This window comes from Cupriavidus sp. SW-Y-13, assembly GCF_009793345.1.
GTDB lineage: Bacteria > Pseudomonadota > Gammaproteobacteria > Burkholderiales > Burkholderiaceae > Cupriavidus.
Genome location: NZ_WHLX01000002.1, coordinates 1,437,865 through 1,553,207 on the forward strand (window position 1 = coordinate 1,437,865; position 115,343 = coordinate 1,553,207).

Consider the following 115,343-nt stretch of genomic DNA (forward strand, 5'->3'; position numbering starts at 1 on the left):
CGCCAGATAGGCCAGGAACACCGGGATGTCATAAATGATCGACGCATGCAGCGGCCCGATCACGGCCTGGCCCGTGGACGGCGCGTACCAGAACATGAACTTGTCGACCCAGATACCCAGGTTGTAGAACAGGCCGATGAAGATCAGGCTCGGGTACGAGTAACGCTTCTGGAACACCTCGAACGACATGAACCGATGGCTCGTGTAGTTCCGGTAGATCAGCGTGATCATGCCTACCAGCAGGCACAACTGGCCCGCCACAAAGCCGCCGAGCAGCCCTTCCAGCCCGCGCGAGCGCAGCGCCAGCGCCGCCAGCACCGTGATCGTGTAGCCGATGAAGAAAGTCCAGACGATGGCCTTGTACTGCTTCATGCCCGACAGGAAAATCGCCGCGATCCAGATATTGCTCATGATCACGAAGCCCGCGATCATCAGCAGCCGGTACAGCACGGACTGCTCCGGAAACGCCCAGACCGCGCAGGCCAGCCCGATGGCACCCGCCAACCCCGTAACCAGCAGTGCCACGGCGTGGTAGTTCGACAGCACCAGATCCCCACGGCGCTCGAAGAGGCGGTCCGACGTGAAGCGCGTGAACGACAGTTGCATCGGCCCGGTCAATATCAGGCTGCACGCAATGAGGTAGGTCACCGACACCTGGAACTGCGTGATCAGCGCACCGGGAATCACCCATCCAATCGACAGCAGGCCGATCAGCAGGATGCCCAGGATCGACAGCACCCAGGGGCCCGAGCTGATCACGCCTGCGTACGCATAGGCGGAGAGCATGCCCGACAGGCTGTCCCGCCGGAGCATCTTGCGAAGTTCGAAACCAATACCGGCCATGTCAGCGTCCTCCCGCCTTGGCGGCATCCGGGGCGCCGCCGCCGTGATGCACCGGGCATCGCGCCGGGCCCACGCCGCGCTCGCGACGCGTGTTATCCGGCTGCGCCATCAGGTCCGTATAAAGCGTGCGGTAGCTGCCCACCATCTGTTCCTGCGTGTAGTACTTCTCCACGCGCTTGATGCCCGCAGCCTGCGCCGCCTGCCAGCGGTCCGGATGCTGCAGCAGGTTGAGCGCCGCAGCCGCAAGCGCTGCCGGATCGGCAATGCGAACCACGCCACCGGCCGCGCCCAGTTCGGCATCCTCGCCGGGCAGGCCGAAGATCAGTTCGCTGCACGATCCCACGTCGGTGGTCACGCACGGCACACCGGCCGCAAAGCCTTCGAGCACCACCAGCGGCAGTGCCTCGGAAATCGAACTCAGCACGAGCACGCCCACCTTGGGCAGCAGGTCGTCGATCTTCTGGAAGCCCAGGAACTTGACCTTGCTGGCCAGTCCCAGACTCTCTACCAAGCTGCGGCACTCGCGGGCGTATTCGGGATCCTCGTCCTCCGGGCCGGCAATCCAGCCTTCGGCCTCGGGATACTCGCGCACCACGGTCAGCATGGCGCGCACAAAGGTCTTGATGTCCTTGATCGGCACCACGCGGCCAATCAGGCAGAGCACCGGCGGCACGCCGGGCGCGCGCTTTTCGCGCAGGGCGGCCAGACGCGGCAGGTTGATGCCGTTCGGGATATTGCGCGTGCGCTCGGCCAGCGCGCCGTCCACGATCTGGCGGCGGCGGTTGCCCTCGTACAGCGCGGTGATTTCGTCACCGGCTTCGTAGCAGACGCGGCCCAGCGTTTCGAAGAAGCGCACCCAGAGTTCACGGAAATAGCTGATCTGGGAAATGTCGCGTTCGAAGATGTTGCGGTTGTCGCGAATCCACTGGCTCTGGAACAGGTCGATCTTGCGTTCCTTCGTGTAGATGCCGTGCTCCGACACCAGCAGCGGCCGGCCATTGCGATGGCGCAGCATCGCGCCAAGGAAGCCCGCGTAGCCAGTGGACACCGTGTGATAGACCTTGGCCGGAATCAGGCCATCGGCAATCCGCACCAGTTGCCACAGCGGCTTGTGCATGATGCGGATGGTCCAGAAGTAGTCGGTGAACGACGGGTCCGTGCAGAACTGGCGGTACTGGCCCGTGATGGTGTCCCAGGCGCGCTTGCTGTAGAGGAACGCGTCCTCGGACAGCGCCCCGCCCTCGCGCAGCGCGGGCATCAGTTCGCGGATCAGTTCACCAGCCTCGGCTTCCTTGCCCGGCTCGCGCAGCAGTTCGTGCAGGCGGTCCGAGCGGTCGAATGCACCGGCATCGCCTGAGGTACCATGCACCATCGGCGGCGGCGGGAAGTCGTACAGGAAATGGGTTTCCAGATGCACGACGTTGTCGGGCAGCGTGTAGGCCATGTCGCCATAGTCTTGCCGGCGGCTGCCGATGAAGACGATGCCGAAGCGGATGTCCGGGAAGGCGCGGATCATCTGGTTGACCCAGCTCGACACGCCGCCGCTGACGTATGGGAAGGTGCCTTCCAGCAACAACATGACGTCGGCGGACGTCCCCTTGACCAGAATCTCGCTCATGATTGCCAATACCGCAGCAGGGGCCGCACCAGCGGGAGCGGCGAAGGACTGTCGAAAGCCGCCATCAGGCGGCGCACCGCGGCGTAGTCGCGTTCCAGGTAGGCAGCCTCGGCCAGCAGCGGCAGCACGCGCTCGTTGGCAAAGCCCAGCGCTTCGGCGCGGGCCAGGAACTGGCGCGCCTCGCCCGGTGCATTGCGGCTCAGCGCCAGCCGGCCGCGCATGTACCACAGCGCCGCATTGGAATCGTCGATCTCGAGCGCCGCGCTCGCGTAGCGTTCTACCTGGCTGGCCGTGTAGCGGTACACGTCGCCCTGCACCAGGTTCTGGTAGATCAGTTCCCAGTACAGGTCGGCCAGCCGCTTGTTGATCTCGCCGCGTGCCTGCGGCGTATCGGCCGCCTCCAGGCGCGGCAGCTCGGCCAGGATCTGCTGCGTCAACTGCTTCTCGGCGCCATCGAGCATGCCGTAGGCCAGCAGGCGGATGTCGTCGGTGCTGTCGGCCAGCAGTTCGCGCAGCACGGGGCTTGCCGTACGCGTGGGCATCGACTGCATCGCCACCAGCGCGGTCATGCGCTCCGGCAGCGGCGCACGCGTGTTGCCAAGCTGCGCGCGCAGTCGCGCCCCGCCGCCGTGCGTCACGCGCTGGATCAGGTGGGTCACGAACTGCGGCAGCGCCACCGATGCGATGCCGGCGCTGTCACCCTGCGCACGGAACAGCTTCGAGAACAGCAGGCTGCCCAGGCACACCAGCGTGCCGCCCAGCGGCACGAAAAAGCAGAACGCCGCCAGGTACGCGTAGCTCCACACGAACGGCGCGCGGAAGCGGCGCGGCAGCAGGCGCCACAGTGCCAGCCCCAGCAGCGCCGAGGCCAGCAACTGCAATCCCAGGAAGGACAGCAGCAGCGGCAGGCCCGAGCCCCCCTTGAACAGCAGGTACAGCGCGGCGATCTGGACGGTCGTGCCGCCGATGGTCAGCTTGCCCATGTCTCAGTGCTCCCTCAGCCCGGCTGTGCCTGGCCCGCAGCCGGCGCGGCACCGGCTGCGGCTTGCGCACCCGGTGCGGCCGGCGCAATGCCGTCCAGGTGGCAGCGATGCAGCAGGCGCACCAGTGCGTCTTCCGCTCCAGCGGCGGGCACCGGCAGCGTGTAGACGCCGATGTGCGCGCTGGCGAAATCCGTACCGAACTGCGCGCGGAGCATGTCCTCGATCCGCACCAGGTAGGCCGATACGGCCTGGCTGTCAGACAGCGGCATCAGCGTCAGCATGGCGCGCTGTTGCGCACCGTGCGCGGGCCAGGCCACGTCCAGCGCCCGGCGGCTGCGCACCACCTGTTCGAACAGCGCGTCGCGCGCCTCGTCCAGGTCGAACACCAGCGCCACCACCGAGCTTTCGATGCCGGTCTCGCGGCGCAGGCGCGACAGGCGCGCATAGTCCAGTGCGAACGCATACGGAATGGCCGGGGCCAGTTCCTGAATGCCGTGCGTGGCACGGGCATGGTCCACGCCATCGGCGTAGTAGCCCATCAGCACCATCAGCAGCTGCAGGTTCTCGTACGTCAGCGACAGGAACGGCATGCGCTCCACCACCAGCACGCCGATCAGGCGGTCGGAGCCCGCCAGCACCGGCGCCACGGCCACGTAGCGCGTCTGCGCATCCTGCTGCAGGCCGTTGGATTTCAGGTGGGCCAGTTCATGCGTGTCGAGGCAGTGGCGGACCAACGGATCATCGATATCGAGTCCGAACGCGGGGCCGATGGAGGCCACGGCGTCGGGCAGGATGGATTCGCCATCGCATGCGTACAGCGCGGCGGCTTCCACCTGGCACGCCTGCGCCACCACTTGCAGCATCGGCTGCGCACCGGCCAGTCGATCCGTATGTCCGAGGCGGGCCACGTCCTGCATCGCCACGGCGCGCAGTTGCGACAGCGTGTCGCGCAGCGTGGTCGGGCGGGCCAGCAGGTCGTTCTCCAGCCGGGCATGCGAGATACGCAGCAGGTAGTGGTTCTTGGTCAGCGCGGACAAGCGCTCGTCGAGGTAGCGGTTCACGGCGCGCGCACGCGCCAGGCGCGTGTTCCACACATCACCGAACTGCCCGGCCACGAGCACCATCAGCAGGCCGCCCAGGTAGAACAGGCGCGGGAACGCCAGCGTGGCGTATGCCCCGAGGTTGCCGAAGAAGAACCAGCCTCCCAGCAGCATCAGCACCGCGCCCACGCCCACCAGCGTGCCGTAGCGCAGCGCCAGGATCACCGGCAGCAGCCAGGCCCACGGAAAGCCTATGTCCAGCAGCAGCGGATTCTGCGGGAGGATCGCCCAGGCGATGGCCATGGCCACCACCATCACGACGATCATCTCCAGCACGGCTGCCGCCCCGCTCCCCGCGGGCGCCAGCCAGCGCGCATAGCGTCCGCCGAGGCTGATGCCCTGCCCCTTGCGAGCCGTCTGGCGCGTGTTATCGGCGGTGTCTGCCACGCTTGTCACCCGTCCTTTGTCTTGCGATCTCAACCTTGCATCAGCGGCGCCAGCAGGCGACGCAGCAGCTTCTGGGCCACGCCCGACAGCGATTCACGGCTCCAGCCGGCATTGCTGCCCGTGGCCGACCACACCACCTGGCCCGTTGCCACATCGATCAGTTGCAGCGAGATGCCCACGGCCGGCTCGCCATCCACGCCCACCTTGTAGCGCCATTCCTGCACGGCGCCCGTCAGGGCATAGCGTGCGCGCTCGGTGCGTGCCCAGTCCAGTGCCTTGCCCACCGATTCGCGCTCGGCCGGTTCGAACAGCGTTTCCGGGTTCAGCGACGCCGGGTAGCGCTTCAGGTTGGTCACGCCGCCGGTCTTCAGCAGCGATTCGGCGATGGCCTCGGCGCGCAGGCCAGCCTGCGGCGTCTCGGTGTAGTTCACGATCGGCAGCACGGCCACGGTGTCGCCAGCGGCCATCTGCGGCGCACGGCCCACGTCCGTGACAGCGCAACCGGCCAGCCAGAGCGCAGCGCCGGTAGCGGCGCACCAGGCCATCAGGCGACCCATGCGGTTAGTGGTTTTTTTCATGTCGATTCCCCTCGTTACCTTGAATTTCGTTAAACGTTCAACAATCGATCAGCCAACAATCATCGGTCATCAGTAGAGCCAGCGATAACGCAGGCCAACCTGGGTCAGCGGCGTACCCGTGGTGCGGGCCGCGGTGTCGTGCGAGACAAACAGCGAAAGATGATCGTTGCCGAGCACCGATCCCGCCACACCCAACTGGCCACGGAAGTTGTGACCGGCGCGCGTGTCGTACAGGGCGCCCACTTCCATGAACGGCCGCCACTTGCGCGTGTAGTCGTCGATCAGGTCAGTACCGAAGCCAAACAGCACGCCGGCCTGGGTAAAGCTCTGCGGCATGTAGAACGTCGGGTTCGCCTCGTCATCATCGGGCGGCAGCAACCGCTGCAGCGTCGGCGACAACGTGCCGCCGTTGGTGCTGTAGATGCCACGCGTACCGACGATGCGCACCGTGTAGTCCGGGTATTGTGTGCGGATGCGATAGCCTGCCTCGACGTCGAACACCGTGCCATGACCCAGAGCCGTGCGGTCCTGTCCGTAGAAATGGTTGTACTGCACGCGCCCGCCGATAAACTCCCGCAGGCCCAGCCGCCACGTCGCGCCCAGTTCCGCTACGTCCTTCATGCCACCCACGCGCAGTTGCGAAGACTCGTCGGCCGGCTGGTTGTACCCGATCGTGCCGGTGTACTGGATGCGTCCTTCCTGGTTCCAGTTGCCGGTCAGTCGCGCCGTGGTAAAGCTCTCCAGGCCGTCGCGACGACCCACGCCGAGCAGCCAGTTCTTCTGGCTGTCGCGGTAGTTCAGCAGCAGCTCGGCGCGGCGATCCATGCCTGGCACGCCCACCATCTGCGTGGGATCGAGCGAGCGCTGGTCGCGGAACACGCCGCGCAGGCCCACCGCATAGCCGTCCCACAGGCGTGCGCTGCCGGCCAGACTGTACTCGTAGAACTCCAGCGGCTTCTGGCGCTGGAACGACACGCGCGGCTCGATGGCCTGTGCATTGAACAGCAACGCGTCCTGCAGCGTTTCCTGCAGCGTGTTGTCGGTGCGGGCCAGTTCCTGCGTCTCGAACGCCTGGGTCTGCGCGGCGGACAAGCGGTCCAGCTGGCGGTTGGCCTCGATCTGGCTCGTCACGGGCACACGGCCAGCCTGGCGCTCCATGATGCGGTCCAGCTGGTCCATGTCGTTGCGATCGAGGGCGATCGTGATCTCGGCATAGGCGGGACGCTGCAGCCGGTTGGCGTACTGCCGCGCCAGCCATGCGCGCGCGAGTTCGTTCGATTCCGATGACATCGCCCAGGCCAGCGCGACCTCGCGGCTGGCAGCGGAAATCTGGCTCTGGCGGCGGTCCTGCGCCTCGGCGACTGCGGCAGGAGGCGCCACTTGCACCGGAGGCAGGCCCGGCACGTCGCCCAGTTGCGATGGCGATTTCGCATCGCCGGGCGCGGCGCGGCGCGCGGCCACGTCGGCGCGGTCGCGGCGCAGCATTTCGATCACCAGGCTGCGCGATACATCGCCCGAGGCAAAGATCTGCCCCAGCGCCACCTGCTGGCGGCGCAGGTCGGCGCGCACGGGACCGTCCGCCGTGTCGTCCTCGTCCTCGCGTTCGGCAGCACTGGCCCAGTTTGCACCGCCCTCACCCCATGCGTGGTGCAGGCTGACCCACGCCTGCCGGCGGATGCGCCAGGCCGTGGACGTCTGGCCGATGGCATCGTAAGCGTCGGCAGTCAGACCCAGCCAGAGCGGGTCGGCGTTCTTGCCCTGCTGCATCTTGTTCAGATAGTGCAGCGCGGTACGGCCATCCTGGAATCGCATGGCGCCTGCGGCATACGCGCCCCACAGGTTCGGGTCCTTCTCCGCGCTCGGCTTCAGACGCTGCATCACCGCGCGCACTTCACTGTCGGTGCCGGTGTCGACCAGCGCCCACAGCAGTGCGCCGAACGTTTCGCTATCCGCATCGGGCTGTCCGGCAGCCCGGCGCAGGTCGTCCATGGCGCGGTCGCGATTACCGGTCAGGCGCCAGTATTCCGACCGACGCATCAGGAACAGGGCCGACGATTCGGCTTCGGCTCTCTGTTGAGGCGTGAGGTCGGCCAGCAGCCGGTCGATGCGGCGATAGGCATGGGCGCGCGTGTAGTAATACATCGCGAGCTGGAGGTCGTCGAGCTTGCCGCCCTTGCGCCAGCCGGCTTCCGCGATACGCCCGGCGTCGATCGGCGAGCGGTCGTAGTACTGGACCATGTTCGCGAAGTCCGCTTCCTCGGTATCGCGCACTTCCGCAATACAGTCGTTGCGCGCGGCACCGGGTGGCAGCTGCTGGCAGTGATCGTCATGCTTTGCGGCCATGGCGATCATCATCTGGCGATAGCCGTCCTTGAGCAGGTCTTCGCGTTGCGTCAGGCGGGCGAGCTCGGTGAACGAACGCCAGTACAGCAGATCCTGCGGACCCGCCTGGCTGCGCGCCGGCAGCAGCGCATCCATCGCCTCCTGCAGACGGCCCCGCACGAACAGCATGTTTGCGCGCTTGACCGCGTAGCGGGGCCGGGCGCCGTAGCGCGTCTGCAATTGCCCGTAGATCTCGAAGGCACGGTCGTCCTTGCCCGCGCGCTCGGCCAGCTCGGCGTTGCGCTCCATCACCTGCCGGCCGTTGGGGCCATTGGACAGTCCGTCGAGGAAGGCCATGCCGGCTTCCGGCTCTCCCAGTCGCTCATAGGCCGCCACCACCTCGTCGATGACCTTCAGATTGCCGCCGCCAGCGCGATGGCGCAGTGCAGCCAGATAGGCACGGTCGTCGTTGAGGCCCGGCGCCAGGCGCATGACGTTGTTCCACGCGCGTTCGTCGTTGGTAGCCTGTGCGTACTGGAGCCAGCTTTGCAATGCGATCGTGGGCTGGCGGTTCCACTCCGCCACCTGCGCCAGACGCTCGCGCCAGATCGCATCGCCGGGCAGCTTCTGCACGGCGGTCTGCGCCACGTTCTGCGCCTGATCGAGCTTGCCGGCGGCCAGGAACACGCGATACGCGAGGTCGTAGTCATCCGCGTTGAACGACTTGCCTGCAGCCACGGCTTCGGCCACTTCGGCCTTGGCGGCGGCCTGTGCTTCGGCCTGCGTCGGGTTGCCGGGCGCCGGCTTCGGAATCACGGCCGCTGCGGGCACGCTGGCCTGCACACGGCGCATGCCGAACTCGGCCATCTGTTCGCGGCGGGCCGCGCCGCGCGGGCCGTCCAGGTATTCGTAACGGCGTGCGAGCCACGGTTCGGTGTCGGAAACGCGGCGAATTTCGGCGCGATTTTCCGCAAGCGCCTTGTCCTTGCGCAGTTCGGCCAGTGCGATCCGCGCCGCGCCGGACGGCATCGGCATGGCCGACAGCTTCAGCAACCGTTCGACATACTTCGCCGCCACGTCCGGCTTGTTGGCCGCCAGCGCCAACTTTGTCAGGAAGCGCAGCGTCTCGGGATCGTCGAGCAGGCGACCGCCGTGGCGCTCGGCCTGTATCAGTGCTTCATCCAGGAGGTTGCCGGCCTGCAGCGTCTGCAGCGCCTGCAGGAACATCGTGCGCTGTTCGTAGAGATTCTTCGCGCGCGACTGCGCTTCGAACAATGCCTGCGCGGCATCGCGATAGTTGCCGCCTGCCAGCGCAATGGTGGCCAGTTGCCGGTTGTAGAAGTCGGCGTTGGCTGCGTCACGCTGGGCCAGCGTGCGATACAGCACGTTGGCGGCATTGGCGTCCCCGATCTGGCGCGATTGCGTCGCCAGCGTCTGCAGATCGGCCATGGACCAGCGCTTCATGTAGTCCGGCGTAATGGCCTCCCGGAGCAGATCCTTCATGTGCGTCAGGCGCTCGCCGCGTTCGGCCGAATCCGGCTGTGCAGCATAGGCACGCTGCTGCGTGATCTCGATGCGCGTACGCAGGATCTGGCCGCCCAGGTCCTGGCCCTGCACCGCCAGCATGCGTTCGAGCATCTTCTCTGCATCGTCCAGGCGGCCGCTGCGTGCGTACTGTTCGGCCAGCACGCTCATGAAGTTCGTGTCGTTGGGGGCCACGCGCGACCACGCTTCGAGGTAGGCCACGGTCAGGCCATCGACCGTGCGGCCCTGGCCGAGCAGGCGCTCGCGCAGCGTTTCGCGCGGGAACATCAGCGCCAGGCCCACCCCCACCATCGCGGTAAAGGTCAGGACCAGCGCCGGCGGCAAGAGCCGCTCGCGCTCAGGCGCCGCAGCGGACTTCGACTTGTTGCTGGACATTGATCGGATCATTCACCGCAGGAGTATCGAAACGCAGCGTGTTGTTCTCGCGCACGCCACGGGCTGGCTTGCCATCGATGGTCACGCTGCACTGGCCGGCATTGGCAAGCCGGAAGAACGGCTTGTAATAGCCGGAGAATGCAAAGCGGGTGGTGTTGCCGTCGCGGCGCCAGTTGCGCACCAGGCCGTTGGCTTCGGGCAGTTCCGGCACGGCGCGCGTATCGGTCGGCACGAAGCCGAAGCGTGCGTTGCCGCCATCGAGATGCACGTAGACGCCGCCGCCCGGCGCCGGAGACCAACCCGTCACGCCCGTTGCCGTGGCAACGTCAGGCACGCCGGCACCGGTCCAGCGCAGGTTGCGCAGGTTGCCGTCGCCGCGCACGACCCACGCGCCGCTGGCCGGTGCGCCATTGGCGCCATCGCCCAGTTCGCGCGCCACGGCCATGCTTTGCCAGTCGAGCACCTTGAGCACGTAGTCCGTCGAGTGCATCGGCAACAGGTTCTGCGTCAGCACGTAGTCATACACCTTGCGCAGCGACTTGAGCGAAGCCGCCTTGGTGCCCGCATAGCTGTGGTAGTAGATGTTCACGGCCTTGAAGCGGTAAGGCTTCTCGGTCATCTCCCAGGTTTCGATCACGCGCTCGAAGCCGTAGTACGGGCCACGCCACAGGTTCGTGTAGACGTTCTCGTTCTGATTGGTCGCAAATACCTGGAACGTGTTGTCGGCCTTGTGGATACCTAGCGGCGCGATGGCGGTCCAGGTGGGATTGCTGCGCGTGATCAGCGTATCGCCGCCGTTCATGTTCAGCACGCCCGCAGCATCGGTAAGCTTGATCGCTTCCGGCGGTGCCTGGCAGTCGCCAGGCCAGAGCAGCATCTTCACCGGCTTGTTCGGCGACAGCACGCGGTTGATGTAGTCGATGGAGCCACCAATCTCGCGGTTCAGGTCCATCTTGTAGCCCGGAATCGCGAGGTGGAATTCCTCGTCGCCTTCGGTGACGCGCGCCTCGCTGTTACCGCCGGGTACCGTGCGGCCCCATTCGAACGGATGCGAATACGTGTGGCTCGCTACCTCGACGTACGGCTGCGCGAAGATCTTGCGCGCGATCGGTTCCAGTTCGGCGCTCAGTTTCGGGTACATGCCCGACTTGCCCACTTCGCCCTCGATCACGGACATGGTCATCGGCAGGCGATAGCGGTCGAAGATTTCCCGGAACAGCACCTCGCCGGAGAAGCCGCCACCTGGAATCTCCGCCTTCGAGGCAAAGCCGTCGCCATCGATATGGATCGTCAGCAGGCGGCGCCCGCTCTCGGTGGTGGTGTCGGGCACCGGCATAGGCTGCAGGCGCAATGCCTCGCGCAGGAAATCCAGCGGCTGGACGATCCAGCGGTCCTGGTCACTCGACGAATTCTGGCGGATCGCGTAATTCTGACGCACGGCGTACGGGCCGGTCACATAGCCGCCCCACCTGGTGATGGCCGCGGCGTCGTAGGTCACCGTGCCCGCGCGCAGGCGCAGCAGCGAGCGTGTACCGGGCGCGCCATCCTGTACCTGCACGGCGACGGCATCGGTGGCATCGGGCGCCACGGGTTGCTCGAAGCCCATCATCTTGTCCTGCGACACGATGCGCACCGGGCTCGTCAGTCGTCCCTTGACCGTCTGCAGGCCCATGTTCCGCAACAACGGACTGCTGGCGGGCATGCCGAAACCGTTCATGAACGCCACCGGCACACCCTGCGCGCTGACTTTTTCCAGCCAGGTCTGAAAGCGGCCAGCGTTACGCTGGAAATAACCGTTCGCCCAGACGACCACGCCCGCATAGCGGTCTGCCGTGACGTCCGGCAGCTCATCGCGCGTCTCGGCGAAATCGACGCGATAGCCGAGGTAGTTGAGCGGCATCGAGGCGAAACGCACGCCCTCGCTATTGTCGATACTCACGCCCGGCTGGCTTTCCTGCACCACTAGCACGCGGCGCGGCATGACCTCGATCGCGCCCACACCCATGGTCTGCAGGCCCGAATCTGTCACGTACGGCGTAATGCCGAGCGCGCGGATGCGGCGTGCCGTATCGCGCTGGCAGACACGATCGCCCGGCGGGCAATAGTCGATGGAAATCACCGGCAGGCGGTACTGCTCACGGACGATGCGCGCCTGGTTCAGCAGCCAGTCGCGATCCTGCTGGCTCACCTCGGTATAGGCGCCCTGCGACTGGTTCCAGCCCCGGAACAGCGATTCGAACACCACGCCGTAGGCCAGCGTGTTCACCTTCGGCAGGATCTCGAAGCCACGGTTGAACAGCAGCTTGGCCTCCGGATACCGCGCCTTGATGGCCTGGATCACGCGCACCATGCCGGCTTCCTGCGCGGCGCGGGCGTCATCGGTCTTGGCCACGAGGTGATAGGAGTCCAGCGTATCGAGGAAGAAGCCACGGTAGCCACGATCCCACAGCGGCTTGATGACACGGTCCACGTAGAAGGCCGGCCAGCCCTCGGCGGACTGGTCCACCACGCGCGCATTCCACGCGTCGTTGCTGCCTGTCAGCCATGCCTTGGGAATATCGTTGAAGTAGCTGCGGTTCGGCAGCACCTCACCCACGCTGATGTAGGCGAACCACGCCGTGCTGGGTGTCTTTGCCGTGCGCGGATCGAAGCCGCTATCGGGCTCCACCACGGCAATGTCGAATGCCTGAAGCTGGTCCACGGGCGGTTTCGCACCGTAGTGGAATGCCACGCTGGGCGCGGCGGGACCAGGCTGGACGGCGCCCTGTGGCACCTGGGCAAGCGCCTCCGTCGAAGGTGCCAGCGTGCCCAGCGCAACCCCGCCAAGCATCGCCACTACCGCAACGCCGAGCAGCACGTTACGGCAGCCGCGCGCCAACGAGCGCCTCGGCACATCGGAACCAACATTCTGGAAAAGCCCCCGGATAGATCGCTGCAATCGCTTCACTGGCTGTTACCCGCTTCTTCTGTTCTGGATCGGCGCGCGGTTGTCTTTGCGCGTCCGCTGGCCCCCGTTTGGCCCCGTTTCGGCAAACGGCCCCGCATTATGAATGCCGCACCTCGATTCGAACTAGCGTTTTTACTAGTTGCCGGGCAGGGCGGATGCTAGGCCATCCGTTTCAAAAAGAATGTCAAAAATTGTGCCTAAATGTCGCTGACATACCGGCGTCACAAGCGCAGGCCACCCTGCCGGACCTTGTGGCATCGAACAACTGGCAAACACTGAAGTTGGTGCTGGACGAGCGCAAGACGCCCGGTGGTTCTGGCTAGCTCTGGAATGACATCTGATTCCCCGTTTCTGGCGTTGGGTGCCTGCGCACCCGGTTCCGGCATCTCGGCATTGCTGCTGGCCACCGGATAATGTTTTAACCTGTATTGTCCCGGCATCATACTTTGGTAGCCATAGTCCATATGGAGTAAGCAAGGATGGTGTCCTTTGTGGCAGGCACCCCCTGCCCTTGCCGGCTACCCTCCTCATTCGTACCGACTACCGATACCGCGGATATGCAATGCCCCATGTCATATCACCTGACCATCTAATCTGATGTCAGACAAACCCGGAATTGATGTAGAAAACTCTAATATCTGCTGTTTGCATGCCGAAACACCGTTAGGGGGTAAGTCCGATTGACACGCAGAAAAAAAACGGCAGAATGACTCCTCGCATGTGCATCGGCCTGTAGCTGTTATTGCTCCGGTTCGTAGTGGGCAACATGCTTTGGCGGGCAATCAAGCTCATCTGAAATTCAAGGTTGGATATAGCAAATATGGAAACCGGTACCGTTAAGTGGTTCAACGACGCCAAGGGCTTCGGCTTCATCACCCCGGACGCAGGCGGCAACGACCTGTTCGCCCACTTCTCGGCGATTGAAGGCAATGGCTTCAAGTCGCTGAAGGAAGGCCAGAAGGTCCGCTACGTCAAGGCCATGGGCCAGAAGGGCGAGCAAGCCACGAAGATCCAGGCTGTCTAAGTCAGGATTGGCGGGCCGAGTTTCTGGCCTGGGAGCCCCGCTTCGGCGGGGCTTTCTATTTTGTAGAAAAGATAATCGTTGCAATGGATGAAGATCTACCGGCCGGTCGATTTATTCCAAACGATTCAAAAGCGGTGTTCTTTTCGTATTTGCCGGTTCGCGCAGCAAGACATTGCGACGGCCGGGCAGCAACGCCCAGTGCGCGCAACGAACTGGCGCAATGATTCGGTTTTGCGCTGGCGGGGAGCCTTCCTTCCCGGCGTTCTCATGTGCTCAAGGGGCCACACAGCAACAGCAGGGCCAAGTTGCTATAATCGCCCGACTCTGAAAAACCCGAAACCAGGCCGGAAGCCGCACCCATGAGCCTGACCTATAGCGTGCCGAGGAAAAACCGTGGCCGGTACTGAAATCGCAACGCCTGGCCCTGCCGTGTCTGCTGGTAGTTCGTTCCACACGGCCATGCGCATCCTGCCCGTGTCCCAGCGGCAGGCCATGTTCGAGATCTACGCGTTCTGCCGCGCTGTGGATGACATTGCCGACGGCGACACGCAGCATGCCGACCGCCTGGCAGCGCTGGAAGACTGGCGCGCCGACATCGCGGCCTGCTATGCCGGCCAGGCGCCCGCGCACCTGCGCGGACTCGACGAGCAGATTCAGGCATTCAACCTGCAGCAGCAGGATTTTCATGACGTCATCGACGGCATGATCATGGATGTCGTCGCCACGATCGTTGCACCGGACGCCGCCACGCTGGATATCTATTGCGACCGCGTGGCGAGCGCCGTGGGCCGCCTGGCAGTACGCGTCTTCGGCATCGAAGAGCGCCCGGGCATCGAACTGGCGCACCATCTGGGCCGCGCGCTGCAACTGACCAATATCCTGCGCGATCTCGACGAAGATGCCGAGATCGGGCGGCTCTACCTGCCGGCCGAAGCGCTGGCGGCTGCCGGCATTCCGGTCAGCACGCCGCGTGCGGTGATCGACCATGCCGGTATCGACGCGGTTTGCCGTGGCATTGCCCGCGATGCCCAGGCGCACTACGACGCCTCCACATCGATCATGGCGCGCTGCCCCTCGCGTGTGGTGCGTTCGCCGCGCATCATGTACGACGTCTATCACGAGATCCTGACGCGCCTGCTGGCGCGTGGATGGCAGACGCCGCGCGTGCGTGTGCGCGTTCCCAAGGCCAGGCTCGCTTGGATCGTGCTGCGGCACGCCATCGCCTGACCCCCGTTTGTCGTCGATGCGTGCGGCGCCGGCCGCCGCATCGCCCAGAAAGAAGCGCCCTCAAGATTTGATGAACCAGGCTGCAACGATCACCATTTCCAGGAACGACGCACAGCGCGCCAGCCAGCGCCGTGCCGCCCCATCCACCCTGCCCGATCCGCTGGATGACAGCATCGCGCACGCCGTCGATGCGCTGCTGGCCCAGCAGCAGGCCGATGGCCATTGGGTGTACGAACTCGAGGCCGATGCCACCATTCCGGCCGAGTACATCCTGATGGTCCACTACCTGGGCGAAACACCCGACCTCGTACTCGAAGGCAAGATCGCCAATTACCTGCGCCGCATCCAGGGGACGGACGGCGGCTGGCCGCTGTTCCACGCCGGAGCGCCGGATGTCAGCGCCAGCGTCAAGGCGTACTTCGCACTGAAGATGGCCGGCGACGATCCCGAGGCCGCGCACATGCGCCGCGCGCGCGCCGCCATCCACGCGATGGGCGGCGCCGAGGCCAGTAACGTTTTTACGCGCACGCTGCTCGCACTGTACGGTGTCATGCCGTGGCAGGCGGTGCCGATGATGCCCGTGGAAATCATGCTGTTGCCCGAGTGGTTTCCGTTCCATCTGTCGAAGGTGTCGTACTGGGCGCGCACGGTGGTCGTGCCGCTGCTCGTGCTCAACAGCCTGCGTCCGAAAGCCCGCAACCCGCGCAAGATCGGTATCGACGAACTCTTCCTGCGACCAGCTCAGGCCACGCGGCTGCCGGCGCGCGCGCCGCACCAGAGTCCGCTCTGGGTCACCGTATTCCGCGCGCTCGATGCCGTGGTGCGCGTGGCCGAACCGCTGTTCCCGCGCCGCATGCGTCAGCGCGCCATCGAGCGCGCACGGGCCTTCACGGTCGAACGGCTCAATGGCGAGGAAGGGCTGGGCGCGATCTTCCCGGCGATGGTCAACTCCGTGATGATGTTCGACGTGCTGGGCGTGCCCGCGAACGACCCGGACCGTGCCATCGCGCGCAAGTCGATCGACAAGCTGCTGGTCATCCGCGATGACGAGGCCTACTGCCAGCCGTGTCTCTCGCCCGTGTGGGATACCTCGCTGGCCAGCCATGCGCTGCTGGAGGTGGGCGAGCCGCGCACCATTGCCGCGGCGTCGCGCGGGCTGGACTGGCTGGTGCCGCTGCAGGAACTGGAGTTACGCGGCGACTGGACCGTGCGCCGGCCCGATGTACGGCCAGGTGGCTGGGCCTTCCAGTACGCCAACCCGCACTACCCCGATGTGGATGACACCGCCGTGGTGGCCGCCGCGATGGATCGCGCCGACCGTGGCGATTGCTCGAACCGCTACACGCCCGCCATTGCACGCGCGTGCGAATGGGTCATCGGCATGCAGAGCGGCAATGGCGGCTGGGGCGCGTTCGAACCTGAGAACACGCATCTCTACCTGAACAACATCCCGTTTGCCGATCACGGCGCGCTGCTGGACCCGCCCACGACCGATGTCTCGGCACGCTGCCTGGCAATGCTGTGCCAGCTCGGCCAGATGCCCGCCAACAGCGAGGCGGCGGCACGCGCGCTGCGCTACGTGCTCGACGAGCAGGAGGCGGACGGTAGCTGGTTCGGCCGCTGGGGCACCAACTATATCTATGGCACGTGGAGCGCGCTGTGCGGCCTGAACGCGGCCGGCATCGGCGCCGATGCGCCCGAGATGCAGCGCGCCGCGCAGTGGCTGGCTTCGATCCAGAACGAAGATGGCGGCTGGGGCGAATCCGGCGACAGCTACAAGCTCGACTATCGCGGCTATGAGAAGGCACCGAGCACGGCGTCGCAGACTGCCTGGGCCATGCTCGGCATGATGGCGGCCGGTGCGGGACATCACCCCTGCGTGGCACGCGGCGTGGAATACCTGCTGCGCACGCAGGCCAGCCATGGTTTCTGGGACGAGCCGTATTTCACCGCCGTGGGATTCCCGCGCGTGTTCTACCTGCGTTATCACGGCTACGCGCGCTTCTTCCCGCTGTGGGCGCTGGCGCGCTTCCGCAACCTGCTGCGCGACGGCAACCACGCCGTGGCGTGGGGACTGTGACCGCCATGGGCACGCCGCAATCGCTCGTCGTGGCGCTCAGCGGCATGGATTTCGAGGCCCGCATCGCGGCGGGCGCCGGCGTCGAGACGATGTTCGGCCACCGCGACGTGATGCTGGCCCGCGCGCTGGATATCCGGTTGATGCAGGGCTGCGCCGGGCTGATCAGCTTCGGCGTGGCGGGCGGGCTCGATCCCACGCTGCCGCCCGGCACCGTGATCGTCGGCACCGCCGTACGCAGCGGCGCGCACTCCTTCAGCACGGCTCCCTACTGGACCGCCGCGCTGCGGCGCGCGCTGCCCAACGCCGTCTGCGGCCTGCTGGCCGGTGCCGATGCGGCGGTCACCACCGTCGATGACAAGCGCGCGCTGCACGACGCCCACGGTGCGCTGGCTGTCGATATGGAATCGCATATCGCGGCTCGCGTGGCACACACGCATGGCATTCCGTTCGCCGCGCTGCGCGTGGTGATCGACCCCGCCGACCGCGCCGTGCCGCCGCTGGCCGTGGCCGGCATGGGCGACGATGGCAGCACCGATGTGCGCGCCATCGTGCTGGGCCTGCTCAAGGCACCCAACCAGTTGCCCGGGCTGATCCGCCTGGGCCGCGATGCCGCCACCGCCAAGGCCGCCCTGGCCGACGCCCGCCGCGCTGCGGGTGCCCGGTTCGCGCTGCCTGCGCTTGCGGCTGTCTGATTCGATCCTGACGGCCGTCTGAGGCCGCCTTCCTGTCTTTCCCTCACCCCCAGCCCCTCTCCCGCCTTGCGGGAGAGGGGAGCAAACCGACAGGGAGCGCTTGCGCCCGCACTTGCCTCCATCTCCCCCGAAATCCCGCTTGACAGCACCCCCGGCCCCCTCCTAATCTTGCGTCCATGGTTCTTTCTTTAAGACCATTGTTCTGTTGTATAGAACGAAAAAGATATGGAGACCGTATGATCCGTTTCACTTTCCCGCTGCGCCATACCCTGCTTTGCGCGATGGTTGCCGCTGCCCCCTTCCTTGCCACGTCTGCCGCCGTCGCCGCCGACACCTACCCTACCCAGCCAATCCGCCTCGTGGTGCCCTTCCCGCCCGCAGGCGGCACCGACGTGCTGTCGCGCGTGGTGTTCAACACGGTTGGCGCTTCGTCCAAGTGGACGGTCGTGGTGGAAAACCGCGCAGGCGCAGGCGGCAACATCGGCCTCGATCTCGTTTCCAAGGCCAAGGCTGACGGCTACACGCTTGGCATGGGCCAGACCGCCAACCTCGCGATCAACCCGACGCTGTATCCGAAGATGCCGTACGACGCGGTCAAGGATTTCGCGCCAGTGGCGCTGGTGGCCGCGCAGCCCGTGGTGCTGATCGTGCGGCAGGACGCCCCGTACAAGTCGCTGGCCGACCTCGTGGCGGCTGCCAAGGCGAAGCAGTTGTCGATGGCCTCGGCCGGCACCGGCACGGTGGGTCACCTGACCGGCGAGATGTTCCAGCGCCGCGCGGGCATCAAGGCGCTGCACGTGCCGTACAAGGGCGCCTCGCCCGCACTGACCGACCTCATGGGCGGCCAGACCGATTTCTATTTCGCCACGCCGCCCATTGCCATGCCGATGATCAAGGCGGGCAAGCTGCGCGCGCTGGCGGTGACTTCCGCCAAGCGCGTGGCGCTGCTGCCGAACGTGCCCACCGTGGCCGAACAGGGCTACGCCGGCTTCCAGGCCGAAGACTGGAAGGCCGTGGTGGCGCCGGCCGGCACCTCCGCCGAAGTCATCGCGCGCGTCAACGCCGAAATCAACAAGGCGCTCAAGCAGCCGGCCACCATCGCCAAGCTGCACGACGAAGGCAGCGAACCGCGCGGCGGCACGCCGGCGGAACTGGCCGCCTTCATCAAGAGCGAGAACGCGCACTGGGGCGCCATCGTCAAGGAATCGGGCGCCCGCGTCGATTGAACCCCGACAGGCAAGACACCATGCATAAGCCGCTTCGCAATATCCGCGTGCTCGACCTCACCAATGTGCTGGCCGGTCCCTTCTGCTGCCATCAGCTGGCCCACATGGGCGCCGAGGTGATCAAGGTGGAAACGCCGGGCACGGGCGACCTCGCGCGCCAGCTCGGCGCCGATCCGGAACTGAACCGGAACCTGATGGGCGTATCGTTCCTGGCGCAGAACCCAGGCAAGCGATCGATCACGATCAACCTCAAGCACGCGCGCGGCAAGGAAGTCTTTCGCAAGCTCGTGGAAAGCGCCGACGTGGTGGTGGAGAACTTCCGTCCCGGCGTGATGACCCGTCTTGGGCTGGGCTTCGACACGCTGAAGACCGTCAACCCCCGTCTGATCTATTGCGCGATCTCGGGCTTCGGACAGGATGGGCCGCTGTCCGACCTGCCGGCGTACGACCAGATCATCCAGGGCATGTCCGGCGTGATGAGCATCACCGGCGATCCACAGAGCGCGCCGCTGCGCGTGGGCTACCCCGTCTCCGACACCATCGGCGGCATGACCGCTGCCTTTGCCATCGCCGCGTCGCTGGCCGACAAGGATCGCACCGAAGGCTACTTCCTCGACGTATCGATGCTCGAAGCCACCATGGCGACGATGGGCTGGCAGGTGTCCAACCACCTGATCGCGAACAAGAACCCCGTGCCGATGGGCAACGAGAACATGACGGCAAGCCCGTCGGGCACGTTCCGCACCGGCCAGGGCCCGCTCAATATCGCCGCCAACAAGCAGGAGCAGTTCGAAGCGGTGTGCCGCGTGATCGGCCGCCCCGAACTCGCCACCGATCCGCGCTTCGCGGAACGGCAGTCCCGCCTGGCCAACCGCGCCGCGCTGACCGCCGAACTCGAAACCGAACTCGCGAAGAAATCCGCCACGGAATGGTGGCAGTTGCTCAACGATGCCGGTGTGCCCGCCGGCCCGGTGCTCGATGTGCCCGACGTGCTGGCCCATCCGCAGGTACGTGATCGCGGCATGATCGGCGCGTTCGCCAATGTGCCCGGCGTGGGGCGCGATATCCGACTGGTGCGCACGGGCTTCAAGGTCAACGGCACGGCGCCGTCGGTGGATACCCCGCCGCCGCAACTGGGCGAGCACACTGACGCCATCCTCCACGAACTCGGCTACGGCGCCGATGACATTGCCACCTTGAAACAGGAGCGCGCGCTATGAGCGACACCCCAACCTCTTCGACTGTGGCAATGGACGCCGGTCAGCAGGCATCGCAGGACTGGTGGCACACGCAGATCATCGACATGAAGCCGGGCGAGATCCGCTATCGCGGCTATCCGATCGAGCAACTGATCGGCAACGTCTCCTTCGCGCAGATGATCTGGCTGATGCTGCGGGGCGAGTTGCCGGCCCCGCGCGAGGGCGAATTGCTCGACGCCGCGCTGATGGCCGCCGTCGATCATGGCCCGCAAGCCCCCAGCATCGCCATCGCGCGCATGGCCGCCACCTGTGGCGTGGGACTCAACAACGCGATGGCCTCAGCCGTCAACGTGCTCGGCGATGTGCATGGCGGCGCGGGCGAGCAAGCCGTGGCGCTCTATCACGACATTGCACGCCATGAGGACGAAGGCATGGCGCTGGCCGATGCCGTCGCCGCCGGCCTCGCGGAATACCGGGACTTGCACGGCAAGTTCGTGTCGGGCTTCGGCCATCGCTTCCACCCCATCGATCCCCGCGCGCCGCGCTTGCTGGAACTGGTGGATCAGGCTGCCTGCGATGGCGTGGTGTCGGGTCGATATGCAGCCATCGCCCGCGCCGTGGAACAGAAGCTCGGCGAAGGCCGCGCAAAGCCGATCCCGATGAACATCGACGGCGCCACGGCGGTCATCTACGCGGAACTCGGCTTCCCTGCCCCGCTGGCGCGCGGATTGTTCTGCCTGTCGCGCTCGGTGGGCATCCTGTCGCACGCATGGGAACAGACCCAGCAAGGCGGCCGCAACAAGGGCCCGATTCCGCGTCAGTTCATCTGGACGTACGACGGGGTGGCGCAAAGGGATGTACCGGGTCGAGAAACCGGTCGTTAATGAAAATCCCGGCTCGACACCAGTAATCGGCCGAGCAGCGGACTCATGTCGACCAGTTCCTCGGCCACCAGGTGTCGCACGTCGCCCTGCCGCTGCCAGGTGCCGATGACGCCGAGCAGCGTGGCGCCGAGCACCTCCTTGCGCTGGCTCTCGACGAGTCCCGGCCAGATGATCACGTTGATCGCGCCGGTTTCATCCTCGATCGAAGTGAAGATGGTGCCCTTGGCCGTGCCGGGGCGTTGCCGCACCGTGACGATGCCGCAGGCGCGCACGCGGCGGCCATTGCCGATGCGCGTCAACTGCTCCGCCGTGATGTACTTCAGCGCGGCCAGCCGGCGCCGTAGCAGTGTCAGCGGATGGCATTTCAGTGAGAGGCCCGTACTGGCGTAATCGCCGGCCACGTCCTCGCCGATCTTTGGCGCGGCCAGTTCCAGTTCGCGTTCGGGCGGCGGCGCTTCGTGGAGCAAATCTCGGTGCGAGGTCTGCACCACGGCTGCGCGCGCCTGCCAGCGGGCTTGCCGACGATGACCGGCCAGTGCACGCAACGCATCGGCAGCGGCCAACACGTCGATATCGTGGGCATCAAGTTCAGCGCGACGGGCGAGGTCTTCCACACTGTCGAACGGTTGCGCGGCCCGTGCGGCCTCGATGCGCAGCGCGGCGGTTTCGCGCATCCCCTTCACGCGATTCATGCCCAGCCGCACATCGCGATGCGGCTGCCCCGGCCGGCGCGGCTCCAGTGCGCTTTCCCAGTTGCTGATCGTCACATCTACGGGCTGTGTCACCACGCCATGGCGCCGCGCGTCCTGCACCAGTTGCGAGGCCGAGTAGAAGCCCATCGGCTGGCTGTCGAGCAGCGCGCATAGGAACGCGTCGGGGTAATGGCACTTGATCCACGCACTCACATAGACGAGCTTGGCGAAGCTGGCGGCATGGCTTTCCGGAAAACCGTATTCGCCAAATCCCTCCACCTGCCGGCAGATGCCGATGGCGAATGCCTCGGGATAGCCGTGCGACGTCAGTCCGCGCATCAATGCATCCTGATGCTTTTCCAATCCGCCCTTGCGTCGCCATGCGGCCATCGAGCGACGCAACTGATCGGCCTGCCCTGGCGTGAAACCGGCTGCATCGATGGCCAGTTGCATCACCTGTTCCTGAAAAATCGGGATGCCCAGCGTACGGCCCAGCACACGCCGGATCACATCGTCGAAGTAGGTCGGCAGCTTGCCCGTGCGGCGCAGATCCTCGCGCCGCTTCAGGTACGGATGCACCATGCCCCCCTGGATCGGGCCGGGCCGCACGATGGCCACTTCCACCACCAGGTCGTAGTACTGGCGCGGCTGCAAACGCGGCAGCATCGACTGCTGCGCGCGCGATTCGATCTGGAACACGCCGACGGTATCCGCCTTGCAGATCATGTCGTAGGTCTTGTCGTCGGTCTCGGGCAGGTCTTCCATGCGCGTGGGCAGGCCGGCGCGTTCGGGTTCCGGGTTCGGGATCATCGCCAGCGCGCGACGGATGGCGGTCAGCATGCCCAGCGCCAGCACATCCACCTTGAGCAGACCCAGCGACTCCAGATCGTCCTTGTCCCACTGGATCACGCTGCGATCCTTCATCGCCGCGTTCTCGATGGGCACCAGCCGCGACAGCTTGTGCTGCGCGATCACGAACCCACCCACGTGCTGCGACAGATGACGCGGAAAGCCGCGCAACTGTTCCGTCAGACTGGCCCATTGCTGCACCGCCACCGAATCCGGATCGAGCCCATAGCGCGAAATCCGTTCGATAAATGCCGTGCCGCCATCCCACCATGCCTGCCCCTTGACCACCTGTTCCACCACGCTCGCATCGATGCCGAGCGCGCGCCCCACGTCGCGCAACGCGCTGCGCGAGCGGTACGAGATCAGCGACGCGGCCAGCGCAGCGCGATGGCGCCCGTACTTCCTGTAGATGTACTGGATGACTTCCTCGCGCCGCTGATGCTCGAAATCCACGTCGATATCGGGCGGCTCGTCGCGCTCGCGCGAAAGAAAGCGGCCGAACAGCAGGTTGGCCTGCTCCGGACTGACCTCGGTGATATGCAGGCAGTAGCAGACCAGCGAGTTGGCGGCCGAGCCGCGCCCCTGGCACAGGATGCCCTCGCGCCGCGCAAAACGCACGATGTCATGCACGGTCAGGAAGAACGGCTCGTAGTGTTTCTCCTCGATCAGCTGCAACTCGCCTTCGATCTGTGTTTCCCACTCGGGCTCCATGCCGTGCGGGAACCGTTCGCGAATCCCCTTCTCGACTTCCGCGCGCAGATAGCCGATTGGCGTATAGCCGGCCGGCACGATTTCCTCGGGATACTCGTAGCGCAGCGTGTCGAGCGAGAAGCGGCACTGTGCGGCGATGCGGAGTGTCTGCGCCAGCGCCTCGCGCGGATAGAGCCGCGACAGCACCTGCCGCATGCGCAGGTGTGCTTCGGCATTGGGTGCGAGCGCCATGCCGCACTGGGGCAGCGGCTGGCCGATCCGGATCGCGGTCAGCACATCGGCCAGCGGCTTGCGCGAACGCACGTGCATGTTCACGGCGCCAGCGGCCACGAGCGGCACGCCAGTTTCCTGCGAGATCTCCTGCAGGCGCGTGCGATGGAGCGCCTCGGCGTGGCCCTGCAATAGTTCGAGCCCCATCCAGACGCGCTCGCCGAAGACGTTGCGGCACCAGCGCGCCTGTGCGCGCAGCACGTCGGTATCGGCGCAGTAGTCGGGCAACAGGATCGCCAGGCAATCGGGCATGCCGCGCAAGTGGGACTGGTCGGGTTGCGGATCAGAGAGATCGGACGGATGCAGCCGATAGCTGCCCTTCTCCGCGCGCGTGCGGCCCAGCGTGATGAACTCGCAGAGATTGCCGAACCCTTCGCGGTTGCAGGCCAGCAGCACGAGGCGTGGCGGCGGCACGGTATCGCCGGGCGCTGCCGCCAGCGTGAAGCGGCTGCCGATGATCAGGTTGAAGTCATCGGCGGCGGCGGCCAGCGTCTCCAGCATGGCGTGGCGGCGCACGGCGGCATCGGGATCGTGGCCGAAACCGGCCGGATCACCATCGTCATCCTCCTCGGCTTCGTCGTCATCCTCATTGGCCAGGAAGGCTGCGAGTTCATCCACCTCGTCGCTCTCCCCCGCCGTCTGCCCCGCCGCCAGACGCCGCGCGCTGCGTGCGACGGCTTCCCACATTTCCTCGCGCAACGTCTTGATGGCGTGATGCGCGCGCGCCGTGCCCGCCACGGAACACTCGTCGGTCAGCGCCAGCCCGCTATAGCCAAGCTGGAACGCGCGCTCGATCAGCTCCTGCGGATGCGAGGCGCCATCGAGAAACGTGAAGTTGGAAATGCAGTGCAGCTCCACGTAGTCGGGCAGAGACGGCAGCAGCGAAGACAATCCGGGCAGCATGGCGATCCTTCCCGGCGCTCAGGCGAACAGGCCGTGCAGGAACCAGCGGTATTCGCCGCCGTCTTCCTGCCCGTCGCGCGTGGGGCGACCCGGCCGTTCGCGATAGACCCAGCAGCGCAGCCCATCCTCACGCTCGGCAATGAAGTAGTCCCGCGTGGCCAGCCCACCGTCCCACCATCCTGCTTCGATACGTTCGGGACGCGTCAGCATCACCAGCGGCCCCTGATACACGGGTCGATGCTTCTCCACGCGCAGCGCACGGGGCGACTCCAGCAGCCAGAGCGGACGCTCGGGCGGCAACGGCCCGACAGCGCGCGCGGAAGTCCGGGCCGGCGGCTCGTCCACGGGACACCAGCGGTTGGCGCTTTCAGGGCGATGGTCGGCCAGCGGATGCGGCTGCAGCACGTTGTCGCGCCCGAGGCGCGCCACGAGTGTGTCGATGAGGCGGCCCAGTTCGGCCGGTTCCGCGCCCGGATCGGGAAACAGCGCATCGCTCTGCGGCACGCAGGTTTCCATCGTCTCCACGCGCAGCCCCAGACCACCTACCGGCGCATGGAAATGCACCTTGTCGAGCTTCTCGCGGAACAGCTTGGAGAGATGCGCGGCGTCACGGCTCGGCTGCGCCAGCGCGAGTGTTACCGGCGTGGTGTCCATCTGCTCGCCCAGCCGGTAGCGTTCGTGTTCGAGCACCAGCACGCAGCGGGTGACCCCGGCCTGCTGCGCGGCCAGCCAGCCCGACAGCGCCAGCAGCAGCCGCTGCGCGCCGGCCAGCACGCCGTCGACGGATTCGATGCGCCCCGGCAGGTCCATCCGTTGTGCGAACGTGGGCGGCGCCTCGAACCAGACAAAGCCGGTGGGCGTCTGGTCATACGCCTCGTCGAGCCGCGCCAGCAGCCCCGTGCCGAGTCGGCGCGACAGGCCCGCACGCGGCAGTGCCCGCACCTGCCCCAGCGTGCGGCAGCCGATACCTTCGAGCCACTCGGGATCGGCCAGTGCATGCAGGCAATCCACGGGCAGGCGATCGAGCAGCCGCAGCATGCGCGCAGGCTGCACCGCACGCCGCGCCGGCCGCACGATGCCGCGCGCGGTCTTGCGCACCGGCTGACGCGCGAGCCACGCCGCCCCCTGCGCCGTGGTGCCGCTGCCAACCTGCGCAAACGTGCCGAGCTGGCGCACGCGGGCGCGCACCGCGCGGCACAGCGCACGATGGCCGCCGAACAGGCGCAGGCTGGCCGTGACGTCGAGCATCACCGTGGCCGACTCCGGTTCGGGATCGATCGTCACGCCCGGCGTGAAATGGAGCAGCGTCAGCGCCACCGAGGTCATCAGCGCTGCCTCGGCCACGAGATCGCGTTCGAGCTGCACCACATCCGCCGACAACGCCTGCACGCCGCCGCGCCGCATGCCATAGCCCACGCCCAGCGCCACGGCCGGGCCGTTGGCCAGCACCACGCGCTCGCGCTCCAGCACCGCCACCGGAAGCTGATGCAGCGTGCCGGTGACGGGGCTGGAAGGACTCGGCGGCTGGGAGACCGCGCCGGCTGGCTCAGGCCAGTTCGGCTGCAGCGCGTCCAGCGGCAGGCGCGGCAGATGCACCGCGATCCAGAACGTCATCGGCAACAACATGAGAAGGAACGACAGAAGGAACAGCAGGAGCAGGAACCACCGCCGGCAGGCCCGTGCGCTGCGGCACATGCGCCATGCCTTCCAGCGGCAGCAGCAGCGGCGTATCGCGAACCGGACCGCGCCGCTTGTGGAACACGATCGACATCAGGTTGCCCGGCTGCGGCGACAGCGCCAACCGCAGCACCGCTGGCGACGATTCGTGCAGCACGCGCATCGGGCGCAGCACCCACACCACGGTATCGCCAGCCTGCGCCAGCACCTGCAGGCGCCGCAGCGCCTCGGGCCGCGCACCGGCCAGCCAGACCAGCAGCGCACCGAACGCCTGGCTGCGCAGCATCTGCTCGGCGGCCCAGAGCATGTCCGTGCGCTGCGCAGCCATCGTCGCGCCCGTGGTAGGGCGCACCCAGTAGAGATGACGTGCCGGCAGGCCCTCGGCCAGCCCCGATGCCAGACCCGCGGCATTCGGCAGGTAAGGCGGATTGACGAAGCCGATGCGCCGCCCGCTTTCGGCCAGCGTGCGCAGCGCCGGCATCAGCAGCCGCAACTCGCCCGCGCCCTCCTGCGCCAGCAGCAACTCGGTCACGGCGCCCGCCGGCCACCCGCCGCCCGGCAACTCGGCGGTCAGCGCGTCATAGCCGGTCGGGCAGACCGGCAAGCGGCCGGCATGGCCCAGCTGGCCCGCGCGCCACAGGCCGGGATAGCGATGTTCGAGTTCGCGCACCGACTGGCGATGCACGGAAGAAGATGGGGGCACAGGGTCCGCCGCCAGAAGCGACGGCTGCTCCTGCAGGGGCGCAGCCATGATGCATAGGATTTTGTCGAATACTGTATGTTTATACAGTATCGCCACCGATGCAAGAGGCAGGCTCCCGATGTGCTGCAAATGGCATTTTCAAAACGATGTTTGCGCGTCTGCCACAGTCCGGCCCCGGCGAATGCAAACAACTGTGAAGTGTCATTGTGAAGTGTCAGGCAGTACGGAACAATGCGTTGCTATGAAACGGAATACGCGCGAATGCGTGCATCTGCTGATCGAAGGAATGCAGCGCCAGGGGCCATTGCGCCGCGATGCGCTGGCTGACGCCTGCGGCTTGAGCGCCGAGGAAACCACGCGCGCCCTGAAAGCTGCACGGCAGATGAGCGTGATCGACCACGTACCCTACGGCCCCGGCACCCCGCCGGCCGCCGTCTTCTACCAGCTGACCGGCCGCCAACTGCCGGCCGCCCGCAAGAGCACGCGCGTCCCGCCCGCCCCCGATGACCGCTTCCAGCCGCTGCTGGAAGCGTGGTGGAACAGCAGCGAGCTGGACAGGGCCTGAGGAATTGCCAAGGGACGATTGAAGGAGCTATCCGTCGTCAGTCTTCGAAATTGGCTCCAAACGCTCTGGAAATGGCAACTGGCCGGTTGTAGTGCAGTCCCGTTTCGTGATCGAAGTACTGCCCCTGGAACCGCAGTGGATTCTGGAGCCCCGCCTTTTCGTGCGGCGGTCTAGATAACTTCCTGCACCCCACCCTAAGCTTTGCACTGGGCGCCTCAGGCCAGTTCGGCGTAGCCCACTACGACACGGCACAACGAACTGCACTTAACCGGGATGCCACGCAAGAGCGATTGAACGCATCTTCTTGAAATCTCATTCCCAGTACAAAAGCATTGCCTCAGTTAATTTGGCGAAAATTCGCTATGAAGTTCGACCGACGGATCAGCATTGATTTCGACCCTCACGCCGTCGTGCTGCACGGCAGTAATTATGAATCGATCAATACTTTCGTCAACGACTCTCACTCCATCCACTACGGAAAATAACCCAAAAATAGCTACACGAACAGACTCATAAATTATTCCGTCGAGCAGAATTTTTTCATCATTCGTCATACGAGACCGCCATTCCGCCGCCTTAACTAATAACTCACGGGGTCTCTTTCCCGGGGGCGAGGTTATGGTTTTTACGACTGTATTCTCTGCCTGCTCTTGCACGTGTGATCTGACTGCTTCTACAAATTTCTCGGTGTTCACTTGTTAAGCTCCTCGCATCGGGAATTCATTTTTTAAACGCATTCGGATATGTCGTCTTATTAAGAACGATAAGTTTCTGCAGACATTCGTTGGAGGCGTTAGTGTTCCGCCTCAGATCCGTTATATCCTTAGCTAACAAATTTCTCGCCGTACCTGCATAGGAGCCTTTGAGCGTTGGGATTTGAGCATGTTCATCGGCGGGAACAGCAATCGACGGAGCCGTCTGTTGATCATAGCCAACAACAACTTGGGCTGCTGGTTGTTTTTGCATCGCGTGATGAATATCGAGATCATCGCCGGAAGCAGACCGTCGCTTGAGTCGATTGAATGGACCAACCTCATATGCAGAGCACGGGTCGCAAGGGCAGCGCGCCAACCCGAGTGGATCCACCCAACCCACCGGATTCGGCCCATACAGGAAGACATTCAATCCGCCAGCGAAGCCGATAGGATCCTTGCTGATGAAGCGCCCACTCACCGGATCGTAATACCGATACCGGTTGTAATGCAGCCCCGTCTCGTGATCGAGGTACTGCCCCTGGAACCGCAACGGATTTTGGATCCCCGCCTTGCGTGCAGCGTCCGATATCACCCCCTGCGCCGCGCCCCAGGCCTTGTATTGCGCACTCCACGCGATCTCGCCAGTTTCGTCAGTCAACTCCTGCGGGGTGCCAAGGTGGTCGCACTGATACCAGGCCATCGCATCGAACGGCTGCGGCGGGATGGTGTACGTCCACAGCGGGTCTTCGTCGATGTCGTAGTCGCCTTCGTACACTGGCTGCAAGTGCAGCCGCATCGGGCTGTGGCGCACCGCTTGCGCGAGCGGCACGAAGCTGCCCGGTTCGTAGAGATAGTGGGTGGTGCGGGCCGCGCCGGGGATGGGGCGGAAGTGCGTGTCGGCCCCCGCTTCGGGTTCCTGGCGGCATTCCCAGGCCAGTTGGTCGCCGTCCCAGCCATAGAGCGTGAAGGCGCAGCCATGGCGCTGGTTGTGTTGGGCCTGTTCGTTGCGCTGGTAGATCTCGCCGTCGAAGGGGTTGGGGATGTATCGCGCGGTGGAAGATTTGAACAGCCGTCGGCCGAGCGCGTCGTAGCTGTATTGCACTTCCACGTCGGGGCTGCGCCAGCCGGTCAGACGATTGAAGGCGTCCCACGTGAAGTCCTCGCGCACGCCGTTGTGGGTGCGGGTGGCGAGGTTGCCGCGTGCGTCCCAGTCGTAGTGGGTACCGGCGTATTGCCGCAGCAGGTTGTCGACGAGTTTCGGTGGGCCTTGCAGGCGGGTGTGGAATTCCGGGCGTCCCGTGCTCGGGTCGGCCGCAAAGATGCGGGTGTCGGGGTCGTGCAGCAGGTTGCCCGCCGGGTCGAAGGCGAAGGTTTCCTGGCCAAGCGCTGGTGGCTTCGAGCAACCGTCCCACGGGGTCGTAGCGGTATTGCAGCGTGCTGCGGCGCATGTCGCGGATGTCCGAGAGTTGGCCGGCGGCGTCGTAGTGGTACTGGCGGTGCAGCATGCGCTGACCCGCGTGGGCGCCTGCCACGGGCGAGAGCGTCTGTTCCAGCAATCGTCCGGCCGGGTCGTAGACCTGCGACTGCGCGAGCTGGTTACCTTGCGTGCGCAGCACTTCGCGGTGCAGGGCGTCGCGCTCGAACTGGATCAGTTCGCGATCGTCGAGCATCACGCCGTGGACGTGGCCCGAGCCGTAGGTGAGGATGTCGATGCGGTGACCGTCCGGGCGGATCGTGGCGATGCGTTCGTTCAGGGCGTCGTACTCGTGTCGCCAGACCGCGACCACGGGCTGGTTCAGCGATCGATAGTGCTGGTGCTCGCGCGTCACATTGCCGGCGTCGTCATGGAACCATTGCAGGCGGCAGTCGGCGTTCTCGGCGAGTAGCAGTTGGCCGTTGCCGTCGTAGGCGAAGGTTTCGGTTTGCTGCGGCTGTTCGGCATCGACGGAGCCCGCCTGCCTGCTGACGAGGCGGCCCATCGCATCGAAGCCGAAGGCGGTCTTGAGCTGCTCGGCTTCGACCTGATAGTGCAGCGTGCCGGTTTCTTCCCTGTAGACATAGCGCGTGGTCTTGCCGTCGAAGCCCGTCTCGTGCAGCAAGCGGCCGACGGGGTCGTAGTCGAAGGCGGTGCGTGCGCCGTTCTCGTTGATGAGGGTGGTGAGCTGCCCGAGCCTGTCCCATTGATACGCGAGCGTCTGTCTGGCCGCATCGGTGCGCTCGGCAATCTGGCCCGCTTCGTTGTAGCGCCACGTCGTGCGGCGATGCAGGGCATCGATGTGGGCGAGCAGGCGTCCTTCGGCATCGCGCTCGAAGCGTTCGATTCTTTCGTCGGGATGGACGAGTCGTGTGAGTTGCCCCGCTTCGTAGTGGTATTGCGTCACCCCACCGGCGGCATCGGTGAACCTCAGTAACTCGCCGCGCGCGCCGTATTGCCACGCACTCGTCTTGCCCGAGCAATCGGTGTAACTGGCGAGTTGGCCCGTTACCGTGTAACTCAGTTGCTTCGTGCCACCCTTGGCGTCGGTGATCTCCACCGGCAGCCCCGCCTTGTTGTAGGCGTAGGTGGTCTTGTTGCCGAGCGGATCGATGGCTTCGGTGACGTTGCCCTTGAGGTCGTGGTCGCGCCGCCACAGGCCGCCTTCGGCATCGCTCGCCTTGATGAGCTGGCGCTTGTCGTCCCACGCGTAATGCACGGCGCTGCTGTCCGGGCGGATGTGCTCGACCAGATTGCCGCTGGCGTCATAGGCAAACCGGTCGATCGCGCCATCCGTGTGGATGTGCTGGATGACGTTCTTCGCGTCGTCGCGGAAGAACCATTCGGAGAGGCCATCGGGGTGCCGGATGCGATACGTGTAGCCGAGGCGGTCGTAGTAGTGCTGCGTCTGATTGCCGTGGGCATCGGTGACATACGTCAGACGGATGTTCTCGTCCCACGCGAAGGTGGTATCGAAGCTGCCGTCATCGGCCCATTCGCGCACGGCCTTCGCATCGGGACCGTCCCCCTGCCACTGCAGATGCATGCCGCGTCCGGTGCGGTCGGTGTAGCGGGTGACGAGGTGGTGCTGATAGGTGTACTCCCAGTAGGCCGCGTTCTCGTCCTGCGCCATCACGAGGTCGCCCGCTGCGTCGTAGGTATAGCGCGTCAACTGGCGCACGGGCTGGCCGTCGGCGATCTGCCAGAGTTCGGCGATGCGGCCCTGATCATCGGGACGGATACCGAGGTGCGCCAGGATCGTTTCGCCCTGATAGGCAATCACGTTCGACAGCATCGTGTCTTGATCGACGCGATGGTCGTAATGCAGGGAGATGCCGGCGCCGTTGCGCAGCATGATGCCAATGAGACGGAAGCGCTTGCCGTGGCGCTGATAGGTCTCCGTACTCTCGAAGCCGCGCGCGAGCGTGAGAATGCTGGCCGAGACGCGTACGAGCGTCACGTCTTCGATGGGATCGTGGTGATACTGGCCGATCCCGGGCAGCGGATACGCATGGCTGCGGCCATCGGCGGCGTGGTAGAGCAGGCTCTCGTTCCCACCGTGTTGCACACCCTGCTTCACCACATCGAAGCGGATCGTGTAGGGCGTGATCCAGCGCGCGCCGGATTCGCTGCCATCGTAAGCGCCGAGGCTCGACCGATACGTCCGTGTCCATTCGATCGGCATCAGGCCCGGCAGGACAAAGTCGGTGTGCGAGATCGTCTCGTCGCCGGTGGCGAAGCTGATGCTGCGCAGGGTGTTGGCCGGAGCGGGACAGTTCTTGCAGCCCGGGCTGCCCTTGGCCGGCACCTGCCTGTTCGTGCTCTCCAGTTGTCCCTGGTGGCCTTGCCGCTTCGCCACGCTGACCTGACGCGCCTTGACGTTGATGCTTTGGCCCACACTGCGCTTCTTGCGCCAGCGCACCACCGCCTGAGCAAGCATCGACAGCAGCCAGCCGATGCTGTGCGCCGTCTGCGGATCGGCCAGCGTCATCATCTGCTGGCGCACCACGGGCGCGAGCGTGCGCAGTTGCGTGCTGCTCGCCACCACCTTCTGCTGGATCGCCGTCGGCATCGCGAGCTGGACCGCGGTGTTCACTACCGCCTTGCCCGCCGCCTTGTAGACGCTCCACACCGCGCCAAAGATATTGGGGAAGGTAGACTTCGGATCATGCAGTTGCGTGACCGCCTGCTGCAGATGGGCGGTCGTCTTGAGCTTGCCGAGTGCCACCGCTTCGAGCCCATCGGCGATCTCGAGCAGCATCTTCTCGCCCAGTTCGCCAGCGTCCTGCAGAATGCCCGGCAACTTGGCCTGCGCCTGCGTGACGAAGTCATCCAGTTCACCGACGATGGTCGCGTTCAGATGCCCCACCAGCACCTCGACCAACGCATCGCCCAGCACGAACTTGGCCCCTTGCCGCAACTCCTGGCGCACCAGCGCGAGCGTGGGACGCAGGCTCATGCGCGCCGCCGCCATCCCCGGCGGCACCGGCACGATGCCGATCAGGTTGATGCCCAGGCTCACCCAGTCCAGGAAGTCTGGAGACTGGCTACGCGTGAGGGTGACCACATCGCCCAGCGCATCGACCAGCGCCATGATGTTGCCCACCACCGGCACGCTGCCCGCGACCATGCGGATGCGATCGAGCGTTACCGCGCCGCCGCTCACATCCTGCAGCCACGCATCGAACTCGGCTGCGCCCTTGCCGATGTCTTCCACAGCGATGGTGTTCAGTGGGGCGACGGCGGTTTGCGGGGCGTGCGGATTACTTCCGCGGGTGGGATCGATCATGAATCAGGTCGGGTGGATGGCTTGGCAGCGATACGCTCAGGCGTGGCTGGCGTATGCAGGGCGGGCACAGTGGGAACCGTGCCGCGAGAAATCTTGGCGGGGGTTGAAACGGTGTGCGTTGTCGGGGATCAAGGGCGGCGCAAACGGTCTTCACGCCACGCACGGCATGAGCAAGCGAGCGGACCAGAACAAGTGGGCCATCTGGTCCGCTTAGGCAATCGAACAACCAGTCGAACTACTTTTCCCTTCGATACCGCGCCTGCATGATCTGCGTCCACTGACCGTCGTCGCCCTGCATGAACGAGGTGAGCGTGCGGTTGTCGTCGTCCTGGAACGCGATCACGTCGCGGTACTTGGCCATCTTGCCTGCCACCACGGTGCCTTCCGGCGTGAAGGCCGGGCCGTCGGCGCGTAGTGTCAGCGTGCGGCCATCGGCTTCGAGGTCGCCTTCGTAGACCCACAGGTGGGTCATCATCGAGCCGATGAAGGTACCCACGAAGTGCTTGCGGGCCGGATCGTAGCCCAGCGTCATCAGCGTCGTGGCCGGGCCGCAGCCCGGGAAATCGCCTTCGGAGCGCGTCTGCACCCAGACGTCGCCGATCTGGGTGACCTGCTCGGGAATCTTCCATTTTTCGGCTGGCGCGTCGGGGCCCATCTGGGCCTCGCCTTCCGCAATCCACTTGCCTACCAGCTTGTGCAGCCAGCGATGTTCGTTGGTGACTTCGGTGTTCATGCAACGTCTCCTCGGTTAATGTGTACAACGTACACAAGACTAGGAAACGATCCCGCCGGTGTCCACATGAATCGGTCCACATGACAGAAATGTCATGTGGACCGGGCGTCTTCCAACTACTGAGGAAGGCGGATTTTCGGGACGATGAACTGGTTGCCGGGCGCGCGCATGACATCGCACTGGACGTCGCCCTTGCGGGCCTCGCCGGCCTGGTTCACGAACTCCACCGCGCCCACCACGCTGTAGACGTCTTCCGCCACGCGGCGCGTGGTGCTGGCCGTCCAGCGGAACTGGTCGGGATGGGGCATCTTGGCCTTGACCGCCTGCATGCAGGCGAACGGCGCCTCGGGTGCTTCGGGGCGGCCGCCGCGCTGGCCGAGTTCGGTGTTGGTGGAACCGTCGGGACCGGGGGCCGAGGCGGATGCGGCCGATGCCAGTGCCGGCATCGCCAGAGACATCACGAAAGCGACAGACGCCGCCAACCCGCGACGCGTAAGCGTTGTCATGGTGAACACTCCAGAACAAAAAAACGGCCGGCACGCGCGATGCATGCCGGCCGTCCGCCATTGTAATGCCGCTACCTGATCGACATCACATCATCGGCATCACACCGACATGTCGCGCGACTCCGGCTTGCGGTCGTCGAACCAGCGATACAGCACCGGCACCATCACCAGCGTCAGCAGCGTCGACGTGATCAGCCCGCCGATCACCACCACGGCCAGCGGGCGCTGCACCTCGGAGCCCGGTCCCGTCGAGAACAGGAACGGCACCAGGCCCAGCATCGCAATGGTGGCGGTCATCATCACCGGCCGGAAGCGCTGCGTGGCGCCGCGCACCACGGCATTGCGCAGCGACATGCCGGACTCCCGCAACGTGCGGATATACGACACCAGCACCACCCCGTTGAGCACCGCCATGCCCCACAGCGCGATAAAGCCCACCGAGGCCGGCACGGACAGGTACTCGCCCGTGACAAACAGCCCGATGATGCCGCCGATCGATGCAAACGGCAGCACCGTGATGATCAGCGTGGCGTAGCGCAGCGAGTTGAACAGCAGGAACAGCAGGAAGAAGATCGCGGCGATGGTGATCGGCACGATGATCTTCAGGTGGCCCATGGCGCGTTCCATGTTCTGGAACTGGCCGCCCCACTCGTAGTAGTAGCCTTCCGGCAGCTTGACCTTGGCTTCGGTCGCGGCCTGCAGTTCGGCCACGAAGCCGCCCAGGTCACGATCCTTTACGTTGATCATCACCACCACGCGGCGCTTGGCCATTTCGCGGCTGATCTGCGCCGGGCCATCGCTGACCTCGATCTTGGCCACGCTCTGCAGCGGCACCTGCACGCCGTCCGGCGCCTGCACCAGCAGTTGGCGGATGGCCTGCACGTTGTTGCGGAACTCTTCGGGCAGGCGCACCGCCGCCGCAAAGCGGCGCTCGCCTTCGAAGATATCCGTGGCGCGCTTGCCGCCGATGGCGATCTCGATGATGTCGTGGATGTCCGACACGTTCAGCCCGTAACGCGCAATCGCCGCACGGTCGATCTCGATGGACAGGTACTGCTGCCCCGAGATCCGCTCCAGCCGGATATCCTGCGAGCCCTTGATGCCACCCGCCACGCGGGCAATCTCGCCTGCCAGCTCGCGCAGTTTGTCGAGGTCGTCGCCGAAGATCTTCACGGCGATATCCGAGCGCACGCCGCTGACCATTTCGTCCACGCGGTCCGAGATCGGCTGCGCCATCACGATCTGCACGCCCGGAATGGTGGCGAGCTTCTCGCGGATGGCGTTCGCGATATCGTCCTGCGTCCAGCCATCGGGCCACTCGTCGCGGTCCTTGAGGCTGGCAATCGGCGTCGATTCGTTCTGGCCCTGCGGGTCAGCCGGACTTTCGCCACGGCCCACGCCGGACACCACCGACTTCACGCCCGGCACTTCCAGCACCATCTTGTTGGCGAGCTTCTCCATCTTGATCGATTCCTCGAGCGAGATGTTGGGCACGCGGTCGATGGCGGGCACGATCGATCCTTCCTTCATTTCCGGAATGAACGACGTACCGAGCATCGGCACGATCATCACGGTGGCCACGAACAGGCCCACCGCCGACAGCACCGTCTTCTTGCTGTTGGCCAGCGCCCAGTGCAGCATGCGCAGGTAGTGGCGCTTCATGAACGCAATCAGCCACGTGTCATGCTCGGCGCCGCCCTTGAGCAGATACGAGGACAGCACCGGCGACAGCGTCAGCGACAGGAACAGCGAGATGGCCAGCGCGATCGAGATCGTGAAGGCCAGCGGCGCGAACATCTTGCCTTCCATGCCCTGCAGCGTCATCAGCGGCAGGAACACCAGGATGATGATGCCCACGCCCACCACCACCGGCGTGGCCACTTCCTGCACGGCCTTGACCAGAATCTCGGTCTTGGTCAGGCCGCTCTTCTCGGCATGCCCCAGCCGCTCGAACGCGTTCTCCACCACCACCACCGATCCATCGACCATGAGGCCGATGGCAATCGCCAGCCCCCCGAGCGACATCAGGTTGGCGGAGAGCCCCATCCGGTTCATGACGATGAACGTCAGTAATGGCGTGAGCACCAGCGTAGCCAGCACGATGATCGACGAGCGCACGTCCCCGAGGAACAGGAACAGGATGATCACCACCAGCACCACGCCTTCGAGCAGCACCTTGGTCACGGTCCACAGCGCCGAATCCACCAGTTCGCTACGGTCGTAGTACGGCACGATCTGCAGGCCGCCCGGGATCATGCCGCGCTCGTTGATCTCCGCCACGCGCTTCTTCACGCGGCTGACCACTTCCTTGGCATTGCCGCCGCGCATCATCATCACGATGCCGCCCACGGATTCGGTCTGGCCATTCTTGACCAGCGCACCCTGACGCACCTCGTGCCCGATCTCCACGCGCGCCACATCGCGCAGGTAGACCGGCGTGCCGTTGACCTCCTTGAGCACGATGCTCTCGATGTCAGGCACGCCCTTGGCCAGGCCCACGCCGCGGATCAGGTACTGCTCCGCGTAGTGCGGCAGCACGCCGCCGCCCGAGTTGGCGTTGTTGCGCGCCAGTGCCTGGTAGACCTGCTGGATGCTCACGCCGTAGTGGCGCATGCGCTCCGGGTTGACCAGTGCCTGGTACTGCCGCACGAAGCCGCCCTGCGAGTTGATTTCGGCCACGCCGGGAATCGAGCGCAGCAGCGGACGCACCACCCAGTCCTGGGCGATGCGGCGCTCCGACAGTTCTTCCTGCGTCAGTTCGCGGTTGCCGTCACTGGGCAGATCGAGCGTGTACTGGTAGACCTCGCCCAGACCCGTGGAGACGGGGCCGAGCACCGGCGCCACGCCCTCGGGCATACGCCCGCCCACCTCGATCAGCCGCTCCATGACGAGCTGCCGCGCAAAGTAGACGTCGGTCTTGTCCGTGAACACGAGCGTGATCAGCGACAGGCCCGCCTTGTTCAGCGAGCGCATCTCTTCCAGGCCCGGCAGGCCGGTCATGGACATTTCGATGGGCACGGTGACGAAGCGCTCCACTTCCTCGGGCGAACGGCCGGTGGCTTCCGTGGCGATCTGCACCTGGACGTTGGTCACGTCCGGGAAAGCATCCACCGACAGCTTGCCAGCGGCCCGCAGGCCGAAGAAGAACAGCACCACCGCCAACACGCACACCACCAGCCGCTGCTTGATAGCGGCTTCAACAAGCGATGTCATCATGGCGGATTACCCCTGTTCCAGACGCTTGCGCTCGTTGTCGAGGTGGAAAGCCCCCTCCACCACGATGCGGTCGCCGGCCTTGACGCCGCTCTGCACCACGCGCATGCCGTCGCTTTCGGAACCGAGCTTCACCTTGGTCAGTCGATACTGGCCCGGCGCCGTTTCCACGTACACCTGCTCGTCGTTGCCATCGCGCACCACGGCGGAGCCGGGCACCACCAGCGTATCGGTGGGCTTGCCCGCGATCAGCATGCTGGCCAGCATGGCGGGCTTCAGCGCGCCGTTCTTGTTTTCCACTTCGGTACGGACCAGCACCGTGCGCGACTGCGGGCTGACCGTGCGGCCCACATAGATCAGCTTGCCGGTGATGGTGCCGCTGCCATTGGCCAGCGACGGCACCTCGATCTCCACGTTCTGGCCTTCGGCCACCTGCGCGGCCTGCTGCTCGGGCACCTCGGCCACGACCCACACGCGCGACAGGTCCGCCACGGTGTAGAGCGCATCCGCGGGCTGCACCACCTGGCCTTGCGCCACATTGCGCTCCACCACGGTGCCGCTGATGCTGGAGAACACCGGCGAATAGGAATCGATGCTGCCGTTCTTGGCCAGCGTGGAAATCGCGCCGGCGGACATGCCCAGCACGCGAAGCTGGTCACGATAGGCGCGCATCTCGGCGGCGGCAATCGCGTATTCGCTCTGGCGGCGCTGCAGTTCTGCGCGGCCGATCACGTCGGCGTCGAACAGTTGGCGTGCACGTTCGGCATTGCGGGCCTGCAGGTCGTTCTGCGCTTCGGCCTTCAGGAAGGCCATCTGGGCGGCGCCCAGTTCGCTGCTGTGCAGGCGGGCCAGCACCTGGCCGGCCTTGACCTCCTGGCCGAGCACGGCATAGAGGTCGGTCACGCGGCCGGTGACCGTGGCGCCGATGCGCGACACGCGCTGCTCGTCGAAATCGATACGGCCGGCCACGCGCAGCATCTCGCTGAACGGAGACGTGCCCAGGGCGGCCACCTTCAGGGTCTTCTGGAGGTTTTCAGCGGGCTTGACGATACCCGGCGGCAGCTTGGGCGCTTCAGCCGCCGGCTCGGGGTCCTTGGAGCAACCTGCCAGCGTCATCACCATCATGACGGCGGCTGCAATGGAAAGCAGGGAGTGAGAGGGACGCATGATCAGTTCGGAGTCTGGTAGGCGGGCATGGCGGAGGCCGGGGCGGCGCCAGTGGGCGCGCCGGGCGTGGCCGACATGAGCTTTTCAATCTGGATGGCGGCAACCTGCAGTTCGTACTGCGCGGTGATCAGTTCGCTGCGCGCATTGCGCAGCACGCGCTGTGCATCGAGGTAATCCAGGATGCCGCGCTCGCCAAAGCGGTAGGCGGCTTCCGCCACGCCCAGCGCCGATTCCGCTTCGCGCACGATGCCGGATTCCAGCGCCGTGACCTGGGCCTGCGTGATCTCGTACTGCTGGTACGCGTTGCTCAGTTCCTGCGTCAGTTCGAACTCGCGCGCCTCAAGCGCCGTGCGGGCCTGCGTGGCCTGTGCGGTCGCCTCGCCCACCGGGCCGCTGCGGCGGTCCCACAGCGGAATGGTCATGACCAGGCCGATCTGGTTCACGTTGTTGTCCGGCTCGCGGTTGGTCACGGCACGCACGGCCACCTCGGGCCAGCGCAGCGAGCGCTGGTAATCCACGCCCAGGCGCGCGCGTTCCACTTCGCTGCGGCGCTGGTTCAGTTCGGCATTGTTGGCTTGCAGCGTGTCGCGCAGCACGGCCAGATTCGGCACGTTCGGCGCATGGGACAGGCTGCCGTGCAGCGCAAAGCTGGCCGGCAACGCGCCGCCCACCTGCTGACGCAGCGACGCCTTGGCCTGCTCCACGCGCAACTCCGCCGTCTGCAGCGTCTTCTGCGCGCCCAGCAGTTCGGTATCGGCCTTGATCAGTTCATAGCGTGGCGCCTCGCCCACATCCACACGCACCTTGGCGCGTTCCTGGATCTGGCGCATCAGGGTCAGGTCCTCGCGCGCGGCAGCCAGTTCGGTCTCGCGGCGCAGCACCTGGAAGTACGCGGTCTTCACGCGGCCAGCCAGTTCGGCGCGAAAGGTCTGGCGCTGGGCCTCGGAGGCTTCGAGTCCGCGTCCGGCCATCCGCTCGCGCAGGCTGCGCTGGTTCGGATAATCGAACTTCTGCACAAAGGCGTAGGACGGCGCATTGCCGCTTTGCACGCCAGCTTCCTTGCCGTGCAGGCGGCCATACATCACTTCCACCTGCGGGTTCGGATAGGCACGGGCCGTGGTGATCGCTGCCGTGGCGGCATCCACATTGGCCTGGGCGGCGTCCACGCCCTTGTTGGTCGATTGGGCGAGTTCCAGCAGTTGCTGGAGTTCGAAGGTTTCGGCGGCGGGCGTGGTGACCCGGGGCATCGCACGGGCCGCCAGCGTGGTGGTTGCCGGCAATGATCCGGCAGGGGCACCCGCCTTGGCGGGCGAAGGGGCAGAACTGACCGGCACGGGCTGCGCGGCCCAGGCGGGCGCTGTCAGGAAAGACAGCGACGCGACCCAAGTCAACGTTGTTTTGGTCTTCATGTCGGAGAGAATCAAACGGTACGGCTGTCCCGCCCCTCCGGCATCCACGCGCGCCAACCGTACCGGCCGGCATGGCGGGTACGCGTGTGGCAAGGCGTTACGGCGCGATGCTCAGGGCATCACGCGAATTCGGGGGCGCAAGACAAGGAAAGCACACCGTGGGCGCGAATCAAGCTGCGCGCACGGCGGCTCGGCAGATCAGCCGAGGAGATTGGGCGGGCGGAACACGCCCTCAGACTCGAACGTGGTGCGCGCCGCGAGCGGCTGCACCAGATCGTCCACGGACTGGGGAAGCTGGAAGGAAGGGAGTACGAACAGTGCGCTGGTCTCGTCAACGGCGTCGAAGAGGTCCAGCGGATCGAGCAGGTCGGCCGACCAGATGTTGCAATAGCCCGGCGGCGGGCCATCGTCAGCCACCTCGTCTTCACCGTAGTCCGGATCGCCCGGCAGCACGAGCTGCGACAAATCGTCATCGGCCGCCTGCATCGCGTAGTCCACCGCCTCCGCCTGCACGGCGTCCGCGCGCACGTTCGCCGCTGCCGAAAACGACAGCGCGGACAAGCACAGGGCAGTCAGCAGGAAAACGAGAAAACGCATCAGGCTCGGGGGCGGAAACCAGTCGAAACAGGGGTCAGGCAGCAGACAAAGCAGGCGGATGCCCATTATCAGGCACTTGCCGGGGGCGGGATGCTGCGGCACAGCATTGTAACCGATCGCAACAATGGACCCGGCAGAGGCTGGCAAGTTCCGCCCTGGCAAAGAATCTGCGTCGCCTCCCTCGTACAAACCCTAAACTTCGACGCCCCAACGCAAAGGGGCGCCCGAAGGCGCCCCCTTGTCCTGCCACCTTCCCTATCAGTGCTGCTGCAGGTTCCTCCGCTCGGTCGGGGTCAACTGGCTCAGCGCGGCATCGCCCAGGTTCATCTGCCCCAGTACCTGCACTGCCGACTTGTAGTCGTAAGGCGCGGGCTGGACGCTGGCGCCCTGCCCCGGCCTGGGCGCGCCTTCCGCTGGCTCGCCACCCGTGGACAGCACGCGCACCGTGAACACCGACGGCATGGCCTGGCGGGCGGCCGTGCGTTCGCGCTGCACGGCCTCCTGCGCCGCATTGGCGGCTTGCGACGCCGCCGCGCTGGCATTCGACAGGGCACCCACGTTGACGGCAGCCACCACCGGGATGCCGGTTGCCTTACCCTGCACCTGGATGTTCTCGGCATTCACCACGCGCAGCGCCGCCAGGTTGACGTTGCCCGAGACACGGATGCCAGCTTCGCCCGCGTCGATGGTGCCCAGCGGCGCAATCAGGTCGATGTCGCCGGGCGGCACCTCGGCAATCGGATTCAGCGTGGCGATACCGGCGCCGGTGTTTGGCGTGGTCGGAGACAACGTCACGCGGCCATAGTCGTCGTAAATGCGCCGCTGTGGCGTGTAGACCACCGTGGACTTGGAACCCCGGCCCGCGTTGATGTCGCCTTGCGCCGACCAGCCCAGGATGTTCCCGCCGAACGTGGTGAAGATACGGCTCTGGCCCAGCAGGATGCTGTCGCGGGCATACATCTGGATCTCGCCAGAACCCTGCGTCAGCACGCCCGACCCCTCGCCCGGCACGAAGCCGCCATCCACGCCCACCAGCGTGCGGCCACCCGGCGTCAGGATGCTGATGTCGCCGCCAAAGTCCGTATGGATGCCGGCATCGAGCACGTCGAAGTACGGCATGTTGCCCGGCGATCCGGCGGCCACCCACTGGGCCTTGGTCAGGTACTTCACACCGGCCCGGGGACGCGTGGTGAAGGTCGGGTTGGCCGAGTCCATGTAGTACTTCGCACTGCTGAACATGGTCAGGTCGCCGTCGTAGGCGCGCTCGCCCGTCGCGTCGCCCAGGCTCGCGCCATTCGGCAACAACGTGGCGATGGCCTCCCGGCCCCGCAGGTAGCTGCCGGCACGCGGGCCGCCCACGGCGTTGTACTCGCGCCCCGATGCCTTCAGTTCCGCGTAGTAGACATTGCGCAGATAGGCGCGCTGCTGCTCGGGCGGCAGCGCGGCGAAGAATGCGCGCGCATCGCCGGCGGCGGCATCGAAATGCAGGCCCAGGCCATTGGCGCCGCCGAAGCGGTCGGTCAGCCAGTTCACGAGATGCAACTGAGACTGGAGGCCGAACTCGCGCTGCAGGTCGCGGCTGGTGGCGGCCGTGCCGCCTGCCTGCTTCTGGTCGCGGGCAAGGTCCAGCTCCCCTTGCTTGGCGGCGAGGAACGCAGGCGCGCCGGCTTCGTCACCGCCGTAGCCGAACTCCGCGCGCAGCCAGTCGCCCAGCGTCAGCTTGCCGCCATACGTGGTCACCACCTTGCCCGGCTGGTCGGCCAGCGGACGAGACGGATCGGCCTGATTGGCCGGATCGAGGTAACGCGCCGCAAACGCCTGGAAACCCAGCCCGTCGAGTCCGCGTGCGCCCACACCTGCTGCCACGGCGATGCCGGCGCCGCTGGCGCGGTCGCCCGCCCGGGCATTGACCACCTGGCCGATGCTCTTGAGTTCGCCCTTGTCGGCGAGGTAGAGATCGCGGCCAGCGGTCACTTCCATCAGGCCCGGCCCTGCCACGTAGAACGTGCCGCCCAGGATGTCGCGCCCCGCCGAGATCACCGAGACATCGTCCGCGCTGTTGTGCACGATCAGGTTGCCGCGCACGCTGCCTGTCTCGATCCGCGTGGGACGCAGCGGCGCATTGGGCTGCGCGCTGTAATACTGCCCGTACCAGCCGAGCGCGGCAGTCGGCACCGTCTCGACAATGCCGAGTTCCGTGCCGGCGTTGACGATATCGCGCCCCGCGCGGATCGTCACCGGGCCGCCGCCTTCGTACCACGTCGGCTGCAGCCCGTCCTGGCCCCTGGGGTTGCCGTGCGTGATGATGCCGCCCGTGCGCAACCCCACGATATCGCCGTCGTTGGCATAAAAGCGCGCGGGCGGCTGGCCCACATGTGCCTGCCCGGAGGCGGTCGGTGCCGTCAGGCTGAACAGCGGATAAAGCTGGTCGGTGTCCATGCCGTTGGTGAACATCACGCTTGGTGCAAGCGCCTGTTGACTGACATTGCCGACCAGATGCGCGCCGTACCAGACCCGCCCCACCACGCCAACAAAGCCGGGGTTGAACGGCGTGGGCAACGCGGCGCCATCGGCACCCGACTGCGTCACCGCGTAGCCGCCGGCGTAGATCGAATCGCCCGCCAGCAGTTCCAGCGCGCCGGTGCCCGTGGTCGTGAACTGCGAACCCACTGGCGACGGCGCCAGCATCAGGCCATATGGCGACTGCGCGATCAGGTTGTCGCTACCGCGCCTGCCCTGGCTCGACCCACCATAGTAGAGGCTGCCGTTGGGCGCCGCCGCGCGCAGGATGGCCGGCATCATGAAGCGGCCATCGGTGGCGCTGTGATTCTGGCCGGTACGGTTATCCATCCACGCCATCGACGGCGTCAGGTTGCCGCCCGCCGCCAGCAGATTTACCGCCGTGGCCGGGGTCCACAGCGAGAACCAGCTGAAGCCCTCACCGTCCTGCGCGGTGCCGTTGAGCGTGAACGGCGTGCCGTTGTGGTACTGCGGCACGCGGCCCGGATCGGCCACGCCACCCACGGCGAGATCGCCGCGCGCATCGATGCTGATCGTTGAATCGCCGGGCACCAGTACCGGGCCGCCGGCCGCGATCGACGAGGTGGCCACGTTGGGCTGGTACGCACGCGATTCCATGCGATCCGAGACGTCGTAGCGCAGTTCCACACCACCCACCGAACCGGCCGCCAGCCGCAGCGCGCCGCGCAGGTTCGTGAACGTGCTGTTGAGCGGAATCTGCACGTTGTCGTAGCGCAGCAGGGCGCCATCCATGCCGCTGCTGCCCGTATTCGGTGTCGCCCGCACCTCCGCCACAGGGTTGAGTCCCCCGCCGATGCGGATGTCGAGGTCGCCGCCACCGGTCAGCGTCAGCGTGCTGCCATCGGCCGAAACGCGGCCCGTGCTGGCTACTGCCAGGTTCAGGCCCTGGCTGCGCGACAGTACGTTGTCTGCCTTGCCCATGCGCGATTCCATCATGCCGGCGTCAGCGCCGGCTTCGAGCACGAGATTGCCGCCACCCATCGTGCCAATGCCCGTGAAGCCCACCAGGAACGGCGTGCCGTCATGCAGCGCATTGGCCGTGCCCTTTGCAGCGGGCACGTAGGTACCGAAGTTGATCCACCACGCGGTCGGCACGCCTTCGCCCGGTTGCGCGGCGCTACCGGTGCCCTGGCGCCACAGCCAGCCGCCCACGGCGGAGGTGTCGAAATGCGTCCGCATGACGCCAAGCGCATCGTCGTTGCGGATGGAGCCAGACGCCTGTCCGATGGTGTCGCCGCGCACGGTGCCCTGCGCACGCACCAGCACGTTGCCGCCGTGTTCCGGATACCACGCCTGATAGAGACTTTGCGTACCGCCATTGACATACGGTGCCCAGTCGGCGCCCAGCGCGCCCAGGATGGTGCCGTCCGCCCCGTTCGAACGCGGCTGGTTGTACGCCGTACTCACGCCAATCGACTGCGTGCCCGCCGTGTAGACGCCGAACGGCGACGACATCGTGAAATCACCGGCCGACAACACGTCCAGATCGCCCGTGCCGGTACGCAGCACGCTGTAGAGCTGCTGGCGGCCCGGCGTCGCGCGGTCTTCGTACTCTGCCGGGGTGCCGTCGGCGATTTTCGTCACAAGTACGCCGAGACCCCAGTCGTTCAGGCCCATCAGCGCTTCTTCACCACCAAAGTTGATGATGTCTTGAGGCGTGATGACATCACCCGGCATGTATCCGAAAATCTCGGCGTCCGGACCCCACACATACTGCCCCGGCAGGCCCGTGCCCGGCACCAGAACGTTCTTCTGAAACACCAGACCATAGTGCGTATCGGCCAGCAGCACATGGCCGCTGGCACTGTGCGGCAGCAAGGCGCGCGTATCCGCGGCATCCAGATCCGCGCCGCCCACCAGACGGATCGACCACGATTGCGATCCCGGCGCCAGCATCGGCGCCAGCGCAAGGTTGCGACCCTGATTGCCATCGGCATCGGCCGGACGCATCTGTACGCTCTCTGCGTCGCCCGGCAGCTTGACCACGGTTTCGGCCGGCAGCATCGCACCCTTGCGCAGGGTCAGCGAACCCGCCAGTTGCACGCCATTCACGCCCGCCCAGGACGACCCGACATCGACAATGGCGCCATCGGGGAACGGCAGCGGCACGCCGGCCGGCCACACCATCGGCCCCACCTTCGCGGCGGACGGCAGACGGTTGCCCGCGTCGAGCTGCATGCCGCTGGACAGCGTGACTGCCTGCGACAGCACGGCGCCAGCGGCGTAGATCACGTTGCCGCTGGCATCGCGTACCGCGCCGCCCAGCACCGTGCCGGCCGGCAGCACGAGGTCCGCCGTCAGCGTGGCGCGGGTGGCGAGTTCGGTGCCGGCGCGCAGCGACATCGCCTGCATCGACAACGCATAGTTCAGCGCGCGGCCCGAGTAGAAGAACGTGCCTTCTGCCAGCGTCACGAGGTTGTCGGTCGGGATGATCACATCGCCGCCCCAAGGGATGCGGCCCTTGACCAGAATCCAGCCCTTGTCGTCGATCGTGGGCTGCAGCACCGAGGTATCGAAACCATCGGTGAGGCTGCCGTAGATCTTGAGGTTGCCGCCCGCGCGCAGCACCAGCGCGCCCGCCTCGCCCGAACCATAGACACCGGTCATCTGCGAATGCGGATTCACGCTGGCGTAGCGGAAGCCGGACAGGTCGATATCGCCATCGACATGAAGGTCGCCATCGGGCGTGGCGCTGACGATCTCGACGCCGGGGCGCAGATGGAACGCGTCCGCGTAGCCACGCAGGCCCGCGAGCTTGCGATTCATCAGGTCGCCGTTGGCCAGCGCGTTGGTCATGAACGCCGCGCTGTCGTCATGCAGGTCTTTCAGGTAGCCCTGCGTGATCGACTGGTAGTCGCGGCCATCGACGGTGCCGCCCGTGATCAGCGGCGCGTTGTCATAACGCTGGAACGCGTTGACGTAGATGCCGCGCGCGCCATCGATGCGCACGGTGCCCGACGCATCGATATCCACATCCGTGCCACGTGCGCCGCCAATACGCCGCGCGCTCAGTTCCACCGTGCCCAGCGCCTGCGCCGTGCCGTCGGTGCCGGCGCGCACGTCCATGCGCGCGCCATCGGCCAGCACCAGCGTGCCGTTGCCGCTCTGGATCTCGATCATGGCGCGGTTCGGCGCCTCGATGATCTTGCCGTAGCTGTCCACGCGCAGCACGCGGCTGTGCGCATCGAGCAGTGCATTGCCGCCGATGGTCACGCCATCGCGCGCCGCCAGGCGGATGCTGCCCACCTGTTCGCCGCTGGCATTCACGGTGCCGTTGACCACGAGCCGGCCGCCATCGACGGACACGCTGATCTCGCGCGCCTTCAGTTCGTCGCCAATCGTCAGGTTGCCCTGCTTGATCTGGAAGTTGCGGCTGCCGCTGACCTTGCCATCGTTGAGTCGCTGGTTCAGGCCCGTGAAGTCCGCAATCTGCTGGCCGCGAATATCGGCGCCGCCTGCGGCATATGGCACGTAGGTGCCGCCCGCGTCGTAGTGGCCGGTGCTGCCGCCCGCGAAGGAGCCTTGCAGATCGACCATGCCCGCACCGGTGCCCAGCGCGATGGCCGTGAACTTGCCCGCGCGGTTCTCCACTGCGGAGAGATCGACGTGCGAACCCGATGCCTGGCGGATGTTGCCCGCCTTGCTGTCAAGCACCACATCGCCGCCCCAGCTGTACTTGCTGACGTCGAAGAAGTCGAGCTTGCGCCCGGCGAGGTCGAGGTCGGCGCGATCACCCAGCGCGATGTCGCCCTGCGCGGTGACCGTGAGCTTGCCGCTCGGCAGCGCCACGGCCGTATCGAGCGCAACGTTGCGCCCTTCCAGCGCAATCTCCGCACCCATCGCCGCCACCAGTGCGGCGTTCGACAGCACCGGCGCCGTCGCGCCAGCCGGTGCGGCCACGCTGATGTCGCCCCCGGCGCGCAGCGTGTTGACGGAGCCTGCCTGGCCCGTCAGCAGCGGCGTCTCGATATGCAGATTGCCGCCGTTGTAGGGGAACTTGCCTGCTGCGTCGTCCCATGCGCCGCGCGACTGGTAGACCGCCAGCGTGCCCTTTCGATTGGCCGTGATGCGCTCGCCTGCCTTCAGGATGACATCGCTGAAGCCAAGCGCCAGACGGTCCATGTCATGCACGGTGTCCGTGCGTACCGATGGTGCGAAGCCGAACTCGATCTCGCGCGCATCGATCGTGAACTTGCCCGAGCCGGTGCCGGCCCCGCCTGCAGCCACCTGCCCAGCCGGCGTGGTGGCGCCGTTCCACACCAGCACATCGGTCTGGATGCGTGCATCGGCATTGGCATCGCCCGCGCCATAGATGGCCGGCGTAGTCAGCACCAGGCGGTCGAGCGCGGATTTGCCGGTGACAGGATCGAGCGTGGAGAGCGTGATCGAATCGTGGAAGTTGACCGCATCGCGCGCGGTCAGGATCAGGTTCTCCAGCGCCGGGGCGCCGGTGCTGGTGTCGCCGTTGATCAGGCGGTTCAGCACGTCCTGCGAGAGCCGCAGGCCCGGCGTCAGTGCGCCGCGCGACGCCGCACCCGCCAGCGCGGCTTCGGTGCCCACGTTGATCGCCCCCACCGACAGCGAGAGATTGCGCGTGCCGTAGCGCACCGCGTCGCGCAGTTCGAACGTGTTGTCGGTAGCCGCCGCGATGGTGCCTTCCGAATACAACTGCGCATTGCCCTGGCACGCGGCGCCCGCGCCGCAGGCGCCGATATCGATGAAGCCGCCGCCGAAGCTTCCGTTGCTCGCAACAGGTGCCAGCATGTCCAGCCACCCGTTCGACAGCGCCACCACTCCGCGCTGGCCCGGCTCGAAAACGAAGCCGTTAGTCGAGTCCCACGCGGCCTTGCCCTGCCCCAGCGTGTTGATGCCCGCACCCTGCTCGATAGTGATGCCACCGGTCGGGTTGCTGGTCACGAGGAATACCTCGGGCGCCTTCAGCACAGCACCTTCGCGCAATACGATGTTGGAAGCGGCGGAATCGAATGTCGCCACATTGCCGCGCTGGGCGTTGCTGCCCGCGCCGCCGACCTTCGGCAATGCGCCGATGGCAAGCCGGGAGGCGCCGATCGCGTTCAGGTCATCGGCGTGCAGTGACACCGGATACGACATGGCACCCGGTGCACCAGGCGCTGCGCCAGCGGCCAGAACCTCGTAATTGCCTGCGCCAGTGACCAGCGCGCTGCCGCCCCAGCCGCCTTCCGGCGTGTCATACAGTGCCTTGCCAGCGAAGTGCAGCGATTCGGTATCGCCGATCTTGCCGTTGGAGTAGCCCGCGAGGAAATCAAGCTTGAGCGTCTTGGCATCGCGCTCGATCATCGTACGCGGCATGCCGTTGCGCTGGGCCGCGGCGATAGCGTAATCGGTGTAGTTCGTCTCGTTGTACTGCGAATAGCGGCGCAGTACGTCCGCCGAAGTGACGATGGCCTGCGTAGGCAGTGCGTCGCGAATGCCCGTGCCGAACGTGCTCAGTTGCGCGCTGGTGGCGTACGAGCCATTGCGCATCGCCAGCGCATCCTGCCGCGTAGTGGTGGCGATAGAGGCGGCGGCCTGCGCGCCATTCAGTTCCACGCGGAAGGCACCCGGCAGCAGCGCGTAGGTGGACGGCAGCAACGTATAAGTGCCCGCCGGCAAGCCCGGCACGCCTGCGCCGATGGTGATCTGGCGGCCGATGGCGGGGTCGCCTGCGCCCTTCTCCGCCACGATCGGCGCGTAGCCGGCCTGTGCCCCGGGCACGATCGCGTAGACCGGGTTGGTGGCCAGGCCCGGCAGCGTGAAGCTGCCCTTCGGGTCCACCTGAATGAGTGGGTTCATGCGCGCATCGGTGGAACCGCCGCGTCCGGACAGGAACGCAGCGCCCTTCAGGTCGCCACCGCCGCTCATGTCGAGGACGGCCCCCTCTTTCACGTCGATGGCGTGGCCGGCCAGCGTGACCGCGGGTCCGGCGCCCGCCTTGTCGAACGCCACATCGGCGCCGTTGTACATGTAGCTCAGGCCATCCAGCGATCCGCCGAACGGCATGGTCAGGCCCTTCGCGCTCACGGACGTGACACTACCCGGCAGCAGGTTGACGATGCCGGTTTCCTGACCGTTCTGGCTGGAGCCGATGGTCACGCTGCCCATCGGTGCGCGCACCACGCCGTTCTGGTTGACCGTGGGTCCGGCCAGCTGGATCGAGCCGAATACCGAATACGGCAATGCCGGGTCGGCCGCCCCCGCCGCGCCCGACCGCTCGATGTTCAGCACACGCGTGGGGACCATGCGGGTCATCCGCGTGCCCCACTGGTCCACGTAGTTTTCCAGGCCAACCACGAACTTGCCGCTGTCCAGCGTGGCCGGATAGATCTGCGACGCTGCCAGCGTCAGGTTGCCGGCTGAATAGAACTCGGCGGCACCGGACAGGCGCATATCGGCCGCACTGCGCAGGGCGATCGACCCGAACGTGTCACGCTCCACCTTCAGCGGCGTGCCGCTGTTCATCACGATGTCGCCGCGCGTGCCCATCAGCATCTGCCCGGCGATATCAAGAAAGCCTGCATCCACGGTCAGGCTGGCATCTTCGGCCACCAGCGGCACGCCGAGCGACCCGCCGCCCGACGTGATCAGGTTGCGCGAACCGACCACCGGATTGGGCATGATCGAGTTGTCCACCGCACGGCGCGTATTGCCCGCAATCTGCATGTACGGTGCCGCCAGCGTGACGTGGGTCGTCCGATCCGCCTGCTGCGCGAGATTCAACGAACTGGCCACCAGCCGCAGGCTCTGGTCCATCTTCAGATCGACATCGCCATCGAAGCTGATCAGGCCGTTGGCGAGCAGCGCCAGGTTGCCGAAGCCACCTGCCGCGATGCGGTCCACGCCAATGCGCCCGTAGCCGAAGGCCAGCGTCTCGCCATTCGCGAGATTGGCGCCCGGGGCCAGGTCGTCGGCCAGGACGCTGGCGCCCTGCACCTGCGCCAGGATCAACTCGCGGGGCACCCGCACGGCGTCTTCCACACCCACGCCTTGCAACGTGTTGTTCGCCACGCCCAGGTAAGCCGGCGTTTCCAGTGACAGCGCCAGCGTGCCACCCGCCGCGCCGGGGCCCGCCGACGCCGCGCGCATGGCGCCATCGACAAACAGACCACGGTAAGAACTCAGCGCAATCACGCCGCCGTTGCCCGGCAGTGCCACGGCACCCTGGCCCGGCACGTCGATCGTGGCGGCGTCGCCCGATGCGTCGAGGCGCGCGCCTGGACGCACCACGATGAACGCGTCCGCCGCGTCCACCTGACGCGCACCCGCTACGTAGGGCGCGCCAATCTCGATGGTGCCGCCATTGGCCGCCCGCCCATAGACGCGTCCGGCGTTATCCACTGCGGTGGCCGCCCGGCCTGCCGCATCGAGCACCGCTTGGTTGCCGATCCAGATCGAACGGCTATCCGCGTGCCCGCTCGGCATATCGGCCGCAGCCACGCCCAGCGCCGTCTCCAGCACCGAAATCTTGCCACCCCACGCGTTCAGCGTGCCGTCGATGGTGATCTGGCCGTTGCCCTGCAACGTGATCTTGTGACCGGGATCGACCGAGACCACGCTGCCCGTGCCGACTGCCACCGGCGCGTGCCCGTAGACGCTGCCGCCCGTCAGCACCAGATCGGCACCGCGCCGCTGCGTCAGCACACCGTCTTCGGGATCTTCTTCCCAGAGGGGCGGCAGCCATTGCTGCATCGCATCCGCTGGCGTCGTGCCCGTGGGGGCCGCGTGCGCGAGCACGGTATCGTGGCGCATCACCGGCATGCTGACGTCGATGATGGCGCCCGGCGCCACCGCCACGCCCTGCTGGCCAATCACTTCGTATTGGCCGAAGCCGGTCTGGAACACCTTGCCGTCGAGCACCAGCAATGGCTTGACCTTCACATCGGCGGATAGCGCCGTGCCCGGTGCGAGCCGGTCGCCTGCGTGCAGCGTCACGGCCTGCGTGAACGGCGTGCCGGCCTTGACCGTGGTGTCGAACGGCGCCACGGGCATGCCATCGGCAAACACACCCGCGGGCACCACGTAGCCGGCCGCCATGTTGCCGACCGTCCTGGTGATCTTCGCCCCAGTCGGAACCGTCATGCCGGTCTGGTAGAAGTTGCCGTAGCTGTCGTAGACCACGTACGCGACACCGCCCTCGCCAGCCGGCACCTGCCAGTTGCCTACCAGCGTCGCAGGCTTGTCCACCGTGACCAGGAGATTGCCGCGCGCGACGCCGCCCGGCTGGATGCGATCGGTGGTGTAGGTGTAGTCGGTCGGCAGGACAGTACCTACCGGCATCGTCAGGTCCTGCGCCAGCATCAACTGGACGTCCGCCGATTCACCAGCCTTCAGCACGCCGTTCTCTGCCAGCGGACTGCTGCCCACGATCACGCCCGTGCCGGAATCGAGCGTCAGCTTGCCGCCGCCGCGCACACCATAGCCGCGAAGTTCGCCGTCCATGCGCAGCGTGCCAGCGCTCTTGCCCGTGGTATCCAACTGGTTCGACAGCAGAGAAATATTGCCGCCGCGTCCCCCATCAAGCTTGCCGTTGGCTTTCAGCGCCGCGCCCGACGAGACATCGAGCACGCTGCCGGTGTCCAGCACGATATTGCCCGTGGTGCTGATGCGGATATCGCCGCCATTGATGTACGGCAGCCCCGCGATGTCGCCCGCGTCCGTGCGCAGGTTGGTCCAGAGGCCGCGCGTATCGAGCGTGACGCCAGGCCCCACATTGACACCGGTCATCGCAACCGGCGTCGTGGAAATCGTCCCATCGACCCATTCGTTGCCGCTCCTCTGGCTAAGGACGTTGCCGAGCACGATCTGCCCGCCGCGTGCTGTGAGATTGGCGTTGACGTCCACCTTGCCCGCGTGCAGCGCGATGCCACCGCCATTGGCCACGGTCACCGGCGCGTCCACCTCGATACCATCCTGCGCGTAGACCTTGAGGCCGCCCAGCTTCTGAGCGTTGACCCAGCCAGCGTCCAGCGTGATAGTCCCGGCCAGCGAATCGGGCATCGCGCCATCCAGGCCAAGTCCTTGGGCAATGCCCTCGACCGCGCCGATCTCCACCTGCTTCACCTTGGCCTTCGGGCTGTCGCGCAGCATGCCCGAAGCGGTGTCGTAGAACGGACTGATCGACCCGATCACGAGTTCGCCGGCCAGCGGCGCGGCAATCTGCGACTGGCGATAGCCATCCAGCGTGGCGTCGCGCGCCTGGCTCTGGCGCGGTCCCTGGTACACCGTCGATTCGATGGCGCCTTCCAGCACCGCGGAATTCGTGCCCACCACCACGCGGCCCGCATCGCGGCCTACCGTGTAGCCGTTTTCCAGGCGACGGTCGGGCGCGATCAGCGGGCTGTTGAACTGTTCGGTGGACGTCTTGCCCCAGCGCTGGTGCTGGGTTTCGTAGCCGCGATACAGGCCGCTGTAGAGCACGTCCGCCGGGGCATTGTCGAGGCTGTACAGGCGGCCATCCTCACCGCGCAGCCAGCTTTGGCGAATCATGCCGGTCTGCACGTTCAGCGAGCCGCCCGAAACGTTCACCGACGATCCGGCCTGCGTCACCAGTTGGCCGCCATCGAACGTCACGGTGCCGCCCAGCGCGGCCCATTCGCCGATGCCATGGCCGCTGGTGTTCAGGTAGCCGCTGACTTCCAGCAGGCCGCCGCCCGTGTACCAGCGATCCGTGGTGTAGCCGTTGGTGCCCGCCGGCACGCGCACCAGATAGCGGCGGTCCACCCACATCGTGGTGTTGTTGAGCTTGCCCGAGTCGCGGTTGTCCGGTGAATCTCGCTGTTCGTTGCCCTGGACGTTGACCTCGACGTTGTTGGCCTCCATCGCCACGTTGACGCCCACGGCGCCCGCCACATCGAGGATGGCGCGGTCTGCCAGCAGCGCACGGCGCGCGGCGTTGACGCTGATCTGGCCGCCCGTGGCCAGCGTCAGCGAATCGCCATCGAACAAGACATCGCCCGAGGAAATCACCTGCACCAGCGACTGGTCGCGGCGGTTGTAGCCGGATTCGCTCACGGTGCCGGAGTCGCGCAGCAACGCATCGCGCTGCACGTCGAGTGCCGTACCGCCGCTGTCTTCGAGCACGATGGCGCTGACGCTGTTCGACGCCATCGTGACGCGGCTCTTGTCGTCGCCTTCGGCGCGCAGGTGGATCGTGCCGCGCGTATTGACCGAGGTGCTCGACACCAGCACGCCCGACTGCTCGACGGTATGGCCCTTGAGCGTGATATCGCCCGTGGTGGCCTGGATCAGACCGCTGTTGGTGACAAGACCCGCTGCGCTGTTGGCCAGTCGCGTGACGTCGATCTCGTTGCCGCGCGTGCTCGAATTGGGATTGCCGTCGGTGCCCTGACCCCGGCGGATCACGAAGCTGTCGCCAGCCGCCAGCGCGGTTTGTCCGCCCGGCGTGACGATGGTGCCGCGGTTATGCGCCTCGCGGCCCAGCAGCAGAACGTACCCGCCGCCCTGCGTGACGGACTCGGGCTTGCGCGTGGCAATGCGCGCGCCGGCCTCGACAATGACATCGCCCGTGGCCGCGCCATGGGTGACCTCCGTTGTGCTCACAGCCAGATCGTTGGCGAACGTCGGCACATAGCCCGCGCCGCGTGCCTCGCTGAACAGGCCCTTGTCGAACTGCGCATTGGTCATGCCGGCGGCAGCGGCCACCAGATTGCGGGTATCCACCTGGCTCGTGCCCGTGAACACGATGCCGTTGCGGTTCACGATCATGACCGTGCCATCGGCCTTGATCTGCCCCTGGATCTTGCTCGGGCGCGCCTGCGGATCGTTCACGCGGTTCAGCACGGCCCAGTCCTGGCGCTGCTGGAATTCCACCGTGGTGTTGCGGCCCACGTTGAACGTTTCCCAGTTCAGGATCGCTTTATCAGCGGTCTGTTCGATGGTGACCTGCGTGCGCCCATCCACCACTTTCTGCGTGGCGTCCTTGGCGTTGATCCAGCCGGCGGTCAGGCTATTGGTATCGACCTTGAGGCCGCCCTCGCCCAGCCCATCGGGCACCGAGGCTTGCTGCGCGGCGGCCTGGCGTGCGGCGGCCTGCGTGGCCTGCATTGCGGCAATGCTTTGCGCAGCCTGCCCGAGATTCTGGATCGAGCGCTGCAGTTGTGCGTTGGCTTGTTGCTGCTGCCCCTGCGGATTGGTCAGCATCGACGCCGGCATGCCGTTGGGCAGACGGCCCGTGGCAGCCGCCGTGTCCTGCGTCATGTTCTTCTGCGCCATCCATGCGCGGCTGAACGCCTGGTTTGCGTGCGTGGCGCCCGAGGTGCCCCACAGGCCGCCCGCCGCCACCAGCAGCGCCACGGTACGGGCCAGCGGCCTCGCCTGCGGTATTGCCATCCCAACCTTGTGTTGCGCCAGCGATTTGTTCTGGTTTGCGCGCGTCTGCATGGTGCCCTGATCCCGTCAAGCAAGTTTGCGGAGCCGGTGCGCAGCGCGTGCGAGGCGTGCGGTCCGACTCCTGTCGTCATTGCCATCGGCGGGCGTTGCCGCCGATGCTCCTGGGAGCTAGACCCTTTGACGGGACCGAATCGGCAAGGTTTTCCTTGAAGATTTGGTGACAGTCCCGCGACGGCATCAAGACAGCAGGACGACCCCTCCGGGCAAATGACGGGCGTCGAGCCCGAACGACTGCTGAATCTGCGCGATGGCCTTGTCGAGCGCATCGATGCGGAAGCGCCCCGTGACGGGACGCGCGGCAAGCTGGCGCGACATCAGCACAAGCTTGCCGTTGCGGTAGCGGTTGATCTCGTTGACCACATCGCCCAATGGCGTCTCGGCAAAGCGCAGGAACCCCTCGCGCCACGCGGGCATGCGCGCGGCGTCCAGATCCACCACGTGTGCAAGCTTGCGGTCGTCATAGGTGACCTGCTGCCGCGCATTCAGCGTGACCGTGCCCGTGGGATGCGCCACCTGCACCACGCCCTGCACACAGGTCACGCAGACGGAATCGGCGGTGTGCAGCACCTCGAATCGCGCACGCGCAGCCACCGCACGGCCCGCGCCCGCCGTGACCGCGAAGGGCCGGCTCGTATCGGTCATGTCGATGGCGGTCTCGCCCGCGATCAACTCGATACCGGCCACCCGGCCACGCGGATGCAGCGCGATGCTGGTGCGTGTATTCATTTCCACGCCGACGTTGCCGCCCAGCGTGATGTGCCGCTGCTCGCCAGCCACGGTGCGATAGTCGCCGCGCCGCTCGCTTACGGACGCCCACATTCCCATGGGCGGATAGACCATCGCGACGGACGCAACAGCAGCAGTGCCAAGCGCGCCGCCAAGGAATGCACGGCGCGGGAAATGCACCGGCGCAGGCGCAGCCTTCACTTCGGGCCGCGCGGCCATCGGCTTCTGTTCAAGCAGTTGGCGACCCGCCTGCGCGAGTTCCTGCCACTGGCGTTGTGCAGCGGTAAAAGCAGCGGCGTGGGCGGGGTTGGACTTGCACCACTGCCGCAGCGCATCGCCATCACGATGCGTCATCTGGCCGGCACCGATCCGCCGTACCCATTCCAGGGCCTGGCGTTCGATCCGGGAGAGGCCGCGTGGCCGTTGTCGCAGAGGGTTCATGGTGGCAGTCATGGCGTCTGGCAACCCCACCAAGCGGGGGCGCATGACATCAAGACGGTTCTGGCGCTCAGGATCGGCACGATTTCTTCAACCCCGCTGTTCCATGTGCGCCACGCAGTACTCATATGCGCGTTTCAATTCGAGTCCGATCAGGCGCGCCGATACGCCAAAGCGCACGGCCGCTTCCTGATTCGACAGTTCCTCGACCCGCACTGCCAGAAAGATTGCACGGCGACGCGGTGGCATCTTGTCGATTACGTCCGCCAGTGCCTGCACGTCGCTGCGCGCCGCCACGGTCTGCGCCGGACCCGGTGCGGGGTCCGCGATATCGAGCATCAGCGTGTCGAGTTCTTCCGCGCTCATGAAGCGGCGGTCGCGCTGCAGGCGATCCAGCGCGAGGTTGGTCGCCATGCGCATCAGGTACGCAGCGGGGCTCGCTACCGGGCCGTTGGCATCGTTGCGATCTTCGAGATGGACCCAGGTGTCGTGCAGCGCGTCGCTGGCCAACTCCGCCGAACCCAGGCGCCATGTCAGGCGGCGCTTGAGATCGTCGTAGCGTTGCGCGAGCAGGTCGCGCAGGCCGGAGCGAATCGTCTCGCTCATTGCATGCCCCGAGGTACGCCACATGCAGGCACACATGCCTGCCCCGCCACGCATTGCCGCACCAGCAGCACGAACGGCGTATCGGGCTTCTCGGGCGCGCGGCCCATGTCGATCTGCTGCAGCGTGTCGACGATGGCGGCGTCGCGGCGGTTGTCACCCGTGGTATCGAGCAATCGTGCCCGCTGCACGCGTCCCGCGCGACCAATCTGCACGGTCACGGCGAGCCGATAGCTGCCCAGCGCCAGCGCAGGCCGCGCACACAGTGCCTGCCGCACGCGCGACTGCACCAGCGCGTCATAGTCCTGCCGTGCCACCGAAGCGTCCTGTGTCGCAGGGGAAACCGGCGTGTCGCCTGAAGGGGCCAGCACGAAAGCATCGCCAGCGGTGGCATGCGCGGCCAGGCCGGTGCCTTCCAGCAAACGGTGCAAAGCGTCGCGCGGCGTCATCGCACCCACCACCGCGTGCGAGGTGCGGCCATCCGCGAGTTCGGACGGATAGAAGACCGACATGCTGGTCTGCGCGTCATAGCGGTCCAGCGCCAACTTCAGCGGCTGGGCCGGCAAGTCGAACACCATCTCGGCGGCGCGCGCGAACGTCATCCACGGCAGCGTGGCGGCGAGCGCCATGACCGCGACACGCCCCCGCCGCGAACGCCTGGGCGTACACGGTCGACGGGAAGCGGGCGGGCATGCCATGGAATGCGGGTGACCTGTTCATAGGGTGCTTGGGTTCGACCGGATCGTATGACTGTGACGTGACGTTGCCATGACAAAAAAAGAACGACGCGCCGGCAGGTCATTCGGCGCGTCGCCCACAGTGAAGAAGGGAAAGCGTTATGCGGCAGCGTCGGAGGTCTCGGCGGCTTCGCCTTCACCCTCGCCGCGGAAGTTGCGCAGATGCAGGAAGAACTGGCCCATCATCTGGATCCACACCTGCATCGACACGGACAGGAAATCCTCGCTGACACCACCCGTCACCATCACGTCCATTTCCAGCACGACGAAATCACCGTGCGTGGCAATGCGCGCGAAGCGGCGGCTGCGGTGCCAGTCGGCCAGCAGCGCATCGGGGAATACGCCGCCGTCCACGCGCAACGGGCAGCTCAGGGTGAAATCGAGATACTGGTCGGGGCCGAGGCGATTGCCCCACAGCACCTGGAAGCCCACGCCGTGGCTGGCGCTGTGCAGTCGGGTGCCCTGCTCCTCTTCCACCACCTGCACCGCGCAACCCGCGCGGCGGATGGATTCGGCAAGTCGCTCGGCGCTGACGGCGGGCACTACGGCGGGCTGGGTGGCAATGTTGGTTTCGAGGTTGGCTTCGGTGCTGGCTGCGATATCGAGTACGGCTTCAGTCATGGTCATGTCCTGTGTTCTGTGCGGATGAATGGGGTGTGTCACTGCGCTTGCGCGGGCGCGCTCGATGGCGCGGCAGCAGTAGGCGTAGAGGCTGACTGGGCTGGCTGCGTCTCTGCGGCAGGCACCGCGTTGGCATCGAAGCGGCCTTCGTAGAGCTTGTCGCCGTAGTCCTGCGCGATCTGCTCGTAGCGCACGCGGCTTTGCGCGGCGAATGGCTGGCGCGAGGCCATCACGGTGGTGAGGTCCACGGTCTCGTAGGCGCGCAGGATGTCCTGCCCCACGGCGTAAAGCTTCGCGTTAGCGGTCTCACAGCGTTGCAGCGCGGCCTTCTGCGTGGTGGCTTCCGAGGCCAGCTTCTGGCGTTCAGCGTCGATGCCGCGCGCCATGCGCAGCAATTCGTCGTAGGCACCCCGGAACTGCGCCACCTGGCTGGCGGCCTTCTCGGCTACGCCCTGCCCCTGCAGTTGCGACTGGCGCGCCGCGTCGGCGAGCTTCTCGCGCGCGCCACGCTCGGCGGCAAGCTGGGCGCGCGTGGCTTCCAGTTCCTTCTTCAGCGAAGCGGAATCGGTATTGCCCGCACTGCCTGCATTGCCCGCGCCCGCCTGCGGCTGGCCGGCCTTCAGCGCGGCCAGTTCGTTCTGCGCCTGCTGCAACTGCGTGGTGGTGATGCGAAGCTGGTTGCGCAGGCGCTCTTCCATCGTCGCCTGCTGCGCTTGCGCACCGCTTGCCGCCAGGGCAAGAACCAGCGGCAAGGCACGTTTCAAAAGGGTCGGGATCACGTCATCCTCCTCAGAAGCGCGCGTTGAATTCGAACTGCAGCGTGTCGATGGCCAGCGGCGGGCCAAAGACTTCCTTCGTCGAAATCCAGCGACCGGTCACCCATGCGTTCTTGTCCAGCGCATAGGAGCCACCCAGGTAGTAGCCACGCGCATTGGTGCCGCCGCCATGGAACGTGGAGTCGTTGTAGCCGTCGGGCATGGCATCGGGTTCGATGCGCTTGTAGCCGGCCAGCACGTTCCAGTCGCCGCGTGCAGCAGGCGTGGGCTTGCCGAAGGTGGCCTGGAACATGTACGCATTGCCGCCGCTCTTGAAGTCGGCGCGCGTGGTGCCGCCCGTGCCGCCGAAGTTGTTCACGATGCCGCCGTTGGAGCGGTTCCACATACCGTCCTCGTCATAGGCGAGGTTGCGGATGTAGTTGCCGTCCAGGCGCAGGCCATAGCCCGCCACCTTGGTATCCCAGCGCAGGTTCATGTCGAGCAGCTGGAACTTCGATGCCAGGCCCACGTATTGCGGCTGCGGCGTGTTGGCCGGGTCCAGCGGATTCAGCGCAATATTGCGCAACAGCATCAGCGTGTTGCCCTTCTGCATGAAGGCCGGACGCGTCCAGTCCGTGCTGCAACCGTCGGCGCCCGCATACAGTGCGCAAGGCTGCGACACGCGGCCGGTGACGTTGTGGAAGTCGTAGTACGCCAGCGCGCCGCGCAGGCGGTTTTCCTCGTTGACCTTCCACGCCGCGCCCACCTGTGCGCCGAGCAGCCACTTCGACTCGCTCGACATCTTGTCCTGGCTGTTCGACGGCGCGTTGTCCTTCGAGTACTCCAGCGGGATAAAGCCCAGCGAGCCGAACATCGTGATGTCCTTGTTCGGCAGCATCTTCTCGAACTGCGCGGCGATGCCGTCGAAGTTCAGGTCCTGCGAGAACAGCGTGTCCGTGGAGACAAACGGATTGCCGAAGCGGCCACCGGTCAGCTTCATCCACTCGAACGGCTGGTAGGACAGCCATGCCTGATCGAGCCAGACATCCTTCTTGGCGAGACCGCCGCCCAGCGTCTGGTTGGTCGATACCGGGCTGTTGTCGTTGCCGGTTGCCAGACGCACGCCAGCTTTCACGCTTTCCGATACATCGGCCAGCACGCCGATCCGCGCGCGGGCGCGCCACTGGTTCGGGCGATTCTGGCGCGTGTTCAGCAGCGGCGGCAGGTTCAGGTTGGTGTTGGGGTTCACGTCGTAGCCGCTACCCGAGTTGATGGCCGCCCAGTCGATCTGGATATCGCTGTTGCTGCCCGAGTAGAAGCGCGATTCGTTACGCAGACGGACATCGCCTTCCACACGAATGCGCTTGGTCCACTCCGGCGTCTCGTTCGGGGCGGCCCAGCCTTCGGCCTTGGCTTGCGCCATGACTTCGCCCTTGACCTCGTCGCGGATCTGATCACGCACGGTTTCAGGGATATAGGGCACGCGGACTTCACCGGCCACGGCACCTGCGGTGGCACCCGTGGCCGCTGCGGCAACTACCGGCGCTGGCGCTGCGCGCTGGGCTTGCTGTGCGGCCATCGCTTCGGTCTGGGCCTGGGCCAGCAGCGCCTCGCCCGTACTCTTTTCCAGCGCGCCGCTCTGGATCAGGCCACGGATCAGCTTGATCATCGCGCTCTCTGGCGGCACGGCATTCTGTGCGTGGCCGACGCCGGCCGTGGTCAGCAGCACCGTGGCAACGGCTGCGGCCAGCGCATTGGCGCGCAGCGTGTAGCGCGGGGACTGGACGCATGGATTCTTCGATGGGTTCATCGCGGGGTTCATCACGGGGTTCATGACACTGCTCGGCATGTCTGTTGGATATGGTTGGCGACGCATTCAGGGGCGTCGACCCTTGATGGACAGGCGCATCGGGAACCGCAGCGATGCAGGCGGACGTTCGTCGGCACGGAAGTCACGCACCATGGCCAGCACGGCCTCGTCCGTGGTCACGTCGCCGGAGCCACCCACAAGCTGCACGCGCGTGACGCGCCCCTCGGGGTCGAGCCAGATTTCGATGCGGATATCGTCGAAGGCCAGTTGGCGCGTACGGGCATCGCGCCCAAACGCCTGTTGCAGTGCGTTCGACACGTAGTTGGAATAGGAGCGCCCGCCCAGGCCGCCACCACTGCCGGTCATGCCACCGCCGCCACCGGCCTGAATGCCGAAGGCATCGTTGCCGGCCTGCGCGGCGCCGTCGATCGTGACTGCCTGCCCCAGGTCCTGCGAGGGTGCGGGCGGTGCATCGTCGGGCGGTGCGTTGGTCGGTTCGGCGGGCTTGGGCTCCACCACTTCGGGCTTTACCGGCTCGGGCTCGGGCAGCTTCTCCGGCTCGGGCGGGGGCGGCGGAGGCGGCGGCAACACCAGCATCGGCGTGGACGGTACTTCGCGCCGCGTGGACGCCGTATCGCTCAGCAGATACCAGAGCAGCAGCGCCAGCGCGGCGACAACCAGCCCGCCAGCGGCAAACCCGCCCCAGCGGCGCCAAAACAGCGTGGCGCGCGGCAGGGACGCCAGGGGATCGCGACGATTCACGCTGCGCTCCTCAGGCGGGCTTGCCGGTCACCAGACCGATCTGGTTGAGGTCGATGCGCCGCAGAAGATCCAGCACCTCCACCACCTTGGCGTACTGCACCGACGCATCGCCGCGCACGATCACCGGAAAGTCCGGCGTCAGCGCCTTTTCCGTGCGCAGCCGTTCTTCCAGTTCGGGCAGCGTCACCGGATACGCATCCAGGAACACCTGTCCCGCGTTATCGACCGTGATGGCCTTGGTCTTGGGCTTCTCCAGCGCCACCGAGGCGCTGGCCTTCGGCAGATCCACCTTGATGCCCGGAATGCTGGCGTTGCTGGTCAGGATGAAGATCACCAGCACCACCAGCAGCACGTCCACGAACGGCGTGATGTTGATGCCCCCGGTGCGCTTGCGTACGCCAAACCTGCTTGCGTTTGCCATGGTCCTTGGCTCCGCTCAGGCGCGCTGCAGCACGGGCGTGCGGCGGCCTTCGCCCTGCTCTTCCGCCAGGCGCGTAGCGAACTCGTCCACGAACACGGCCATGTCGGCGGCAATGGCGTCTGCCCGCGAGGCCAGCCAGTTGTAGCCAAACAGCGCGGGAATGGCCACGCCCAGGCCGGCAGCGGTACACAGCAGCGCCGCAGCCATACCCGGCGCCACGGAGTTGATGTCCACGGCACCGGCCATCGCAGCCACCACGAACACCAGCATGATGCCGATCACGGTGCCGAACAGACCCACATACGGCGCGCCTTCGATCGTGGTGGACAGCCAGTTCATGCGGCGGCCCAGACGTTCGTTCTCGCGCACCATCACGCCGTCCATCGAGGCACGGATCGCGCTGATCGTGGCGTCGCCCACGGCGTTGAGGTCGTAGCCGAGTTGATGGCGGCGATGCAGTTCATCGACGGCCACTTCATACAGGCGCCACAGCGAGGAGTGCTCCTTGACCTCGCCGGTCACGCGGCCCGTCTTGGCGAGGTGATCGAGCGATACACCCGATGCCTCGCGGAACTGGCCCATGAAGGCCACGTTCGCGCGCGAGTTGGCGCCGTAGCTGCGGCCCTTGCCGATCATGATCGTCCACGACACGCCCATCATCAGGCCCAGCAGACCGATCACCACCCATGCATCGAGCGGCATCGCGGCGAGGATGAAGCCGAAATGGCTCTTGCCCGCCTGTTGCTCGTCCGGACCGAACACGGCCAGACGCGAGTCGGCACCTTGCGATACCGCATCGGCCAGCAACAACGCGGCAGGACGCGCCACCTTCGACAGACGCACTTCATCGATGGCACCCGGGAAGGTGTGCGCGCCTTCGCTATCCGCGCCGATATACGCCGGCGTGTTCAGTGCCGGCAGCGCGGCCTGCAGCGTTGCAGCTTGGCGACCACCCACGAACAGCGTGACCGTCTTGCCATCGGCATTCACAGCCAGATGCGACCACTGTCCTGCCTGGATCGGCTGGCCCGGATTGCTGCGCTGGCCATTGACCTGCACATAAGGCACGCCCTGATCCACACCGATCAGCAGTTCGCCCGCGCCATCGCGGCGTGCATAGACCAGTTGGCCTGCGCCGAGCTGCTCGGGACGGACCCATGCGGAGAACGCGAACGTGCCACCGGCCGCCACCGTCAGCGACGGCGATGCGGGCAGCGCCAGTGCGCCCTTGCCAAGCTGCGCGCCCTTGCCGATCACGGTGCCATCCACGCTGACCACGGACGTCTGGCTGTTGTTGCCATATGCGGTGGTGTCGCGCGCCGGCACGTTGCCTTCGGCGAAGTGGTAGACCAGCGTGAAGTCCGGATCGAACACGCGCTGGCCGTTGCCGGAGGCAGGCGCCTTCGGGTTGCCGTAGTACATCCACACCTGCTGCTTGCCGCTGGCCGACACCGCCGGCACATCGACCCACACCAGCGCGATGCCAAGCAGCGGATCGAACTGTTCGATCTGGTGGTTCAGCACGGTCTTGTCGTCACCGGATACGAATCGCAGGTCCGCGCCGGTCTCGCTGACGCCCTCGAAACTGAAATTGCCCGTGTGCAGGCGCAGCAGCACCGGCGTACGGCCGGCATCGCCGCCGATGTTGCCGCCTTGCGGACCGGCGTCGATGGTCACCGGCTTGCGGTAGGCCCAGTCGGGCTGCCACCAGGCGTGCGCCAGGCTCGGCACGAGCGTGCTGGCCAGCGCCAGCAGCAGGAATAGGGAACGTCGCATGACTATGGTTCTCCGTTGGCTTTCTTCGGAATGCTGTGTTGGGGTGCGTGCCGGGATCGGTCTGTGGATCAGTAACTGGCCGTCACGCTGAAATTGAGTCGAGGGTCGCCACGGTCAGTGCGCGGGCCGTCCTTGAGCGGGAAGCCCAGGTCCAGCCGGCCGTTCACGTAGCGCGCCAGCCTGAAGCTGGTGCCGATGCCGACCGAGGCCAGCGAGAAGCGGCTCTCCTGCTCCGGCAGCGGATCGCGCAGGCGCAACTGACCCGCATCGGCGAATGCATAGACGCGCCAGTCGGACACCGTGCCGCCGAAGAAGTCCAGCGGCGGCGTGCGCATTTCCACGGAGCCCACCACGCCGTAGTCGCCCGTGGTCTCGGCAGCCAGGTAGCCGCGCACCGAGTTCATGCCGCCCGCCGCGATCTGCTCGCTCGATACCAGCGGCGAATCGGTGATCTGGCCCGCCAGGCGCCATGCCAACTGCGCATTGCCCGCGAAATTCCACGTGCCGTTGGTATCGCCCTTGAGCAGCAGGAAGCTCGGCGACGCCTTGTAGCGCTTGTAGTCGAACTCCTTCCAGTCGCTGCCGTAGCCCAGGAAGCTGCGCGTGCCGGCCACCAGCGCCATGTTCAAGCCGTACTGGCCGCGCGTGGTCTGCGTGAAGCCCGTATAGGACAGCGTGATCGGTGCGTACTTGAGCGGCACGGTGTCGCCGGAGGTGCCGAGGCGCGTGGTTTCCTTGTTGTCCTTGAAATCGACGCCCAGGCTCAGCGCGTGATACCAGTCGCCGGTGTTCGGCACGGTGTATGTACCGCGCAGGCCGACCGAATGGCCCTTGCCCAGCACGCTGGTGCCGCCTACCGTTGCCACGTTGCTGTCCGACAGATAGCCCGAGACCTCGACGCCCCAGTTCGTGCCGCGAATCGGCGCGATGTACGAACCCGAGAACACTTGCGTCTGATTGAGGTCCTGCGGCGCGCCAAAGAAACTCAGCGACGCGCTGTGACCCAGTTGCCAGAGGTTGTCGTGGCCAATCGATGCCAGCGCGCGCAACTCCTTGGTATCGGGGCTGTAGTCGTTGTTCAGGCCGACACTGCCGCGCCACGGGCTGCTGTCCTCGACCTTGAGATCGACGTCCATCGTGCCCGGCAATGTGCCCTGCCGCACCAGCGGCATGACCTGCCGCTTGCCCGTCTTGTTCAGTTCGGTGAGTTCCGCTTGCGCCTGCGTGAAATCGGGCACCTGTCCTTCGGCCAGCGCCGGCACCTGTTCGCGCACCTCGCGCGGCGACTGGTACTCGGCGCCCACCACACGCACGCGGCCCACACGGGTTTCACTGACCTGGAGGTAGACCACGCCGCTCGTGACCTGCTGCTCGGGCAGTTCCACATAGACCGACTGGAAGCCCTTGGCCTGATAGGCGGCCAGCAGCGCGTCACGCGCGGATTCGATGTCCTTGAGCGTGCGCGATGGTCCCAGGTACGGCGTCACGGCACGCTCGATCGTGCGCACGTCCAGCACCGTGTTGCCACGCACCACGTATTCGCTGATATCGACCGCGCGCTCCGGTTGCGGCGCGGCCTGCGTGGCCTGCGCGGCGGCAGGCTGCGCGCCATCCGCTGGCGCGGACTGCGCAGATTGCGCCAATGCCCCACCCGTCCCCAGTCCAATCATCGCCACGCACACTGCCCTCCACCGTGGCGACGGGCCTTTCTTCTTGCTGACTCGCATGAGTTGCTGACCTTCTTCTTTTTTCGATTGCCAGCCCCGCGTGCCAGTGTCCTGACCGAGGACGGCATCGTTTGGGGCATCACGCCGCGAGACATGATCACCAGCGCTCATGTCAGCGTTACGCACAGATGCCTAGACGGCCAAACCTGGCAGGGCATGTCGTTTGTCACAAATATTTCATCGACGACACATTCCGCACGGACGAGACTTTCAGGGCGATGACGATCAGGAGCAGGCGATGCAGACGTGGAAAACCTTGGCGGTAGTGGCCGCGCTTGGCGTATCGGCCTCGGCATGGGGCGCGAACGAAGGGACTACGCAAGGGAGTTGCGCGGAGGTGGAGGTCAACGGCGAGCGCGCGCCAGCGTATGACTGCCTGACGCAGCGGCTGGCGCCAGCCTCGTCGCCACGCGCGGGGAAACCCGGTGTGCTGGGATCGGAGGCCATCGCCAATCAGCCGTCGAACCAGTTGGGGCTCTACAACCGCGCGGCCACGTCCACGCGGATGGGCAATACCTTTGGCGCCTCCGTTCTGCCCCAACGGCCGCCCCCATCGAATGGCGTCGCGCCAATCATTCCTCCACAGGCGCCCCGCTGATCGAATGAACGCGAAATAGTTTCATATCGCCTTCATTGATCTGACACACACCCTGCCCGACAATCGCGAACATCACATGCCGCGTCGGTGCATTCCTGCGCCCTGTCGGCTGCGATGACGGGCCGTTCCGGCTTTTCATGCGGTGATTTCAGGCCCGTGTTCCCTTCCACACAACACGATGAGATCCCGGATGAGCCAATCCAACAGGATGTACCGAAGTTTCGTTCGCGCAGTGTGCTGGGTGGCGCTCTGCGCCGCGCCCACGCTGGCGCAGGCCGGCACGTACTGGAACGGCGTGAGCCGTGCCCTGCCCGTCTCCCCGCTAGGCAACACCGTGGCGCTGTCCTGCCACAACTGCTACGGCAGTTCCACGGCTGCCACCAACACGCAGGTGTCGATGGCCTTGTCGCGCGGCTATGACTTGATCGAATTCGACCTGACGCTGCATGCCGATGGCCAGGTCTACGTGGAGCATGGCGACAGCGAAATCGCAGTAGGTACGTTTGCCAATGCGCTGGCCAACACGAACCTGCAGCAGAGCGACCGCCTGCTGTTCCTCGAAATCAAGGAGAAGTACACCACTGCCGCCGCCAGCGACACACTGATGCTTGGCGTGCTACGCGCCGTGCGCGACTGGGGCTACGCCTCGGCCGGACGCCCCGTGGTGCTGCGCGGCTTCATGGATGGCCGCCACCAGCATCTGGTGCGCGCCAAGACGCTGCTCGCACAGTCCGAGTTCGCCAGCATTCGCGACAACATCCGCTTCCACACGCTGATCGAGAGCGATATCCGCAACAACATCCGCGCGACGAAGAGCCTGGGCTTCCACGGCGTGGAACTGGAATATCGGATGGCCAGCCTGTTCGGCGCGCTGATGCAGGCGAAGCTGCTCGGGCTGGGCGTGGGCGTCTACACCACCCCGGCCAGCATGGGCGAAGCCTATCTGTCCGCCCTGCGCGAGGACGTGGATTTCATCACCTCGGACTATGATCGCGGCACCACGGCGCTGGCCACTTCGGCCCGCGCCGTGATCGCCGAATCGACCTCGCTGGTGCATATGAACACGGCGCAGCAGACGGCCTGGCCCCTGACCTACCGCCGCACCAATGCCACCACCTACCCCGTGGCGCAGGGCAGCACCACGCCGACGCTGGAGGTACTGGCGGTGACGTCCGACGAAGACCGCGTGGGCGGCAGCATGGTGTTCACGGGCACACAGTCGGTGACCACTTGGCAGGCCGATAACGCCAGCAACGGCGGCTTCCTGGTCAGCGCGGTCGTCAATTTCGACGACCTGACCTCGGGTGCCACGGCGGCCATCGTGGCCAAGAGCGATGCGGGCGGCTTCGCGCTGGAGCAGGCCGGCACCTCGCTGCGCTTCGGGGTTTATGTGAACGGCGCCTACCAGTACGCCACCGCTTCGCTTGCGGGCTTGAACGGCACGGACTCGTACTTCATCATCGGCGCCTACGACGGCAACGGTGCGGTACGGTTGTGGGTCAACAATGTGGAGGGCGTGCCGTCGGTATCGGTCTCGGGCGGCGTGGGCCTGAACACCAGCCCCATCGTGATCGGTGCGGACCCGCAGGGGGCTACCGACCGCCGCTACTTCTTCAAGGGCAAGATCCAGCAGGTGATGGTGCAGCGCTGGCGCGACCACTGAATCGGCAGATAGAACGAAAACGGCGGGGAGACCCGCCGTTTTTTTACTTCACCCCGGCCTGCATGAACGACTGCATGAACTGGCGCTGGAACAGCAGGAAGGCCAGCACCAGCGGCCCTACGCACAGCAGCGTGCCTGCCGACAGCACACCCCAGTCCACGCCGGTCTCGGGCGCCGCAAACAGCGCCATGCCCACCGTCACGGGCCGGCTGGCCTCGGTCTGCGTGGCCACCAGCGGCCACAGGAAGTTGTTCCAGTGATAGCTGACCGATACCAGCGCATAGGCCAGGTAAGTCGGACGCGCCAGCGGCACGTACACCTTCCACAGGATGCCAAGGCGGCCCAGCCCCTCGATGCGCGCTGCATCCTCCAGCTCCTGCGGCACGGTCATGAACGTCTGGCGCAGCAGAAAGATGCCGAACGCGCTGGCGATATACGGCAACGCCACGCCCAGCCACCGATCCACCTGCCCCAGTTGCGCGATGGTCAGATAGTTCTCCGCGATCAGCACCTCGGGCATCACCATCAATTGCAGCAGCACCAGCCCGAAGACGATGCTGCGACCCGGGAATGTCATCCGCGCCAGCGCGAACCCGGCCAAAGTGCAGACCACCAGTTGCAGCGCCAGCAGCAGCGTGACGATGGCAACCGTGTTGATCAGATAGCGCGCAAACGGCGCCACGCTCCACGCCTGTGGAAAATTGTCGAGTCCCCACCGGGTGTCGAAGCTCAGCCGCATGGCCTCCCCGCCCGGGTGAAAGGCGCCCCAGACCAGCAGCAACAGCGGCGAGATCCACAGCAGGCCGGCCACGGCGGCGGCAACCGGCACAAGCGCGGAGCGCAGCGATATCGAGGAAGCGGTCATCGGTAGTGAATGCGGTTGCGGGTCAGCCAGAACTGGAATCCCGAGCACAGGGCCAGCACCAGCAGCAGCACGATGGTCAGCGCGCCGGCATAGCTCGCGTCCTGGAAGCGGAACGCAATCTCGTAGAGGTAATACAGCAGCAGCGTGCTGGCGTTATTCGGACCACCGCGCGTGAGCACGAACAGGTGATCGATCAGCTTGAACGCATTGATCAGCGCGTTGATCACCACGAACAGCGTGGTGGGCGCCAGCAGCGGCAAGATCACGTGGCGCAGCCGGAACCATGGCGAAGGCGCCTCCAGCCGCGCCGCATCGAGTTGCTCGGTCGAGATCGATTGCAGCGCCGCCAGATAGAAAATCATGAAGAAGCCCGCTTCCTTCCAGATGGTGACCACCATCAGCGCGGGCAGCGCGGTATCCGTATCGCCGAGCCAGTTGCGGCCCGCGATGCCGAACCATGCAAGCAGCCGGTTCAGCAGGCCGATATCGGGCGCGTAGAAGAACAACCACACATTGGCCGCCGCCACCATCGGCAACATGGTCGGCGTGAAGAACGCCAGCCGCAGCAGTCCGCGACCGGCGTAGCGCTGATTGACCCACAGCGCCATGGCCAGCGCCAGCACCACCGAGACCGGCACGGTGATCAGCGCATACCAAAGGTTGTTGCGCACGGCCTGACGGAAAACGGGATCGTCCATCAGCGCCTGGAACTGCTCCATCCCGGAGAACGCTGGCGGAATGCCGGGCGCCTGCGTGTGAATGCTGTGCCAGAAGCTGCCGGCGATGGGCCAGTACGTGAACGCCGCCAGCAGCACGAGCGCCGGCAACAGCAGCAGCCATGCCTGTGCGGCTTGTCGTGCGACGGGTTTTCTAGATGTCATGGCGGATATGCCTGCGGCGTCCCTATCGGTATCGATCCCGGACGCCGCAGGCTTCACGTGTTTAACGCTGATACGGCTTCAGGATGCGCTCGGCCTGCGCCTGCGCGCCGCTCAATGCAGCCTTCGGTTCCTGCTGACCCGTGATGGCCGACTGCAGCGCATCTTCCAGCAGCTTGCGCACGCGCCCAGCCTGGTGCGTCGACAACTCGGCCGTGGCCACCGACAACTGGTCACGTGCCACCAGCGTCTGGGGCACCTTGGCCGCGTAGTCCTTCAGCGTGGCGGTCTGGTAGCTGGCCGGGCTCACGCCCATATAGCCCGTTGCCACGCTCCACTGCGCCGAGCGATCCGGTGCGGTCAGGAACTTGATCAGACGGAACGCGGCGCGCTGCTCGGCATCGGAACCGCTCTTGAACAGATAGAAATTGCCGCCGCCCGTGGGTGAGCCCGGCTCGGTGTTGGCAGGCAGCGGGGCCACGCCGACATCGAACTTGGCATCCTTCAGCACGGCCGTCAGGTTACCCGTGGAGTGCCACATCATCGCGGTCTTGCCCTCGACGAAGTTCTGGCGCAGCGTGCCCCACTCGATCAGGCCCTTCGGGCTCACGCCGTCCTTCGACAGCGACGTCCAGTACTCCAGCGCCTGCACGGCCTTGGGCGTATCGAACGTGGTACGCGTACCAGCCGGGTTCATCAGCGTCTGGCCGTTCTGCTTGGCCAGCGCGCCGAACATCCAGTAGGCGTAGCCCGTGGACGGGATCATCACGCCCCAGCGGCTGGTGTTGCCGCCATCGCGCTTCACCAGCTTGGCAGCGGTTTCGCGCATTTCCGTCCAATTACGCGGCGGCTTGTCGGCGTCGAGCCCGGCCTGGCGGAACGCGTCCTTGTTATAGAACATGACGATGGTCGAGCGCTGGAACGGGATGCCCCAGGTCTTGCCATCGGCGCGGCCATTGTCCATCAGGCCCGGGTAGAAGCTCTTGAGCCACTCCTTGTCTTCGGCCGAGGTCGCGAAATCGTCGAACGGACGAATCACGCCAAGGTCCTTGAGTTCGTGCAGGTCGATCGAGAACAACACCGACGTCTGCACCGGCGTGCCGGCCTTCAGCGCGGCCAGTGCCTTGGTGCGCGCATCGTCGTAGTTGCCCGCGTAGATCGCGTTGACCTTGACGTCCGGGTTGGCTTGCTCGAACTCGCCGACCAGTTTGTCCACCACTTGCGTGAGCGGACCGCCGACGGAAACGGGGTAGTACATCGTGACCTGCGTCGGCGCGGCGACGGCCGACATCGACATCATCGACGCCAGGCAGGTAAGCGTGCCCAGCGCGGTGGCCAGGCGGGTCTTGAACGACATGAAGGCTCCTTGAGGGGTAGGTTCAGGGCAAAGCGGAAAGACGGGCGACGGCTGCTTCGGTGGCAACTGCAGCGGCAAAACGGTGTTCGCGGGTGGCATCCCACTTCAACATCAGGCCGGCGCCGGGGGACAACGCCACCCGGCCCGGATGGCGCACGAGCACGGGCTGGTCGTAGAGGCGCACCTCCACCAGCGTGTCGGCGCCGTGATATTCGGTGCGCACCACCGTGCCGGCATGCGATCCACCCAGTTCGATATGTTCGGGACGCACGCCCAGCCATTCGTCCGTACCAGGCATGCGGATCAGGTTCATCGGCGGCTGGCCGATAAAGCGCGCCACCACCGGCGTGGCAGGCGTGTCGTAAAGCTGCGCCGGCGTACCGGTCTGCGCAATTTCGCCCTGGTGCATCAGCACGATACGGTCGGCCATGCTCATCGCCTCCACCTGATCGTGCGTGACGTAGATCACCGTCAAACCCAGTTGCTGCTGGAGCTTGCGCAATTCCGCGCGCATCTCGGCACGCAGTTGCGCGTCGAGATTCGACAATGGCTCGTCCATCAGGCACAGCGGATGCTGCGAGACGATGGCGCGCGCCAGCGCCACGCGCTGCTTCTGTCCACCCGACAGCGCGCCGGGCTTGCGCGCCAGCAGCGCGCCCAGGCCCAGCAGCTCGGCCGCATGCGTGAGTCGGCGCCCCTGCTCGTCACGCGGCACCTTGCGCGCGCGCAGCCCGAACAGGATGTTGTCTGCCACGCTCAAATGCGGGAACAGTGCGTACGACTGGAACACCATGCTCAAGCCGCGTTGCGCGGCTTCCACCGCAGTGATATCGCGACCATCCAGATGAATGCGGCCGGCGTCTGGCTGATCCAGTCCGGCAATCAGGCGCAGCAGCGTGGTCTTGCCGCAGCCGGAAGCGCCGAGCAGTGCAATGAACTCGCCGCGCTCGATGTCGAGGTCGATGCCGCGCAGTACCACGTTATCGCCGAAGCGCTGCGCAATCCGTTCGAGTCGCAGATAGGCCATGGAGGGTGTCTTTCGGGGGCGATGGTGGCGGTGGAAACGACAGGTTCAGCAGGCATGCAGCGTCACGCCTGCGGCTTCGCATAACGCGGACAGCGCGGGTTGGGCATCCGTGGCATCGGTATCGGTGAACAGGTGGTCGATCTGCTCGAACGCCGCGACGCGGCATGGCGCGTGGCGCCCGAACTTGCTGCTGTCGGCCAGCAGCATCCGCTCGTGGCTGTGCGAGAGCAGCGCATGGCTCAGTTCGGCTTCCTCGGGCTGGAACTCGTACAGCGTGCCGTGCTCGTCAATGCCGGCCGCCCCGCATATCGCCACATGGGCACGGAACTTCCGCATGAAATCCACCGTGGCACTGCCCATCACGTCGAAATCGCCCGCGCGCAGGCGTCCGCCGGCCACCCAGGTTTCGACAGCGGGCTTGTCCGCCAGCGCCAGTACCGCGCCGAGGTTGGTGGTCACCACACGCAGCGGTCGGTCAGCCGGCAGTGCCCGCGCGAACTCTGCCACGGTGGTGCCATATCCGAGGAATATCGTGGCATCTGGTTCGATCATCTCCACGGCGGCCTGCGCGATCCGGCGCTTGCGCTCCACCTGCGCGGTGCTGCGCTGCAGATAGCTGATGTTGTTCTGGCTCGCAGGCAACGTCAGCCCGCCGTGCATGCGGCGCGCCAGCCCTTGCACGCTCAGCTCGTTGATGTCGCGGCGAATGGTCTGGCTGCTAACCCCAAAGCGGCTGGCCAGCTGCTCGGTACTGAGGTAGCCGGTATCGTTCAACCATCCAAAAATTTCACGCTGGCGGGCAGTCAGGCTCATTCGATCACTCTATATGTTCGAATGAAAATGTAAACGCGCAATGTGTCACATCCGTGACATCGTTTACCCCCACGCGGGTGGGTATCCACATGCCGCGCCGCAGCAAACCAGCGTGCGCGCTGTTCTCGCAATCAGGCAGCTTCTCCTAAGTCGGCTCACGAAAACATTCACTTCGAGGTCCCGGCGGGATCGTGGAAGATCAGGTTTTCATGCCGATATGGGAGCGCACCGATATGCCCGCTTGCGGCCGCTGCTTTCTCCGCGTTGCGCGTGGCTGCCTGATTGCGATGGGGCTGGCGCTGCCCGTTACCGCTTCGGCATGGACAGCGGGCGGCAGCGGCGGTGCGGCGGCGGCCACGGCATCGCCCGATACCCACTCCGGGCCGTATCGCGGCATCGTCGGGCCGGTCGGTTCCCCGGAGCCTGCACCGGAGGCGCCAAAGACCTGGGACCGCGCATTGCCCTTCTTCGCGCAGCGCGTGATCGACAAAGGCTATAACCTGCCCAATCCGTACGACATCGGGTACTCCTACTACGATGGCTACCAGCGCTATCAATTGAGCGGCCTGCAGGTATCCGCGGGCGGCAACCCGCTGCGCGGCGCGGATTTCGTGCAGTTCCAGCAATCACGCATTCATAACAGTTCGAACCAGGTGCAGATGGGTGCATGGCTGTTTCCGTTCATGAATGTGTACGGCATCGTTGGCAACGTGCAGGGCAGCGGCAACATCGACATCAGCTTTTCTTCGCTCACCGATCTCGAGCGGTTCTTCGGGGTCAACATAGGCTGCGGGGGGCGGCGTCCCCGCGACGCCTGCAGCAAGCCGATCAAGCTGCCCACCCAGCATGCCAGCTACAGCGGCCATACCTACGGCGGCGGCTTCACACTGGTGGGCACCTACCGCGACCTGTTCTTCGCGTTGCCGGTGACCTACACCGTGGCGGATATCTCGATGTCGGACACGCCGGTCAAGTCGGTCAACATCGGGCCGCGCGTGGGATGGAATCTCCGGCTGGGCCACGGACTGGGGCTGCTCACGCCCTTCATCGGCGCCACCTACTTCCGCACCCGCGCCACCATCACCGGACACTTTGACGTACCGATCCCCGATATCGACGGCCAGACCGAGCGGTTGAACTATCAGATCGCGGAACGGGTGACGGGTTACTGGAGCGGTTCCGTAGGCGCCAACTGGACCATCAACCGCAGCGTCGGCGTCTTGTTGGAAATCGGCTACGGGTACAACCGTAACAACATCATCGCCACCGGCTTCTTCCGGTTCTGACGATCATGCGCGCCACCTTCCCTCCCTTGCTCGCCGCGTTGCTGACCATGCCCGTGGCGGCACAGGAAGCCACGCCCGACACCCCGCCCAAGACCGCCTGGATCGACAAGATCCTGAACAAGCTTGGCGCCTCGAAGGAGGTGGACCTGAGCCATGGCGTGGACTGGGGCATCCTGCCCGGGCCGTTCTACAACCCAGAGATGGGGCTGGGACTCGGCGCGGCAGCCATCGGCCTGTACAAGCCGAAGAACGCCGAGAAGGACACGCAGCTCTCCACGCTCACGCTACACGGCTTTGTGACGACGACCGGCGCATTCGGTATCGGCGCGGACAACAACACGTTCTTCGGCGACGACAGCTATCGCTTTGTGTTCTCGGGCGGCCTGTTCAACATGCCGACCTCCTACTGGGGCATTGGCTACGACAACGCCATCAACGACGCCAACAAGGAGGGCTACACGCACCGGGGGGTCTCGCTGCAACCGCGCATGATGATGCGGATCATGCCGAATACCTACATCGGCGGCGGCTACGACTTCGAGTACGACGACGCGGCCAACATCGAACGTGGCAGCGCCAGCGCGTTCGCCGCCGATCCCCACGGCACGCATGTCATCAGCAGCGGCCTCACCGCGCATTTCTCCTACGACACGCGCGATTTCATCCCCAACCCGTACAAGGGCCAGGCGCTTTTGATCAACGGTACGGTGTATCGCCGCGGCCTGGGCAGCGATTTCGATTTCGAAACGCTGGAGATCACCTACGACAAGTACTTCGCCATGCGCGAGCGCGACGTGCTGGCCTTCGACATCTACGGCAAGTTCAACTGGGGCGACGTGCCATGGAGCATGATGTCCAAGCTCGGCGACAACCGGCGCATGCGCGGCTACTTCATGGGCCAATACCGCGACAAGGCGTTGCTGACCGCACAGGTGGAATATCGCTGGCACATCGCGGGCCGGCAGGGCATGGTGTTCTGGCTGGCCACCGGCGCCATCGCCGGCAACCCCGGTGCGTTGCGCGATGCGCACTGGCTGCCCAATGGCGGCGTGGGCTACCGCTTCGAGTTCAAGCCGCGCGTCAACGTGCGCTTTGACGTAGGCGTGGGCAAGAACACCAAGGGTGTGTATTTCCAGATCAACGAGGCGTTTTGAGCGAAACGTTTCGCGAATTTCTTATCACTTCAGCAATCTATTGACGAGTGCACCAACACGGTCGCATTTCCATGACCGAGGTGTAACCGGCCTGCCATGGGCACTCCATGTCGCGTCATTAGACTCAGCGAGCCCCCCGAAAAATCGTTCAGCTCCTGAGAACTACCAATGAAGAAATCTCTCGCCACGCTCGCCACAGGCGCAGCACTGATCGCGATCAGTGCGACGGCCAATGCGAGCCAGACCCCCATCGTGGTGGATGCATCGTTCGAAAAACAAGGACAAGTGCATCGTCCTCGTGATCCCTACACCGATGGTGGCCGCATTCAACAGCGTGATGTCTACACAGACGGTGCACGCACCGCCAATGGCACTCCCCACTGAATCCACGTCGCCATGAAGACAAAACCAGGCCGCCTCCGAGCGGCCTGAAGTCTTTTTATGGGCCGTGAATTTACTTTTCACCACCTTGATTCCACTGAGAACCAAGTGCGTTTTATTTAAGGAAGCGCAATGAAACTCCGTTACGGCTTTGCCGCGGCAACTCTCAGCATGCTGTCTGCCGCCACCTTCGCCCAATCCCATGTCACGCTTTACGGCATTCTCGATGTGGGTATCGAATATCTCAACAACGTGCCAACGGCCACAGGCGGCGCCAATCAGGTGCGCATGAGTTCGGGCAATATGTCCACGTCGCGCTGGGGCCTGCGCGGTCAAGAGGATCTCGGCGGCGGACTGAAGGCCATCTTTCAGCTCGAAAGCGGATTTGCGCCGGACAACGGCAGTCTGCTCACGAACCGGTTGTTCGACCGTGCGGCGTATGTCGGTCTCCAGAGCCGGTACGGCACTGTGGCGCTTGGCCGGCAGAACACGCCGATCCACGACACGGGTCATATCCTGGACCCGATGCGATACGCGCCCCGCTACTCGCTGTGGACAAACGACGATATCCTCGCCGGCCGCACCGATAACGCGATCCGGTACGACGGCAAGTTCGGCGGCCTGACGATGAGCGCGATGTACAGCCTGGGCCGCACCGGCACTGGCGAGATCCCGGGCAACTTCAAGGTGGACCGCAACTACGGCGCCTCGGTGATGTACGAGAACGGCCCGCTGGGGATTGGCGCCGCGTATGACGAATTCCAGGGCACCAGCGTGGCCACGGCGGACCGCAAGGATCGTCGTGCCCTGATCGGCGCCAGTTATGCATTCGGCGCAGCCCGCGCCTTTGTGGGCTACCGCTGGTTCAAGGGCGATGTCGGCACGCTTCCGGGTAGCGGTTCGAACCTCTACTGGGCGGGTATGCGTTACGCGGTGAACCCCTCCGTCTCCCTGATGGGCGCTGCATACTACACCGACACCCGCAATTCGAGTGCCGACCCGATCATGCTCGTCGCCTCGGCGGACTATGCATTCTCCAAGCGTACCGACGTCTATTTCAATATCGGCTACGCCATCAACCGCGACGGCTCCCAACTGGGCATGAACGGATTCAATGGGCCGGCGGGTAGCCCGGCCAATGTCGTGGCCGGTGACGACCAGATCGGCATGGTGATGGGTGTCCGTCACCGCTTCTGATCGCCGGAAGATCGTCTGAGTTATCGGTACTTTCCTTACCGGTATGCTTTGTCGATGAAAAACGCCGCGGACCTCACGGACCGCGGCGCTTTTCTTTTCTACAGACCGAACGGCTTACTTCGCGGTCTTGATGCTCGTAGCGTCGGCGGTCAGGTAACCCACCGAGGCGCCCAGGCCGTTCTTGTAGTTGGCGAACACCAGCGGCTCCACTTGCGCCTTCACGGCAGCCTTGATGCCATCGCCGGCGTGCTGGAAGTTGCTCATGATGTACGTCCAGCCGTTGATTTCGTCGACGGCGTGCAGGCCCGTCGATTCACCACCGGCCGGCACCGACATCAGGCGCGACAATTTCTTCGTATCGACGTTGTACGCCCACAGGAAGTTGTTGGTGTGGTTGCTGCTGTCCTCGCCGATGAACAGCGTGCGCAGCTTCTCGGAGAACTTGAGGTTGTCCGGGTTGCCGATGGTCGTCGGATCGGCGGTGTTGCCCAGTGCATCGGCGGCGATGTCCTTGCCGACGATCAGCGCCTGGGTGTGGATCGGTACCCATTCGCTAACGATGGCCGCGCCCGACGTATCCTTCTGGCCGCCGCCCAGCTTGTGCTGCATCACGCCGCCGGCGTTGATGGCTGCCGGCACGCTGATATTGCTCTGCGCGTTCCAGCCCTTGGCGTTGTTCAGCACCATCGAGTCGACGATGTTCTGCAGCGCGGAGTAGGCGATCTTGTCCTTGATGTTGACGGTGGTGCCTTCCATCTTGGTGAAGCCCATGCTGCCACCAGCCACGAAGGCATAGCGGTGCGTTTCCAGGAACGCTGCCACCAGTTCCTTGCCCGGCTTGATCTTGATCCACTGGAACTTGCCGCTGTACGCGATCTTCGTGTACGTCGTGTCCGGCGTGGCATTCAGGGCCGGATCCGTGGCGCTGATGTCCATGATGTCGGCAAACGTGTGCGACTTGGCCCAGCCTTCCACTTGCGCGCTCGTGGCATGGCCCAGCTTGATCCAGGTCAGGTCGGCGCCAGCATCGGCCGGGTTCACGGAGAAGCCGGTGCCCACCTTGGCCACGTACAGCGTACCGGCGGACAGATCCTTTTCCTTGTCAGCCACGAACATGAACAGACCGCTGTTGGTGGCGTCGTCGCCCATCAGCACGGTGCGGTTGTCCGGCATCACCTGCACGAGTTCGTGCGAGATACGGCCCATGCAGTAGTGCTTCTTGATCGAGCCCGTGCCGTCGGCATTGACCGTGACTTCCGGCAGGTGACCGTACAGGTACGGGTTGAACGGGATCGTGCTCGTGCCGTACAGGTTCTTGGCGAAGGCCAGGTTCTGCACCGTGTTCGGATTCGAGGCATCCGGCTCGTACTCTTCGCTCGACAGGTGGGTGTTCCACGGCGACAGGCTGGCGCCGCACGTGATCCACAGGCCGTTGGCCGACGACGTGTCGACGTTGTGGTACTTCACCAGCGACAGCTTGCCGGTGGCCGGGTCCTGGTCCAGCGTCAGGATGGCGATCGGCGACGGCAGCTTGCCGTACATGTCCGTCACCTTGGCCTGGTCCCACGTGGTGTATTCGAACTGCACCACGGCAAAGACCGTGTTGCCCTTCACGCCGTCTACCTTGGCGCCGTCGATCTTCAGCAGCGACGTGCCGTCCGGCGAGTCCGAGAAGAACTGGGCAGCCGTGCCCGTGGACGAATCCATGATCGGCTGGTTGTTGATGTCGAAGTAGCCGCCGGCCAGGATCGTGCCGCCCTTGCCGTCCGACACCTTGTCGCCGGTCATGAAGAACGGCTGGTACGCCAGCTTGAAGTTCTGGCTCGTACCATCGCTGAAGTTCACCTTCAGGCTCGAACCCACGGTAGTGGTGGCCATTTCGGCCGCATTGGCCAGCGAAGGTGCCGGCATGCCGGTGAACTCGGCGGTCGTGAACGTGGCCGTGGAAGCCGGCGGGTTCGTCGTCACGGGAGGGGTAGCGGGGGCGTCGTCGCCGCCGCCGCAACCTGCCAGCAGCGAGGTGGAGGCCAGGCCCAGCGGCAGCATCGGTGCGCCGGCCAGGAACTTCAGTGCCTTGCGGCGCGATGCGTCAAGTTTTTCGGACATTTTTTGGATTTCCCCGTCGATCTAGTGTTTTCATCAGACCGCCCTGCACATGCGTACATGGCAACCCGGTCAGCTCTTGTGGAGGCAACCGCACAGCGGTCAAGCCGGGTGGCATCGTATGAACCGAATGTGACAACACGTTGAACCCGCAACAATTCGCGAGCAGCCGGGAGCGTCACTTCTTGCCGGGTCACACAGCGGACGAAAAAAAACGCCGCGACCCATGTATGGTCGCGGCGTCGTGAAAATGCCGGTCCGGACGACACCCACTTCTGTCACCCGTGTATTGGCGATCTGCAGCCCACCTGCAGGTCTGACCGGCTTGTCCGAGCAGCGGTTGAGTACCGCCACGGGCAGCCATCCTAAGCGCCCCAGATGTCAGTCTCGTGACGAATTGTCATGACAACCGACCATCCGAAGTGCCGAAACCGGTCCTTCAATATGCCTCCGGACGACCTTGCCCGTGGGCCAGTTTTTTCTCCGGTCACCACACCGTGTGTGGTGAAAATCAAACGTTACAAACCTGTCATTCGGCAGTTTTGCGCATCAAGCGGCCGATTTCGTGCGTTTTCGGAATATGTCATCTTTAGCCTATTGAAGTGATCAATCGGGCCGGATATGGTTCAGCGCATAATATTTTCCACGGCAATATATGCAATCAAAAACATATATTGTTCGCCCCGATCGGAAAAAACGATGCACGACACCATTCCGGGACGCCTCGCGTCTCCAGCCGCCCTCACGCCCCGCCTCGACGGAGCTCGCCGACGCACGCCCCCGTGCGCCCCGCGTGCGTCCATGACCATCCATTTCCGCTTACCGGTTTTGTAGCAGCTTCGTAGCAACCGTCGCTGCATCCGGGGCAAAACGTCTCTGATATCCCGGAACAGCGACACCTCTGGGGGTAATACATCCAAGGTGTACGGGGTCAACCGACGGGCCAGCCAGACCCGCGGGCGTCGCCAGGCCAGCATGGATGTATTACCCAGGATCCACGTCTGGAGAACTTTCAATGAGCAGTGTGACTAATGGTGGCGGCGCTAAAGCGCCGTTCTTTTCAAAGGAGGCGACCTACGCCCAGCCGGGGTTTTCCCGCTGGATGGTCCCGCCCGCTGCACTGGCGGTGCACCTCTGTATCGGCCAGGCCTACGCGTTTTCGGTGTTCAACGCGCCGCTGTCGAAAGTCATCGGCATTACCGAATCGGTGGCCGACGACTGGAAACTGACCACGCTCGGCTGGATTTTCTCGCTGGCCATTTTCTTCCTCGGCATTTCCGCCGCTTTCGCCGGTAAATGGCTGGAGCGCGTGGGTCCGCGCCGCACGATGTTCACGGCCGCCTGCTGTTTCGGCGGCGGCTTCCTGATCTCGGCCCTCGGCGTCTACACGCACCAGATCGCCCTGCTCTATCTCGGCTACGGCGTGCTCGGCGGTATCGGGCTTGGCCTGGGTTATGTCTCACCCGTCTCCACGCTGATCCGCTGGTTCCCGGACCGTCGCGGCATGGCCACCGGCATGGCGATCATGGGCTTTGGCGGCGGCGCGATGATCGCCGCCCCGCTGTCCGTGGTGCTGATGAACTACTTCAAGAGCGCAACGTCGGTCGGCGTAGCCCAGACCTTCCTGGTGATGGGCGTAGGCTACTTCATCTCGATGAGCATCGGCTCGCTGGCCATCCGCGTGCCGCCGCCCGGCTGGAAGCCGGAAGGCTGGACCCCGCCCGTGGTCGAGAACAAGATGATCACGCGCAACCACGTGCATATCGATGAAGCCCTGAAGACGCCGCAGTTCTATCTGCTGTGGTTCGTGCTGTTCCTGAACGTGACCGCCGGTATCGGCGTGCTCGGCCAGGCATCGCTGATGATCCAGGAAAGCTTCAAGGGCAGCGTCACCGCCGCCGCCGCAGCCGGCTTCGTCGGCCTGCTGTCGCTGTTCAACATGGGCGGCCGCTTCTTCTGGGCTTCCTCGTCGGACTGGATCGGCCGCAAGAACACGTACTTCATTTTCTTCGCGCTGGGTGCCGTGCTGTACTGGCTGGTGCCGCAACTGGGCGCCGCCGGCAATATCGCGCTGTTCGTGCTGGCCTACTGCGTGATCATGTCGATGTACGGCGGTGGCTTCTCCACCATCCCGGCCTACCTGGCCGACATGTTCGGCACCGCATTCGTGGGCGGTATCCACGGCCGCCTGCTGACCGCCTGGGCCGCCGCAGGTATCGCCGGCCCCGTGCTGGTCAACTACATCCGCGAGTACCAGGTAGCCCACGGCGTAACCGGCGCCGCCGCGTACACCATGACGCTGCACATCATGGCCGCCCTGCTGGTGATCGGCTTCATCTGCAACCTGATGGTGTCGCGTGTCAATAACAAGCACCACATGAGCGACGCAGATGTGGCCAAGCTCGGTGCCGGCACCGGCGCCGCCCACTGATCCCGAGGAGAGAACATGGAAAACCAGAACCTCAACGCTGCCCCCACCAACAAGGCCCTGCTGGCCGCCTTCTGGCTCTACGTACTGGTGCCGCTGGTCTGGGGCGTGTCCAACACGATTACCCAGGCGCTGAAGCTGTTCCAGTGAAGGGTGTGTTGGTGATGTGATAAGGGGCTGCCGTTGGCAGCCCTTTTTTTGTGTCTGTTATCGCCCCTGGTTAAGCAGATCCCTCCTGCGGACTTCCTGCAGACTCGATCTCCGGAGGAAATGTCGGCTCCACGCACAGCAGCATCGCAAGCCAATGCAGGGTGGCGCGCATCAGATCGAGCGGGGCAAGACACGGCAGCAATACCCACCACAGAGGACCGCCGCGCAGAAGCCGCTCCGGGTAGAGGTAGAAGACCTCCAGCAACGACATATGCGGCCACGCGCCTTTCCATGGCCGCAGGAACGGTTGGGGCACGCTCTCGGCCCCTTCTTCCATATAGCGCCGGATGTACTCCCACCATGCCCGGCCCCGCGCAGCAGTGCCTGCCGCCCGGCCCACGAAGATCAGGCCGCGCATCTGCGCCGCCTCCATGTCCACCCAACACAGGATCAGGCGACCATGGCCCAAGTTCGCATCCTTCTCGCTAACGGGTTCGGGAGAGAATGCAGCAGGATTGTCGAGCGTGGCCCGGGCATCGTCCCAGTCGTGCACAACAATCCCGCCCGCGCTCGGCCGGTTATGCACATAGACCTTGCGTGTCACGCGATTGAACCGAATCAGGGTACGCCGCGTCGTGAAGTAGTCCATGCGGACCAGTGGCAGCACAAGTTTCTTGAAGAACCATATGAGGCCAAACAGGATCAACGACATCCCTGTCAGCAGGACTATTCGCCCCGCAAGATTTAGCGATTCGTCTGCGTTGACCAACCCTTGGAAAGGGTCCGCAATCACGAGAACATACTGATAGGACAAAAAGCCGATCATTGCAGTTGGAATCAAACACACCGCAAATCCCAACATCCCGCGCTGCGCCTCGAATTGCCCACATACTTCAAGATAGGTATCAGTACGCTTGAATACCGAGGCATTGGAAATCGGCCGTTCTGCAGCACGCTTGTCGTGAGCCATGCCATCAGTCATCGGCAGGGTGGGGTCAACCTCCGGAGACGTCTTCAAACCCCAGGCGATGGACTCTTCCATCAGCATGACTGTGCCCCCCGCGATATCGATCCCGCAACATGCCTACGTTCGTCCGCGTGCGTACCGGCTTCGGCTATCAGTGATTGCAGCGCCTGTTGGAACTCCAGCTCTTCTTCAGCCTGACTGGCGTAAGGTCTTCCGGGCAAATCGGCATACCGCCTTCGTCCCGGCAGATTGCGATACGCGACGGGCTGCATGCAGAATCTGCAACGCATCAGCCACACGTTCATGCGGCCTTGCTCCGCCGTGACAGTCAGCGCAAGTTCGATGACTTGGTACAGGATCAGCACCCAGCCCACAACCCCGACGACAAGCTCAGCGCCAGCCCGCACCGCGATGCCTCCCAGAATCGAGGCCGGCAACCGTCTTGCAGCAAACGTCTTCAAGAGCGTTCCCATACCAGCCATCCAGTTCCCAGCAACGTTCCTGCCGATAACATGGCCCACGCGCTCCAACAATGGGCCGCTGTACAGCACGCCCACAAAAACCGAACCCGCCGCGGCCATGCTGTTCAGCACGCCTTTTGTAAGCAAGACGGCAGCTGAAAGTCACCGCTGATCGGCCCAGGCGCGAGTAGCGTCCCCAAACGCCTGCACCGCCATCACCCCCGCTGCGAATCCCCCCAGTACCCCACTCGCCAGCGAAAGATGACTCACCCACGGCGAGCCATTGCGCACGATCTTGACCAGATGTCCGGCCGAGATAGCAACCGCCCCTGAGGTTGCAGTCATGGCTGCATAGAGTTCCCAACGCTGGCGGGAGCTTTCGGTCTTGCCGTCGAACGCTTTCCATTTCAACGCAAGGTTCCAGGCCTCAACCAGTCCAAGCGCGGTGCCGAGGCGCAAAGACGCGAAATTGGCATTTCGTTTGTCGGCGGCTGCCGCCCTCAGCTTGTCGAGCAGCCGTTTTGCCTCATCGGTATGCACGCCGACCCTCGATCCATATGCGGCGTCGAACGTGCCGATCACCATGTCGGCCATCCCCTGCATGAAGTCTTTTGCGCCGCCACGCAGGTAAAGCAGAAATGCATAGAACTTGGTCACCGCACCGCTCGCGGGTTGCAGCGCCGACTGTCCAATCGTCGAGTAGAACTGGGCACCCAACACGAACTTTGCGGCAACGCCACCCATACCGTGCGGCGGCATTGCTTCATCGGCTGCCACGGCGATCGCAGAGGCCTTGTCAAAGGTGCCTGCGATATTCGACACCATGGATTGGAGAGTCGTCGTGTGGATATCCCGATGGCCCTGCAAATGGCTTGCGACCCTCCTGAACTCCTCGATGGCAGCCCGTTGGTTAAACAGGAACTGGCGGTTGATCAGGTTGCTGCGTCGAACCTCCATATCCGTGGCCCACGCTTTCAGCAGCGCCTGTCCGCCTTTGGATAGCCCCAGACCATAGGTACACAGCGAAACCTGATATTCAAACAGCACGCCACAGCGTTCATCGTTCGTGCCATACCATTCCAGCGCCTCCAATAACGCAGCGCAGGTCAGCCATGGCTTGAGTTCGGTGAAGCGGCGCTCGGCCTCCTCGAACGCGGACATGAGTTGATCATTGACCCGATCGACAAACTTAACGCGGGCCGCCTCGTCGTAGTATTGCTCGTAGATCGACCACGCTTCCGCCTGTTGACGCTGCACCCACTTCTCGGGATCTCGCTTCCATTCTGCGTACTCGGGGTTGGCAACTGCGACACCGAATTGCGGAACGGTAGCCAGGCCACGCGGCGGCAGCCCCGCCTGCGCAATGACAAGCTTCTTGAGCCCTTCGATTCGGAACGAAGTCTGCAACTCCCATTCACGTGGCTTGATAATCCTCTCTACATCCTCCTCGACCGCGCGCATCGAGCGGTTCAGCTCTTGCGTGATGCCGATGGGGTCCCACAGCACGATGGCGGGCGATTTCGTTTCTTCCAGCCTTTGGAGCAGGTTTGTGAGGCGCTGGCCGTGAGCATCGAAGTCGGGCGTGTAAACCCCCGGGCCACCCATCAGTGGATACAGTTGACGCGAAATGTGATGCTGTCCGATCTGGCGCGGATCTTTCGCGTCTATTTCCCCGACACCGTCCTTGTTCAGCTTGAACTCGGCCACCCATTGGGTCAGTTCGTTCGCCTGCAGTGTGTGAGCCTGCCCTCTCCCCCCCTTGGGAGACAGGGTCTGCATGCCGAGCCTGTCCTTGGCCCGCTGGTCGAGCATGGCCGCCGGCACGATATCGGGCGAAAACAGCATGTGGATGGCCGAAACTTCCTCGATCCTGTCGATCGAGACGAGAGAGGCGCCTACGCCGTCGGTAGCCAGGTCACACGTAAATGGCACCTGCACCGGGGGCGGGTAGCCGATCGGGAACTGCGCCAGCATGCCGCCCGGGGTGACCGCGTAGCCCTGCCATTGCGGACCACGCTTTCGTTCGACCAGCACGTACAGGTAGCCTTCACGCAGCAGGCGTACGGCGTAGCGCGACGCGCCCAACGCCTTGTCCGTGACGTTCGCGCCCAGTGTCGACGCCAGGTCAGGCCATTGGCTGGCCGGCGCATTGCACACCACGGCATAGCGCAGGGGCAGGAACGTGTACCCCTTGGGCTTGCAGAATCGGCAATTTTTTCTCCCGCCCATCTGACCGGGGAGTACCGATACTTCTATGAGTTTGGAGATCTCTTCTGGAGCGGTCTGTCTATCCACCCCACTCCCCATCGCGTTTTTCTCGTTGACCCCACTCGCCATGCTGCGCGCTCCGTTCTCGCTATGACTGAATACTCGGCTTGGCTCATCTGCCAGCACCTGCGTGCGCACGCTACGCCCAATTCAATCGACTGAAAACGGCCTATCCGCCGCGTTAGCAGCGGACGATCAAAGAAACTGCAAAATCAATTTCCTGCTATGGATGGAAGCTGTGGGTCATCACGCGCCGCCTATCCTCTTCGACTCCTTACCATCGCCGTGATTGCCGCCGATACGCCCACCACCAGTGCAGTGGTCAGCAGCGGATGTCGTGCCGTGGTCGTGTACGCGCAGCGTTGCATTGCGCGGCTGTTGCCGGTGCGTTCTATCAGCGTGTTGCCGGCATCGTGCAGAGCGTTGTTTTCGATGGGGCCGGCTGGTTCGCGGGTCTGTTGGGCGCGGCCCATGAAGCGGCTCATGAATCGGTCGAAGGCATGCGGCGCGTGATACGCGGCGGCGGAGAACGCCTTGGCGGATGCGCCGACGAACATGTCGCGGCGTGGGTGTTCGGCGACGAAGAGAATGGCTTCCGCCACCAGTGTGGGGTCGTAGAGCGGTGGGGCCTGGCGGGGTTCCACGTGCAGGAAGTTCTTGGCGTGAGTCACCAGCGGCGTGTTCAGTCCGGCCGACTTGATCAACGTGATCGAGATCGGCGCCTTTTCCTGCTCCAGTTCCAGCCGCAGGGTATCGGTAAAGCCCTTGATCGCATGCTGCGAGGCCGCGTACGCGCTTTGCAGTGGCAGCGGCCCATCGCACGCCTCACTGCCCATGTTGATGATGGTGCCGCCAAAATCCCGTCCGAATTCGCATCGCTGGTCACGCAGGTGGCTGGCGGCCACCAGCGAACCGTGGACCACGCCCCAGTAGTTGGTTTCGAACAACCGTCGCTGGTCCTCCAGCGGCACATCGCCGTGCCGCCCGAAGATCGTCACGCCCGCATTGTTGATCCATGTATCGAATCCCCCAAAGCGTTCGACAGCCATGTTCGCCACCCGGACCATATCTTCCTGCCGGCCCACATCGGCGGTGACGGTGATGACTTCGGTGCCACGCTCACGCAGTTCCTCGGCGAGCTTGTGCAGCGCCTCCTCGCTACGCGCCACCAGCACGAGCTTTGCGCCTTTCTCGGCGGCCTGGCGTGCGGTGACGAGTCCCACACCGCTGGTGGCGCCGGTCAGGACGATGACCTGCGAGCCGATCTTCTTGAGGGGTTTCATCATGTCTTTCATCGATAGGCCCGGCACGGGAAGCTGGATAGCGCGCGAGATTCCGGGTGAGTCCGGCGCGCCGTGCAAATACTTCTCCCTTCCGCAAGTCCTATTCCCGCGCACGAGCCGCAGCCCATCGATGTGCAGCGCAGCATCGGCGTGGACATTTTTACAATGGCGCGTAAGGCCGATGAGCGATGTAGGACGCCTTCCGCTTTCGCGCGCAGCGTGTGCTGCATAAGCTGGAACGATCCCCGACCTGTCGGACGCATCCATGGCCAAGACCACCGCCGCACCCGCCGAAACAGACGCCCCGCTCGGGAAATACCACCGCAAACGCGATTTCGCCGCCACACCGGAACCCAGTGGCAAGACAGCTGGCAAGACGATCGCGCGCCGCAAGACCGCCGCGCTCTCGTTCGTGATCCAGAAACACGCCGCGCGGCGGTTGCACTACGATTTCCGGCTCGAACTCGATGGCACCCTCAAAAGCTGGGCCGTACCCAAGGGGCCGAGCTACGATCCCGCCGACAAGCGCATAGCAGTGCACGTGGAAGACCATCCGCTCGACTACGGCGGTTTCGAAGGTGTGATTCCCGCAGGCCACTATGGCGCCGGCACCGTCATCGTCTGGGACCGTGGCGTGTGGATTCCCGACAATGATCCGGAGACGGCCTATCGCGAAGGCAAGCTCAAGTTCGCATTACGCGGAGAAAAGCTGCAGGGACACTGGACGCTCGTGCGCATGGGCGGCAAGCGTGCGCGCGATGACAATGCATGGCTGCTGATCAAGGAGCGCGACGAATTCGCGCGGCCTGCATCGGAATTCGATGTGGTGGAGGCACTGCCGGACAGCGTACTCGGCGGCACGGCATCGAAAGCCAAGACCTCATCAAAAAAAGCAACGAAGAAGACAACGAAGCAAGCGGGAAAAGCCACCCCTATCGCCCTGCCCGACGGCGCGAAGAAAGCCAAGCTACCGCTTGCACTGTCTCCCCAGTTGGCTACGCTCGTCGACAAGGCCCCTGCCGACAGCGCGAACTGGCAATACGAGATCAAGTTCGACGGCTACCGCATCCTGGCGCGCGTGGATGGCGATGACGTGCGGCTCTTCACGCGTCAGGGACACGACTGGACATCGAAGCTGCGCAGTCTCGCGGCCGAGATTCGCGATATCGGCTTGCCCGATGGCTGGCTCGATGGCGAGATCGTCGTGGTCGATGCACACGGCATCACCGATTTCCAGGCGCTGCAGAATGCGTTCGAGACCGCGCACGTCGATCAGATTCAGTTCTACGCCTTCGACCTGCCCTACTACGATGGCCATGATTTGCGCGCGGTGCCGCTCGCGAATCGACGTGCGCTGCTCGCCAGCCTGATGGCCGATCGCACGTCGCAGCGCGTGCGTTTCAGCGACAGCTTCGAGGCCGACCCCGGCGAGATGCTACAGGCCGCGTGTCGCATGAAGCTCGAAGGCGTGATCGGCAAACGTGTGGATGCGCCATATGTCAGCACGCGGGCGAACTCGTGGATCAAGCTCAAATGCACCCATCGCCAGGAGTTCGTGATCGGCGGATTCACCGACCCCAAGGGCAGCCGAAGCGGGCTGGGCTCGCTGCTGCTGGGTGTGCATGACGCACAGGGCAAGTTGCGATATGCGGGCAATGTCGGCACCGGATTCGATACCGCCACACTCGACAGATTGCGCAAGCAACTCGATGCGCTGACCACGGACACCGCGCCCTTCGATCCACTGCCACGCGGCGTCAAGGGACATTGGGTCAAGCCAAAGCTCGTGGCCGAAGTCTCGTTCGGTGCGTGGACGCGCGAGGGTCGTGTCCGGCATTCGGTATTCCATGGCCTGCGCACCGACAAGGCTGCAGGCAGCATCACCGTAGAAACACCAGCGGCGCCAGCGAAAAAGGTCGCAACCAGGACACGCACGGCAGCGAAGAAAACCGTCACAAAGACATCCGCCCCCCGTGGCAAGACCGTTGTTGCCGATGTCGTCGTCAGCCATGCCGACCGCGTCATCGACAAATCCACCGGACTGACCAAGGGCGATCTCGTGGATTACTACGCGCGTGCCGCCGCATTGATGCTGCCCTACCTGAAGGCAAGGCCGCTGGCGCTAGTGCGCGCACCGTCGGGCATCGACGGGCAGCAGTTCTTCCAGCGGCACGGCGATACGCTCCACATCACGGGCATGAAGGCGCTCGACCCTGACCTCTGGCCCGGCCATCCTGCGCTGATCGAAGTCACCAGCGAAGCGGCGATTGTCGAGGCCGCGCAAATGAACGTGATCGAGTTTCACACGTGGAATGCCACATCCCGCGCGATCGACAAGCCCAACCAGGTGGTGTTCGACATCGATCCGGGCGAAGGCGTGAAATGGCCGCAAATCCAGGAAGCCGCCGGCCTGGTCAGGGCGTTGCTCGAGGCGCTGGAACTGGAAAGCTTTCTCAAGACCAGTGGCGGCAAGGGCCTGCATGTGGTGGTGCCACTGGCGCCACGCGCCGATTGGGAGACTGTGCGTGACTTCGCGCAGGACGCCGTGATCCATATGGCGCGGACGATTCCCGATCGATTCGTCGCCAAAAGTGGCCCGCGCAATCGCGTTGGCAAGATTTTCATCGATTACCTGCGCAATGGTGTCGGGGCTACCACCGCTGCCGCATTTTCCGCGCGGGCGCGTCCCGGGCTCGGCGTGTCCATTCCGGTCAGCTGGGACGAGCTTGCAGAACTGACGAGTGCGGCGCACTGGACCATCGCCAATGTCGGCGCCCGGCTCCAGGAACTGTCGCGGCACGACCCCTGGGCCGGGTTCGCCACCTCGCGCCAGACGCTCACGCGCGCCCGCAAACGACTCGCCGGCGGCTGAACGGATGCATGGGACGCCGCGCTGTCGGCGTCCGTCTGTCAGCGGTCTTGTGACGGCGCGGCACGGTTCTTGCCACTGTGGACCCAAAACGTTGCCCCGAGGGCATCCGCAGCAAGGCAAACAACAATGAGACAAGACCCCGATCCGTGGTTTTCAAGTGAGTTCTGGCAGCGCGCCATCCTCTGCATTCTGACGCTGGCGCTGGCCTATCTGCTGTCTTCGCCGTTCGACGCGGGCGCGGCCTCTGTGCGCCCCGCCCCGGCGTATCGCTAAAAGCAGCCAGTTCGACACCCGAAAACACGCGAGTCAAAAATACAAAGCATATGGGCAGCAAAAAGGTAAAAAATACAATTCAGGATGTGGCGACGCCACCCGCGACGGCTATCCGTGCAGGCGACGTGGCGTGTCATGACCTGGAGAGGTCGAATCGCGACATCACGATTGCGGCATTCCCTGCCGCCAGCCAGCCATGAATGCCACGCCGAACCAGCAACCGACGCGCCGCCCGCTGATCCTCAATGTCGAGGGTCGCGAAGGGCCACGCTACGTCAAGAGCCGCATCCTGAACCGGGCGGAGTTCTCGGTACTCGAGGCATCGAACGGCCAATCCGCCCTGGCACTGGTGCGCCAGCACACGCCGGACCTCGTGCTGCTTTCGGGCCAGCTTCCCGATATCGACGGCCTCGACGTCTGCCGCCTGATCAAGGACGATCCGCTGACCGCGCGGACCATGGTGCTGCTGACCACAGCGGGCGTCACCGACTCCCATCGCCGCGTGCAGGCGCTCAATGGCGGCGCGGACAGCCTGCTGGTGGAACCGCTGGAACCCGAGGAACTGGTCTCGAATATCAATGCGTTGCTGCGCATGCGCGGCGCCGAGGATGCGTTTCAGCGCACGTCGCAGGCCCTTCACGAGAACGAGGACCTGCTCCGGCAACTGGCCGAGTCACTGGCCGATGTGGTGTGGATTCTGGAGCCCCGGAGCCAGCGCTTCCTGTTCATCAGCCCTTCGTTCGAATCACTGTGGGGCCGCCCTGCCGATGCGCTCAAGCAGAACGCCACGGAATGGCTGCACTGGCTGGCGCCGGAAGACCGTGTGCGCATGGAAGTGGAGTGGGAGAGCATGTTGCGCGACGGCCGGCTCGATACAGAGTTTCAGCTCGAACGTCCCAATGGCGAGATACGCGAGGTGCATATGCGCGCGTTTCCGGTACGCGGTGCCGATGGCCGCTGCCTGCGCGTGGCCGGTATCTGCCAGGACGTTACGCGCCACAAACGCGCGGAACGCGCGCTGCATAACGAGGAACGGCGCAAGGACGAATTCCTCGCCATGCTCGCGCACGAACTGCGCAATCCGCTGGCGCCGATGCGCAGCGCGGTAGACCTGTTGCAGCAACTCACGCCGTCCCGCGAGGACATGTTCCGCGCGCGCGACATCATCGGCCGGCAACTGCATCACATGACGCGGCTGGTGGATGAACTGCTCGACATCTCGCGCTTCAATCAGGGCCAGATCACGCTGCGGCGCGACCTTGTTGAATTGCGCGGCGCGCTGAACACCGCCGTTGAGACCGTGCGGCCGCTGCTGGAAACGCGCCGCCACGCGCTGCGGCTGTCGCTGCCCGAGCAGCCGCTGCCCATTCGCGGCGACATGGTGCGGCTGACGCAGATCTTCGCCAACCTGCTGCACAATGCCGCCAAGTACACCGCCGAGGGCAGACAGCTTTCCGTGGAGGCCTCGGTCGCGGAGGGCAAGGTGTACGTGCGCGTACGCGACAACGGCAATGGGTTATCCACGGCGCTGCAACGCCACCTGTTCGATCCGCTGGCCGCAGCCGTCGGCGGCGGCGAGTCGGATGGCGCGGCCGCCCACATCGGCGAGCACGATGACCGTCCGAACACCAACGCCACATTGCCAGCCACACCACCGACCGACCCCGACAACTTTGCCGCACGCGAAGGTGCCGGCATCGGCCTGACGCTGGTGCAAAAGCTGGTCACACTGCACGGTGGCCGCATCACGGCGGAAAGCCCCGGTGCTGGCAAGGGCAGCACCTTTACCGTGGAGTTGCCAGTGGAGCCGTGGCAGAACTGGCATCCGTCTGCCGGCAAGGCGCGCGCCGTGCCAGGCGCGCCGCATACCATCATGCTCGTGGACGACAACGTCGATGCGCTGGAAGCCATGACGATGACGCTCGAAACGCTGGGCCATACCGTAGTGACCGCGCCGGATGGCCAGAGCGCCATCGATCGCGCGGCCAGCGTGCGGCCCGACGTGGTGCTGCTGGACCTGGGCATGCCCACGATGGATGGCTTTGAAACCGCGCGAAGGCTGCGCGAGATTCCCGAACTTCGCAATGCGCGGCTGGTGGCACTGACGGGCTTCGGCCAGCCCGACGATCGCCGCCGCACCCGCGATGCTGGCTTCGACATGCATCTGGTGAAGCCCGCCGATCTCAACGCGTTGACCCGTTTGCTCGACGAACTGGACGCCTGATCCATCGCGTCCCGGACAAGGAACCCCATGCGCATGCATATCACGCCCGAACCCGACATCGTGCCGCCCAAGCCCGAAACCCCGCCACCCGAGCCACCTGATACCACGCCGGAGCCCATCAACGATCCGCCTCCAGGGGACATGCCGCCACCCCCGCCGCAGCGCGCATAGCCGGAGCGCAACGTGTCACGCGTGATCTGGAAAGGGGCCATCAGCTTCGGGCTGGTCAACATCCCCGTCTCACTGAAGGCCGCATCCCGCTCGAGTACGCTCGACCTCGACATGCTCGACAAGCGCGACATGGCGCCCGTGGGCTATCAGCGCATCAACAAGCACACCGGCAAGGTCATCGAGAACACGCAGATCGTCAAAGGCTACGCGTACGAGAAGGATGAATACGTCGTGCTCAGTGACGAGGATTTCCGCCAGGCCAATGTCGAGGCCACGCAAACGGTGGATATCGTGTCGTTCGTCGATGCCGGCGCGATCCCGCCCTACTACTTCGAGACGCCCTACTATCTCGAACCCGACAAGCGCGGCGAGCGCGGCTATGCGCTCCTGCACGAGACCATGCGCAAGACCGGCCGCGCGGCCATAGCGCTCGTTGTGCTGCGCAACCGGCAGCATCTGGCGGCACTGTTGCCGCTAGGCAAGGCACTGGTGCTGAACACAATGCGGTTCGCCGACGAGGTGCTCCCCATCGAGGACCTGAAATTGCCCGCCGCCAGGAAACACGCGGCGAGCGCGCGCGAAGTGCAGATGGCCACCAAGCTCGTGGAAGACATGAGCGAAGACTGGAAGCCGGAACAGTTCCACGACACCTATCGCGAAGACTTGCTCGCAGTCATCCACGCCAAGATCAAGGCCGGCAAGACCCACCTGCTGACACCGGCTGGCGACGACACGCCGACGCCGTCCAAGGGCGCCAAGGTCATCGACATGATGGCGCTGCTCAAGCAGAGCATTGGGCAACGCGACAAGGCACCCGCAAGGAAATCGGCGCGGAAGGCTGTGGCGAAGAAAGCAGCAACGAAGAAAGCGGCGACGAAGGGAGCAGCGACGAAGGAGACCGCGAAACCTGGTGCCAGGAAAAAAACCGCGACAGCGAAGAAATCAAAGACAGCGAAGACCGCGACGCGAAAGAAAGCGGCCTGATTCCAGCCTGCGCCGCCCCAAAGAAAAAGAGCCGCGACACGTGGGAGAGTCGCGGCTCAGCGCAGGGCGGCCTGAGCCGCCGCGCATCATCAATCGTTCAGGTACGTCTGCTAGGTCAGCTCCTTAGCGCGACGACACCTTGAGGTGATCCTTCACGGAATCCACGCCTTCCACCGAACGCACGGCGTCCAGCGCGAGTTCATGCTCGGCCTTCGTCGGCACCGAGCCCGTGAGATTCACCACGCGATCCTTCGTCTTGACGTGAATGCCCGTCGACTTCAGATCCTTCGTGGCCAGCAGCTTCGACTTGATCTTCGTGGTCAGCGCGCTGTCCGTCACGACCTGCTTCGCATTGTCCGCGCCGTTCTCCACCTTGTTTTCCATCTTCGCGCCAGTGGTTGCAGCGGGCATCTTCTCCTTGTCGCCGTCGATACGGCCCGGCGTAGCAGCACCTGTGTACGCAGGCGTCTGCGTGGCCGTGGTGTTGCCGGTGGAGTCGGCCACCTTCATGAAGCCGCCGTTATCGAGCGCATGCGCGCCGCCCGCAGCAAATGCGGCAGCGGTAGCCAGCAAGATCGAAGCGATACGAACAGTGCGAGTGGTCGGTGCGTTTTTCATGGTGATATCTCCTTGTTAGCGTTTGAATCGCAATGAATCAAGGTCTGTGAAACAAGATCAGTCACCGGGCGCCGCGTCCTTCCTCACATCACACTGTATGAAGCCGTGGACCCGATAGCGTTACTGACCATCCTGCCCACTGTTCTGCAAATCCCGTTCCACATCTGGCGCCATCGGCCGCAAACCCTTGGCCCATCAAAGTTGCGACGCTGTGCGCGAAGCGGTGCTGGCGCCGCCTGCGGAGCGCTCGCACGCGCATTGTGTGAAAACCATGCATGGCTTGTAAAAGCGGCAAAGGCGGTGTCTCGTATCCGCTACCTGTATGTCCGACAGATGGCATCCGTCGCACTTTGTCAGATGGCATGCCGATTGCTGAATACCATCGCGGCAGCCTCGCCGCGATCTTCCGGAGAAAGCAATGGGACAGCAGCAAGGTAGCCAGTCGGGCCAACCGGGCCAACAGTCGGGACAGCAAGGCCAGAAGCAGCAGGAACAACAGCAATCCGGCCAAGGTGGACAGCAAGGCGGCCAGGACCAGCAACGCCAGCAAGGCGGCGGCCAGATGGGAAATCAGGACAAGCGCTCCGGCCAGCCTCAACAGGACGCCGGCCAGAAGCAAGGGCAACAAGGCCAGCAAGGCCAGCAAGGCCAACAGGACAAGAATCGTCAGCAGTAACGCGGTAGCGGCTTCAAGCCATCGCTTTCCGGGTCTCGCAGTGACATCTCCACGGTTGTCACACCCCGCCTTAGGTCAAGACGGGGATCATTGAAGCGAGATCCTGCGCCGGAGCATCTGAGAGGATGCTTCGGCGTCTTGGTTTTGGGGGCACCCCGCCGATGGGGGTCATGCCCCCTACTGTGGGAGGATTTTCAAGAAAGCGAGGAGGCGTTCACGCCCTCAAACCAATCGTCCTGACACCGCAGCGATCGTCTTCCGCCAGACGTCGCGCTGTTGCGTCAGGTAGGTCACAGCTCCCGCGCCAGTGAGGCCAAGCGGTTCAGCGCCATCCTGTGACAGGCGTTGGCGCAGCGACGATGTTTTCAGCAAGCGGGCGAGTCGGAGTTCAAGCGTGGCGCGGCGCGCGGACGATACCGTGGGTGCGGCCAGTAAGCCGTACCACGCGTCCTGCCACATGCTTTGCATGCCGGACTCGGCGAAGGTGGGGACAGAGGGTGCCAGCGGGCTGCGCGTGCGGCCGGTGACGGCGAGTGCGCGGACGCGACCCTGACGCATCAGGGGGAGCGATGCTTGCAACGTACTGAACAGCAGCGCCACGTGCCCGCCTTGCAGGTCGATCAATGCGCGGGCGCTGCCGGGATACGGAACGTGCGACATCGTGACGCCGGCCTCGCGACACATCTGTTCGGCCACGAGGTGCGCACTGGAATGCACGCCCAACGATGCATAGGCGATTTCGCCGGGGCGGCGGCGGGCTTCGTCGAGTTGGAAAGCGAGGGCTGCGCGACGGTCTTCCGCGCGCGAACGGGTGCCGTCGCCGGCCATCAGCAATACGTGGGGTGTGCTGGCGACGATGGCCAGCGGATGCAGCGATGCGACCATCGCATCGGATGCACCGGGCAGCAATGGCGCGATGCTGACCGAGCCTACCGTGCCGAGCAGCAGCGTTTCGCGCGTGGCGTCGGCGCGGGCGGCTTCCTGCATGGCGATCTGTCCGGCGGCACCGGGCCGGTTGTCGACGATCGTTGGTGCACCATCGCCAGTGAGCCCGTCCGCGACGATGCGCGCGATGTGGTCGGCCCCGCCGCCTGCGGCATAGCCGACAAGCAGGTGCATGACATCAGCGGCAAGACTCGGATGCCAGGGGCGTGCAAACGGCAGCGACAGCAGCGCTGCGGTCACGCGCCTGCGGGAAAGCACGGACATGAGGCGGGGACGCGAATCGAAAGGCTGGCCGCATCGTAGCACCAGCCGCCCGCGCCCGCCGTGCGGACAAACCCACCTGCCTCAGCTCTTGCTTCCCGTTACTGCTGCGGTGGTCGGCAGGCGGCTCCCGCGGAATTTGCGGACGGATTCATGTCAAACACCGCCTGCGCACCGCATTGCGAACCGAACATGCGAGCCTGGTCGTGCCCCACGCCCACCACTTCGAATGTCTTGTGCGCGGTAATCGGTGCCGCGCCTGCCAGGAACTTCTCGTAGCGCCAGTAGGCGCGTGCGCGCTGCAGTCGGGTTGGTCCTTCGGCCTCGGCGCCGCACGCCTTGTCGAGCACGCGATGGTTCGGGTCATTGTCCTCGCTGCCCGCCATGTACGTCACCTGCCGCTGCATGTAGCGCCGATACAGCGTCATGCCATCGGCACCCTTTGCGTACGCCACCATGTCGCCCATGCCGTAGCGGTACTTGTCATAGTCGGCACAGACCGTCGTGCTGTAGGGCGCAAAGCGTTTGTAGTCCGGCGCAACGGGCCGGTCTGGCGTGAAGTACAGGTACGACGATGGATTGGCCACCACGTAGCGCAGGTCGATGCCCGTACCGCGCACTTTTTCATCCACGTTATTGAGCACCGCATAGCGATGCACGATCTGCGCGCCGCCCGAGTGGCCGGCCACCGTCACCTTTTTCACCAGCGGCACGCGCTTGCGGTCGGTCACAAAGGCCAGCAGATCGTCGAGCACCTGCAGCGAACTGGTGCCCTTGCCCGGACCCGACACCGCATCTTCCCCGCCGATCCACCCCTGCACGGTCCAGACCGGCATGTTGTCGAAGTGCTTCGCGGTATCGGGCGTGCCCGGAAAATTCGGCGCGATCAGCAGCACCTCGTCGGCGTTGCGGCCGCTGGTTTTCAGCAGTTCCGCACCGGCTGCGTAGTAGTCGTCGCCATTGCGCTGCAGCCCGTGCTGCACCAGTATCACCTCGCGAATCCGGCTCAGATCGCCGTCGAGCCGATGATTGGCGTAGACCGGGAAGTCATAACCCGCGCCCGCCCCCAGGTGTACGCGCTGCCATGACGGTTTGGAAGCCTTGCTGGCCATCGCGGGACCATCGACCGTTGGCGACGGCGACGTAGCGCAACCGGATAACGCAGCGATGGTACTGATGGCGATGGCTACCGCAGCGAGGCGGACGTGGGATGGCATGGCGTCTCCTTGATGTTCTGTTCACGCATCCTGCGCGCGATGGCGGCGCCCGCCATCCGGCAAAACGCCAATATAGGCGCGTGGCGTCCGTTCGTAAAATATATGCATGACACGATTTCCATATTTCACGGATATACCGCGATGGAGTTGAGACACCTGCGCTATTTCCTCGCCGTGGCCGAGACGGGTTCGGTCACGCGCGCCGCCGAACAGCTTGGCATTCAGCAACCGCCGCTATCGCAGCAACTGAAAGCGCTGGAGATCGAACTGGGCGTGACCCTGTTCGATCGTCAGCCGCGCGGCGTAGCATTGACCCCAGCCGGCACCGCGCTACATGCCGATGCAACCGATCTCTTCGCGCGGATCGAGCAGATGCGCGCCCGCATGCAGCGCATGGCGCGTGGCGACGAAGGGTCGCTGTCGATCGGCTTTACGAGTTCCGCTGCCGCGCACAAGCTCACGCCGGAAGTCCTGCGCGCGTGCCGCCGTCAGTTTCCGCGCGTCGCGCTGACGCTGACCGAATGCAATGCCGCCGAAGCCATCGAGCGACTGGCCGATGGTTCGCTGGACGCCGCATTGCTGCGTGCGCCGGTATCGCATCCGGAAGGCGTGCGCTTCGATCTGTTGCTCGAGGAAGAGATGGTGATTGCGCTGCCGCTCGATCATCCGTTGCTGCGCCGACGTGCGCTGCGTGGCGAGGGTGCTGCAGACCCGGTATCGCTCAGCGAACTGGCGGCAGACCCGTTCATCCTGGTTCGCCGTCCTGGCGCACCCGGCATGTATGGCGATCTGCTGCGGGAATGCGAAGCGCTGGGCTTTACGCCACGCATCGGCGCGGAAGTGAGTCGCATGCTGACGAACCTGAATCTCGTGGCGGCTGGCGCGGGGGTCAGCGTCGTGCCCGCGTCGATGGCAGGACTGAATCGCCATGGCGTGGCGTACTGCCGCATGGTCGAAGCCGATCGCTTGCGCGCGCCGCTGACGCTGGGCTATCGCGAGCATCATGACAACGCGGCACTGGCCGCGCTTGTGACACTGACCCATCGCATCGCCACACGTCATCGCAAGAAAGCAGAACCGCCAGAGCTTTGATGCTTCGAAAAAAATGAAGGGCAGGGAGCCATATGCGCCCTGCCCTTCCTTTGCCATGCATCACTCAATGCAGCACACCAAACTCCAGTTTTCCGGTGGACGTGCCTGTCAGCAAGCCGCTGCCATACAGATATGACGCAACCACGCCACCTGTGGCCCCGATCACGCCCGGCACCGGCGTGTTGTAGGTCAGCGTGCCCGACACACCGTTGCGCACGATGGTTGTTCCCGACAGATCCGCCGCGACCTGCGCCCCATCGGTGGCCTGTACGCGATACGCACCATCGGCCGCTCCGGCCAGCAATCCCGACGCCGCCTGCTTCGCATACACGTTCATGCCGTAGGCCGTGGTCGAGCGCGTGAGGATCAGAGGCACCGGCGTACCATTGACGATGCCGCTGATCAGCGACCCGCTCAACACGCCGTTAGCTGCCGCGATGGTGCCGCCCACAAAGTAGTCGAACGCCTGCCGCGTGGCATTCCACACGATGTAGCCCTTCGTGGTGTTCGTGCAGTTGGCGTCGTAGACGATGTATCCGCCGGTCGCGTTGGCTGCGCACGTTTGCCACGTGGCCGCCGAGGAACGCAGCCGAGCCGAAGCGTTGACCGTGGACACCGCACCATTGGCAACCGCCGTCTGGATGCCGTTGACGTTGTAGATATCCGCCACCGCCGTGTAGTCGGCGGATACGTTCTGGAATGCGATCAACGGACGGAACGTGGCGCCCGATGCGGCCCGCACACCCGCCGACAGCAATCCGCCGCCGCCCAGCGTGAACTGCGCGCCGTTTTCGTCGCTGCCGTAGGTACAGCCACCCTGTGACACGAGCTGCCCCGTAATCGCCGTGTTTGCCGCGCGCTGCAGGCTGGCGTCGATGGTCACCGTGTATTGCAGCGTCACCGGATCGATGCGCACCGACAGTTCCTCGCCATCCGTATTGCCGCCCTTCCACGTCGTGGGCGTCGAAGGCATGTTCAGGCATGACTGCACGATGCCGGACGCGCCTTCGCAGGTGTAGTTGACGGCGGCGTCGGCACTGCCCGTGCCCTTGTACTTCGGCCACGATGGATACAGGCACAGCGGACGCGTACGTCCATAGGTGCCTGCATTCGTATCCATCACTGTGCGCGTGCCCGGTGCAGCGCCCAGTTCGACCCAGTTCTCCAGCGCAGTCAGCGAGTTCCACGCCGGCAGGAAGCTGCCCGTGCCATGGCCCATGCCCGGCACCGTATAGAAGCGAATACCTTGATCGACCGCCGTCTGTCCCACGCGACCGATCACGGCCTTGTACCAGGCAATCGTCGAATTGGGACTGATCACTTCATCGGCCAAGCCATGCAGCAGGATCAGGCGTCCACCTTTACCGAGAAACGCGGAGAGATCGGGATTGGTCGCGTCGGTCAGTGCCGACACGGTCTGCACCCGCGAGGTCCAGCTACCGGGGCTGGCTGGATCGAATGTCAGCGCATCGAACGTGGCATTGCGCGTGACGAAGTACTTCACCCACTGGTCGCCAGTGAGGTACATGTTCGCATCGGCAGTGGTTGCGGGATTGCCCGGCACGGGACGCGTGCCGAGGTCTCGCGACGTGAACGGCCCCGCCACCAGCGCCCCTTCCAGAATGTTGTAGCCGCCCGCCACGGTCACGCCATTGGCCAGCGGATAGTTCAACTGCAGCGGCTGCTCGATGGTCTTGACGGTGGCGATCTGCGCATCGGAGAGACAGGTATCGCCGGTATCAGTGCCACCCGCGCAGCGCAGGCTTTGCAGTACCTGCAGCGCACCTACGCGACAGCCTTCCACGTTGCTCACCACGCGATCGGCCACACCATCGAGCGTATCGCAGGCGTCCATGGCGGCCTTCTGCACGAGCAAGGTCTTGTTGATATTGAGCCAACCCGTGCCACCGTTCAGATAGAGCGCGCGACCCAGTGCCACGTTGGACAGCCGTGTACCGGTGTAATTGAGTGCGGGCTCGTTGGCGATCACCCCATCGTAGTCCGCCGGCCAGCGCTGGATATAGCTCAATGCATCGCGCCCGCCCGTTGAGGTCCCCAGGAAATATGCCTTGGTGAGCGCCTTGCCGTAGCGCTGCGTAATCAGCGCGATGGCCACGTCATGGGTCTTCTTGAGCGTGTCGCCGCCGTAGTTGGTCAGGGCCTCGTCGTTGGTGGCAAAGCGGCCATCGGTGATGCTCGTGCTCTGGTGGCCGGAATCGTCGCCCCAGGTTGCATAGCCACGTGCCAGCGGCGCGGGATCATCGGGCAAGGCAAAGCGCACAGTCTCGGTGCCGTCGATCAGCGTACCGTCGAATCCGCCGCCGCCGAACTGGATGCCCTTGCCATTCCACTGCGTCGGCAAGTTGACCGCGAAATTGATGTTCGGCGATGCCGGGTCCACCGGCGCAATCGCGCCGCGCACCTGGCAGTACTCGCCCAGCGCATTGCCGCTGGCGTTCTCCGCAATCAGCGTCGCACCCGTGACCGTGGCGCCGCCCGTGGCCAGCGCAAGGCTCGACGCCGCGATACTGACGCCGTTCAGCGCATTGCACGCATCGAGTGCGCTCAGTGCAGGCTTGTCCGGCGTCGGCGTGCCGCTACCTGTGTCGCCCTGCCCTGCGCCGTTGTTGCCGCTGCCACTATTCGATGCAGCCGGCGCGTCGTCGCCACCACCGCATGCCGTCAATGCCAGCGTAGCGGCACATATCGCGGCCAGCAGCCATGGCTGCCGCCGCCCAGGAATTTGGGTTGTCATGTTCGTCTCCTCCAGTGCAGCCGATACTTTTGCCGGCGTGCTGGAGCGAGACGGTAGCACCGCGTTGGGGCTACGTAAAATATATGCCGGATGCGGTATTCATACTTATGAAATATGCCTTATCGCGGCAATCCCACATAGTTCTCCGCAAGCGATCGGCACGCCGCTTCGGAACCCACGAGGTAATCGAGTTCGGCTTGCTGGATGCGGCGCGCAAAGACGTCGGCGTCAGGGAAGCTATGCAGCAGTGACGTCATCCACCACGAGAACCTTTCGGCCTTCCAGATCCGGCGCAGGCATGTCTCCGAATACTGGTCGAGGCCGTTTGCGTCGTGCTCCTGATAGTGCGCGATCAATCCATCGGCGAGATACAGCACGTCGCTGGCGGCGAGGTTGAGTCCTTTGGCGCCGGTGGGTGGCACGATGTGCGCGGCGTCTCCGGCGAGGAACAGCCGGCCGTATCGCATCGGCTCGCAGACGAAGCTGCGTAGCGGTGCGATGCTTTTCTCGATGCTGGGTCCGGTGATCAGTGCGTCTGCGGCTTCGGGATCGAGGCGGCTGCGCAGAGTTTTCCAGAAGCGTTCATCGGACCAGTTCCCGGCCTTTTCGGTGGAGGGCACCTGCACGTAGTAGCGGCTGCGTGTCATCGAGCGCATGCTGCATAGCGCGAAGCCGTCCGGGTGGCTGGCGTAGATCAGTTCGTCGGCTACGGGCGGCGTATCGGACAGCACACCAAGCCAGCCGAACGGATACACACGCTCGAAGATCTGTTTCGAGGGTTCGGGCACGCTGGCGCGACTGACCCCGTGGAAACCATCGCAACCGGCGATGAACTCGCATTGCACGGTATGCGTGACACCGTCCTTGCGATATTGCACGCTGGGACGGCTGCCATCGAACTCATGCAGCGACACCGATTCCGCCTCGTACACGATGGGCATGCCAGATGCCTGTCGCGCGGCCATGAGATCGCGCGTGACTTCGGTCTGGCCGTACACCGTGACATCGCGGCCGATCAGCGCATGAAAATCGATGCGGTGCCGCGTGCCGTTGAACGAAAGTTCGATGCCGTGGTGCTTCAGTCCCTCTTCATGCAGACGCGCGGCCACGCCTGTGCGCTCCAGTGCTTCCACGGTCGTACATTCGAGAATGCCGGCGCGGATGCGGCCCAGCACGTAGTCTGCACTGCGTTGCTCGATGATGAGGTTGTCGATGCCCGCGACAGTCAGCAACTGGCCGAGCAACAGGCCGGCGGGGCCGGCGCCGACAATTGCTACGCGCGTGGCATGGGTTCCATGGGGGGCCATGGCGTGTCTCCTGTCTTGTTGTTATGGTGCGCGCCCCGCTCTATGTCGGCGAGGCTACGTGGTACTGCCCGTGGGTCAGCGCGTCCCGCCCTCGTCACCGAGAATTTCCTGCGCCAGATGGAAAGCCGAATTCGCAGCGGGCACGCCGCAGTAGATGCCCGTTTGCAGCAGCACTTCCTTGATCTCGTCGCGTGTCACGCCGTTGTTGGCCGCCGCACGCAGATGCAGCTTCAGTTCCTCGGAACGATTCAGCGCCACCATCATCGCAATCGTGATCAGGCTGCGCGTATGGCGCGGCAGGCCGGGACGCGTCCATATCTCGCCCCATGCGTAGCGCGTGATCAGGTTCTGGAATTCCTCGGTCAGCGGTGTAAGGCGTTGCAGCGAGCGGTCTACGTGCGCGCTGCCCAATACGTCGCGGCGCACGGCGAGGCCCGCTGCGTAGCGCGCCTTGTCGTCGCGAATGGGTGCTTGCGTTGACGCCGCTTCCGCATGCGGCGCGCTGCCGGAAGATGATGGTTCGATGTGCGATGCGACTGACGCCGTGCGATGTCCACGTCCATTGCGCCACGCCTTGACTGCCGCATCGGCAAACCGCATCGACTGCCCCGCGTAATGCGCAGGGTCTGCAAGACGATCCAGCGTGGCGTCATCGAGCAGACCGGCGTGTTTCGGATCTTCCGCGAGCGTCCTGGCCAGCGCATCACGCAGCGTACTGCCCTCGTCCACCGCGCGACGCGAAGCACGCTCCACCACATGGTGTGCGGCAAGCCGTCCGATATGTCGGCCAAGTTCGAGCATGGCGGCCTCGCCAAGAATCAGGCCACGCGTGATATCGAGATTGGCGCGCATGCGTGCCGCATCCACCTGCAGGCCGCTCACGACCTCGCCCATCTGTCGCAACGCGCCTGCGGCCAGCGCCACGATCTGCGGCAGCGTGTCCCACTCGGCCTGCCAGCCGCCCAGCGCGCGCTCGTGCTCCTGCGTCATGCCCGCCAGCATCGTGGCCACCAGTGGCGGTACGCGCACGGCAGCGGTCAGCACCGCCGCGCAACCCACCGGATTGCGCTTGTGCGGCATGGTGCTGGAGCCGCCGCGACCCGGCGCGGCGGGCTCGCTGACTTCCGCGATCTCGGTTTGCATCATCAGCGAGATGTCGCGCGCCATCTTGCCCAGTGTGCCGGTCAGCATGCCGAGCGTACTGGCAACTTCGACCAGACGATCGCGATGCGCATGCCATGGCAGCGTCGGCAATTCGAGTTGCAAGGCTTGCGCGAATTGCGCGGCCACGGCGGGCGCATCATCGCCGAGGCTGGCCAGCGTGCCCGCCGCGCCGCCAAATTGCAGCACGCGTGCCTGCTGGCGCGATGCATCGAGCCGATCGCGGTCGCGTCGCAGCGCGTCGAGCCATCCTGCTGCTTTGAGTCCGAACGTCATCGGCAGTGCATGCTGCAGCCAGGTGCGTCCCACCATCGGTGTGGCGCGATGCGCGGCGGCCAGATCCGCGCAGGCATCGCCAAGCGTCGACAGGTCGTTGTCTAGCGCGTGCAGTGCCTGCATCAGTTGCAGCACCAGTGCGGTATCGATGATGTCCTGGCTCGTGGCGCCCCAGTGAACATAACGCGCAGCGTCGGCATCGCGCAGCGCCACGGCAGCCGTCAATTGCTTCACGAACGGGATGGCGAGGTTGCCAGCCGCCACCGCATCGTTTGCCAGCTTGTCGGCATCGATGGGATCGGCCGCGCAGACTTCTGCAATCATCTGCGCCGCCTGCTGCGGAATCACGCCGCAACACGCTTCGGCGCGCGCGAGTGCGGCCTCGGTATCGAGCATGGCGCGCACCGTGCCTGCATCGGAAAACGCCGCGAGTACGGCGGGACTGCCAAACATCGGATCGGTCAGGCGGGAGTACGTGGGCATCGTCGTGTCGTGGCGTGTCGTGGCATCAGGGCGGTGCGCCGATTGTGAGGGATATTGCGCTGCGGGTATCTTCGGGCGATCCCTCGTCAGATGTCGAAAAACACCGTCTCGCCCGCGCCCTGCAGCACCACGTTCCAGCGGTAGTGACCGGCATCTCCCTCGGCAACCAGCGTGTTGCGCCGCGCTGCTGGCACGAGCGACAACACGGCGTCCGCATTATTGGCTTCGGCCTCGTCGGAGAAATACATACGCGTGGCCACGTGCTTGACCAGTCCGCGCGTAAAGACCGACACCATGATGTGCGGTGCCTGCGGGCGCCCATCGATACCGGGCACGGCGCCCGGCTTCACGGTGACGAACCGGAACTCGCCATCGGGACCCGTCGGCACGCGGCCAAACCCGGTGAAGCCAGCAACAAGCGGTATCTCTCGCGTATCGTCAACGTGGCAATAACGGCCCGCCGGATTGGCCTGCCAGATCTCGATCATGCCGTCAGGCACGGGATCGCCCCGGCCATCGGTCACGCGGCCTTCGATCACGATGCGCTGCGTGGCAAGCTCTGGCGCATCGGCGGTCAGGTCCGCGCAGTTGAGGCCCGTCAGGCCGATATGGAGGTAGGGTCCCACGGTCTGGGATGCGGTGGCGTACAGCATGGCTTACTCCATCGGCGTGGCATCGCGGCCACGCAGCACGATATCGAAACGGTAGCCCAGGGCGTACTCGGGCGCGGTGGTCTCCCAGTCGAACGTGGCAACCAGACGGTTGCGCGCTTTCTCGTCGGGCACGCACTGGAAGATCGGATCGAACGCGAGCAGCGGATCGCCCGGGAAATACATCTGCGTCACGAGCCGCGTGGCATACGCATTGCCGAACAGCGAGAAGTGGATGTGCTGGGGCCGCCAGGCGTTGTGGTGATTGCGCCAGGGATACGCACCTGGCTTGATCGTCTTGAACTGGTAGTTACCGTGCGCATCGGTGATGGTGCGGCCCTCGCCCGAGAAATGGGGATCGAGCGGTGCGTCGTGCTGGTCGCGCTTGTGCGTATAGCGTCCGGACGCATTGGCCTGCCAGATCTCGATCAGCGCATTGGGCACAGGGCGACCGTTCTCGTCGAGCACGCGGCCGGTGACGAGCATGCGCTCGCCAATCGGTTCACCGCCATTGCCAACGGTGAGGTCGTTATCCCCTTCACGCACGAATTCCGGGCCGAACGTGGGACCGGTCACTTCGGACAGCGACTGCGGCAAGCCGATCAGCGGCTGGGCCGGCGCGCGCAGCTGCGTCGAGGCATAAGGCGGATAGAGGTATTCGGGTTGGGTGTCCCAGTAAGGCTTGCGGTACTGGGCCGGACGATCGGAGCGAGGGGGCATCGCTGTCTCCGTGATGTGGATGTGGGGGCGTTGGACGAAGACTGTAAGCAACGCAGGAATTCATGTAAATTGAGTTTTTGAGTAATTAGCATGAATTTTAATTATGAAAACCTCGCCGCCGCCCGATGCTTTTCTCAGCCGTATCCGTCTGCGGCATCTGCATTGCTTTGTCGCCGTGGCGCAGGCGCAGCACCTTGGCCGTGCGGGTGAACGGCTGGGTCTGACGCAGCCCGCCGTGTCCAAGACACTGACCGAGCTGGAGGAACTGGTTGGCACGCGACTGCTGGTGCGCCAGCGTGCCGGCACCGATCTCACGGCGGCCGGCATGCGCTTCCTGCGCCATGCCTTGCGGATTCTCGAAGATCTGGATGCGGCAGCGCAGAGCTTGTCCGGCGATGCGTTGCGTCACGAACGCATCCGCGTGGGCGCGCTGCCGAGTATCGTGCCAGCGCTGCTGATCGACGCCGTTACCCGCTTCCGCAGCAGCCACGCGGACGTGGCGCTCGCCGTGCAGACCGGCATGAACCGCACGCTGATCGACTTGCTCAAGGCCGATGTGCTCGATGTGGTGATCGGCCGCCTGGACGATCCTGCGGCCATGGAAGGGCTATGGTTTGAATCGCTGGCCGGCGAGCCGCTGGTGCTGGCCGTGCGCGCCGGACATCCGCTGGTTACGCACGCGCGCCCCACGATGCACGATGTGCTGGCGCAGCCGATGGTGGTGCCCGCCATGGGTTCCATTCCACGCCACAGCACCGAAAGCCTGCTCGCGCGGCATGGTCTGACCCTGCCAGATGGCTGCCTGGAAACCGCCGATGCCTACCTGAGCCAGCTCGTCACGCTACGCAGCGACAGCGTCTGGGCCGCGCCGTTGTCTGCCACGCGGCTGGCGGTGGCCGATGGTGACATGACGCTGCTGCCCATCGCCACGCCCGGCACCGAGGAACCCATCGGCCTGCTGCGCCGGAGCGACCGCACGCTCGAACCGGTGGCGGAAGCGTTCGTCGACACCATCCGGACCATCGCTGCGCGCCAGCCTGACTGATCCCGGCTCTGTTTTTTCTCCCCTCTCCCGCTGGCATGGGAGAGGGGAGCGCATAGCGACGGGTGATGGCATTTACGACGCGCTCGGTTCGCCCTCCTCCCGCGACAACAAATCGTGCAGAGGACGTGCTACCGTTGCGCAGGACTGGCAGTCACGTTGCGGCGCACTCTCTTTGACCAGCACATCGCTTCCATGGCTTCGAGCAACCCTTCGGACAACCTCGCAGGCAATCTTTTCCTGATCGGCTTCATGGGCGCCGGCAAGACGACCATTGGCCGGACGGTTGCGCATTTGCTCGGCCGTCCGTTCTTCGACACCGACCATGAGATTGAAGCCCGCTGCGGCGTGCGCATTGCCACGATTTTCGAGCTCGAAGGCGAAGAAGGCTTCCGGCGTCGTGAAACGCGCGTTTTGGATGACCTGACCCAACGCAGCGGCATCGTGCTGGCCACCGGCGGTGGCGCCGTGCTGCGGGCCGAAAACCGCGACATGTTGCGCACGCGCGGCCATGTGGTGTATCTCGATGCCACGGTGCAGGAGTTGTGGCGACGCACGCGGCGCAACCGCAATCGTCCGCTGCTGCAGGTGGAAAACCCGCGCGCCCGGCTCGAATCCATGTTCATGGAGCGCGACCCGCTCTATCGGGAAACCGCCCACGTCATCATGCCCGCGCACAGCGGCAGCGTGGCGCAGGCCGCCGCCAGCGTGCTGGCCCAGCTTGGCTTTGTGGACTGCGGCACCGCGCACGACGCAGCGCCCAGCGACTAGCCGGCAGGCGGAAACGTTGAACTTTGCAGCCGGCACCCGGCTCTGACCGTGGATGACAACCGTGGAGAGTGACGCCATGCGCGCTGCATCCGTGCCGCACGCCAGCCCGCGAACTGAACCGGCCCAACCGAATGCAGGCGTCGATGCGGCGGCGCAGCAAACCCGGCCGGCGCCATCGGGCGGCCATCCCTCTCATTGCCACGCGCACGCCCCGTCGATCACCCACCTGCCGTGCCCCGATCCGTCCGTGCTGCCGGGCTGCGCGGCATGCGATGCGCTGTCGCCCGCTGAGCGCTATGAAGAATTGTTCGTCGATGTGCAGGCCAGCGGCCTGTTCGCGGACAGCAAGACGTTTCCCGATTGCGTGCCGCTGGATGCGCCGGAAGCCATCCTCGCGCGCTATCGTGCCCAGCGCGATACGCCGGATTTTTCGCTGGAAGCCTTCGTCGGTGCGCACTTCGAGCGCGAGACCGTGCCGGATTCCCATTACGTCTCGCACCCCGAGCATTCGCTGCGCCAGCACATCGACGATCTCTGGCCGGTCCTGACACGCGAGCCAACCGAGCATCCGCCGATGTGCTCGCTGCTGCCGCTGCCCGGCCCTTATGTCGTGCCCGGCGGCCGCTTCCGCGAACTCTATTACTGGGATTCGTACTTCACCATGCTGGGCCTGTCCGCCAGCGGCCGGCACGACCTGCTCCGCCCCATGGCCGATAACTTCGCCTATCTGCTCGACACGTATGGGCATGTGCCAAACGGTACGCGGTCCTACTACCTGAGCCGTTCGCAGCCGCCGGTGTTCTCGCTGATGATCCAGTTACTCGATGATCTGGAAGAAGGCGCCGAAACCGCCCTGCGCTACCTGCCGCAACTTAAACGCGAACACGCGTTCTGGATGGACGGCAGCACGCATCTGCAGCCCGGCTGTGCCCACCGGCGTGTGGTGTGCCTGCCCGATGGCACATGGCTCAACCGCTATTGGGACGACCGCGCCCATCCGCGCGAGGAAGCCTATCTGGAGGATTTGGAAACCGCGCGGCGCAGCGGCAGGCCCGCCCACCTGGTCTTTCGCGACCTGCGCGCGGCCGCCGAATCGGGCTGGGATTTCAGTTCGCGCTGGTGCGAACCCGTGGCCTTGCAGGACACCCCCGATCTCGCCACCATCCGCACCACGGCCATCCTGCCCGTGGATCTCAACGCGCTGCTCTGGCACGCGGAATGCCGCCTGGCGGAACTTTGCGACATGGCCGGCACGCCAGACGAAGCGACACGCTATCGCGACGCAGCATCGCGCCGACAGCAGGCGATGAACGATTTCATGTGGGACGAAGGTTCCGGTGCGTTTCTCGATTTCGACTGGCATTGCCACGCCATGCGGCCACACCTGACCGCGGCCACGCTGATGCCGCTGTTCGTGGGACTCGCCAGCACGGAACAGGCCGCTCGCATGGCCGCGATGATCCCGGCGCGATTGCTCGAAGACGGCGGACTGGCCACCACGGAAGTGCGCTCGGCCGAGCAGTGGGACCGGCCCAATGGTTGGGCACCGCTGCAGTGGATCGCCATCGCCGGACTGCGCCGCTATGGCTACGGCGCGCTGGCCGACGACATCGCTCATCGATGGCTCTGCACGGTGTCGAACCTCTACACGCGCGAGTACAAGCTGGTGGAAAAGTACCGGCTGGTGAGACGACATCCGCACAGCGCCGAAGGCGGCAGCGGCGGCGAATATCCGCTCCAGGATGGATTCGGATGGACAAACGGCGTGGTCAGCGCGCTACTGGCGTGCTATCCCGAGCATCCGGCTCGTCATAGCCAGGCGGGCAGGCCCGAGACTGCAACCTGAGGATTGCCGCGCAGTTGCGCACGGCGTAGCAAGCCTTCACGCACCCTCAATGTGCTCGTATTCGGAACCCGATTCTTTTGTTCGGAATGCTCACGCCGCGCGGCGCATGATTCGTGCGGCACCGCACATACGCCAATACCTCATGTGAGTTATTGGCGCTCGGCGCTGGCAACGTCACACTTGCCGCAGGGTCACTCGACACGACCCCAAACGACTTGGCAACTCTTACTGCCCCGACGATCCCGCGCGTCGGGGTATTTCTTTTGGGCGAAGGGTTTTGTGCAGTAGGTTCCGGGCCACCCGCCTATGAGACGATCCTCAAAATCGCATGACGACCGTCCACAGTGCAAGGTGCTCGAAGACTGGCTCCAGGCGATGCAACGTCACTACGGGCGCAACGTCTTGAGCGTCGACGCACGCGTGTTCGAGACTCTGCAGATCGCTAGTTCAGCAGATTGCGGCACCCGCCATGAGCTTCCCCGCCCTACGCGTCCGCCCAACGCCGTAGCAGGTTGTGATAAACGCCCGTCAATCCAATCACGGACTCGTGGTCCTGCCCGATGGTGTCCGCAACCTGGCGCAGTCGATTGTCGAGGTCGAACAGCAGTGCGCGTTGGCCATCGTCGCGCACCATGCTCTGGATCCAGAAGAAGGACGATACCCGCGCGCCGCGCGTGACTGGCGTGACGTGGTGAACGCTGGTGGCCGGGTACAACACCATGTGGCCGGCGGGCAGCCTCACGCGTTGGGGTCCGAAGGTGTCTTCGATCACCAGTTCGCCGCCGTCGTATTCCTCGGGTTCAGTGAGAAACAACGTGGCGGAGAGATCGCTGCGGATGCGGAAATCCGTGCCGCCCAGGTAGCGGATGGCGTTGTCCACGTGCTGGCCGAATGTCTGGCCGCCTTCGTACCGGTTGAACAACGGCGGAAAGACCTTGAGTGGCAGCGCGGCGGAGAAGAACAGCGCACTGTTGGCGAGCGCGTCCTGAATGAACCCGCCCAGTTGCTGTGCCACGGGCGAGGACTCTGGCAATTGCAGGTTGCGCTTGGCCAGCGCGGACTGGTGGCCCGAGGTGAGGTTGCCATCCGTCCAGTCCGCGGCGTCCATCAGCGCGCGGCAGTCGGCAACCTGGGCTTTGGACAGGACGTCCGGAATGTGCAGCATCATGATGGGAAAACCAGAACCCCGGGAGTAACCCCGGGGTATGTCGGCTTAGAAGCGGAAGTTGGCCGTCAGCATACCAAAGCGGCCCGCGCCCAATGCGGCATAGTGGGCGGCGAATGCCTTGGTGTAGTACGTCTTGTTCAGCAGGTTCTGGACGTTCAGCTGCAGCGTCAGGTTCTTGTTCACCCGATACGCGGCCATGGCATCGAAGCGCCAGTACGACGGCACGTACAGCGAGTTGGCCGCGTTGCCGTAGACCTGGCTGACGTAGTAGGCACCTCCACCCACGGTCAGGGCGGGCAGGACCTGGTAGGTCGACCAGAGGCTGAAGCTGTTCTTCGGCGTGTTCGGGAACTGGTTGCCATTGTTGGCGGCGTTCGCCGCGACGGGGCCGTTGTTCTTGAGTTCGCTGTCCAGGAACGTATAGCCGCCGAACACGTTCCACTTGTCGGTGACGCTGCCCGCAAAGCCCAGCTCGAAACCACGCACCTGCTGCTTGCCCACGTTTTGCGTGGTGTTGGCATCGACGGCCACGCGTGCGTTGTCCTTGTCGATCTGGAACACGGCACCCGTCAACGAGAGGCGGCGACCAAGCAGATCCCACTTGGTACCCAATTCCCAGGCGCGGCTGCGCTCGGGGTCGAGGTTCTGGATCTGCGCGGAGAGGTTGTCGGAGCCATCGCCGTTGGACGTGCCCGGTGGCGTCGAGGCCGTGCCGTAGGACACGTAGATGCTGCCGAAGTCCACGGGCTTGTAGACGATGCCGGCCTGGTAGTTGAAGAAGTTCGCATTGTTGCCGAGGTTCACCGCCGCCACCGATGCGCCGGTGTTCGGGTTGATGTAGGCCGGCGTGGCGGAGGTGGTGCGGTAGCTGTCGTAGCGGATGCCGCCGTTCACGAGCCACTGCTTGGTAATCTCCACCGTGTCGAACAGGTAGACCGCGCGCGTATCGGTCTTGGTCTTCTGCGTGTAGCCCATCTTGCCGACGCGGCCCGTCCAGACATCGCCCGGGTTCGGGTTGTACAGGTTCGTGCAGTCCCCGCTGGCCAGCAGCGACGCATTGCAGGTGTTGCCCGCACCGCCGCCCGGCACCACGTTGTACGGCGTGTTATCGGTATCGTCACGGCTGAACTCGAAGCCGAACAGCATCGAGTGCTTGAGGCTGCCGGTATCGAACTTGGCGATGAAATCGGTCTGGTTGATCAGCGAATCGGTGGCCGAATCGCGATTCTTGCTGCTGCGGTAGACGTATCCATTCGCCACGTTGCCACGGCTGTCGTCCGGGTTCGTGACGATGTAGTCGTTGGTACTGCGGCCCCAGCGCGTGGTGTTGCGGAACGTCAGCTTGTCGCTGAACGCGTGTTCGAAGATGGCCGTGCCGATATCGGACTGCGTGTGCTGGAAGTCGCGATCGACCAGACCATAGAAGTTGTTGCGGTTCACGTTGGCCGGACCTGCCGGGTTGGCCTTCGACGCCTGCGCAGCCGGACGCGCATACGGGATGCTGTAGTCCGGCATGTTCTGGCCCTGCAGGTGGTAGTACGACAGCGTGAGCTTGGTCGGGCTGTTCAGGCCGAACGTGACCGACGGCGCGAAGCCCCACGAGTGGCCGCCCACCGCCTCGCGGCCCGGCGTGTTGGCATCCTGGGCCATCGCGTTCAGGCGCAGGCCGGTGTTGTCGTTGAGTACGTAGTTGCCGTCGAGCGTGGCGCGCTTGTACGCATCCGTGCCAATACCGACCGAACCCTGCACGAAGTTCTCCTTCGTCGGCAGCTTGGTCACGATGTTGATCAGGCCACCGACCGAACCCTTGCCGCCGTAGGCCGAGCTCGGTCCCTTGATGACCTCGATGTTCTCGATGTTGAACGTATCGCGCGTTTGCGAACCGGCGTCGCGCACACCATCCACGAAGATGCTGCTGCCGGAGTCGAAGCCGCGAATGAACGGACGGTCGCCAATCGGGTTACCGCCCTCGCCTGCGCCGAAGGTGATACCCGGCGTAGTACGCAGTGCATCCTGCAGGGAGTTCGAGCCCGATTGCTGGATCACTTCGGCGGGCACCACCGTCACGGACTTTGGCGTGTCGAGCAGTGGCGCCGTGAATTTCGGAGATTCGGCGCTGTCGACCTTGTAGCCATCCTCACGGGCAGCTTTCACAGTCACGCCTTGCAGTTGCTGAACCGGGCTGGCCTTGGCCGTGGTGGCCGGCGTGGCTTCCTGGGCGGCAGCCCCTTGCATGGCCATGGCGGCCATCGGGCCGGCGAGCGCCGTCACCAGCACATTGGGCCGGAACACCTCCGAATACTTGCTCATTACTCTCTCTTCCCGTGGATTGCTTGTGTGGATACCGTCACGTGTCGTCAGTGGTCATCACTGATCGCCGTATCGGCATCCGAGGGCGCTGAACGCGGCTTTTCTCGGGGCGCGATTGTATGGAGGCGTCACTAAAACCTCAAATACGAATCATTCTTATACTCATCCGTATATGCAGCGGCGCCTTCATCACAATCTGACCGATCAGATGTCTTCTGTCGGCAACTGCTCGGGATCGTTGATTCATCCGTTTGTAATCGTCTTGTAATGTTCGGTAACAAACCGTGTACGGAACGCGACAGGGACCGCATTACACGTATGGGACGAAGGGGCATCGAACGCGGCCCCGTGCGTGACAGGACACCAAAACAGGCAGATTCGAAAGTGTCTGACCACTACACTTACGACTTTGCAACCTTGCTGCTGCCCTGATCGCATCGTGTCTGCCGTTACGCTCGCCTCCGCCCCTTTCCTGACCGACTTCCGCGCCGATCCCGCACCGGCTCATGACAACCCGCGCCCCGACCGGCTCGTGAACGGCAACCCCGACCGAACGACGTGGACGCACTACAGCGCCAGTCAAGGCGATTTCGATTGCGGGATCTGGGCGTGCGAGCCGGGCGCCTGGCGGATTGCATTTCCCGCAGGCAAGGAAGAGTTTTTCCATGTGATCAGCGGCCGCCTGCGCATCACCCGCCACGACGGCGACGCCCGCGAGTTCGGGCCGGGCGATGCCTGCGTGATTCCCGCTGGCTTCGAAGGCGTATTCGAGGTGATCGAGCCCGTGCGCAAGCATTTCGTCGTCATCGACCGCAACGCGGGGTAGTTCGCTCCGCAGGAGACTGCCATGTCCGTGAACAGGTTCTTCGCCATGCTGGGCGCCGCCATTGCATCCTGGCTTGTTCCTGTTGCACCGGTCACTGCCGCGACCCCATCACCGTCTTTCGATTGCCGAAAGGCCCAGGGCGAGGTCGAGACACTGATCTGCAAGGACGACACCCTTGCCCAGCTCGACCGCGAAACCACGCGGCTGTATGGGCTTGCACTCGATGCGCAGTCCTTGCCGAAGTCTCAGAAGAAGCAACTGATCGCCGGGCAACGTGGCTGGATCAAGGGCCGCGATGCCTGCGCGAACGCCGACGACGCACGGGCCTGTACGGTATCGACGTATCTGGAACGGATCTACACGTTGCGGCACAGCTATGCCGGCGCGCGTCGGCAGGACGGCAAGGGCATCAGCCGCGGCCCCTTCAATATTCGCTGCGAAGGGTTGGATGCGGTGATCAGCGGCACGTTTATACAGACCGATCCCGGTTATGCGTATCTGCGCTGGCTCGACCAGCAACTGGTGCTGCCCCAAACACGCGCTGCGTCTGGCGCGCGGTATGCCGCCACATTGAAGGATGGCGACGCACTGTTCTGGGACAAGGGACCGGATGCGCAACTGGTGATACCGGGCAAGCCGGAGACGAGTTGCCGGGTGGAAATGTCGGGAGTGTAGCCGGCGACGCGTTTGGTTTGCTCCCCTCTCCCATTGACATGGGAGAGGGGAGCGCATAGCTACGAGCGTTGGCCTTTACGTGGTGCTTGCCGTCTCCCCAGCCCATCGCCGGATCTGATCTACCGTCTGCATCTCCGTCTCACACACCACCGTGCCGATTTCCCGCGCCCAGTAGCGTTCCGATCCATCGGCCATACGCCACGCGTGAAGCCGCCGTGTGAATAGCTGCAAATCGTATTCAGCGGTGATACCCAGCGCGCCATGTACGGCATGCGCAGCCGCGCTAACTGATGTCACAGCATCGCTGGCGTTGAACTTGCCGATAGCCGCGTGCATCCGGTCCGGTTGCCAGCCTTCGCCCGAACATGCGATCTGCGCCGCCATCCGCACGGCCGCCACTTGCTCCGCCATCGTACTGATCTGGTGCTGGATCGCCTGGAATTTGCCGATGGAGCGCCCGAACTGCGTGCGGTCGTTGGCGTACTGGAGCGTCAGGTCGAACACGCGCGACATCGCGCCAGCCATCAACGCCGTGTGCAGGGTCGCACCGATGGTCCGCAACAAGCCGTGCGGCAGCGGGAACGACATTGACGGCTTTCCAGCAATGCTCACTGTCAGGTCACCATGCACGCCTGTCGATTGCATCGTGGCATCGTCACGCGCCAGCAACCATGCGACATCCCCGCGCTGAATGAGAAACCACGCAGCACTCGCCCCGTCGGCAACATGCGTGCGAGGTACATCTTCTAACGTAGCAAGTGCGATGGGTCCAGCAGGAATCTCGTGGCCCGCAGCATGCAGCACCGCGCGCGCGAACATCGTCTGCGCCAGTGGCAATGGCAACGCGTACTGCCCCATCGCCATCAGCATCGGCAGCACATCGGCCAACGACAACCCAGCATCGGGCAGCAGGCTGTCAGCGAAACCACTCTCGTGCAGCGCATCCCATAGCGTCGATGCCGATCTGCCACCCTCGATGTCTCGCACCACCGCTGGCGTGCAGGCATCACGCAGCAGCGCTTCCAGGGCATCCGAATAGACGTTTTCCATGACAAGTCCCCGTTAGCGCAGGCCGAGCCCGCGCGCGATCATGCCGCGCAGGATCTCGCGGGTGCCGCCGCGCAGCGAATAGGTCGGCGAAATCTGGCTGATGTACGCGCAGGTGCGATACAAGTCGGCATCTGCAGCCAGCACCGGATCATCCCCGAGCGCCGCTTCCGCCAGCGCGCCAACCGCCTGTTCGAGTTCAGTGCCAAGGTCCTTGACCACCGCTGCCTCGATCAGCGGACTTTCGCCCGCGGCCAGCCGCGCGGTGACTGCCAGCGACATCGCACGCAGCACGGCCAGCCGGCCCACCAACCTGCCAATGGTGACGGTATCGCGCTGCACAGCCGGCAAGCGACGCAGCGCGGCAATCCATGCATCCAGCAGCACCACGCTCGAATACAGCCGCTCGGGCCCGCTGCGCTCGAAGGCGAGTTCAGCATTGACCTGTTCCCAGCCAGCGCCTTCCTGCCCCACCAACGCATCGGCGGGCAGCATCACATCGTCGAATGCAACCTCCGAGAAATGCGCGTCGCCTGCAAGATCGTGGATCGGTCGAACACTCACACCCGGCGCGGACAGATCGACGATGACTTGCGACAGGCCCTTCTGCCGATCCTCGGGCTGCCCCGAGGTGCGCACCAGTGCCAGCATGAACTGGCAGCGATCCGCATTGGTCGTCCAGATCTTGCGGCCATTCAGGCGCCATCCACCCTCGCACGGCGTGGCGCGCGTGGTCACGCTGGCAAGGTCGGAGCCTGCGTTGGGCTCGCTCATGCCGATGCAGAAGAATGCCTCGCCCCGACAAATGCGCGGCAGGTAGAAAGCCCGCTGCGCATCGGTGCCATAGCGCAGGATCAGCGGACCGCTCTGCCGATCCGCAATCCAGTGCGCGCTCACCGGCGCGCCGCAGGCCAGCAATTCCTCCACGAGCACAAAGCGCGAAAACGCATCGAGCCCCGCGCCGCCGTATTGCGCCGGCAGCGTGATGCCAACCCAGCCGCGCTGCGCCAACGCGCGGCTGAATGTTGCATCGAATCCCATCCACGAACGTGCGCGACGGTCGGGCGGCAGATCGGGAAGATGGTCGCGCAGGAATGCCTGGACCTCGCCCCGAAACGCCGAGGCTTCAGGCGGCAGCGCTGTCAGGGCGAACGTGTCAAACAGGGAACGCAAGATCGATCTCCTTCCAGGGAATGCGGTCGGTCAGTCCAGCGTCACGCCAGTGTCTTTGACGACCTTGCGCCACCGCTCCAGTTCCTGGGACAGA

80 protein-coding genes and 3 pseudogenes (2 of these 83 only partly in view) are annotated in these 115,343 nt (G+C 64.9%); 28 read left to right on the plus strand and 55 right to left on the minus strand.

Features of this window, described 5'->3' with window-relative positions:
- From pelG to GA566_RS22140, 7 genes are all read right to left on the minus strand, one after another.
- Window positions 1-843 carry the 5' portion of an exopolysaccharide Pel transporter PelG gene (gene pelG / locus GA566_RS22110; RefSeq protein WP_137927847.1) on the minus strand. It extends 528 nt beyond the left edge of the window, so the window shows 843 of its 1,371 coding nt (coding positions 1-843); the start codon lies at window positions 841-843; its stop codon lies beyond the left edge, outside the window.
- A gap of 1 nt (window position 844) precedes the next feature.
- On the minus strand, window positions 845-2,461 hold the full coding sequence (pelF, locus tag GA566_RS22115; protein ID WP_160474014.1) for a GT4 family glycosyltransferase PelF: 1,617 nt from the start codon (window positions 2,459-2,461) through the stop codon (window positions 845-847).
- Entirely contained in the window at window positions 2,458-3,444 is a 987-nt protein-coding gene (locus tag GA566_RS22120; RefSeq protein ID WP_160474015.1) for a lipopolysaccharide assembly protein LapB, read from the minus strand. Before GA566_RS22120 ends, pelF begins: the two co-directional genes overlap by 4 nt.
- A gap of 14 nt (window positions 3,445-3,458) precedes the next feature.
- Window positions 3,459-4,940, minus strand: coding sequence for a PelD GGDEF domain-containing protein (locus GA566_RS22125; RefSeq protein WP_137927850.1), 1,482 nt, complete (start codon window positions 4,938-4,940; stop codon window positions 3,459-3,461).
- A gap of 20 nt (window positions 4,941-4,960) precedes the next feature.
- The gene (locus GA566_RS22130) at window positions 4,961-5,509 is read right to left on the minus strand and encodes a penicillin-binding protein activator LpoB (RefSeq protein WP_137927851.1); all 549 of its coding nucleotides are present in this window, start codon (window positions 5,507-5,509) and stop codon (window positions 4,961-4,963) included.
- A gap of 69 nt (window positions 5,510-5,578) precedes the next feature.
- Window positions 5,579-9,751, minus strand: a complete 4,173-nt coding sequence (locus tag GA566_RS22135) for a tetratricopeptide repeat protein (RefSeq protein WP_137927852.1) — start codon at window positions 9,749-9,751, stop codon at window positions 5,579-5,581.
- Window positions 9,714-12,581 carry a bifunctional glycoside hydrolase 114/ polysaccharide deacetylase family protein gene (locus tag GA566_RS22140; protein ID WP_160474708.1) on the minus strand — a complete coding sequence of 956 codons (2,868 nt, stop codon included), beginning with the start codon at window positions 12,579-12,581 and terminating at the stop codon, window positions 9,714-9,716. The genes GA566_RS22135 and GA566_RS22140 overlap by 38 nt, the downstream gene beginning before the upstream one ends.
- Window positions 12,582-13,518: 937 nt before the next feature.
- On the opposite strand from GA566_RS22140, the gene GA566_RS22145 reads away from it, so the two are divergent.
- The 8 genes from GA566_RS22145 (at window position 13,519) to GA566_RS22180 (ending at window position 21,030) form a co-directional block, all read left to right on the plus strand.
- Window positions 13,519-13,722 carry a cold-shock protein gene (locus GA566_RS22145; protein ID WP_039009350.1) on the plus strand — a complete coding sequence of 68 codons (204 nt, stop codon included), beginning with the start codon at window positions 13,519-13,521 and terminating at the stop codon, window positions 13,720-13,722.
- 83 nt (window positions 13,723-13,805) lie between these two features.
- Complete coding sequence (locus GA566_RS22150) at window positions 13,806-13,946, plus strand: hypothetical protein (protein WP_160474016.1); 141 nt, start codon at window positions 13,806-13,808, stop codon at window positions 13,944-13,946.
- A gap of 169 nt (window positions 13,947-14,115) precedes the next feature.
- Entirely contained in the window at window positions 14,116-14,949 is an 834-nt protein-coding gene (hpnD, locus tag GA566_RS22155; protein WP_137927853.1) for a presqualene diphosphate synthase HpnD, read from the plus strand.
- A gap of 70 nt (window positions 14,950-15,019) precedes the next feature.
- Entirely contained in the window at window positions 15,020-17,029 is a 2,010-nt protein-coding gene (shc, locus tag GA566_RS22160; RefSeq protein ID WP_137927854.1) for a squalene--hopene cyclase, read from the plus strand.
- Window positions 17,030-17,034: 5 nt separating this feature from the next.
- On the plus strand, window positions 17,035-17,721 hold the full coding sequence (locus GA566_RS22165) for a phosphorylase (RefSeq protein WP_160474017.1): 687 nt from the start codon (window positions 17,035-17,037) through the stop codon (window positions 17,719-17,721).
- Between the two features lie 236 nt (window positions 17,722-17,957).
- On the plus strand, window positions 17,958-18,947 hold the full coding sequence (locus GA566_RS22170) for a tripartite tricarboxylate transporter substrate binding protein (RefSeq protein WP_160474018.1): 990 nt from the start codon (window positions 17,958-17,960) through the stop codon (window positions 18,945-18,947).
- 20 nt (window positions 18,948-18,967) lie between these two features.
- Window positions 18,968-20,167: a CaiB/BaiF CoA-transferase family protein gene (locus GA566_RS22175; protein WP_160474019.1), complete on the plus strand. Its 1,200-nt coding sequence runs from the start codon at window positions 18,968-18,970 to the stop codon at window positions 20,165-20,167.
- A complete protein-coding gene (locus GA566_RS22180) occupies window positions 20,164-21,030 on the plus strand; it encodes a citryl-CoA lyase (RefSeq protein WP_160474020.1) in 867 nt (288 codons plus the stop codon). The genes GA566_RS22175 and GA566_RS22180 overlap by 4 nt, the downstream gene beginning before the upstream one ends.
- Here GA566_RS22180 and GA566_RS22185 read toward each other — a convergent pair.
- From GA566_RS22185 to imuA, 3 genes are read right to left on the minus strand one after another with little or no spacing between them, the layout of a single operon-like run.
- Entirely contained in the window at window positions 21,027-24,455 is a 3,429-nt protein-coding gene (locus tag GA566_RS22185; protein ID WP_160474021.1) for an error-prone DNA polymerase, read from the minus strand. The two genes, GA566_RS22180 and GA566_RS22185, sit on opposite strands and share 4 nt — an antisense overlap.
- A gap of 18 nt (window positions 24,456-24,473) precedes the next feature.
- Window positions 24,474-26,069 carry a DNA polymerase Y family protein gene (locus tag GA566_RS22190; RefSeq protein ID WP_160474022.1) on the minus strand — a complete coding sequence of 532 codons (1,596 nt, stop codon included), beginning with the start codon at window positions 26,067-26,069 and terminating at the stop codon, window positions 24,474-24,476.
- Window positions 26,002-26,883 (minus strand): translesion DNA synthesis-associated protein ImuA, encoded by an 882-nt coding sequence (imuA, locus tag GA566_RS22195; RefSeq protein ID WP_160474023.1) that lies wholly within the window; start codon window positions 26,881-26,883, stop codon window positions 26,002-26,004. The genes GA566_RS22190 and imuA overlap by 68 nt, the downstream gene beginning before the upstream one ends.
- 193 nt (window positions 26,884-27,076) lie before the next feature.
- Here imuA and GA566_RS22200 point away from each other — a divergent pair, with 193 nt between their 5' ends.
- Complete coding sequence (locus GA566_RS22200) at window positions 27,077-27,400, plus strand: hypothetical protein (protein WP_160474024.1); 324 nt, start codon at window positions 27,077-27,079, stop codon at window positions 27,398-27,400.
- Between the two features lie 341 nt (window positions 27,401-27,741).
- Here the strand turns inward: GA566_RS22200 and GA566_RS22205 are convergent, their stop codons facing one another.
- The 21 genes and pseudogenes from GA566_RS22205 to GA566_RS22300 form a co-directional block, all read right to left on the minus strand.
- Entirely contained in the window at window positions 27,742-28,095 is a 354-nt protein-coding gene (locus GA566_RS22205; protein WP_137928482.1) for a hypothetical protein, read from the minus strand.
- A 25-nt stretch (window positions 28,096-28,120) separates the two neighbouring features.
- A complete protein-coding gene (locus tag GA566_RS33715) occupies window positions 28,121-28,870 on the minus strand; it encodes an RHS repeat domain-containing protein (protein ID WP_370459367.1) in 750 nt (249 codons plus the stop codon).
- 330 nt (window positions 28,871-29,200) lie between these two features.
- A pseudogene (locus GA566_RS33720) lies at window positions 29,201-29,263 on the minus strand (hypothetical protein); the annotation flags it as partial.
- Between the two features lie 259 nt (window positions 29,264-29,522).
- Window positions 29,523-32,858: pseudogene (locus GA566_RS33725) on the minus strand (DUF6531 domain-containing protein); the annotation flags it as partial.
- Window positions 32,859-33,093: 235 nt separating this feature from the next.
- Entirely contained in the window at window positions 33,094-33,591 is a 498-nt protein-coding gene (locus GA566_RS22220; protein WP_137926752.1) for a DUF1579 domain-containing protein, read from the minus strand.
- Window positions 33,592-33,707: 116 nt separating this feature from the next.
- Window positions 33,708-34,097, minus strand: coding sequence for a DUF2880 domain-containing protein (locus GA566_RS22225; protein WP_137926753.1), 390 nt, complete (start codon window positions 34,095-34,097; stop codon window positions 33,708-33,710).
- A gap of 99 nt (window positions 34,098-34,196) precedes the next feature.
- Complete coding sequence (locus GA566_RS22230) at window positions 34,197-37,313, minus strand: efflux RND transporter permease subunit (protein ID WP_137926754.1); 3,117 nt, start codon at window positions 37,311-37,313, stop codon at window positions 34,197-34,199.
- A gap of 6 nt (window positions 37,314-37,319) precedes the next feature.
- Window positions 37,320-38,477, minus strand: coding sequence for an efflux RND transporter periplasmic adaptor subunit (locus GA566_RS22235; RefSeq protein WP_160474026.1), 1,158 nt, complete (start codon window positions 38,475-38,477; stop codon window positions 37,320-37,322).
- A gap of 2 nt (window positions 38,478-38,479) precedes the next feature.
- Complete coding sequence (locus GA566_RS22240; protein ID WP_137926756.1) at window positions 38,480-39,886, minus strand: TolC family protein; 1,407 nt, start codon at window positions 39,884-39,886, stop codon at window positions 38,480-38,482.
- Window positions 39,887-40,084: 198 nt separating this feature from the next.
- Window positions 40,085-40,483 carry an auxiliary protein of the heavy metal cation-transporting efflux system HmyCBA gene (locus GA566_RS22245; RefSeq protein WP_137926757.1) on the minus strand — a complete coding sequence of 133 codons (399 nt, stop codon included), beginning with the start codon at window positions 40,481-40,483 and terminating at the stop codon, window positions 40,085-40,087.
- Between the two features lie 258 nt (window positions 40,484-40,741).
- Window positions 40,742-54,442, minus strand: coding sequence for a filamentous haemagglutinin family protein (locus GA566_RS22250; protein ID WP_160474027.1), 13,701 nt, complete (start codon window positions 54,440-54,442; stop codon window positions 40,742-40,744).
- Between the two features lie 186 nt (window positions 54,443-54,628).
- A complete protein-coding gene (locus GA566_RS22255) occupies window positions 54,629-55,618 on the minus strand; it encodes a FecR domain-containing protein (protein WP_160474028.1) in 990 nt (329 codons plus the stop codon).
- A gap of 87 nt (window positions 55,619-55,705) precedes the next feature.
- A complete protein-coding gene (locus GA566_RS22260; protein ID WP_160474029.1) occupies window positions 55,706-56,221 on the minus strand; it encodes an RNA polymerase sigma factor in 516 nt (171 codons plus the stop codon).
- On the minus strand, window positions 56,218-56,847 hold the full coding sequence (locus GA566_RS22265; protein ID WP_237380580.1) for an STN domain-containing protein: 630 nt from the start codon (window positions 56,845-56,847) through the stop codon (window positions 56,218-56,220). Before GA566_RS22265 ends, GA566_RS22260 begins: the two co-directional genes overlap by 4 nt.
- A gap of 207 nt (window positions 56,848-57,054) precedes the next feature.
- Window positions 57,055-57,576: a YbjN domain-containing protein gene (locus GA566_RS22270; RefSeq protein ID WP_160474031.1), complete on the minus strand. Its 522-nt coding sequence runs from the start codon at window positions 57,574-57,576 to the stop codon at window positions 57,055-57,057.
- 38 nt (window positions 57,577-57,614) lie between these two features.
- Entirely contained in the window at window positions 57,615-58,355 is a 741-nt protein-coding gene (locus GA566_RS22275) for a hypothetical protein (RefSeq protein ID WP_160474032.1), read from the minus strand.
- A 10-nt stretch (window positions 58,356-58,365) separates the two neighbouring features.
- The gene (locus tag GA566_RS22280) at window positions 58,366-60,141 is read right to left on the minus strand and encodes a putative porin (protein WP_202126923.1); all 1,776 of its coding nucleotides are present in this window, start codon (window positions 60,139-60,141) and stop codon (window positions 58,366-58,368) included.
- A gap of 66 nt (window positions 60,142-60,207) precedes the next feature.
- Window positions 60,208-60,903, minus strand: coding sequence for an energy transducer TonB (locus tag GA566_RS22285; protein ID WP_160474034.1), 696 nt, complete (start codon window positions 60,901-60,903; stop codon window positions 60,208-60,210).
- A 10-nt stretch (window positions 60,904-60,913) separates the two neighbouring features.
- Window positions 60,914-61,324, minus strand: coding sequence for a biopolymer transporter ExbD (locus GA566_RS22290; protein WP_137926765.1), 411 nt, complete (start codon window positions 61,322-61,324; stop codon window positions 60,914-60,916).
- 15 nt (window positions 61,325-61,339) lie between these two features.
- Window positions 61,340-63,100 (minus strand): DUF2341 domain-containing protein, encoded by a 1,761-nt coding sequence (locus GA566_RS22295; RefSeq protein ID WP_160474035.1) that lies wholly within the window; start codon window positions 63,098-63,100, stop codon window positions 61,340-61,342.
- Window positions 63,101-63,168: 68 nt separating this feature from the next.
- Window positions 63,169-64,770 (minus strand): ShlB/FhaC/HecB family hemolysin secretion/activation protein, encoded by a 1,602-nt coding sequence (locus GA566_RS22300; protein ID WP_160474710.1) that lies wholly within the window; start codon window positions 64,768-64,770, stop codon window positions 63,169-63,171.
- Window positions 64,771-65,065: 295 nt separating this feature from the next.
- Here GA566_RS22300 and GA566_RS22305 point away from each other — a divergent pair, with 295 nt between their 5' ends.
- Together GA566_RS22305 and GA566_RS22310 are read left to right on the plus strand one after the other, a co-directional pair.
- Complete coding sequence (locus tag GA566_RS22305) at window positions 65,066-65,425, plus strand: hypothetical protein (RefSeq protein WP_160474036.1); 360 nt, start codon at window positions 65,066-65,068, stop codon at window positions 65,423-65,425.
- A gap of 190 nt (window positions 65,426-65,615) precedes the next feature.
- On the plus strand, window positions 65,616-67,088 hold the full coding sequence (locus tag GA566_RS22310) for a LamG-like jellyroll fold domain-containing protein (RefSeq protein WP_160474037.1): 1,473 nt from the start codon (window positions 65,616-65,618) through the stop codon (window positions 67,086-67,088).
- Window positions 67,089-67,131: 43 nt separating this feature from the next.
- Here GA566_RS22310 and GA566_RS22315 read toward each other — a convergent pair whose 3' ends face one another.
- The 5 genes from GA566_RS22315 to GA566_RS22335 all read right to left on the minus strand — a co-directional run bounded on the left by GA566_RS22315 (window position 67,132) and on the right by GA566_RS22335 (window position 72,028).
- The gene (locus GA566_RS22315; RefSeq protein WP_137926769.1) at window positions 67,132-67,953 is read right to left on the minus strand and encodes a carbohydrate ABC transporter permease; all 822 of its coding nucleotides are present in this window, start codon (window positions 67,951-67,953) and stop codon (window positions 67,132-67,134) included.
- A complete protein-coding gene (locus GA566_RS22320) occupies window positions 67,950-68,834 on the minus strand; it encodes a carbohydrate ABC transporter permease (RefSeq protein WP_160474038.1) in 885 nt (294 codons plus the stop codon). The genes GA566_RS22315 and GA566_RS22320 overlap by 4 nt, the downstream gene beginning before the upstream one ends.
- 61 nt (window positions 68,835-68,895) lie before the next feature.
- Window positions 68,896-70,188, minus strand: coding sequence for an ABC transporter substrate-binding protein (locus GA566_RS22325; RefSeq protein WP_160474039.1), 1,293 nt, complete (start codon window positions 70,186-70,188; stop codon window positions 68,896-68,898).
- A gap of 22 nt (window positions 70,189-70,210) precedes the next feature.
- The gene (locus tag GA566_RS22330) at window positions 70,211-71,215 is read right to left on the minus strand and encodes an ABC transporter ATP-binding protein (protein WP_137926772.1); all 1,005 of its coding nucleotides are present in this window, start codon (window positions 71,213-71,215) and stop codon (window positions 70,211-70,213) included.
- A 45-nt stretch (window positions 71,216-71,260) separates the two neighbouring features.
- The gene (locus GA566_RS22335) at window positions 71,261-72,028 is read right to left on the minus strand and encodes a DeoR/GlpR family DNA-binding transcription regulator (RefSeq protein ID WP_160474040.1); all 768 of its coding nucleotides are present in this window, start codon (window positions 72,026-72,028) and stop codon (window positions 71,261-71,263) included.
- 191 nt (window positions 72,029-72,219) lie between these two features.
- Between GA566_RS22335 and GA566_RS22340 the strand changes: the two genes are divergently transcribed.
- The 4 genes from GA566_RS22340 to GA566_RS22355 all read left to right on the plus strand — a co-directional run bounded on the left by GA566_RS22340 (window position 72,220) and on the right by GA566_RS22355 (window position 76,046).
- Window positions 72,220-73,314 carry a hypothetical protein gene (locus tag GA566_RS22340; protein WP_370459339.1) on the plus strand — a complete coding sequence of 365 codons (1,095 nt, stop codon included), beginning with the start codon at window positions 72,220-72,222 and terminating at the stop codon, window positions 73,312-73,314.
- A 5-nt stretch (window positions 73,315-73,319) separates the two neighbouring features.
- Window positions 73,320-74,468 (plus strand): BamA/TamA family outer membrane protein, encoded by a 1,149-nt coding sequence (locus GA566_RS22345; RefSeq protein WP_160474041.1) that lies wholly within the window; start codon window positions 73,320-73,322, stop codon window positions 74,466-74,468.
- A gap of 168 nt (window positions 74,469-74,636) precedes the next feature.
- Window positions 74,637-74,852 (plus strand): hypothetical protein, encoded by a 216-nt coding sequence (locus GA566_RS22350; protein WP_137926775.1) that lies wholly within the window; start codon window positions 74,637-74,639, stop codon window positions 74,850-74,852.
- A gap of 129 nt (window positions 74,853-74,981) precedes the next feature.
- Entirely contained in the window at window positions 74,982-76,046 is a 1,065-nt protein-coding gene (locus tag GA566_RS22355) for a porin (protein ID WP_160474042.1), read from the plus strand.
- Between the two features lie 114 nt (window positions 76,047-76,160).
- Here the strand turns inward: GA566_RS22355 and GA566_RS22360 are convergent, their stop codons facing one another.
- Window positions 76,161-78,152, minus strand: coding sequence for a PhoX family phosphatase (locus GA566_RS22360; RefSeq protein ID WP_137926777.1), 1,992 nt, complete (start codon window positions 78,150-78,152; stop codon window positions 76,161-76,163).
- A 1,012-nt stretch (window positions 78,153-79,164) separates the two neighbouring features.
- Between GA566_RS22360 and GA566_RS22365 the strand changes: the two genes are divergently transcribed.
- Both GA566_RS22365 and GA566_RS22370 read left to right on the plus strand, forming a co-directional pair.
- Window positions 79,165-80,580, plus strand: coding sequence for an OFA family MFS transporter (locus tag GA566_RS22365; protein WP_160474043.1), 1,416 nt, complete (start codon window positions 79,165-79,167; stop codon window positions 80,578-80,580).
- Between the two features lie 15 nt (window positions 80,581-80,595).
- The gene (locus GA566_RS22370) at window positions 80,596-80,727 is read left to right on the plus strand and encodes an oxalate:formate antiporter (protein WP_137926779.1); all 132 of its coding nucleotides are present in this window, start codon (window positions 80,596-80,598) and stop codon (window positions 80,725-80,727) included.
- Between the two features lie 70 nt (window positions 80,728-80,797).
- On the opposite strand, the gene GA566_RS22375 is transcribed toward GA566_RS22370, so the two are convergent.
- The 4 genes from GA566_RS22375 to GA566_RS22390 form a co-directional block, all read right to left on the minus strand.
- Window positions 80,798-81,775: a DUF6708 domain-containing protein gene (locus GA566_RS22375; RefSeq protein ID WP_160474044.1), complete on the minus strand. Its 978-nt coding sequence runs from the start codon at window positions 81,773-81,775 to the stop codon at window positions 80,798-80,800.
- Window positions 81,769-82,287 (minus strand): hypothetical protein, encoded by a 519-nt coding sequence (locus tag GA566_RS22380; protein WP_160474045.1) that lies wholly within the window; start codon window positions 82,285-82,287, stop codon window positions 81,769-81,771. Before GA566_RS22380 ends, GA566_RS22375 begins: the two co-directional genes overlap by 7 nt.
- Window positions 82,288-82,317: 30 nt before the next feature.
- A complete protein-coding gene (locus tag GA566_RS22385; RefSeq protein WP_160474046.1) occupies window positions 82,318-84,492 on the minus strand; it encodes a T6SS effector BTH_I2691 family protein in 2,175 nt (724 codons plus the stop codon).
- Window positions 84,493-84,680: 188 nt separating this feature from the next.
- Window positions 84,681-85,706 carry an SDR family oxidoreductase gene (locus tag GA566_RS22390; RefSeq protein ID WP_160474712.1) on the minus strand — a complete coding sequence of 342 codons (1,026 nt, stop codon included), beginning with the start codon at window positions 85,704-85,706 and terminating at the stop codon, window positions 84,681-84,683.
- A gap of 265 nt (window positions 85,707-85,971) precedes the next feature.
- Here GA566_RS22390 and ligD point away from each other — a divergent pair, with 265 nt between their 5' ends.
- The 4 genes from ligD to GA566_RS22410 all read left to right on the plus strand — a co-directional run bounded on the left by ligD (window position 85,972) and on the right by GA566_RS22410 (window position 92,230).
- Window positions 85,972-88,578, plus strand: coding sequence for a DNA ligase D (gene ligD, locus GA566_RS22395; protein WP_160474047.1), 2,607 nt, complete (start codon window positions 85,972-85,974; stop codon window positions 88,576-88,578).
- A 126-nt stretch (window positions 88,579-88,704) separates the two neighbouring features.
- Window positions 88,705-88,851 carry a hypothetical protein gene (locus GA566_RS22400; protein ID WP_160474048.1) on the plus strand — a complete coding sequence of 49 codons (147 nt, stop codon included), beginning with the start codon at window positions 88,705-88,707 and terminating at the stop codon, window positions 88,849-88,851.
- A gap of 196 nt (window positions 88,852-89,047) precedes the next feature.
- Window positions 89,048-91,075 (plus strand): response regulator, encoded by a 2,028-nt coding sequence (locus GA566_RS22405; RefSeq protein WP_160474049.1) that lies wholly within the window; start codon window positions 89,048-89,050, stop codon window positions 91,073-91,075.
- 183 nt (window positions 91,076-91,258) lie between these two features.
- The gene (locus GA566_RS22410) at window positions 91,259-92,230 is read left to right on the plus strand and encodes a Ku protein (protein ID WP_160474050.1); all 972 of its coding nucleotides are present in this window, start codon (window positions 91,259-91,261) and stop codon (window positions 92,228-92,230) included.
- A 123-nt stretch (window positions 92,231-92,353) separates the two neighbouring features.
- On the opposite strand, the gene GA566_RS22415 is transcribed toward GA566_RS22410, so the two are convergent.
- Entirely contained in the window at window positions 92,354-92,848 is a 495-nt protein-coding gene (locus tag GA566_RS22415; protein WP_137926539.1) for a BON domain-containing protein, read from the minus strand.
- 418 nt (window positions 92,849-93,266) lie between these two features.
- On the opposite strand from GA566_RS22415, the gene GA566_RS22420 reads away from it, so the two are divergent.
- On the plus strand, window positions 93,267-93,524 hold the full coding sequence (locus GA566_RS22420; RefSeq protein WP_160474051.1) for a hypothetical protein: 258 nt from the start codon (window positions 93,267-93,269) through the stop codon (window positions 93,522-93,524).
- A 222-nt stretch (window positions 93,525-93,746) separates the two neighbouring features.
- Here the strand turns inward: GA566_RS22420 and GA566_RS22425 are convergent, their stop codons facing one another.
- The gene (locus GA566_RS22425) at window positions 93,747-94,733 is read right to left on the minus strand and encodes a tripartite tricarboxylate transporter substrate binding protein (protein ID WP_160474052.1); all 987 of its coding nucleotides are present in this window, start codon (window positions 94,731-94,733) and stop codon (window positions 93,747-93,749) included.
- A gap of 98 nt (window positions 94,734-94,831) precedes the next feature.
- The gene (locus tag GA566_RS22430; protein ID WP_160474053.1) at window positions 94,832-95,947 is read right to left on the minus strand and encodes a hypothetical protein; all 1,116 of its coding nucleotides are present in this window, start codon (window positions 95,945-95,947) and stop codon (window positions 94,832-94,834) included.
- A gap of 141 nt (window positions 95,948-96,088) precedes the next feature.
- Here GA566_RS22430 and GA566_RS22435 point away from each other — a divergent pair, with 141 nt between their 5' ends.
- Entirely contained in the window at window positions 96,089-97,039 is a 951-nt protein-coding gene (locus GA566_RS22435) for a LysR family transcriptional regulator (protein ID WP_137926535.1), read from the plus strand.
- 64 nt (window positions 97,040-97,103) lie between these two features.
- Here the strand turns inward: GA566_RS22435 and GA566_RS22440 are convergent, their stop codons facing one another.
- From GA566_RS22440 to pcaH, 6 genes and pseudogenes are all read right to left on the minus strand, one after another.
- Window positions 97,104-99,794, minus strand: a complete 2,691-nt coding sequence (locus GA566_RS22440) for a tannase/feruloyl esterase family alpha/beta hydrolase (protein WP_137926534.1) — start codon at window positions 99,792-99,794, stop codon at window positions 97,104-97,106.
- A 119-nt stretch (window positions 99,795-99,913) separates the two neighbouring features.
- A complete protein-coding gene (gene pobA / locus GA566_RS22445) occupies window positions 99,914-101,101 on the minus strand; it encodes a 4-hydroxybenzoate 3-monooxygenase (RefSeq protein WP_160474054.1) in 1,188 nt (395 codons plus the stop codon).
- 75 nt (window positions 101,102-101,176) lie between these two features.
- Window positions 101,177-101,626, minus strand: a complete 450-nt coding sequence (gene pcaC, locus GA566_RS33320; protein ID WP_370459368.1) for a 4-carboxymuconolactone decarboxylase — start codon at window positions 101,624-101,626, stop codon at window positions 101,177-101,179.
- A 21-nt stretch (window positions 101,627-101,647) separates the two neighbouring features.
- Window positions 101,648-103,021, minus strand: a pseudogene (locus GA566_RS22450) (3-carboxy-cis,cis-muconate cycloisomerase); the annotation flags it as partial.
- Window positions 103,022-103,107: 86 nt separating this feature from the next.
- Window positions 103,108-103,674 carry a protocatechuate 3,4-dioxygenase subunit alpha gene (gene pcaG / locus GA566_RS22455; RefSeq protein WP_160474056.1) on the minus strand — a complete coding sequence of 189 codons (567 nt, stop codon included), beginning with the start codon at window positions 103,672-103,674 and terminating at the stop codon, window positions 103,108-103,110.
- A 3-nt stretch (window positions 103,675-103,677) separates the two neighbouring features.
- Window positions 103,678-104,391 (minus strand): protocatechuate 3,4-dioxygenase subunit beta, encoded by a 714-nt coding sequence (pcaH, locus tag GA566_RS22460; protein WP_160474057.1) that lies wholly within the window; start codon window positions 104,389-104,391, stop codon window positions 103,678-103,680.
- 103 nt (window positions 104,392-104,494) lie between these two features.
- Here pcaH and GA566_RS22465 point away from each other — a divergent pair, with 103 nt between their 5' ends.
- From GA566_RS22465 to treF, 3 genes are all read left to right on the plus strand, one after another.
- Window positions 104,495-105,436, plus strand: a complete 942-nt coding sequence (locus GA566_RS22465) for a LysR substrate-binding domain-containing protein (protein WP_160474058.1) — start codon at window positions 104,495-104,497, stop codon at window positions 105,434-105,436.
- Window positions 105,437-105,628: 192 nt separating this feature from the next.
- Window positions 105,629-106,204, plus strand: a complete 576-nt coding sequence (locus tag GA566_RS22470) for a shikimate kinase (protein ID WP_237380585.1) — start codon at window positions 105,629-105,631, stop codon at window positions 106,202-106,204.
- Window positions 106,205-106,280: 76 nt separating this feature from the next.
- Window positions 106,281-108,050 (plus strand): alpha,alpha-trehalase TreF, encoded by a 1,770-nt coding sequence (gene treF, locus GA566_RS22475; protein ID WP_160474059.1) that lies wholly within the window; start codon window positions 106,281-106,283, stop codon window positions 108,048-108,050.
- 484 nt (window positions 108,051-108,534) lie between these two features.
- On the opposite strand, the gene GA566_RS22480 is transcribed toward treF, so the two are convergent.
- Window positions 108,535-109,218, minus strand: coding sequence for a Fe2+-dependent dioxygenase (locus tag GA566_RS22480; protein ID WP_160474060.1), 684 nt, complete (start codon window positions 109,216-109,218; stop codon window positions 108,535-108,537).
- A gap of 45 nt (window positions 109,219-109,263) precedes the next feature.
- Complete coding sequence (locus tag GA566_RS22485; protein WP_370459369.1) at window positions 109,264-111,468, minus strand: TonB-dependent receptor; 2,205 nt, start codon at window positions 111,466-111,468, stop codon at window positions 109,264-109,266.
- A 499-nt stretch (window positions 111,469-111,967) separates the two neighbouring features.
- Here GA566_RS22485 and GA566_RS22490 point away from each other — a divergent pair, with 499 nt between their 5' ends.
- Together GA566_RS22490 and GA566_RS22495 are read left to right on the plus strand one after the other, a co-directional pair.
- Window positions 111,968-112,354: a cupin domain-containing protein gene (locus GA566_RS22490; RefSeq protein WP_137926526.1), complete on the plus strand. Its 387-nt coding sequence runs from the start codon at window positions 111,968-111,970 to the stop codon at window positions 112,352-112,354.
- Window positions 112,355-112,375: 21 nt separating this feature from the next.
- Entirely contained in the window at window positions 112,376-113,029 is a 654-nt protein-coding gene (locus GA566_RS22495) for an MliC family protein (RefSeq protein ID WP_237380587.1), read from the plus strand.
- Between the two features lie 75 nt (window positions 113,030-113,104).
- Here GA566_RS22495 and GA566_RS22500 read toward each other — a convergent pair whose 3' ends face one another.
- The 3 genes in view from GA566_RS22500 to GA566_RS22510 are tightly spaced (at most 30 nt apart) and all read right to left on the minus strand, a layout consistent with a single transcriptional unit that may run on beyond the window.
- Window positions 113,105-114,079: an acyl-CoA dehydrogenase family protein gene (locus tag GA566_RS22500; RefSeq protein ID WP_160474062.1), complete on the minus strand. Its 975-nt coding sequence runs from the start codon at window positions 114,077-114,079 to the stop codon at window positions 113,105-113,107.
- A gap of 12 nt (window positions 114,080-114,091) precedes the next feature.
- Window positions 114,092-115,249 (minus strand): acyl-CoA dehydrogenase family protein, encoded by a 1,158-nt coding sequence (locus tag GA566_RS22505; protein ID WP_160474063.1) that lies wholly within the window; start codon window positions 115,247-115,249, stop codon window positions 114,092-114,094.
- Window positions 115,250-115,279: 30 nt separating this feature from the next.
- A protein-coding gene (locus GA566_RS22510) for a tripartite tricarboxylate transporter substrate binding protein (RefSeq protein ID WP_160474064.1) crosses the window boundary here: on the minus strand, window positions 115,280-115,343 show its 3' end. The gene runs 956 nt beyond the window's last position; 64 of the gene's 1,020 nt are visible here — the last part of the coding sequence; its start codon lies beyond the right edge, outside the window; it ends in the stop codon at window positions 115,280-115,282.

What these genes read in the sequence shown, in the direction of transcription:
- GA566_RS22225 (WP_137926753.1), bottom strand. Translation starts at nt 34,097, where the DNA reads ATGACAACGCTTACGCGTCGCGGGTTGGCGGCGTCTGTCGCTTTCGTG.
- GA566_RS22150 (WP_160474016.1), top strand. Translation starts at nt 13,806, where the DNA reads ATGGATGAAGATCTACCGGCCGGTCGATTTATTCCAAACGATTCAAAA.
- GA566_RS22495 (WP_237380587.1), top strand. Translation starts at nt 112,376, where the DNA reads ATGTCCGTGAACAGGTTCTTCGCCATGCTGGGCGCCGCCATTGCATCC.
- GA566_RS22265 (WP_237380580.1), bottom strand. Translation starts at nt 56,847, where the DNA reads ATGGCGCTCGCCGCCACGCTGCCGTGGATGACGTTCGCGCGCGCCGCC.
- GA566_RS22305 (WP_160474036.1), top strand. Translation starts at nt 65,066, where the DNA reads ATGCAGACGTGGAAAACCTTGGCGGTAGTGGCCGCGCTTGGCGTATCG.
- GA566_RS22245 (WP_137926757.1), bottom strand. Translation starts at nt 40,483, where the DNA reads ATGCGTTTTCTCGTTTTCCTGCTGACTGCCCTGTGCTTGTCCGCGCTG.
- pelF (WP_160474014.1), bottom strand. Translation starts at nt 2,461, where the DNA reads ATGAGCGAGATTCTGGTCAAGGGGACGTCCGCCGACGTCATGTTGTTG.
- GA566_RS22430 (WP_160474053.1), bottom strand. Translation starts at nt 95,947, where the DNA reads ATGCCATCCCACGTCCGCCTCGCTGCGGTAGCCATCGCCATCAGTACC.
- GA566_RS22255 (WP_160474028.1), bottom strand. Translation starts at nt 55,618, where the DNA reads ATGAACCCTCTGCGACAACGGCCACGCGGCCTCTCCCGGATCGAACGC.
- GA566_RS22370 (WP_137926779.1), top strand. Translation starts at nt 80,596, where the DNA reads ATGGAAAACCAGAACCTCAACGCTGCCCCCACCAACAAGGCCCTGCTG.
- GA566_RS22500 (WP_160474062.1), bottom strand. Translation starts at nt 114,079, where the DNA reads ATGGAAAACGTCTATTCGGATGCCCTGGAAGCGCTGCTGCGTGATGCC.
- pcaG (WP_160474056.1), bottom strand. Translation starts at nt 103,674, where the DNA reads ATGCTGTACGCCACCGCATCCCAGACCGTGGGACCCTACCTCCATATC.
- GA566_RS22250 (WP_160474027.1), bottom strand. Translation starts at nt 54,442, where the DNA reads ATGCAGACGCGCGCAAACCAGAACAAATCGCTGGCGCAACACAAGGTT.
- GA566_RS22405 (WP_160474049.1), top strand. Translation starts at nt 89,048, where the DNA reads ATGAATGCCACGCCGAACCAGCAACCGACGCGCCGCCCGCTGATCCTC.
- GA566_RS22185 (WP_160474021.1), bottom strand. Translation starts at nt 24,455, where the DNA reads ATGCTGCCCGGATTGTCTTCGCTGCTGCCGTCTCTGCCCGACTACGTG.
- shc (WP_137927854.1), top strand. Translation starts at nt 15,020, where the DNA reads ATGAACCAGGCTGCAACGATCACCATTTCCAGGAACGACGCACAGCGC.
- GA566_RS22375 (WP_160474044.1), bottom strand. Translation starts at nt 81,775, where the DNA reads ATGCTGATGGAAGAGTCCATCGCCTGGGGTTTGAAGACGTCTCCGGAG.
- GA566_RS22335 (WP_160474040.1), bottom strand. Translation starts at nt 72,028, where the DNA reads ATGAGCCTGACTGCCCGCCAGCGTGAAATTTTTGGATGGTTGAACGAT.
- GA566_RS22235 (WP_160474026.1), bottom strand. Translation starts at nt 38,477, where the DNA reads ATGCGTCCCTCTCACTCCCTGCTTTCCATTGCAGCCGCCGTCATGATG.
- GA566_RS22315 (WP_137926769.1), bottom strand. Translation starts at nt 67,953, where the DNA reads ATGACCGCTTCCTCGATATCGCTGCGCTCCGCGCTTGTGCCGGTTGCC.
- GA566_RS22295 (WP_160474035.1), bottom strand. Translation starts at nt 63,100, where the DNA reads ATGCGACGTTCCCTATTCCTGCTGCTGGCGCTGGCCAGCACGCTCGTG.
- GA566_RS22355 (WP_160474042.1), top strand. Translation starts at nt 74,982, where the DNA reads ATGAAACTCCGTTACGGCTTTGCCGCGGCAACTCTCAGCATGCTGTCT.
- GA566_RS22290 (WP_137926765.1), bottom strand. Translation starts at nt 61,324, where the DNA reads ATGGCAAACGCAAGCAGGTTTGGCGTACGCAAGCGCACCGGGGGCATC.
- GA566_RS22350 (WP_137926775.1), top strand. Translation starts at nt 74,637, where the DNA reads ATGAAGAAATCTCTCGCCACGCTCGCCACAGGCGCAGCACTGATCGCG.
- GA566_RS22400 (WP_160474048.1), top strand. Translation starts at nt 88,705, where the DNA reads ATGAGACAAGACCCCGATCCGTGGTTTTCAAGTGAGTTCTGGCAGCGC.
- GA566_RS22130 (WP_137927851.1), bottom strand. Translation starts at nt 5,509, where the DNA reads ATGAAAAAAACCACTAACCGCATGGGTCGCCTGATGGCCTGGTGCGCC.
- GA566_RS22415 (WP_137926539.1), bottom strand. Translation starts at nt 92,848, where the DNA reads ATGAAAAACGCACCGACCACTCGCACTGTTCGTATCGCTTCGATCTTG.
- GA566_RS22420 (WP_160474051.1), top strand. Translation starts at nt 93,267, where the DNA reads ATGGGACAGCAGCAAGGTAGCCAGTCGGGCCAACCGGGCCAACAGTCG.
- GA566_RS22385 (WP_160474046.1), bottom strand. Translation starts at nt 84,492, where the DNA reads ATGGCGAGTGGGGTCAACGAGAAAAACGCGATGGGGAGTGGGGTGGAT.
- GA566_RS22325 (WP_160474039.1), bottom strand. Translation starts at nt 70,188, where the DNA reads ATGTCGTTCAAGACCCGCCTGGCCACCGCGCTGGGCACGCTTACCTGC.
- GA566_RS22300 (WP_160474710.1), bottom strand. Translation starts at nt 64,770, where the DNA reads ATGATTGGACTGGGGACGGGTGGGGCATTGGCGCAATCTGCGCAGTCC.
- GA566_RS22175 (WP_160474019.1), top strand. Translation starts at nt 18,968, where the DNA reads ATGCATAAGCCGCTTCGCAATATCCGCGTGCTCGACCTCACCAATGTG.
- GA566_RS22435 (WP_137926535.1), top strand. Translation starts at nt 96,089, where the DNA reads ATGGAGTTGAGACACCTGCGCTATTTCCTCGCCGTGGCCGAGACGGGT.
- GA566_RS22465 (WP_160474058.1), top strand. Translation starts at nt 104,495, where the DNA reads ATGAAAACCTCGCCGCCGCCCGATGCTTTTCTCAGCCGTATCCGTCTG.
- GA566_RS22140 (WP_160474708.1), bottom strand. Translation starts at nt 12,581, where the DNA reads ATGCTTGGCGGGGTTGCGCTGGGCACGCTGGCACCTTCGACGGAGGCG.
- GA566_RS22240 (WP_137926756.1), bottom strand. Translation starts at nt 39,886, where the DNA reads ATGAAGACCAAAACAACGTTGACTTGGGTCGCGTCGCTGTCTTTCCTG.
- GA566_RS22330 (WP_137926772.1), bottom strand. Translation starts at nt 71,215, where the DNA reads ATGGCCTATCTGCGACTCGAACGGATTGCGCAGCGCTTCGGCGATAAC.
- GA566_RS22470 (WP_237380585.1), top strand. Translation starts at nt 105,629, where the DNA reads ATGGCTTCGAGCAACCCTTCGGACAACCTCGCAGGCAATCTTTTCCTG.
- GA566_RS22135 (WP_137927852.1), bottom strand. Translation starts at nt 9,751, where the DNA reads ATGTCCAGCAACAAGTCGAAGTCCGCTGCGGCGCCTGAGCGCGAGCGG.
- GA566_RS22345 (WP_160474041.1), top strand. Translation starts at nt 73,320, where the DNA reads ATGCGCGCCACCTTCCCTCCCTTGCTCGCCGCGTTGCTGACCATGCCC.
- GA566_RS22320 (WP_160474038.1), bottom strand. Translation starts at nt 68,834, where the DNA reads ATGACATCTAGAAAACCCGTCGCACGACAAGCCGCACAGGCATGGCTG.
- pcaH (WP_160474057.1), bottom strand. Translation starts at nt 104,391, where the DNA reads ATGCCCCCTCGCTCCGATCGTCCGGCCCAGTACCGCAAGCCTTACTGG.
- GA566_RS22270 (WP_160474031.1), bottom strand. Translation starts at nt 57,576, where the DNA reads ATGACTGAAGCCGTACTCGATATCGCAGCCAGCACCGAAGCCAACCTC.
- GA566_RS22170 (WP_160474018.1), top strand. Translation starts at nt 17,958, where the DNA reads ATGATCCGTTTCACTTTCCCGCTGCGCCATACCCTGCTTTGCGCGATG.
- imuA (WP_160474023.1), bottom strand. Translation starts at nt 26,883, where the DNA reads ATGGCTGCGCCCCTGCAGGAGCAGCCGTCGCTTCTGGCGGCGGACCCT.
- GA566_RS22390 (WP_160474712.1), bottom strand. Translation starts at nt 85,706, where the DNA reads ATGAAACCCCTCAAGAAGATCGGCTCGCAGGTCATCGTCCTGACCGGC.
- GA566_RS22145 (WP_039009350.1), top strand. Translation starts at nt 13,519, where the DNA reads ATGGAAACCGGTACCGTTAAGTGGTTCAACGACGCCAAGGGCTTCGGC.
- GA566_RS22120 (WP_160474015.1), bottom strand. Translation starts at nt 3,444, where the DNA reads ATGGGCAAGCTGACCATCGGCGGCACGACCGTCCAGATCGCCGCGCTG.
- GA566_RS22360 (WP_137926777.1), bottom strand. Translation starts at nt 78,152, where the DNA reads ATGTCCGAAAAACTTGACGCATCGCGCCGCAAGGCACTGAAGTTCCTG.
- pobA (WP_160474054.1), bottom strand. Translation starts at nt 101,101, where the DNA reads ATGGCCCCCCATGGAACCCATGCCACGCGCGTAGCAATTGTCGGCGCC.
- GA566_RS22480 (WP_160474060.1), bottom strand. Translation starts at nt 109,218, where the DNA reads ATGATGCTGCACATTCCGGACGTCCTGTCCAAAGCCCAGGTTGCCGAC.
- GA566_RS22485 (WP_370459369.1), bottom strand. Translation starts at nt 111,468, where the DNA reads ATGGCCGCCATGGCCATGCAAGGGGCTGCCGCCCAGGAAGCCACGCCG.
- GA566_RS22440 (WP_137926534.1), bottom strand. Translation starts at nt 99,794, where the DNA reads ATGACAACCCAAATTCCTGGGCGGCGGCAGCCATGGCTGCTGGCCGCG.
- GA566_RS22180 (WP_160474020.1), top strand. Translation starts at nt 20,164, where the DNA reads ATGAGCGACACCCCAACCTCTTCGACTGTGGCAATGGACGCCGGTCAG.
- GA566_RS22230 (WP_137926754.1), bottom strand. Translation starts at nt 37,313, where the DNA reads ATGATGACATCGCTTGTTGAAGCCGCTATCAAGCAGCGGCTGGTGGTG.
- GA566_RS22165 (WP_160474017.1), top strand. Translation starts at nt 17,035, where the DNA reads ATGGGCACGCCGCAATCGCTCGTCGTGGCGCTCAGCGGCATGGATTTC.
- treF (WP_160474059.1), top strand. Translation starts at nt 106,281, where the DNA reads ATGCGCGCTGCATCCGTGCCGCACGCCAGCCCGCGAACTGAACCGGCC.
- GA566_RS22220 (WP_137926752.1), bottom strand. Translation starts at nt 33,591, where the DNA reads ATGAACACCGAAGTCACCAACGAACATCGCTGGCTGCACAAGCTGGTA.
- GA566_RS22425 (WP_160474052.1), bottom strand. Translation starts at nt 94,733, where the DNA reads ATGTCCGTGCTTTCCCGCAGGCGCGTGACCGCAGCGCTGCTGTCGCTG.
- GA566_RS22190 (WP_160474022.1), bottom strand. Translation starts at nt 26,069, where the DNA reads ATGACGTTCTGGATCGCGGTGCATCTGCCGCGCCTGCCGCTGGACGCG.
- GA566_RS22365 (WP_160474043.1), top strand. Translation starts at nt 79,165, where the DNA reads ATGAGCAGTGTGACTAATGGTGGCGGCGCTAAAGCGCCGTTCTTTTCA.
- ligD (WP_160474047.1), top strand. Translation starts at nt 85,972, where the DNA reads ATGGCCAAGACCACCGCCGCACCCGCCGAAACAGACGCCCCGCTCGGG.
- GA566_RS22200 (WP_160474024.1), top strand. Translation starts at nt 27,077, where the DNA reads ATGAAACGGAATACGCGCGAATGCGTGCATCTGCTGATCGAAGGAATG.
- GA566_RS22260 (WP_160474029.1), bottom strand. Translation starts at nt 56,221, where the DNA reads ATGAGCGAGACGATTCGCTCCGGCCTGCGCGACCTGCTCGCGCAACGC.
- GA566_RS22280 (WP_202126923.1), bottom strand. Translation starts at nt 60,141, where the DNA reads ATGAACCCATCGAAGAATCCATGCGTCCAGTCCCCGCGCTACACGCTG.
- GA566_RS22310 (WP_160474037.1), top strand. Translation starts at nt 65,616, where the DNA reads ATGAGCCAATCCAACAGGATGTACCGAAGTTTCGTTCGCGCAGTGTGC.